Source organism: Pseudomonas sp. GW823-FHT03E05, assembly GCF_058796855.1.
On the sequence record NZ_JBXAJB010000004.1, the window covers coordinates 561,026 to 672,630 of the forward strand.

The 111,605-nt window shown below is 62.2% G+C and carries 109 protein-coding genes, 1 tRNA gene, 1 other RNA gene, 3 pseudogenes and 1 riboswitch (2 of these 115 running past the window's edge); of the genes and pseudogenes, 50 read left to right on the forward strand and 64 right to left on the reverse strand.

The window, feature by feature from the left end:
* From AC1RCO_RS19490 to AC1RCO_RS19500, 3 genes and pseudogenes are all read right to left on the reverse strand, one after another.
* Positions 1–937 (reverse strand): annotated as a pseudogene (locus AC1RCO_RS19490) (methyl-accepting chemotaxis protein) (its annotated part extends 53 nt beyond the left edge of the window); the annotation flags it as partial.
* 312 nt (positions 938–1,249) lie between these two features.
* Positions 1,250–1,531 (reverse strand): annotated as a pseudogene (locus AC1RCO_RS19495) (PAS domain-containing protein); the annotation flags it as partial.
* 158 nt (positions 1,532–1,689) lie between these two features.
* A complete protein-coding gene (locus tag AC1RCO_RS19500; protein ID WP_011063296.1) occupies positions 1,690–1,935 on the reverse strand; it encodes a hypothetical protein in 246 nt (81 codons plus the stop codon).
* A gap of 213 nt (positions 1,936–2,148) precedes the next feature.
* Here AC1RCO_RS19500 and AC1RCO_RS19505 point away from each other — a divergent pair, with 213 nt between their 5' ends.
* The 7 genes from AC1RCO_RS19505 to AC1RCO_RS19535 all read left to right on the forward strand — a co-directional run bounded on the left by AC1RCO_RS19505 (position 2,149) and on the right by AC1RCO_RS19535 (position 12,073).
* Entirely contained in the window at positions 2,149–3,309 is a 1,161-nt protein-coding gene (locus tag AC1RCO_RS19505; RefSeq protein ID WP_492617959.1) for an efflux RND transporter periplasmic adaptor subunit, read from the forward strand.
* Entirely contained in the window at positions 3,306–6,401 is a 3,096-nt protein-coding gene (locus AC1RCO_RS19510; RefSeq protein WP_072450917.1) for a multidrug efflux RND transporter permease subunit, read from the forward strand. Before AC1RCO_RS19505 ends, AC1RCO_RS19510 begins: the two co-directional genes overlap by 4 nt.
* An 8-nt stretch (positions 6,402–6,409) precedes the next feature.
* Entirely contained in the window at positions 6,410–7,087 is a 678-nt protein-coding gene (locus tag AC1RCO_RS19515) for a heavy metal response regulator transcription factor (protein ID WP_011063299.1), read from the forward strand.
* Positions 7,077–8,441 carry a heavy metal sensor histidine kinase gene (locus AC1RCO_RS19520; protein ID WP_492617960.1) on the forward strand — a complete coding sequence of 455 codons (1,365 nt, stop codon included), beginning with the start codon at positions 7,077–7,079 and terminating at the stop codon, positions 8,439–8,441. Before AC1RCO_RS19515 ends, AC1RCO_RS19520 begins: the two co-directional genes overlap by 11 nt.
* 228 nt (positions 8,442–8,669) lie before the next feature.
* On the forward strand, positions 8,670–8,894 hold the full coding sequence (locus AC1RCO_RS19525; RefSeq protein WP_011063301.1) for a hypothetical protein: 225 nt from the start codon (positions 8,670–8,672) through the stop codon (positions 8,892–8,894).
* Between the two features lie 190 nt (positions 8,895–9,084).
* On the forward strand, positions 9,085–10,410 hold the full coding sequence (locus tag AC1RCO_RS19530) for an OprD family porin (RefSeq protein ID WP_492617961.1): 1,326 nt from the start codon (positions 9,085–9,087) through the stop codon (positions 10,408–10,410).
* A gap of 139 nt (positions 10,411–10,549) precedes the next feature.
* A complete protein-coding gene (locus tag AC1RCO_RS19535; protein ID WP_492575234.1) occupies positions 10,550–12,073 on the forward strand; it encodes a sensor domain-containing diguanylate cyclase in 1,524 nt (507 codons plus the stop codon).
* Positions 12,074–12,141: 68 nt separating this feature from the next.
* On the opposite strand, the gene lpxC is transcribed toward AC1RCO_RS19535, so the two are convergent.
* The 18 genes from lpxC to rsmI all read right to left on the reverse strand — a co-directional run bounded on the left by lpxC (position 12,142) and on the right by rsmI (position 31,540).
* Complete coding sequence (gene lpxC / locus AC1RCO_RS19540) at positions 12,142–13,053, reverse strand: UDP-3-O-acyl-N-acetylglucosamine deacetylase (protein WP_011063304.1); 912 nt, start codon at positions 13,051–13,053, stop codon at positions 12,142–12,144.
* Positions 13,054–13,165: 112 nt separating this feature from the next.
* A complete protein-coding gene (gene ftsZ / locus AC1RCO_RS19545; RefSeq protein ID WP_011063305.1) occupies positions 13,166–14,359 on the reverse strand; it encodes a cell division protein FtsZ in 1,194 nt (397 codons plus the stop codon).
* Between the two features lie 72 nt (positions 14,360–14,431).
* Positions 14,432–15,691 carry a cell division protein FtsA gene (gene ftsA / locus AC1RCO_RS19550; protein ID WP_011063306.1) on the reverse strand — a complete coding sequence of 420 codons (1,260 nt, stop codon included), beginning with the start codon at positions 15,689–15,691 and terminating at the stop codon, positions 14,432–14,434.
* A 14-nt stretch (positions 15,692–15,705) separates the two neighbouring features.
* Positions 15,706–16,572: a cell division protein FtsQ/DivIB gene (locus AC1RCO_RS19555; RefSeq protein WP_015636926.1), complete on the reverse strand. Its 867-nt coding sequence runs from the start codon at positions 16,570–16,572 to the stop codon at positions 15,706–15,708.
* Positions 16,573–16,576: 4 nt separating this feature from the next.
* Positions 16,577–17,533, reverse strand: a complete 957-nt coding sequence (locus AC1RCO_RS19560) for a D-alanine--D-alanine ligase (protein WP_370058013.1) — start codon at positions 17,531–17,533, stop codon at positions 16,577–16,579.
* Positions 17,530–18,984 carry a UDP-N-acetylmuramate--L-alanine ligase gene (murC, locus tag AC1RCO_RS19565; RefSeq protein WP_011063309.1) on the reverse strand — a complete coding sequence of 485 codons (1,455 nt, stop codon included), beginning with the start codon at positions 18,982–18,984 and terminating at the stop codon, positions 17,530–17,532. Before murC ends, AC1RCO_RS19560 begins: the two co-directional genes overlap by 4 nt.
* Positions 18,977–20,047: an undecaprenyldiphospho-muramoylpentapeptide beta-N-acetylglucosaminyltransferase gene (murG, locus tag AC1RCO_RS19570; RefSeq protein WP_492617962.1), complete on the reverse strand. Its 1,071-nt coding sequence runs from the start codon at positions 20,045–20,047 to the stop codon at positions 18,977–18,979. The genes murC and murG overlap by 8 nt, the downstream gene beginning before the upstream one ends.
* Positions 20,037–21,254 carry a putative lipid II flippase FtsW gene (gene ftsW / locus AC1RCO_RS19575; protein ID WP_011063311.1) on the reverse strand — a complete coding sequence of 406 codons (1,218 nt, stop codon included), beginning with the start codon at positions 21,252–21,254 and terminating at the stop codon, positions 20,037–20,039. Before ftsW ends, murG begins: the two co-directional genes overlap by 11 nt.
* Positions 21,251–22,597, reverse strand: a complete 1,347-nt coding sequence (gene murD / locus AC1RCO_RS19580) for a UDP-N-acetylmuramoyl-L-alanine--D-glutamate ligase (protein ID WP_019093698.1) — start codon at positions 22,595–22,597, stop codon at positions 21,251–21,253. The genes ftsW and murD overlap by 4 nt, the downstream gene beginning before the upstream one ends.
* A 5-nt stretch (positions 22,598–22,602) precedes the next feature.
* Positions 22,603–23,685, reverse strand: a complete 1,083-nt coding sequence (mraY, locus tag AC1RCO_RS19585; protein ID WP_011063313.1) for a phospho-N-acetylmuramoyl-pentapeptide-transferase — start codon at positions 23,683–23,685, stop codon at positions 22,603–22,605.
* Positions 23,685–25,052, reverse strand: a complete 1,368-nt coding sequence (locus AC1RCO_RS19590) for a UDP-N-acetylmuramoyl-tripeptide--D-alanyl-D-alanine ligase (protein WP_015636930.1) — start codon at positions 25,050–25,052, stop codon at positions 23,685–23,687. Before AC1RCO_RS19590 ends, mraY begins: the two co-directional genes overlap by 1 nt.
* Entirely contained in the window at positions 25,045–26,508 is a 1,464-nt protein-coding gene (locus AC1RCO_RS19595; protein ID WP_072442541.1) for a UDP-N-acetylmuramoyl-L-alanyl-D-glutamate--2,6-diaminopimelate ligase, read from the reverse strand. Before AC1RCO_RS19595 ends, AC1RCO_RS19590 begins: the two co-directional genes overlap by 8 nt.
* Positions 26,508–28,247 carry a peptidoglycan D,D-transpeptidase FtsI family protein gene (locus AC1RCO_RS19600; protein WP_011063316.1) on the reverse strand — a complete coding sequence of 580 codons (1,740 nt, stop codon included), beginning with the start codon at positions 28,245–28,247 and terminating at the stop codon, positions 26,508–26,510. Before AC1RCO_RS19600 ends, AC1RCO_RS19595 begins: the two co-directional genes overlap by 1 nt.
* A complete protein-coding gene (gene ftsL, locus AC1RCO_RS19605) occupies positions 28,244–28,537 on the reverse strand; it encodes a cell division protein FtsL (protein WP_011063317.1) in 294 nt (97 codons plus the stop codon). Before ftsL ends, AC1RCO_RS19600 begins: the two co-directional genes overlap by 4 nt.
* Positions 28,534–29,481 carry a 16S rRNA (cytosine(1402)-N(4))-methyltransferase RsmH gene (gene rsmH, locus AC1RCO_RS19610; protein ID WP_011063318.1) on the reverse strand — a complete coding sequence of 316 codons (948 nt, stop codon included), beginning with the start codon at positions 29,479–29,481 and terminating at the stop codon, positions 28,534–28,536. The genes ftsL and rsmH overlap by 4 nt, the downstream gene beginning before the upstream one ends.
* Positions 29,478–29,933 (reverse strand): division/cell wall cluster transcriptional repressor MraZ, encoded by a 456-nt coding sequence (mraZ, locus tag AC1RCO_RS19615; RefSeq protein WP_011063319.1) that lies wholly within the window; start codon positions 29,931–29,933, stop codon positions 29,478–29,480. The genes rsmH and mraZ overlap by 4 nt, the downstream gene beginning before the upstream one ends.
* Positions 29,934–30,241: 308 nt before the next feature.
* Positions 30,242–30,595: RNase P RNA component class A (rnpB, locus tag AC1RCO_RS19620), an RNA gene on the reverse strand.
* A 72-nt stretch (positions 30,596–30,667) separates the two neighbouring features.
* Positions 30,668–31,540, reverse strand: a complete 873-nt coding sequence (gene rsmI, locus AC1RCO_RS19625) for a 16S rRNA (cytidine(1402)-2'-O)-methyltransferase (RefSeq protein WP_019093695.1) — start codon at positions 31,538–31,540, stop codon at positions 30,668–30,670.
* A 219-nt stretch (positions 31,541–31,759) separates the two neighbouring features.
* Here rsmI and AC1RCO_RS19630 point away from each other — a divergent pair, with 219 nt between their 5' ends.
* The 4 genes from AC1RCO_RS19630 to AC1RCO_RS19645 all read left to right on the forward strand — a co-directional run bounded on the left by AC1RCO_RS19630 (position 31,760) and on the right by AC1RCO_RS19645 (position 35,215).
* Positions 31,760–33,571: a penicillin-binding protein activator gene (locus AC1RCO_RS19630; protein WP_011063321.1), complete on the forward strand. Its 1,812-nt coding sequence runs from the start codon at positions 31,760–31,762 to the stop codon at positions 33,569–33,571.
* Positions 33,571–33,942 (forward strand): YraN family protein, encoded by a 372-nt coding sequence (locus AC1RCO_RS19635; protein WP_019093694.1) that lies wholly within the window; start codon positions 33,571–33,573, stop codon positions 33,940–33,942. Before AC1RCO_RS19630 ends, AC1RCO_RS19635 begins: the two co-directional genes overlap by 1 nt.
* Before the next feature lie 104 nt (positions 33,943–34,046).
* Complete coding sequence (locus tag AC1RCO_RS19640; RefSeq protein ID WP_015636934.1) at positions 34,047–34,640, forward strand: phosphoheptose isomerase; 594 nt, start codon at positions 34,047–34,049, stop codon at positions 34,638–34,640.
* Positions 34,637–35,215 carry a BON domain-containing protein gene (locus AC1RCO_RS19645; RefSeq protein ID WP_011063324.1) on the forward strand — a complete coding sequence of 193 codons (579 nt, stop codon included), beginning with the start codon at positions 34,637–34,639 and terminating at the stop codon, positions 35,213–35,215. The genes AC1RCO_RS19640 and AC1RCO_RS19645 overlap by 4 nt, the downstream gene beginning before the upstream one ends.
* 51 nt (positions 35,216–35,266) lie before the next feature.
* On the opposite strand, the gene AC1RCO_RS19650 is transcribed toward AC1RCO_RS19645, so the two are convergent.
* The 7 genes from AC1RCO_RS19650 to rplM form a co-directional block, all read right to left on the reverse strand.
* Entirely contained in the window at positions 35,267–35,680 is a 414-nt protein-coding gene (locus tag AC1RCO_RS19650; RefSeq protein ID WP_011063325.1) for a ClpXP protease specificity-enhancing factor, read from the reverse strand.
* A gap of 16 nt (positions 35,681–35,696) precedes the next feature.
* A complete protein-coding gene (locus AC1RCO_RS19655; RefSeq protein WP_011063326.1) occupies positions 35,697–36,314 on the reverse strand; it encodes a glutathione S-transferase N-terminal domain-containing protein in 618 nt (205 codons plus the stop codon).
* A gap of 152 nt (positions 36,315–36,466) precedes the next feature.
* Positions 36,467–37,249: a cytochrome c1 gene (locus AC1RCO_RS19660; RefSeq protein WP_011063327.1), complete on the reverse strand. Its 783-nt coding sequence runs from the start codon at positions 37,247–37,249 to the stop codon at positions 36,467–36,469.
* Positions 37,249–38,460 (reverse strand): cytochrome b, encoded by a 1,212-nt coding sequence (locus AC1RCO_RS19665; RefSeq protein ID WP_011063328.1) that lies wholly within the window; start codon positions 38,458–38,460, stop codon positions 37,249–37,251. The genes AC1RCO_RS19660 and AC1RCO_RS19665 overlap by 1 nt, the downstream gene beginning before the upstream one ends.
* A complete protein-coding gene (petA, locus tag AC1RCO_RS19670) occupies positions 38,460–39,053 on the reverse strand; it encodes a ubiquinol-cytochrome c reductase iron-sulfur subunit (protein WP_011063329.1) in 594 nt (197 codons plus the stop codon). The genes AC1RCO_RS19665 and petA overlap by 1 nt, the downstream gene beginning before the upstream one ends.
* A 253-nt stretch (positions 39,054–39,306) precedes the next feature.
* Positions 39,307–39,699, reverse strand: coding sequence for a 30S ribosomal protein S9 (gene rpsI, locus AC1RCO_RS19675; RefSeq protein WP_003228056.1), 393 nt, complete (start codon positions 39,697–39,699; stop codon positions 39,307–39,309).
* 14 nt (positions 39,700–39,713) lie between these two features.
* Positions 39,714–40,142, reverse strand: coding sequence for a 50S ribosomal protein L13 (rplM, locus tag AC1RCO_RS19680; RefSeq protein WP_007928449.1), 429 nt, complete (start codon positions 40,140–40,142; stop codon positions 39,714–39,716).
* Positions 40,143–40,389: 247 nt separating this feature from the next.
* Between rplM and AC1RCO_RS19685 the strand changes: the two genes are divergently transcribed.
* Positions 40,390–41,430 carry an NADP(H)-dependent aldo-keto reductase gene (locus AC1RCO_RS19685; RefSeq protein ID WP_053153710.1) on the forward strand — a complete coding sequence of 347 codons (1,041 nt, stop codon included), beginning with the start codon at positions 40,390–40,392 and terminating at the stop codon, positions 41,428–41,430.
* A 79-nt stretch (positions 41,431–41,509) separates the two neighbouring features.
* On the opposite strand, the gene AC1RCO_RS19690 is transcribed toward AC1RCO_RS19685, so the two are convergent.
* Positions 41,510–42,646 (reverse strand): acyl-CoA dehydrogenase family protein, encoded by a 1,137-nt coding sequence (locus AC1RCO_RS19690; RefSeq protein WP_011063331.1) that lies wholly within the window; start codon positions 42,644–42,646, stop codon positions 41,510–41,512.
* Between the two features lie 244 nt (positions 42,647–42,890).
* Between AC1RCO_RS19690 and AC1RCO_RS19695 the strand changes: the two genes are divergently transcribed.
* Positions 42,891–43,790 (forward strand): GlxA family transcriptional regulator, encoded by a 900-nt coding sequence (locus tag AC1RCO_RS19695; protein WP_169892244.1) that lies wholly within the window; start codon positions 42,891–42,893, stop codon positions 43,788–43,790.
* A gap of 42 nt (positions 43,791–43,832) precedes the next feature.
* Here the strand turns inward: AC1RCO_RS19695 and zapE are convergent, their stop codons facing one another.
* The 3 genes from zapE to AC1RCO_RS19710 form a co-directional block, all read right to left on the reverse strand.
* Positions 43,833–44,927, reverse strand: a complete 1,095-nt coding sequence (zapE, locus tag AC1RCO_RS19700) for a cell division protein ZapE (RefSeq protein WP_401402180.1) — start codon at positions 44,925–44,927, stop codon at positions 43,833–43,835.
* Positions 44,928–45,015: 88 nt separating this feature from the next.
* A complete protein-coding gene (locus AC1RCO_RS19705; protein WP_077934743.1) occupies positions 45,016–46,371 on the reverse strand; it encodes a tryptophan--tRNA ligase in 1,356 nt (451 codons plus the stop codon).
* Positions 46,372–46,395: 24 nt separating this feature from the next.
* A complete protein-coding gene (locus AC1RCO_RS19710) occupies positions 46,396–47,025 on the reverse strand; it encodes an alpha/beta hydrolase (RefSeq protein WP_011063335.1) in 630 nt (209 codons plus the stop codon).
* A gap of 144 nt (positions 47,026–47,169) precedes the next feature.
* Here AC1RCO_RS19710 and AC1RCO_RS19715 point away from each other — a divergent pair, with 144 nt between their 5' ends.
* Positions 47,170–47,604 carry a Z-ring associated ZapG family protein gene (locus AC1RCO_RS19715; RefSeq protein WP_011063336.1) on the forward strand — a complete coding sequence of 145 codons (435 nt, stop codon included), beginning with the start codon at positions 47,170–47,172 and terminating at the stop codon, positions 47,602–47,604.
* Positions 47,605–47,681: 77 nt separating this feature from the next.
* Here AC1RCO_RS19715 and AC1RCO_RS19720 read toward each other — a convergent pair whose 3' ends face one another.
* The 5 genes from AC1RCO_RS19720 to AC1RCO_RS19740 all read right to left on the reverse strand — a co-directional run bounded on the left by AC1RCO_RS19720 (position 47,682) and on the right by AC1RCO_RS19740 (position 50,338).
* A complete protein-coding gene (locus tag AC1RCO_RS19720) occupies positions 47,682–48,440 on the reverse strand; it encodes a YiaD family glycine zipper/OmpA-like lipoprotein (RefSeq protein WP_011063337.1) in 759 nt (252 codons plus the stop codon).
* Positions 48,441–48,551: 111 nt separating this feature from the next.
* Positions 48,552–49,196: an MBL fold metallo-hydrolase gene (locus tag AC1RCO_RS19725; RefSeq protein WP_015636939.1), complete on the reverse strand. Its 645-nt coding sequence runs from the start codon at positions 49,194–49,196 to the stop codon at positions 48,552–48,554.
* A 58-nt stretch (positions 49,197–49,254) separates the two neighbouring features.
* Positions 49,255–49,755, reverse strand: coding sequence for a methylated-DNA--[protein]-cysteine S-methyltransferase (locus AC1RCO_RS19730; protein WP_011063355.1), 501 nt, complete (start codon positions 49,753–49,755; stop codon positions 49,255–49,257).
* A 165-nt stretch (positions 49,756–49,920) separates the two neighbouring features.
* Positions 49,921–50,175, reverse strand: a complete 255-nt coding sequence (locus AC1RCO_RS19735; protein ID WP_011063356.1) for a hypothetical protein — start codon at positions 50,173–50,175, stop codon at positions 49,921–49,923.
* Positions 50,156–50,338 carry a hypothetical protein gene (locus AC1RCO_RS19740; protein WP_011063357.1) on the reverse strand — a complete coding sequence of 61 codons (183 nt, stop codon included), beginning with the start codon at positions 50,336–50,338 and terminating at the stop codon, positions 50,156–50,158. The genes AC1RCO_RS19735 and AC1RCO_RS19740 overlap by 20 nt, the downstream gene beginning before the upstream one ends.
* 139 nt (positions 50,339–50,477) lie before the next feature.
* On the opposite strand from AC1RCO_RS19740, the gene AC1RCO_RS19745 reads away from it, so the two are divergent.
* The 3 genes from AC1RCO_RS19745 to AC1RCO_RS19755 all read left to right on the forward strand — a co-directional run bounded on the left by AC1RCO_RS19745 (position 50,478) and on the right by AC1RCO_RS19755 (position 53,611).
* On the forward strand, positions 50,478–51,152 hold the full coding sequence (locus tag AC1RCO_RS19745; RefSeq protein WP_011063358.1) for a response regulator transcription factor: 675 nt from the start codon (positions 50,478–50,480) through the stop codon (positions 51,150–51,152).
* Entirely contained in the window at positions 51,145–52,476 is a 1,332-nt protein-coding gene (locus tag AC1RCO_RS19750) for a sensor histidine kinase (protein WP_053160007.1), read from the forward strand. Before AC1RCO_RS19745 ends, AC1RCO_RS19750 begins: the two co-directional genes overlap by 8 nt.
* A 232-nt stretch (positions 52,477–52,708) precedes the next feature.
* A complete protein-coding gene (locus AC1RCO_RS19755; RefSeq protein WP_011063360.1) occupies positions 52,709–53,611 on the forward strand; it encodes a LysR family transcriptional regulator in 903 nt (300 codons plus the stop codon).
* Between the two features lie 24 nt (positions 53,612–53,635).
* On the opposite strand, the gene AC1RCO_RS19760 is transcribed toward AC1RCO_RS19755, so the two are convergent.
* From AC1RCO_RS19760 to AC1RCO_RS19780, 5 genes are all read right to left on the reverse strand, one after another.
* The gene (locus AC1RCO_RS19760; protein WP_236203323.1) at positions 53,636–56,371 is read right to left on the reverse strand and encodes a winged helix-turn-helix domain-containing protein; all 2,736 of its coding nucleotides are present in this window, start codon (positions 56,369–56,371) and stop codon (positions 53,636–53,638) included.
* A 294-nt stretch (positions 56,372–56,665) separates the two neighbouring features.
* Positions 56,666–58,030, reverse strand: a complete 1,365-nt coding sequence (locus AC1RCO_RS19765) for a DUF1329 domain-containing protein (RefSeq protein ID WP_011063362.1) — start codon at positions 58,028–58,030, stop codon at positions 56,666–56,668.
* 30 nt (positions 58,031–58,060) lie between these two features.
* A complete protein-coding gene (locus tag AC1RCO_RS19770; protein ID WP_492617963.1) occupies positions 58,061–59,950 on the reverse strand; it encodes a DUF1302 domain-containing protein in 1,890 nt (629 codons plus the stop codon).
* A gap of 338 nt (positions 59,951–60,288) precedes the next feature.
* Positions 60,289–61,971 (reverse strand): fatty acid--CoA ligase, encoded by a 1,683-nt coding sequence (locus AC1RCO_RS19775; RefSeq protein WP_065365208.1) that lies wholly within the window; start codon positions 61,969–61,971, stop codon positions 60,289–60,291.
* 146 nt (positions 61,972–62,117) lie between these two features.
* The gene (locus tag AC1RCO_RS19780) at positions 62,118–63,302 is read right to left on the reverse strand and encodes an MFS transporter (protein ID WP_065365207.1); all 1,185 of its coding nucleotides are present in this window, start codon (positions 63,300–63,302) and stop codon (positions 62,118–62,120) included.
* Positions 63,303–63,389: 87 nt separating this feature from the next.
* On the opposite strand from AC1RCO_RS19780, the gene AC1RCO_RS19785 reads away from it, so the two are divergent.
* Complete coding sequence (locus AC1RCO_RS19785; RefSeq protein WP_011063366.1) at positions 63,390–64,163, forward strand: AraC family transcriptional regulator; 774 nt, start codon at positions 63,390–63,392, stop codon at positions 64,161–64,163.
* On the opposite strand, the gene AC1RCO_RS19790 is transcribed toward AC1RCO_RS19785, so the two are convergent.
* Positions 64,147–64,776 (reverse strand): LysE family translocator, encoded by a 630-nt coding sequence (locus AC1RCO_RS19790; protein ID WP_011063367.1) that lies wholly within the window; start codon positions 64,774–64,776, stop codon positions 64,147–64,149. The two genes, AC1RCO_RS19785 and AC1RCO_RS19790, sit on opposite strands and share 17 nt — an antisense overlap.
* 84 nt (positions 64,777–64,860) lie before the next feature.
* On the opposite strand from AC1RCO_RS19790, the gene AC1RCO_RS19795 reads away from it, so the two are divergent.
* The 3 genes from AC1RCO_RS19795 (at position 64,861) to AC1RCO_RS19805 (ending at position 67,707) form a co-directional block, all read left to right on the forward strand.
* Entirely contained in the window at positions 64,861–65,826 is a 966-nt protein-coding gene (locus tag AC1RCO_RS19795; protein ID WP_283989149.1) for a 2-hydroxyacid dehydrogenase, read from the forward strand.
* Positions 65,827–65,857: 31 nt separating this feature from the next.
* Positions 65,858–66,856 carry a methyltransferase gene (locus tag AC1RCO_RS19800; protein ID WP_011063369.1) on the forward strand — a complete coding sequence of 333 codons (999 nt, stop codon included), beginning with the start codon at positions 65,858–65,860 and terminating at the stop codon, positions 66,854–66,856.
* Between the two features lie 51 nt (positions 66,857–66,907).
* Positions 66,908–67,031, forward strand: a riboswitch (yybP-ykoY riboswitch).
* 91 nt (positions 67,032–67,122) lie between these two features.
* Entirely contained in the window at positions 67,123–67,707 is a 585-nt protein-coding gene (locus AC1RCO_RS19805; RefSeq protein ID WP_011063370.1) for a TMEM165/GDT1 family protein, read from the forward strand.
* A gap of 85 nt (positions 67,708–67,792) precedes the next feature.
* Here the strand turns inward: AC1RCO_RS19805 and AC1RCO_RS19810 are convergent, their stop codons facing one another.
* Positions 67,793–68,611 carry a M48 family metallopeptidase gene (locus tag AC1RCO_RS19810; RefSeq protein ID WP_011063371.1) on the reverse strand — a complete coding sequence of 273 codons (819 nt, stop codon included), beginning with the start codon at positions 68,609–68,611 and terminating at the stop codon, positions 67,793–67,795.
* Positions 68,612–69,973: 1,362 nt separating this feature from the next.
* Here AC1RCO_RS19810 and AC1RCO_RS19815 point away from each other — a divergent pair.
* Together AC1RCO_RS19815 and AC1RCO_RS19820 are read left to right on the forward strand one after the other, a co-directional pair.
* Positions 69,974–70,171: pseudogene (locus AC1RCO_RS19815) on the forward strand (HAMP domain-containing protein); the annotation flags it as partial.
* A gap of 111 nt (positions 70,172–70,282) precedes the next feature.
* Complete coding sequence (locus AC1RCO_RS19820; RefSeq protein WP_370059449.1) at positions 70,283–71,026, forward strand: methyl-accepting chemotaxis protein; 744 nt, start codon at positions 70,283–70,285, stop codon at positions 71,024–71,026.
* A 115-nt stretch (positions 71,027–71,141) separates the two neighbouring features.
* Here AC1RCO_RS19820 and AC1RCO_RS19825 read toward each other — a convergent pair whose 3' ends face one another.
* Genes AC1RCO_RS19825 through AC1RCO_RS19835 form a run of 3 tightly spaced genes read right to left on the reverse strand, consistent with a single transcriptional unit; the run spans position 71,142 to position 72,257 of the window.
* Positions 71,142–71,762: an SOS response-associated peptidase gene (locus tag AC1RCO_RS19825; protein ID WP_492617964.1), complete on the reverse strand. Its 621-nt coding sequence runs from the start codon at positions 71,760–71,762 to the stop codon at positions 71,142–71,144.
* A gap of 35 nt (positions 71,763–71,797) precedes the next feature.
* Positions 71,798–72,058, reverse strand: a complete 261-nt coding sequence (locus AC1RCO_RS19830) for a putative signal transducing protein (protein WP_492617965.1) — start codon at positions 72,056–72,058, stop codon at positions 71,798–71,800.
* Positions 72,059–72,074: 16 nt separating this feature from the next.
* Positions 72,075–72,257 carry a CPXCG motif-containing cysteine-rich protein gene (locus AC1RCO_RS19835; protein WP_011063375.1) on the reverse strand — a complete coding sequence of 61 codons (183 nt, stop codon included), beginning with the start codon at positions 72,255–72,257 and terminating at the stop codon, positions 72,075–72,077.
* 140 nt (positions 72,258–72,397) lie between these two features.
* Here AC1RCO_RS19835 and AC1RCO_RS19840 point away from each other — a divergent pair, with 140 nt between their 5' ends.
* The gene (locus tag AC1RCO_RS19840) at positions 72,398–73,564 is read left to right on the forward strand and encodes a 1-acyl-sn-glycerol-3-phosphate acyltransferase (protein ID WP_015636954.1); all 1,167 of its coding nucleotides are present in this window, start codon (positions 72,398–72,400) and stop codon (positions 73,562–73,564) included.
* Positions 73,565–73,630: 66 nt separating this feature from the next.
* Here the strand turns inward: AC1RCO_RS19840 and AC1RCO_RS19845 are convergent, their stop codons facing one another.
* Entirely contained in the window at positions 73,631–73,918 is a 288-nt protein-coding gene (locus AC1RCO_RS19845; protein WP_015636955.1) for a hypothetical protein, read from the reverse strand.
* Between the two features lie 189 nt (positions 73,919–74,107).
* Between AC1RCO_RS19845 and AC1RCO_RS19850 the strand changes: the two genes are divergently transcribed.
* Positions 74,108–74,314: a hypothetical protein gene (locus tag AC1RCO_RS19850; RefSeq protein ID WP_011063378.1), complete on the forward strand. Its 207-nt coding sequence runs from the start codon at positions 74,108–74,110 to the stop codon at positions 74,312–74,314.
* Positions 74,315–74,402: 88 nt separating this feature from the next.
* Here the strand turns inward: AC1RCO_RS19850 and AC1RCO_RS19855 are convergent, their stop codons facing one another.
* Entirely contained in the window at positions 74,403–74,987 is a 585-nt protein-coding gene (locus AC1RCO_RS19855; RefSeq protein WP_011063379.1) for a YajG family lipoprotein, read from the reverse strand.
* 206 nt (positions 74,988–75,193) lie between these two features.
* Between AC1RCO_RS19855 and AC1RCO_RS19860 the strand changes: the two genes are divergently transcribed.
* Together AC1RCO_RS19860 and mqo are read left to right on the forward strand one after the other, a co-directional pair.
* Positions 75,194–75,427: a hypothetical protein gene (locus tag AC1RCO_RS19860; protein WP_283990447.1), complete on the forward strand. Its 234-nt coding sequence runs from the start codon at positions 75,194–75,196 to the stop codon at positions 75,425–75,427.
* Between the two features lie 735 nt (positions 75,428–76,162).
* Positions 76,163–77,674 (forward strand): malate dehydrogenase (quinone), encoded by a 1,512-nt coding sequence (gene mqo, locus AC1RCO_RS19865; RefSeq protein WP_258611159.1) that lies wholly within the window; start codon positions 76,163–76,165, stop codon positions 77,672–77,674.
* 67 nt (positions 77,675–77,741) lie between these two features.
* Here the strand turns inward: mqo and AC1RCO_RS19870 are convergent, their stop codons facing one another.
* From AC1RCO_RS19870 to AC1RCO_RS19885, 4 genes are all read right to left on the reverse strand, one after another.
* Entirely contained in the window at positions 77,742–78,029 is a 288-nt protein-coding gene (locus AC1RCO_RS19870; protein WP_011063382.1) for a PA4642 family protein, read from the reverse strand.
* Between the two features lie 63 nt (positions 78,030–78,092).
* Positions 78,093–78,578, reverse strand: coding sequence for a hypothetical protein (locus tag AC1RCO_RS19875; RefSeq protein ID WP_011063383.1), 486 nt, complete (start codon positions 78,576–78,578; stop codon positions 78,093–78,095).
* Positions 78,579–78,677: 99 nt separating this feature from the next.
* Complete coding sequence (locus AC1RCO_RS19880) at positions 78,678–79,151, reverse strand: WbuC family cupin fold metalloprotein (RefSeq protein WP_320335547.1); 474 nt, start codon at positions 79,149–79,151, stop codon at positions 78,678–78,680.
* Between the two features lie 3 nt (positions 79,152–79,154).
* Positions 79,155–79,712, reverse strand: a complete 558-nt coding sequence (locus AC1RCO_RS19885; protein WP_011063385.1) for a hypoxanthine-guanine phosphoribosyltransferase — start codon at positions 79,710–79,712, stop codon at positions 79,155–79,157.
* Between the two features lie 164 nt (positions 79,713–79,876).
* Here AC1RCO_RS19885 and upp point away from each other — a divergent pair, with 164 nt between their 5' ends.
* Together upp and AC1RCO_RS19895 are read left to right on the forward strand one after the other, a co-directional pair.
* Positions 79,877–80,515, forward strand: coding sequence for a uracil phosphoribosyltransferase (gene upp, locus AC1RCO_RS19890; protein WP_011063386.1), 639 nt, complete (start codon positions 79,877–79,879; stop codon positions 80,513–80,515).
* Between the two features lie 2 nt (positions 80,516–80,517).
* Positions 80,518–81,792, forward strand: a complete 1,275-nt coding sequence (locus AC1RCO_RS19895; protein ID WP_011063387.1) for a uracil-xanthine permease family protein — start codon at positions 80,518–80,520, stop codon at positions 81,790–81,792.
* 58 nt (positions 81,793–81,850) lie between these two features.
* Here AC1RCO_RS19895 and hemH read toward each other — a convergent pair whose 3' ends face one another.
* Together hemH and AC1RCO_RS19905 are read right to left on the reverse strand one after the other, a co-directional pair.
* Positions 81,851–82,873 carry a ferrochelatase gene (gene hemH, locus AC1RCO_RS19900; RefSeq protein WP_492617966.1) on the reverse strand — a complete coding sequence of 341 codons (1,023 nt, stop codon included), beginning with the start codon at positions 82,871–82,873 and terminating at the stop codon, positions 81,851–81,853.
* Positions 82,874–82,881: 8 nt separating this feature from the next.
* Positions 82,882–83,790 carry a TIGR01777 family oxidoreductase gene (locus AC1RCO_RS19905; protein ID WP_492617967.1) on the reverse strand — a complete coding sequence of 303 codons (909 nt, stop codon included), beginning with the start codon at positions 83,788–83,790 and terminating at the stop codon, positions 82,882–82,884.
* A 194-nt stretch (positions 83,791–83,984) separates the two neighbouring features.
* Between AC1RCO_RS19905 and AC1RCO_RS19910 the strand changes: the two genes are divergently transcribed.
* The 12 genes from AC1RCO_RS19910 to AC1RCO_RS19965 all read left to right on the forward strand — a co-directional run bounded on the left by AC1RCO_RS19910 (position 83,985) and on the right by AC1RCO_RS19965 (position 94,025).
* A complete protein-coding gene (locus tag AC1RCO_RS19910; protein ID WP_011063390.1) occupies positions 83,985–84,971 on the forward strand; it encodes an NAD(P)/FAD-dependent oxidoreductase in 987 nt (328 codons plus the stop codon).
* The gene (locus AC1RCO_RS19915) at positions 84,968–85,183 is read left to right on the forward strand and encodes a TIGR02450 family Trp-rich protein (RefSeq protein WP_220223252.1); all 216 of its coding nucleotides are present in this window, start codon (positions 84,968–84,970) and stop codon (positions 85,181–85,183) included. The genes AC1RCO_RS19910 and AC1RCO_RS19915 overlap by 4 nt, the downstream gene beginning before the upstream one ends.
* A 123-nt stretch (positions 85,184–85,306) precedes the next feature.
* A complete protein-coding gene (locus AC1RCO_RS19920; RefSeq protein ID WP_492617968.1) occupies positions 85,307–86,257 on the forward strand; it encodes a YbgA family protein in 951 nt (316 codons plus the stop codon).
* A gap of 3 nt (positions 86,258–86,260) precedes the next feature.
* Positions 86,261–87,196: a MerR family transcriptional regulator gene (locus AC1RCO_RS19925; protein WP_077934753.1), complete on the forward strand. Its 936-nt coding sequence runs from the start codon at positions 86,261–86,263 to the stop codon at positions 87,194–87,196.
* 13 nt (positions 87,197–87,209) lie between these two features.
* Positions 87,210–88,655, forward strand: coding sequence for a deoxyribodipyrimidine photo-lyase (gene phrB / locus AC1RCO_RS19930; protein ID WP_492617969.1), 1,446 nt, complete (start codon positions 87,210–87,212; stop codon positions 88,653–88,655).
* Complete coding sequence (locus AC1RCO_RS19935) at positions 88,648–89,073, forward strand: nuclear transport factor 2 family protein (RefSeq protein ID WP_065365197.1); 426 nt, start codon at positions 88,648–88,650, stop codon at positions 89,071–89,073. The genes phrB and AC1RCO_RS19935 overlap by 8 nt, the downstream gene beginning before the upstream one ends.
* Positions 89,070–89,840 (forward strand): SDR family NAD(P)-dependent oxidoreductase, encoded by a 771-nt coding sequence (locus AC1RCO_RS19940; protein ID WP_065365196.1) that lies wholly within the window; start codon positions 89,070–89,072, stop codon positions 89,838–89,840. The genes AC1RCO_RS19935 and AC1RCO_RS19940 overlap by 4 nt, the downstream gene beginning before the upstream one ends.
* The gene (locus AC1RCO_RS19945) at positions 89,837–91,084 is read left to right on the forward strand and encodes an NAD(P)/FAD-dependent oxidoreductase (RefSeq protein ID WP_011063397.1); all 1,248 of its coding nucleotides are present in this window, start codon (positions 89,837–89,839) and stop codon (positions 91,082–91,084) included. The genes AC1RCO_RS19940 and AC1RCO_RS19945 overlap by 4 nt, the downstream gene beginning before the upstream one ends.
* Positions 91,081–91,896, forward strand: a complete 816-nt coding sequence (locus tag AC1RCO_RS19950) for a DUF1365 domain-containing protein (protein WP_492617970.1) — start codon at positions 91,081–91,083, stop codon at positions 91,894–91,896. Before AC1RCO_RS19945 ends, AC1RCO_RS19950 begins: the two co-directional genes overlap by 4 nt.
* Complete coding sequence (locus AC1RCO_RS19955; RefSeq protein ID WP_492617971.1) at positions 91,883–93,154, forward strand: class I SAM-dependent methyltransferase; 1,272 nt, start codon at positions 91,883–91,885, stop codon at positions 93,152–93,154. Before AC1RCO_RS19950 ends, AC1RCO_RS19955 begins: the two co-directional genes overlap by 14 nt.
* The gene (locus AC1RCO_RS19960; RefSeq protein WP_492617972.1) at positions 93,147–93,662 is read left to right on the forward strand and encodes a DUF2878 domain-containing protein; all 516 of its coding nucleotides are present in this window, start codon (positions 93,147–93,149) and stop codon (positions 93,660–93,662) included. The genes AC1RCO_RS19955 and AC1RCO_RS19960 overlap by 8 nt, the downstream gene beginning before the upstream one ends.
* 54 nt (positions 93,663–93,716) lie before the next feature.
* Positions 93,717–94,025 (forward strand): YkgJ family cysteine cluster protein, encoded by a 309-nt coding sequence (locus AC1RCO_RS19965; RefSeq protein ID WP_011063401.1) that lies wholly within the window; start codon positions 93,717–93,719, stop codon positions 94,023–94,025.
* 8 nt (positions 94,026–94,033) lie between these two features.
* On the opposite strand, the gene AC1RCO_RS19970 is transcribed toward AC1RCO_RS19965, so the two are convergent.
* The 6 genes from AC1RCO_RS19970 to hemA form a co-directional block, all read right to left on the reverse strand.
* Positions 94,034–94,552, reverse strand: coding sequence for an acyloxyacyl hydrolase (locus tag AC1RCO_RS19970; RefSeq protein WP_015636972.1), 519 nt, complete (start codon positions 94,550–94,552; stop codon positions 94,034–94,036).
* 116 nt (positions 94,553–94,668) lie between these two features.
* Positions 94,669–95,460: a glutamate racemase gene (gene murI, locus AC1RCO_RS19975; RefSeq protein WP_065365193.1), complete on the reverse strand. Its 792-nt coding sequence runs from the start codon at positions 95,458–95,460 to the stop codon at positions 94,669–94,671.
* Positions 95,453–96,208, reverse strand: coding sequence for a molybdopterin-synthase adenylyltransferase MoeB (locus tag AC1RCO_RS19980; protein ID WP_492617973.1), 756 nt, complete (start codon positions 96,206–96,208; stop codon positions 95,453–95,455). Before AC1RCO_RS19980 ends, murI begins: the two co-directional genes overlap by 8 nt.
* Positions 96,202–97,032 carry a peptide chain release factor N(5)-glutamine methyltransferase gene (prmC, locus tag AC1RCO_RS19985; protein ID WP_015636975.1) on the reverse strand — a complete coding sequence of 277 codons (831 nt, stop codon included), beginning with the start codon at positions 97,030–97,032 and terminating at the stop codon, positions 96,202–96,204. Before prmC ends, AC1RCO_RS19980 begins: the two co-directional genes overlap by 7 nt.
* Positions 97,033–98,115 carry a peptide chain release factor 1 gene (gene prfA / locus AC1RCO_RS19990; protein WP_492617974.1) on the reverse strand — a complete coding sequence of 361 codons (1,083 nt, stop codon included), beginning with the start codon at positions 98,113–98,115 and terminating at the stop codon, positions 97,033–97,035. It abuts the gene before it with no gap.
* Positions 98,115–99,389 carry a glutamyl-tRNA reductase gene (gene hemA, locus AC1RCO_RS19995; RefSeq protein WP_011063407.1) on the reverse strand — a complete coding sequence of 425 codons (1,275 nt, stop codon included), beginning with the start codon at positions 99,387–99,389 and terminating at the stop codon, positions 98,115–98,117. Before hemA ends, prfA begins: the two co-directional genes overlap by 1 nt.
* A 347-nt stretch (positions 99,390–99,736) precedes the next feature.
* Between hemA and AC1RCO_RS20000 the strand changes: the two genes are divergently transcribed.
* The 8 genes from AC1RCO_RS20000 to ychF all read left to right on the forward strand — a co-directional run bounded on the left by AC1RCO_RS20000 (position 99,737) and on the right by ychF (position 106,651).
* Positions 99,737–101,461 carry a tetratricopeptide repeat protein gene (locus AC1RCO_RS20000; protein ID WP_011063408.1) on the forward strand — a complete coding sequence of 575 codons (1,725 nt, stop codon included), beginning with the start codon at positions 99,737–99,739 and terminating at the stop codon, positions 101,459–101,461.
* A gap of 4 nt (positions 101,462–101,465) precedes the next feature.
* Positions 101,466–102,083 (forward strand): lipoprotein insertase outer membrane protein LolB, encoded by a 618-nt coding sequence (gene lolB, locus AC1RCO_RS20005; protein WP_019095037.1) that lies wholly within the window; start codon positions 101,466–101,468, stop codon positions 102,081–102,083.
* Between the two features lies 1 nt (position 102,084).
* Positions 102,085–102,936 carry a 4-(cytidine 5'-diphospho)-2-C-methyl-D-erythritol kinase gene (gene ispE, locus AC1RCO_RS20010; RefSeq protein ID WP_019095036.1) on the forward strand — a complete coding sequence of 284 codons (852 nt, stop codon included), beginning with the start codon at positions 102,085–102,087 and terminating at the stop codon, positions 102,934–102,936.
* 36 nt (positions 102,937–102,972) lie between these two features.
* Positions 102,973–103,047, forward strand: a tRNA-Gln gene (locus AC1RCO_RS20015).
* A gap of 47 nt (positions 103,048–103,094) precedes the next feature.
* On the forward strand, positions 103,095–104,036 hold the full coding sequence (locus tag AC1RCO_RS20020; RefSeq protein ID WP_003171603.1) for a ribose-phosphate pyrophosphokinase: 942 nt from the start codon (positions 103,095–103,097) through the stop codon (positions 104,034–104,036).
* Between the two features lie 138 nt (positions 104,037–104,174).
* On the forward strand, positions 104,175–104,774 hold the full coding sequence (locus AC1RCO_RS20025) for a 50S ribosomal protein L25/general stress protein Ctc (protein ID WP_011063411.1): 600 nt from the start codon (positions 104,175–104,177) through the stop codon (positions 104,772–104,774).
* A 168-nt stretch (positions 104,775–104,942) separates the two neighbouring features.
* The gene (gene pth / locus AC1RCO_RS20030; protein ID WP_011063412.1) at positions 104,943–105,527 is read left to right on the forward strand and encodes an aminoacyl-tRNA hydrolase; all 585 of its coding nucleotides are present in this window, start codon (positions 104,943–104,945) and stop codon (positions 105,525–105,527) included.
* A 23-nt stretch (positions 105,528–105,550) separates the two neighbouring features.
* Positions 105,551–106,651 (forward strand): redox-regulated ATPase YchF, encoded by a 1,101-nt coding sequence (gene ychF / locus AC1RCO_RS20035; RefSeq protein ID WP_152686428.1) that lies wholly within the window; start codon positions 105,551–105,553, stop codon positions 106,649–106,651.
* A gap of 60 nt (positions 106,652–106,711) precedes the next feature.
* On the opposite strand, the gene AC1RCO_RS20040 is transcribed toward ychF, so the two are convergent.
* Both AC1RCO_RS20040 and pobA read right to left on the reverse strand, forming a co-directional pair.
* On the reverse strand, positions 106,712–108,766 hold the full coding sequence (locus AC1RCO_RS20040; RefSeq protein WP_492617975.1) for a TonB-dependent receptor domain-containing protein: 2,055 nt from the start codon (positions 108,764–108,766) through the stop codon (positions 106,712–106,714).
* A gap of 189 nt (positions 108,767–108,955) precedes the next feature.
* Positions 108,956–110,143 carry a 4-hydroxybenzoate 3-monooxygenase gene (gene pobA, locus AC1RCO_RS20045; RefSeq protein ID WP_011063415.1) on the reverse strand — a complete coding sequence of 396 codons (1,188 nt, stop codon included), beginning with the start codon at positions 110,141–110,143 and terminating at the stop codon, positions 108,956–108,958.
* Positions 110,144–110,333: 190 nt separating this feature from the next.
* On the opposite strand from pobA, the gene AC1RCO_RS20050 reads away from it, so the two are divergent.
* On the forward strand, positions 110,334–111,224 hold the full coding sequence (locus tag AC1RCO_RS20050; RefSeq protein ID WP_015636982.1) for a helix-turn-helix domain-containing protein: 891 nt from the start codon (positions 110,334–110,336) through the stop codon (positions 111,222–111,224).
* A gap of 66 nt (positions 111,225–111,290) precedes the next feature.
* On the opposite strand, the gene AC1RCO_RS20055 is transcribed toward AC1RCO_RS20050, so the two are convergent.
* Positions 111,291–111,605, reverse strand: partial view of an MFS transporter gene (locus tag AC1RCO_RS20055; RefSeq protein ID WP_011063417.1) — the 3' portion only. The gene runs 903 nt beyond the window's last position; 315 of the gene's 1,218 nt are visible here — the last part of the coding sequence; the start codon falls outside the window, past its right edge; the stop codon is at positions 111,291–111,293.

Below are 111,605 nucleotides of genomic sequence, written 5' to 3' on the forward strand. Positions count from 1 at the left end.
GCCCGGCCACGTCGCCTGAGTTGACGTGGCTGAGCTGGCCGGCACTGACGGTCGCCTCACAGGCATTGCGAATGCCGATGATGTTGCGGTTGATGTCCTCGCTGACTGCGCTCTGCTCTTCCACCGCTGCGGCGATCTGCAAGCTCATCTCGGTAATCTGGTTGACCCGCTGGCTGATGCCGTCCAGGGCCACCGCCGCGCGCTTGGCCTGGTCGACACTGCTCTCCAGGTGCTGGCTGCTGTGCTGCATGGCCTCCACCGCATTGCGCGCGCCCATTTGCAGGGTGCTGATCATGCGCTGGATCTCGTTGGTGGAATCCTGGGTGCGCTGGGCCAGCCCGCGCACTTCATCGGCGACCACGGCAAACCCCCGGCCCTGCTCCCCGGCCCGCGCCGCCTCGATTGCCGCATTCAGGGCCAGCAGGTTGGTCTGCTCGGCGATGCTGCGGATCACCTCCAGCACCCCGGAAATGTCGGTGCTATGGCTTTCCAGTTGATGGATGACCTCGGTGGCCCGCTCCAGCTCGCTGGCCAGGCGCAGCACCGCACTGCGGCTTTCGCCCACCAGCAGGTGGCCCTCACGGGTTTCGCTTTCCGCCTGGTCCGCCGCCACCGAGGCCTGCTGGGCATGGGTGGCGACCTCGGCGACGCTGGCCGCCATCTGGTGAATGGCCGCCGCCACCTGATCGGTTTCCGCCTGCTGTTCCAGGGTGCTGTTGTGGCTGCTGTGCAGATGCTCCACCAGTTCCGCGGCATGCCCCTCCAGGCGCTGGGACGCATCGCCGATGCGCCCCACTACCGCGCCCACCTGGGCTTCGAGCATCTGCAGGGCGAACTCGATGCGCCCGAACTCGTCGGTACGGCCGGTATAGATGCCCTGGCTCAAGGGGTTGTCACCGATCTGCCGGGCGCGCTCGGCCAATCGATCCAGTGGACGCGCTTGCACGCCGACCGCCGTCAGGCTCAGGCACCAACCCATGGCCATCACGGCCCCCTGGACCATCCAGGATTCGGGCAGCAGCCACACTGAAACGCCGTAGCTGCCGATGAAGCCGGCGCTGATGGAGGCCCAGAGACGCAACCGCAGGCTGATCACCGGCAACAGGCTCCACCACGAGGGGCCGGCACCGTTGAGCTGGGCATAGGCCCGCTCCGCCGCCTCGATCTGACGGACGCTGGGTTTGGTGCGCACCGACTGGTATTCCACCGCCTGGCCATCGCGGGTCACGGGCGTGACATAGGCACTGACCCAATAGTGATCGCCGTTCTTGCAACGGTTCTTCACCATGCCCATCCACGAACGGCCGCGCTTGAGGGTGCGCCACATGTGGGCGAAGGCCGCGGAGGGCATGTCCGGGTGGCGCAACAGGTTATGCGGCGCGCCCAGCAACTCTTCACGGCTGTAGCCACTGATCTTGATGAAATCAGGGTTGGCGTAGGTGATCGCGCTAGTCAGATCAGTGGTCGAAAGGATATTCGCATCAGGGGCAAAGTCCACGTTTCGCCCAGTAACCGGAAGGTTGATCTTCATGGATAGCGCGCTCGTATGTGTTGGGTGGAGTCGGCAGGGCTGCTGACTCTAAGCGCACTGATGCCACAAATACTGATCCAGCTCAGGTTTAAAGCAATTAGCCATCATTGCGATTAAAAAAGCGCAAATCGGGATTTTTTCTGCGAATGTCGGCGATATCAGCGTTTGCCCATGGAGCGACGAGTGCCGGGAGGCGCTGCGCCGGGGGTCTTGGTGTGTCCGTTGCTGGCACCATTTTTGTACCAGGGCTGCTGGGCATTCTTGGCAGGAGCAAACTCGGAAGGCTTGAAGGGAAACTTGAACGCCGGGATCGCCGCTGTGCTCGGGGTGTCGGTAGCGGTTGCGTCAGCGGCCGGGTCGACGTTCAGGGCGTCATCCGCAGCGGGTTGTGCAGGGGAAGTCATGGAAACTCCAGGAGAGAAAGGAAATCCGCGCCGGGGTGCAGGCCGCAGTGGGCGCCAGTATACCTGTGCGCCAGCCATCTTTGATCGGGGCCCACCGGGAGTTTTCTGACAGCGCTGACAGCTGGCCGTCACGGTGCTGACCGGGTTGTCGGGCTATAACTGTGCCCAGATCATGGCCATCCTTCCGACATCATTGCCCGGCGCTCTCTCCCCATGCCCATTGCCAAGAAAACAGTCGTGACCGCAGCGGTACTCGTGGTGCTCATCGCCGGTGCCGCGTGGTTCCTGAACAAGCCCGCCACCGCCAGGCTGGCCGCGCCCACGGCCATTCCGGTACGGGTGGTCAGCGTGCACCAGCAGGATGTGCCGCGTTACGCCAGCGGCATCGGCACGGTGCTGTCGCTGCACAGCGTGGTGATTCGCCCACAGGTGGATGGCATCCTGACCCGGCTGCTGGTCAAGGAGGGGCAACTGGTCAAGACCGGCGACCTGCTGGCGACCATCGATGATCGTTCGATACGCGCCAACCTCGATCAGGCCCGGGCCCAGCTGGCGCAGAACCAGGCCCAGTTGCAGGTGGCCCAGATCAACCTCAAGCGCTACAAGCTGCTGTCGGTGGATGACGGCATCTCGAAGCAGACCTATGACCAGCAAGTGGCCCTGGTCAATCAGCTCAACGCCACGGCCCAGGGCAACCAGGCTGCCATTGATGCCGCTCAGGTACAGCTTTCCTACACTCAGATCCGCTCTCCCGTCAGCGGCCGGGTGGGGATTCGTACCGTTGATGAAGGCAACTTCCTGCGCATGAGCGATACCCAGGGCCTGTTCTCGGTAACCCAGATCGACCCGATTGCCGTGGAGTTTTCCCTGCCCCAGCAAATGCTGCCAACCCTGCAGCAACTGATCCGCGCCCAGGACCCGGCGGCGGTCAAGGCCTTCCTCGGCGCTGACAGCAACAGCGCCGGGGCCCTGCTGGGCAACGGCCACCTGACCCTGATCGACAACCAGATCAACGCCGGGACCGGCACCATCCGCGCCAAGGCGGAGTTCAGCAACGCCCAGCAGCAGCTGTGGCCCGGGCAACTGGTGACGGTGAAAATCCAGACCGCCCTGGACCAGAACGCCCTCACCGTACCGCCGACCGTGGTCCAGCGCGGCCTGGACCAGCACTTCGTGTACCGGGTCAAGGGCCAGCAGGTGGAAGTCGTGCCGGTGCAGGTGGTGTATCAGGACAGCGGGTTGAACATCATCTCCGGGGTCCAGGCTGGCGATGTGCTGGTCAGTGACGGCCAGTCGCGGCTCAAGCCCGGCTCCCAGGTCCAGGTACTGAGCGATCCACCCCAGGTGGTACAGGCGACGGAGCCCCAGCCATGAAGGGCCATGGCTCGGTGTCCGCCTGGTGCGTCGACCATCCGGTTGCCACCGTCCTGCTGACCTTCGCCCTGGTACTGTTGGGCGCCATTGCCTTCCCGCGCCTGCCGGTGGCTCCGCTGCCAGAGGCCGAGTTCCCGACCATCCAGGTGTCCGCCGCCCTGCCCGGTGCCAGCCCGGACACCATGGCCTCTTCCGTGGCCACGCCCCTGGAGGTGCAATTCAGCGCCATTCCCGGCATGACCCAGATGACCTCCAGCAGCGCCCTGGGCTCGTCCTTGCTGACCCTGCAATTCACCTTGAACAAGAGCATCGACACCGCCGCCCAGGAAGTGCAGGCGGCGATCAACACCGCCGCTGGCAAGTTGCCCAAGGACATGCCCACCCTGCCCACCTGGAAGAAGGTCAACCCGGCGGACAGCCCGGTGCTGATCCTCAGCATCAGTTCGACGCAGATGCCCGGCACCGAGCTCAGTGACTACGCGGAAACCCTGCTGGCCCGACAGATCAGCCAGATCGACGGGGTCGGCCAGATCAACATCACCGGCCAGCAGCGCCCGGCGATCCGGGTCCAGGCTTCGGCGGACAAACTGGCGGCCATTGGCCTGACCCTGGCCGACATCCGCCTGGCGATCCAGCAGACCAGCCTCAACCTGGCCAAGGGTGCACTGTACGGCGAGTCGAGCATCTCCACCCTGTCCACCAACGACCAGTTGTTCCATCCCGAGGAATACGGCCAGTTGATCGTTTCCTACAAGGACGGTGCCCCCGTGCACCTGCAGGATGTGGCGCGGGTAGTCAACGGTTCGGAAGATGCCTACGTCCAGGCCTGGTCCGGCGACCAACCGGGGGTCAACCTGGTGATCTCGCGCCAGCCCGGCGCCAATATCGTCGAGACCGTGGACCGCATCCAGGCTGCCCTGCCAGGCCTGGAGGCCATGCTCCCGGCCTCGGTGCAGGTCAAGGTGCTGGTGGACCGGACCCAGACCATCCGCGCCTCATTGCACGAAGTGGAGATCACCCTGCTGATCGCCGTGCTGCTGGTGGTGGCGGTGATGGCGCTGTTCCTGCGCCAGTGGTCCGCGACCCTGATCGTCTCCGCGGTGCTGGGCGTATCCCTGACCGCCAGTTTCGCCTTGATGTACGTGCTGGGCTTCAGCCTGAACAACCTGACCCTGGTGGCCATTGTCGTGGCCGTGGGCTTTGTGGTGGATGACGCCATCGTCGTGGTGGAGAACATCCACCGCCACCTGGAAGCCGGCGACGGCATGCGCGAGGCGGCAATCAAGGGCGCCGGCGAGATCGGCTTCACCGTGGTCTCCATCAGCTTCTCCCTGGTGGCGGCGTTCATTCCCCTGCTGTTCATGGGCGGCGTGGTGGGCCGGCTGTTCAAGGAGTTCGCCCTGACCGCCACTTCCACCATCATGATTTCGGTGGTGGTCTCGCTGACCCTGGCCCCCACCCTGGCGGCCCTGTTCATGCGCGCGCCGGTGCACCCGGCCCATGCCAAGCCGGGCTTCGGCGAGCGCCTGCTGGCGGTCTACGAGCGCGGCCTGCGCAAGGCTCTGGCCCACCAGAAACTGATGCTGGGGATCTTCGGCCTGACCCTGAGCATGGCCATTGCCGGCTATATCCTGATCCCCAAGGGCTTCTTCCCCGTGCAGGACACCGGCTTCGTGCTCGGTACTACCGAGGCTGCGGCGGACATTTCCTACCCGGACATGGTGAAAAAGCACCAGGCGCTGGCCGAGATCGTCGCCGCCGACCCGGCAGTACAGGCCTTCTCCCACTCCGTGGGGGTCTCGGGCAGCAACCAGACCATCGCCAACGGCCGCTTCTGGATTTCCCTCAAGAACCGTGGCGACCGGGACGTGTCTGCCAGTGCCTTCATCGACCGCATCCGCCCGCAACTGATGAAGGTGCCCGGCATTGTCCTGTACCTGCGGGCCGGCCAGGACATCAACCTCAGCTCTGGTCCCAGCCGCGCCCAGTACCAGTACGTACTGAAAAGCAACGACGGCCCGACCCTGAGCACCTGGACCCAGCGCCTGACGGAAAAGCTGCGCAGCAACCCGGCCTTCCGCGACATCTCCAACGACCTGCAACTGGGCGGCAGCATCACCCACATCCATATCGATCGCACGGCTGCCGCGCGTTTCGGCCTTACCGCCAGCGATGTCGACGAGGCACTGTACGACGCCTTCGGCCAGCGCCAGATCAACGAGTTCCAGACCGAGATCAACCAGTACAACGTGATCCTTGAACTCGACACCCAGCAACGGGGCAAGGCCGAGAGCCTCAACTACTTCTACCTGCGCTCGCCGCTGACCGGAGAAATGGTCCCGCTCTCTGCCCTGGCGCGCTTCGATGCGCCCACCATCGGCCCGCTGTCGATTGCCCACGACGGCATGTTCCCGGCGGCCAACCTGTCCTTCAACCTGGCCCCCGGCGTGGCCCTGGGCGATGCGGTCATCCTGCTCAACCAGGCCAAGAGCGAGATCGGCATGCCAACGGCCATCAGCGGCAATTTCCAGGGCGCGGCCCAGGCCTTCCAGAGCTCGCTGGCCAGCCAGCCGTACCTGATCCTGGCGGCGCTGGTGGCGGTGTACATCATTCTCGGGGTGCTGTACGAAAGCTTCGTGCATCCCTTGACCATCATTTCCACCCTGCCCTCGGCCGGGCTGGGCGCCTTGCTGATGCTCTGGCTGTGCGGCCAGGACTTTTCCATCATGGCGCTGATCGGCCTGGTGCTGCTGATCGGCATCGTCAAGAAGAACGGCATCCTGATGATCGACTTTGCCCTGGAAGCCCAGCGCCACGGCGGCCTGCCTCCCGAGGAGGCGATCTACCAGGCCTGCATCACCCGCTTCCGGCCGATCATCATGACCACCCTGGCCGCCCTGCTCGGTGCCCTGCCGCTGATGCTCGGCTACGGCGCCGGTGCCGAACTGCGCCAGCCCCTGGGGATTGCCGTGGTGGGCGGCCTGCTGGTCAGCCAGGCCCTGACGCTGTTCACCACGCCGGTCATATACTTGTGGCTTGAGCGGCTGTTCCACCGGCCCCAGCCGGCCCTGTTGCCGGCCACCACTACCTGAGGCGGGTCATGCGCGTTCTGATTATCGAAGACGAAGAAAAAACGGCCGATTACCTGCACCGCGGGTTGACCGAGCAAGGCTACACCGTCGACCTGGCCCGGGACGGCGTCGAAGGCCTGCACATGGCTCTGGAGGGCGACTATGCCGTGATAGTGCTGGATGTGATGCTGCCCGGCCTGGATGGCTTTGGCGTATTGCGAGCACTGCGTGCGCGCAAGCAGACCCCAGTGATCATGCTCACCGCCCGCGAACGCGTGGAAGACCGCATCAAGGGCCTGCGCGATGGCGCCGACGACTACCTGGGCAAGCCCTTCTCCTTCCTTGAACTGGTGGCCCGCCTGCAAGCCCTGACCCGTCGCAGCGGTGGGCATGAGCCGGTGCAGATCAGCATCGCCGACCTGTGGATCGACCTGATCAGCCGCAAGGCAAGCCGTGCCGGCAGCCGCCTGGACCTGACCGCCAAGGAGTTTTCCCTGCTCAGCGTGCTGGCCCGGCGCCAGGGCGAGATCCTGTCCAAGACCGCCATCGCGGAAATGGTCTGGGACATCAATTTCGACAGCGACGCGAATGTCGTCGAAGTGGCGATCAAGCGCCTGCGGGCCAAGCTCGACGGCCCCTTCGAGCAGAAACTGCTGCACACCATCCGTGGCATGGGCTATGTGCTGGAGAGCCGCGGTGCCGAGTAACTCCATCGCCCTGCGCCTGAGCGGGCTGTTCACTCTGGTGGCGCTGCTGATCTTCCTGCTGATTGGCGGGGCCCTCTACCAGCAGGTGGACAAGGGCCTGGGGCTGCTCCCGGAAGCCGAACTGGATGCGCGCTACAGCGTGCTGGAGTCGGCCCTGACCCGCTACGGCAACCCCGAGCACTGGGCCAAGATCAACGCCAAGCTCAAGCTGCTGAGCGAGGAAGACAAGCGCATCCGCTTCTGGGCCATCAGCGGCGACCCCGGCTATGAATACGGCAGCCCCGACGCGCAGATCCGCGAATTCGCCCAAGGCCCCCTGGGCATGCGTGACCTGAACCTGAGCGATCACCCCTATCCGCTGAAAGTCCTGGTCAGCCAGTTGCCGGCCAAGGAACAGCGCCCGGCCCTGCGCTTTCTGATCGCCATCGACACCGACACCTTCCACCAGACCCAGCATCAGTTGCTGATGGCCCTGATCGGCCTGGCCATTGTCGGCGTGCTGCTGGCCTCGGCCCTGGGCTACTGGGTGGCGCGGATCGGCCTCAAGCCGCTGATCAAGCTCTCCCAGGAAGCCCAGCGCCTGGCACCGCCACGGCTGTCCGGGCGCCTGCAATTGTCGCCACTGCCGCCGGAATTGAAGCAGTTCGTCAATTCCTTCAACTCCACGTTGGAACGGGTCGAACACGCCTACTCGCGCCTGGAGTCGTTCAACGCCGATGTGGCCCACGAACTGCGCTCACCCCTGACCAACCTGATCGGCCAGACCCAGGTCGCCCTGACCCGAGGGCGCTCGGCGGAGCATTACTTCGAGGTACTGCAATCGAACCTCGAAGAGCTGGAGCGGCTGCGCTCGATCATCAACGACATGCTGTTCCTGGCCAGTGCCGACCAGGGCAACAAGGCCACCAAGCTCACCACCAGTTCCCTGGCGGCGGAAGTGGCAACGACCCTGGACTACCTGGACTTCATCCTCGAAGACGCCCAGGTCAGGGTCGAGGTCCAGGGCGATGCCCAGGTGCGGATCGAGGTTGCCCACCTGCGCCGGGCCCTGATCAACCTGCTGAGCAACGCGGTGCAGCACACCGCAGCCGGGGAAGTGATCCAGGTGCGGATCGAGGTCCAGGAACACCAGGTGGCGATCGCCGTCAGCAACCCGGGGCAGGACATTGCCAGTGAACACCTGCCACGGCTGTTCGAGCGTTTCTACCGGGTGGATGCCTCGCGCAGCAACAGCGGTGCCAATCACGGCCTGGGGCTGGCCATCGTCAAGGCCATCGCCCTGATGCATGGCGGCGATGTGTTCGTGCGCAGCGACCGGGGCATCAATACCTTCGGCCTGTACCTGCCTCTCTGACTCGGGATTCTCGGATTCTCGGATTCTCGGATTCTGTAGGAGCCGGCTTGCCGGCGAAGGCGTCAACACATCCGGCGCAAGGCGATAGGGCGCGTTCGCTGGCAAGCCAGCTCCTACTATTGTTTTTTTTGTAACAGTCCTTATCCTGTTCGGCTCTTTTTCCAGCAGCCACGTGGTTATATTTTTGTCGCACCGAATTGAACTTGCTCTGCAAGAAGGTCTTCAGAAATGTCCAACAGTATGGGTATCGCCAGCGCGTTTGTTTTGTCTTCCCTGTTCGTGGCACCAATGGCCATGGCCGAAGAATCCCAGGGATTCGTGGCAAGAAATGCCGCACGCGCCGCCGCTTTCGAACAAGCCCAGATCGCCCAGGCAGCCCAGCAGCAAAACACTCAGCAAGCCCAGAAGATCACTGCCGAGCAAAGCAAGAGCGACACTCAGAAAGACAGTTGATCCTAGCTTTCGACTTGTTTCCCTCGACAACTTCTCTGCTTTCAACCCGGGAGTAAGTTGTCTTAAAGCCGCTGAGTTCAGCGGCTTTTTTTTGCCGTATAGAAACCCTCGGCACACTCGTCATACCCAGAACAAGAAACACCCGAATTCACAATAAGAAGCCATTGTCGTTCACCAAAGGAGCTAAACGTTGTTCAAGACCTCACTGAAGATCAGCCCCCTGTTCATTGCAATCGCCGCAACGATCCCGACACTCGGGCAAGCGGCCGAAGAAACCAAGGCCGAGGGTTTTGTCGAGGGTTCGAGCCTCAAGCTCAACGCCCGCAACTACTACATGAACCGCAACCGCCTGCAGCAGAACAAAGACAACATCGAATGGGGCCAGGGTTTTCTCGGCGTCTTCGAGTCGGGCTACACCCAGGGCACCGTGGGTTTCGGCCTTGATGCCAACGCCATGCTCGGCCTCAAGCTGGACGGTGGTGGCGGCACCACCCAGTCGAGCATCCTGCCTATCAGCGACGATGGCCGGCACAAGGCACCCGGCTCGTTCTCCACCGCCGGCGCCACCTTGAAAATGCGGGCCTTCGATACCGAGCTCAAGGCTGGCGACCTGTTCCTCAACAACCCGGTGATCGCCGGCGGCATGAGCCGCATGCTGCCCCAGACCTTCCGCGGCGTGAGCCTGACCAACCACAGCTTCGACGGCTGGTTGATCGAGGGCGGCCAGGCCAGCTTCACCAAGCCGTACAACCAGAGCGGACACAAGCGCATCGGTACTTCCTACGGCAGCCTGCGCGAGGGCGACGAGAGCCTGCACCTGAACTGGGCCGGCGTGGCCTGGAGCGGCGTGCCAGGGCTGACCAGCAGCCTCTACGCGTCCGAACTCAAGGACATCTGGAACCAGTACTACTACGACCTGGACTACACCTACGCGGTCAACGAACTGGTCAGCCTCAACCCGGGCCTGCACTTCTATCACACTCAGGACACCGGCCAGGCGCTGCTGGGCAACATCGACAACAACACCTACAGCCTGCACTTCACCGTCGGTGTGGGTAACCACAGCGTCACCGCGGCCTATCAGCGGGTCAACGGCAACACACCGTTCGACTACATCGCCCAGGGCGACAGCATCTACCTGGACAACTCCCAGCAGTATTCGGACTTCAACGGCCCCAACGAGCGTTCGTGGAAGCTCAAGTACGCCTATGACTTTGCCGGTCTCGGCCTGCCGGGCCTGACTTCGGCGCTGTCCTACTCGCGTGGCGAGCTGGACCTGACCAAGGTCGATCCGGCCAGCCGCGGCTATGCCAGCTGGTACAGCGCCGACGGCAAGAACGCCAAGCACTGGGAGCGCGACCTGGACCTCAAGTACGTGGTGCAGGGCGGCAGCGCCAAGGACCTCGCCGTACGCCTGCAGTGGGCCACCAACCGTGGCGGCAACGGCTACGGCGCGCTGGACAACGACACCGACGAATACCGGGTGATCCTCGACTACCCGATCAACGTCTTCTAAGCCGCCCAAACAAAAAGACCAGCATGTTTTGCTGGTCTTTTTTTTATCGGAGATTTATACAAGCGCGCAGGCGTGACCGATTTCTGTAGCCCACGTCCACACTAGACTCAAAACTGTCGACGCAGCAGAAATCAAAATCATGAACGTGAGTAGTGCGACACCCCGCACAGGGAAGATCGCGTCAAATACCGAGCGCCTGCTGATCCTCTCCAGCTCGCTGATCGTTGTAGCCATTCTCGGCATCGTCACCTACCTGTTGATCCGCGAACACGCCGCTGCCGAACAGGCTGCCACACGTGCCGCCAACAACATCGTGCAACTGATCGACGCCGATGTATTGCGCAACGTCGAGCTCTACGACCTGTCTCTCAAGGGACTGATCAGTGCCGCGCAACGTGACGATCTGAAGGATGTTTCGGCGTCCATACGTCACCTGGCGCTGTTCGACCGGGCCACCGCAGCGCCCTACAAGGGCGACATCCTGCTGCTGGACAGGCACGGCGACGTGCTGGCCGACTCGGCCTCGGTCGTGCCGCGCACGGGCAACTACGCCGATCGCGAGTACTTTCGATCGCACATCGACAATCCGGACCCGAGGATGATGATCAGCCCGCCGTTCCGCGCGCGCACCGCCGATCACGACTGGCGGATCAGCTTCAGCCGCCGGCTCAGCGACGAGCATGGCCAGTTCATCGGGGTGGCCGAAGCGGCCATGCGCCTGAGCTACTTCAACGAGCTGTTCAGAAATCTGGATATCGGTCGCAACGGTACGATCAACCTGGTGAGCCGCGACGGCGTTCTGCTGGCCCAGCAACCGCCGCTGGCAGACGACCTGATAGGCAAGAACTTCAGCAGCCGCCCCAACTTCGTCCGCATTCTGCGTGAAGGCAACGGCAGCTTCAGCAGCGTCTCCAGCGTTGATCAGAAGCAGCGGCTGTACACCTTTTCCCAGGTCGGCGATCTGCCCCTGATCGTGATTGTCGCGCTGTCCATCGACGAGGTCTTCGGAGCCTGGCAACGCACCGCGGTGCTGATCAGCGGCGCCACTGGCGCCCTCTGCATCGCCCTGTTCTGGCTGACCTGGCAGTTGTGCCGCGAACTGCGGCGCCGGCAGAGCGCCGAGCAGGAACTGGCGCGCCTGGCAGCCGTCGATGCCCTCACCGGCCTGGCCAATCGCCGTACCCTGGACCAGGTGCTGGGCAACGAATGGTCGCGGGCCCGGCGCGCCAACCTGCCGTTGTCGCTATTGATGGTCGATGTCGATCACTTCAAATCCTTCAACGACCGCTTCGGCCATCCACTGGGGGACCAGGCCTTGCGTGTGGTGGCACAGAGCATTGGCGCCTGCGTCGGGCGCCCATCGGACCTGGCGGCGCGCTATGGCGGCGAGGAGTTTGCGGTCATCCTGCCAGGTACCGACAGTGCCGGCGCCGCCGTACTCGCCGAGAAGATCCGCACCAGCATCGCCGCCTTGCCGGCCATCAGCGAACACGCCGCGCCGCTGACCGTGAGCATTGGCATCAACACCTGGTCGGGTAACGCCGATATCGGTCTTGAACAATGGGTGAGCGACGCCGACAAGGCGCTGTATCAGGCCAAGTACAGCGGGCGCAACCGGGTGGTTTCCAACATGTCCCAGGGCGGCTCCAAGCGCGGCGCTTGAAACCGCAGGCATAAAAAAAGGCCATCCGGGGGGATGGCCTTCAAAAACAAAAGGAAAGAGAGAGTGACTTACACGGCCGCAACCGGACGCATGTAAGAGATCGGTGCAGTGCTGGCATCTTCGAAGGTCACGACTTCCCAGGCATCTTTCTGCTCAATCAACTTGCGCAGTAGCTGGTTGTTCAGTGCATGGCCCGACTTGAAGCCTTTGAACTCACCTATCAGGCTGTTGCCCAGCAGGTAGAGGTCGCCAATTGCATCCAGGATCTTGTGCTTGACGAATTCGTCTTCGTAGCGAAGACCGTCTTCATTCAGTACGCCATCCGAATCGACCACAATTGCGTTTTCCACGCTGCCGCCGAGTGCGAGGTTGTGCTTGCGCAGGTACTCGATATCACTCATGAAACCAAAGGTACGGGCGCGGCTGACTTCTTTTACAAACGAAGTACTGGAGAAGTCCACGCTTGCACTCTGGGTGCGGTCACGGAAAACCGGGTGATCGAAATCGATCTCGAAGCTCACTTTAAAACCATCGAAAGGCACGAAAGTGGCGCGCTTGTCGCCGTCTTCCACGGTCACTTCACGAAGGATGCGGATGAACTTTTTAGCTGCGTCCTGTTCTTCGAGGCCAGCAGATTGAATCAGGAATACGAAGGGTCCGGCACTGCCATCCATGATCGGGACTTCAGACGCGGAGAGCTCGACGTAGGCGTTATCGATGCCCAGGCCAGCCATGGCCGAGAGCAAGTGCTCCACCGTGTCCACTTTGACGTCACCGTTGACCAGAGTGGTCGACATCGTGGTTTCGCCAACATTTTCCGCGCGAGCAGGAATCTGCACCACAGGGTCCAGGTCGGCACGACAAAACACAATGCCGGTGTCGACAGGCGCAGGCTTGAGGGTCAGGTATACCTTCTCCCCGGAATGCAGGCCTACACCTGTGGCACGGATAATATTCTTCAGGGTGCGTTGTTTAATCATGGCTTGGGCCGCTTCAGCGCAAATTGCGAACTGGTATCAACAAAGGCTGGCGATAATAGCAGACCATGCCTTTGCTGAACACCAATCACCCTAATACCCCTGATGCATTCCATCAATCGGCCTGACGACGCAGGAATGCCGGGATGTCCAGGTAGTCCAGATCATCTTGCGGATTCAGCTTCGCCGCGGTCGCCGCGTTCGACTGCGCCTGATTGCGCATGACGGTCGGACGGTCCAGGTCACGGTAGTTCACCGACGGCAGTTCCTGGCGAGCAGGGGCTGGCGCTTGCGACTGGGCGGACATGGAAGTCTGGACGGTGTTGTCGATGACCTTCACAGGCTTCTCGATTTTTGCGCCCAGGCCGGTGGCCACTACGGTTACATGCAGCTCGTCACGCATGTCCGGATCGATAACGGTACCGACCTTGACCATGGCGTGTTCGGAAGCGAAGGCCTCGATGATGCTACCCACGTCGGAGTACTCGCCCAGGGACAAGTCAGGACCGGCGGTGATGTTCACCAGGATGCCGCGTGCGCCTTCCAGGTTCACGTCTTCCAGCAGCGGGTTGCGGATCGCCGCTTCAGTGGCTTCACGTGCACGGTTCGGACCGCTGGCGCAGCCAGTGCCCATCATCGCCATGCCCATTTCGCTCATCACGGTACGTACGTCGGCGAAGTCGACGTTGATCATGCCCGGACGCTTGATGATGTCGGAAATACCGCGAACGGCACCGGCCAACACGTCGTCCGCCTTGGCGAAAGCCGACAGCAGGCTGGCGTCCTTGCCGAGGATGGTCAGCAGTTTCTCGTTGGGTATGGTGATCAACGAGTCGACGCTTTCGCTCAGCGCGCGGATGCCCTCATCGGCGATCTGCATGCGCTTGCGGCCTTCGAACGGGAACGGACGGGTCACCACCGCAACGGTGAGGATGCCCATTTCCTTGGCCACTTCAGCAATGATCGGCGCCGCACCGGTACCGGTACCGCCGCCCATGCCGGTGGTGATGAACACCATGTTGGTGCCCGCCAGTACTTCAGCGATACGCTCGCGGTCTTCCAGGGCGGCTTGACGGCCGACTTCCGGATTGGCACCCGCGCCCAGGCCCTTGGTCACGCCGGTACCCAGTTGCAGGATGGTCCGCGCGCCGATGTTTTTCAGCGCTTGAGCATCAGTGTTGGCGCAGATGAACTCGACGCCTTCGATGTTGCTCTTGACCATGTGATTGACCGCGTTGCCGCCGCCACCGCCAACACCGATAACCTTGATTACCGGACTTTGCGGGATGTTGTCTACGAGTTCGAACATTTTCCCTCTCCTTTCATTTCTCTAGTTTTTCGCCTACTGCCTACTGCTTTGAAACGGTGTTGCGGTAAATCTTTAGAAGTTGCCCTGCACCCAGCTCTTGATGCGATCGAGCAGTGCCGCCTTGGGCTCGTCGCTGCTGTAGCTGTCGCGGCTGCCGATGCCGGAGAACGAGATGCCGTCGGACTGTTTCTGCAGCCCGTACAGCAGCAAGCCGACACCGGTGGAATAGATCGGGTTGCGCACCACGTCGGACAGGCCCTTGACACTGTGGGGCACGCCCAGGCGAACCGGCATGTGGAAAATTTCCTCGGCCAGTTCCACCGCGCCTTCCATCTTCGAAGTGCCGCCAGTGAGCACGATGCCCGCCGGGATCAGGTCTTCGTAGCCACTGCGGCGCAGTTCGGCCTGGATCAGGGTGAACAGTTCGTCGTAACGCGGTTCGACCACCTCGGCCAGGGCCTGGCGCGAGAGTTCGCGCGGTGGGCGGTCGCCAACGCTTGGCACCTTGATGGTTTCGCCGGCACCGGCCAGCTTGGCCAGGGCGCAGGCGTAACGGATCTTGATTTCCTCGGCGTACTGGGTCGGGGTACGCAGGGCCATGGCGATGTCGTTGGTCACCTGGTCGCCGGCAATCGGAATCACCGCGGTGTGGCGGATCGCGCCTTCGGTGAAGATCGCCATGTCGGTGGTGCCGCCGCCGATATCCACCAGGCACACGCCCAGCTCCTTCTCGTCGTCGGTGAGCACCGAGTAGGCCGAAGCCAGTTGCTCGAGGATGATGTCGTCGATTTCCAGGCCGCAGCGGCGCACGCATTTTTCGATATTCTGCGCGGCATTCACTGCACAGGTGACCACGTGCACCTTGGCTTCCAGGCGTACGCCGGACATGCCCAGGGGTTCACGCACGCCTTCCTGGTTGTCGATCACGTAATCCTGCGGCAGGGTGTGCAGAACCCGCTGGTCAGCCGGGATCGCCACGGCCTGGGCAGCGTCGAGGACCCGCTCCAGGTCCGCCGAGCTGACTTCACGGTCGCGAATCGCCACGATGCCGTGGGAGTTCAGGCTGCGGATGTGATTGCCCGCCACACCAACGAACGCCGAGTGGATACGGCAGCCCGCCATCAGTTGCGCCTCTTCCACCGCCCGCTGGATCGACTGCACGGTGGATTCGATATTCACCACCACGCCCTTCTTCAGGCCGCGGGAAGGATGGGTGCCGATGCCGACGATTTCCAGCGAGCCATCGGCCGCGACTTCGCCCACCAGCGCCACAACCTTGGAGGTACCGATATCCAGGCCGACGATCATTTTGCCGCTTTGCACATTTGCCATGGTCCTGCCTCTTCTTAATTCTTCGCGACGGCAGGTTGCGCCGTCGTGGGTGCCGCCGGATCGCGCCAGCCGACGGCCAGGCCGTTGGCGTAGCGCAGATCGATGCGCGCGATGTTCGTGATCTGTTCTTTCAGCGTTTTTTCATAAATGGCAATGAAGCGGCGCATCTTCTCCACCAGGTGATCGCGGCCCAGGAGCAGTTCGATACCCGGGCCGGCACTGCCGGCGCCGGTGGTCAGGAACCAGCTGCCGCGCTCACGCAGCTCCAGACGGGCGATCGAAAAGCCCAGCGGCCGCAGCATCTGGCTCAACACCTGATACTGCTGCATCACTTGCTGCTGGGCCCGCTGCGGCCCGAACAACTGCGGCAAGTGCTCATAGTTCGCCAGTTCACGCGGGGTGAAGGCCTGGCCCTGGTTGTTCAACAGCGCCTCGTCGCCCCAGCGGGCCACCGGCAGTTGTTCTTCCAGGCGAATCACCACTTGGTCCGGCCACACCCGACGTACCTCGGCGTGGGCGATCCAGGGCATCTGCTCCAGCTCGGTGCGCATGCTCGCCAGGTCGATGGTGAAGAAGCTCGCCGCGACATAAGGCGCGATCCGCTGCTGCACCGCCTGCTGGCTGATGTAACTCAAGTCCCCCTGCACCGCGATCTTGGTGATCGGGCGGTCGGCGTACGGCAGCAGGCGCTGGGCCCCTTCATAGGTGCCAAACCCCAGAGCCACCAGCAGCACGGGCCAGAACAGGCTTTTCAGAAAGCCGAAGTTGGCTTTCGGCAGGCGCGCCGACATCGGCTCTTTGGCCACCATTCGGCTGGCACCCCGCGGCACCGGCTTGCGGCCGGGTGCGGGTTGCTGATGACGAAGCGACGCGCCTTGCATGGACTTAACCTCTCGCCTCAAGACTGGCTGCCAGGATGGCCAATACCAGTTGCTGGAAATCCAGGCCGGCCGCGCGGGCCGCCATCGGAACCAGACTGTGATCGGTCATGCCCGGAGCGGTATTCACTTCCAGGAACCAGAACTGCCCCTGGGCGTCCTGCATCACGTCGGCACGTGCCCAACCGGCGATACCGAGCGCCTCACAGGCTTTCGCCGTGAGTTCCATGAGTTCCTGTTCCTTGGAGCTGTCGAGCCCGCACGGGATCCGGTACTGGGTATCGGAAGCCAGGTACTTGGCGTCGTAGTCGTAAAATGTGTGGGGAGTGCCCAGGGCGATGGGTGGCAGCACCTGGTCACGCAGGGTCGCGATGGTGAACTCCGGACCCTGGATCCATTGCTCGACCAACACTTGCGAATCGTAGGTACTGGCCGCCTTCCATGCGTCGATCAATTCGGACGCGGAAGTCACCTTGGCCATACCGATACTGGAGCCTTCATGAGCCGGTTTGACGATCAAAGGCAGGCCCAGTTCCGCCACCGCGGAAATACAATCGGCCTCGGAGCTCAATACGGCGTGGCGCGGCGTCGGAATGCCCAGGCTGTGCCAGACCTGCTTGGTACGCAGTTTGTCCATGGCCAGGGCCGAAGCGAGGATGCCGCTGCCGGTGTAAGGAATCCCCAGGCACTCCAGCAGCCCTTGCATGCTGCCGTCTTCACCGCCACGACCGTGGAGAATGATGAAGGCACGATCGATCTTCTCGCTCAAGAGACGTTGCAGCAGATCATCGCCGACGTCGATGCCGAAGGCGTTCACACCGCCGCTCTGCAGCGCTTCAAGCACGGCCTTGCCGGACTTGAGCGACACTTCGCGCTCGGCGCTCTTGCCACCGTAAAGAACGGCGACGCGACCGAAATCGCTCGGTTTCACGGTAGAGAGCAGGTTGGCGTAGGCAGCGGTCATTTCGCCCCCTTGCCAGCGGCTACAGCACCGGCGAACAGCGGGCTGCCGAGCAGTTTTGGCGCCAGGCCACCGATGTCACCGGCACCCTGACACAGCAGGATGTCACCGGCGCGCAGCAACGGCTTGACCAGCGGTGCCAGGTCGACCCCACGCTCGATGTAGATAGGATCCAGTTGGCCACGCTGACGGATGCTGTGGCACAACTGACGGCTGTCGGCGCCCGGGATCGGCTCCTCGCCGGCCGGGTAGACCTCCATCAGCAGCAATACGTTGGCATCGGCCAGTACCTGCACGAAGTCGTCGTACAGGTCGCGGGTACGGCTGAAACGGTGCGGCTGGTAGACCATCACCAGGCGGCGTTCCGGCCAGCCACCGCGCACGGCCTTGATCACCGCAGCGACTTCGGTCGGGTGGTGACCGTAGTCGTCCACCAGCATCACGTTGCCCCCTTCCACTGGCAGTTCGCCATAGACCTGGAAGCGTCGGCCCACACCCTGGAAGCCCGACAGGCCCTGGACAATGGCTTCATCGCTGATGCCTTCGTCGGTGGCGATGCAGATGGTCGCCAGGGAGTTCAGCACGTTGTGGTTGCCCGGCATGTTCACCGACACGTCCAGCGGCTCGCGGTCGCGACGCAGTACGGTGAAGAAGGTCTGCATGCCTTGCTGGCGTACATTGATGGCGCGCACGTCGGCTTCTTCGCTGAAGCCGTAGGTCACGGTCGGACGCTTGACCTGCGGCAGGATCTCGCGCACCACCGGATCGTCCAGGCACATCACTGCCAGCCCGTAGAACGGCAGGTTGTGCAGGAAGTCGACAAAGGTTTTCTTCAGTTTGTTGAAGTCACCGTCGTAGGTCGCCATATGGTCGGCGTCGATGTTGGTGACCACAGCCACCAGCGGTTGCAGGTGCAGGAAGCTGGCATCGCTTTCGTCGGCTTCGGCAATCAGGTAACGGCTGGTGCCCAGTTGTGCATTGGTGCCCGCTGCATTCAGCCGCCCGCCGATGACGAACGTCGGGTCCAGGCCGCCAGCGGCGAATACCGAGGCCAGCAGGCTGGTGGTGGTGGTCTTGCCGTGGGTGCCGGCCACAGCTACGCCGTGACGGTAGCGCATCAGTTCGGCGAGCATTTCCGCCCGCGGCACCACAGGAATACGCCGTTCCAGAGCGGTGGCAACTTCCGGGTTGGAGGTGTTCACGGCGCTGGAAACCACCAGCACATCGGCATTGGCAGCGTTCTCGGCGCGGTGGCCGATGAAAATCTGTGCGCCAAAGGACTCCAGGCGCTCGGTAACCGGCGATGCCTTGAGGTCGGAACCGGAAACCTGGTAGCCCAGGTTCAGCAGCACTTCAGCAATCCCGCACATGCCCACACCGCCGATACCGACGAAGTGGATGCGGCGGATGCGGCGCATTTCCGGCTGCGGCATGGCTTTCTGATTCTCAACCATGGGCCACCTCCAGGCAGATATTCACTACGTCGTGGGTGGCGCCGGGCTTGGCCAGGCGGCGGGCGGCCTGGGCCATGTTGTCGAGTCGTTCTGGTTGCATCAAAACCTCTGTCAGGCGAGCGGCAAGGTCCGCAGCACCAGTCGTTCTTTGCGGCATCAGGAAGGCAGCACCTTCACGAGCCAAATATTCGGCATTGCGGGTCTGGTGGTCGTCGATCGCGTGGGGCAAAGGCACCAGCATCGAGGGCAGACCGGCGGCAGCCAGTTCGCTGACGGTCAACGCGCCTGCGCGACAGACCACCAGGTCGGCCCAGCCATAGGCTTGGGCCATGTCTTTGATAAAGGGCTGCACCTGCGCCTCGACGCCGGCGGCGCGATAGCGCTCTGCAGTGACTTCATCGTGGTTTTTGCCGGCCTGGTGGAACACCTCCGGGCGCAGCTCGGGGGCGACCTGTGCCAAGGCTTCCGGCAACAGCTTGTTCAACGGCTCTGCGCCCAGGCTTCCGCCCAGGATCAGCAAACGCGCCTTGCGTCCGGCCAGGGCCTCGCGCGGTGTTTCGAGGAACAGTTCGGTGCGTACCGGGTTGCCCGTGGTGCGCCGGCTTTGCGAGGCACCGAAGGTGTCCGGGAAAGCTTCGCAGACTCGGGCAGCCAACGGCACCAGCAGCCGATTGGCGGTACCGGCCACGGCGTTCTGTTCGTGAACAATGACCGGCACCCCGGACAACTTCGCGGCAACTCCACCAGGGCCGGTCACATAACCGCCAAAACCCAGGACACAGACCGGCTTCAACTGGCGAATGACCCGCCGCGCCTGGAGCACGGCCTTGATCAACACGAACGGCGCCTTGAGCAGGGACAGCTTGCCCTTGCCCCGCAAACCGCTGACGTTGATCAGGTGCAACGGCAGCCCGGCCGCAGGCACCAGATCGTTTTCGATGCCGCGCGGGGTGCCCAGCCAGTGCACGGTGTAGCCACGGGCCTGGAACTCGCGGGCGCAGGCCAGTGCCGGGAACACGTGGCCTCCGGTGCCGCCGGCCATGATCAGGACATTAACGCCCATGGCTCGGCTCCTCGGCGAAGTCACTTTCACTGAACTCCATCTCTTCACTGCCCAGGTGGGTCCTGCTCTCCCATTCGATACGCAGCAACAACCCCAGACAGGCGCAGCAGATCACCAGCGAGCTGCCGCCATAACTGAGGAAAGGCAAGGTCAGGCCCTTGGTCGGCAACAGGCCGACGTTCACCCCGATGTTGATCAGGAATTGGCCAATCCACAGGAACGACAATCCGTAGGCGACATAGGCGGCAAAGAACTGCTTGGCCTTTTCCGCCCACAAGCCGATGTACATGCCGCGGATACAGACAAAGACGAACAGCGCCACCGTGCACAGCGAACCGACGGCGCCCAGCTCTTCAGCCAGTACCGAGAACACGAAGTCTGTGTGAGCCTCTGGCAGGTAGAACTGTTTCTGCACGCTGTTGCCCAAGCCGACGCCCAGCCACTCGCCGCGACCAAAGGCGATCAACGCCTGGGACAGCTGGTAGCCGGCACCGAACTGGTCGGCCCAGGGGTCGGCGAAGTTGGTCAGACGTGCCATACGATAGGGTTGCATCTGGATCAGCAGCACCACCGCGGCAACCGCCAGCACCACCATCAGGGAAAACCGGAACAGCCCGACCCCTCCCAGGAACAGCATGGCCGCAGCGGCGCCCATCATTACGACAGTGGCGCCGAAGTCCGGCTCCATCAGCAGCAGGCCAGCCATGGGCAGCAGCACGATGAACGGCTTGAAGAAGCCCATCCAGCTCTCGCGCACTTCTTTCTGGCGCCGCACCAGGTAACCGGCGAGGTAGATCACCACGAACACCTTGGCGATCTCGGAAGGCTGGACGTTGAAAAAGCTGAAGCCGATCCAGCGCATCGAACCGTTCACTTCCCGGCCGATCCCCGGAATGATCACCATCACCAGCAGGCCAAAGGCACCGATCAGCATCAACCAGCCCAGGCGCTGCCAGGTGGCGATCGGGATCATCATGGTGACGATGCAGGCCCCCAGGCCCAGCAGGATGTAGATCAGGTGGCGAATCATGTAGTACAGGGCGCTGCCCGACTGCGCCGCCGCCACTTCAGTGGAGGCCGAGGCAATCATGACCAGGCCCAGGCCGAGCAGGGTCAGGCAACCGGCGAGCATCGGGAAATCGAGGTCGATGCCCCGACCGGTGATGATCGGCGATGGATAGGGCTTGATGATGTTTCTCAGGTTCATGCCAGCTCCTCCACAACGCGGACGAACTGGTGGCCACGGTCTTCGTAGTTCTTGAACATGTCGAAACTGGCGCAGGCCGGCGACAGCAGCACCACATCACCGGGCTGGGCAGTGGCGCGGCATTGCTCCACGGCTTCCTGCAGCGAGCCGACACGAATCAGCGGCACGGCGTCACCGATGGCTTCGCCGATCTGATCGGAGTCGCGCCCCATCAGGATCACCGCGCGGCAGTTGGCCGCCACCGGGCCGCGCAGATCCTTGAAGTCGGCGCCCTTGCCGTCACCACCGGCGATCAGCACGATCTTGCCTTCGATGTCGGCGCCAAGGCCTTCGATGGCCGCCAGGGCGGCGCCCACGTTGGTGGCCTTGGAGTCGTTGTAGTACGCCACGCCATCCAGATCGCGAACCCACTGGCAGCGATGCTCGAGGCCGGCGAAAGTGCGCAGCGCCGCGAGCATGGCGTCGAACGGCAAGCCCACTGCATGACCCAGGGCCAAGGCTGCCAGGGCGTTGGACTGGTTATGGGCGCCGCGGATCTTCAGCTCGCGCACGGGCATCAGGTTCTGGAACTCGAAGGCCAGGTACTTCTCGCCGTCCTCTTCGCGCAGGCCGAAGGCCTTGAAATCAGGCTTGCTCAGGCCGAAGGTCCAGCATGGCAGGCCTTCACCGATCAGTGGCCGGGTCAGAGCGTCCTGGCGGTTGAAGACCACCTGCCGGGCGCCACGGAAGATCCGGTGCTTGGCCAGGTGGTAGGCCGGCAGGCCGCTGTAACGGTCCATGTGGTCTTCGCTGATGTTGAGCACGGTGGCCACTTCGGCGCCCAACTGGTCGGTGGTCTCCAGCTGGAAGCTGGACAGCTCCATCACGTACAGCTCGACGTCATCGCTGAGCAGGTCCAGGGCCGGGGTCCCGAGGTTGCCGCCGACCGCCACGCGCTTGCCCGCCGCCGCTGCCATCTCGCCCACCAGGGTGGTCACGGTGCTCTTGGCGTTGGAACCACTGATTGCCACGATCGGTGCCTTTGCGTTACGCGCGAACAGCTCGATATCACCGGACAATTTCACCCCACGGGCAGCAGCAGCCTGCAGGGCCGGGGTCGCCAGGGCCAGGCCGGGGCTCACGTAGAGTTCGTCGGCACGGCACAGGAAGTCCACGTCCAGCTCGCCACAACGCACCTCCACCTGCGGGTAGTCACGCCGCAGCGTGGCCAGCTCAGGTGGATTTTCCCGCGTATCGGCCACCGCAAAGGCAACGCCCCGGCTCGCCAGGAAGCGAACCAGGGACATGCCGCTCTTGCCGAGGCCGACAACGATGCGGAAGTGGTCAGAAGCGATCAGAGACACTCGTTCTACCTCAGCTTCAGGGTGGCAAGGCCGATCAGCACCAGAATCACGGTGATGATCCAGAAACGGACGATCACGCGCGGCTCGGGCCAGCCCTTGAGTTCAAAATGGTGGTGAATCGGCGCCATGCGAAACACACGGCGGCCGGTCAACTTGAAGGAGGCAACCTGGATCACCACGGACAGGGTTTCCATCACGAACACGCCGCCCATGATGAACAGAACGATTTCCTGACGGACGATGACCGCGATAGTGCCCAGGGCCGCGCCCAGCGCCAGGGCGCCAACATCACCCATGAACACCTGCGCCGGGTAAGTGTTGAACCACAAGAAGCCCAGGCCCGCGCCAATCAGCGCACCACAGAAGACAATCAGCTCTCCCGCCCCCGGTACATAAGGAATCAGCAGGTATTCGGCGAACTTCACGTTACCCGACAGGTAGCAGAAGATGCCCAGCGCACCGCCCACCATCACCGTCGGCATGATCGCCAGGCCATCGAGGCCATCGGTCAGGTTGACCGCGTTGCTCGAACCGACGATGACGAAATAGGTCAGGACCACGAAGCCGATGCCAAGGGGAATGCTCACGTCCTTGAGCATCGGGATCAGCAGAGTGGTTTCCACCGGACTCTGGGCAGTCATATAAAGGAAGATCGCCGCGCCCAGGCCGAACACCGATTGCCAGAAATACTTCCAGCGGCTGGGCAGGCCACGGGAATTCTTCTCGATCACCTTGCGATAGTCGTCGACCCAGCCGATGGCACCAAAGGCCAGGGTCACCAGCAGCACGACCCACACATAGTGGTTGCGCAGGTCGGCCCACAGCAGGGTGCTGATACCGATGGCCGAGAGAATCAGCGCACCGCCCATGGTCGGTGTGCCCGATTTGGACAGGTGAGATTGCGGACCATCGTTACGCACGGACTGGCCGATCTGGCGGTTCTGCAGAGTGCGGATCATCCACGGACCCAGGCACAGCGCCAAAGACAGCGCGGTCAGTACCCCGAGGATCCCGCGCAGGGTCAGGTACTGAAAGACCGCGAAGCCTTTGTAGAACTGTTGCAGGTACTCCGCTAGCAGCAGCAGCATCAATGTTTCTCCGTACTGGAGCCGCACAAAGCCGCGACGATGTTTTCCATCACCGCGCTGCGCGATCCTTTGATCAAAATGGTGGTATTTGGGTCTTGCTCGACGCCCAGGGCGGCAATCAGGTCAGCCTGGCTGGCGAAGTGGCGCGCGTGCTCGCCGAAGGCGGCAACGGCATGAGCCATCATCGGGCCTACGGCGTAGAGGGCCGAAACCTTGCCAGCGGCATATGCACCTACTTCGCGGTGCCCCTGCTCCGCCCACTCGCCCAACTCGCCGATGTCTCCGAGCACCAGGACGGTGCGGCCGGAAAAGCCGGCGAGTATATCAACGGCGGCGCACATTGAGGTGGGGTTTGCGTTGTAAGTGTCATCAATGACCCGCATGCCGTTCTTGGCCAGTTGGGCGACGGTACGCCCCTTGACCGGCTGCACCGCATTCAGGCCGGTGACGATGCCGAACAGCGAGACGCCCATGGCGTGGGCCGCGGCTGCCGCAGCCAGGGCATTGGCAACGTTATGGGTGCCCAGCAGGTTCAATTGCACCGCCTCCACACCCTTGGGGCTGTGCAACTTGAAGGATGGGCAGCCACGGGCATCGCGACCGATATCGGAGGCAAAGAAATCGGCAGAACTGTCAGTCAGCGCGAAGCTCAGCACCTGACGGCCGGCAGCACGGGCCTTCCAGATAGGGAAAGCCTTGTCGTCCAGGTTGAGCACGGCGATCCCGGCGCTATCGAGGCCTTCCAGGATTTCCCCCTTGGCCTCGACAATCTTCTCCGGCCCGCCAAACTCACCGACATGAGCGGTGCCGGCGTTGTTGATGATCGCTACGTGGGGGCGAGTCATGGCCACGGTGTAGGCAATCTCGCCGATGCGCGAAGCGCCCAGCTCTATCACTGCGGCTGTGTGTTCCGGGGCCAGTTCCAGCAGGGTCAGGGGCGCCCCCAGGTCATTGTTCAGGTTGCCCCGAGTGGCGTGTACCGGACCACGGGTGCGCAGGATGCTGGCGAGCATTTCCTTGACCGTGGTCTTGCCGCTGGAGCCGGTTACCGCAGCGACCGGGCGGCTGAACGCGGCGCGATTGAGCGCACCCAACTGCCCCAGCGCCAGGCGAGTGTCCTTGACCAGCAGTTGCGGCAGCGTGCTGTCGGGAACCTCACGTTCAACCAACGCCGCCACGGCGCCCTTGGCCGCCACTTCATTCAAGTAATCGTGGCCGTCAAAGCGTGGGCCGGTCAGAGCAATAAACAGTTGGCCGGCCTGAATCGCCCGGCTATCGATACTGACGCCGCTAAAACGAGCATCGCCCGCGATCAGGCGGGCGTCCAATGGAGCCGAGACTTCACTGAGTTGCAGGGCTTTAAGCATGGCCCACCTCCCACGCGGTCAAGGCTTTGTCCGCCTCGGCGAGATCAGAAAAATCATGTCGCTGGCCGTTTATTTCCTGGTAATCCTCATGGCCTTTACCGGCCAGCACCACCACGTCATCGGCCGACGCGGAAGCGATCAGGCGAGCAATGGCCAACCCGCGACCGGCTACGAATTCCACCTTTTCTGCCGCGCTGAAGCCGGCACGAATATCGTCGAAGATTTGGGCCGGCTCTTCGCTGCGTGGGTTGTCATCAGTCACCAGCACGCCGTCGGCCAGACGCTCGACCACCTCAGCCATCAACGGACGCTTGCCGCGGTCCCGGTCGCCGCCACAACCGAACAGGCACAGCAGGCGGCCCTTGGCATGCGGACGCAGGGCCAGCAAGACTTTTTCCAGGGCATCCGGGGTGTGGGCATAATCCACCACCACCAGCGGCTGAGTACCGCCACCCAGGCGCTGCATGCGTCCGGCGGGGCCTTCAAGCTTGGGCAGGACCGCAAGAATTTCGTCCAGCGCGTATTCAAGACCCAGCAACGCACCTACCGCAGCCAGCACGTTGCTCAGGTTGAAGCGCCCGAGCAGGCAACTGCGCAGGTGGTGCTCACCCTGCGGGGTCACCAGGGTCGCGCGCACGCCATCATCGTCAAAACGCGCTTCGCGGCAGTACAGATAAGCAGCGGCGTCTTCGAGGCTGTAAGTGATCAGTCGTGACTCATGTTTGTCCGCCGCCAGTTGCCGGCCAAAATCGTCGTCGAGGTTGATCACCCGGCAACGCAGGTCGTTCCAGGCAAAGAGCTTGGCCTTGGCTGCGCCATAGGCTTCCATGGTCCCGTGGTAATCCAGATGGTCACGGGACAGGTTGGTCAGCACCGCCACATCGAAAGCCAGTGCCGCCACGCGCCCCTGATCCAGGCCATGGGACGAGACCTCCATGGCCACCGCCTTGGCTCCTGCATTCTTCAGGTCTGCCAGGGTGGCCTGCACGGCAATCGGGTTCGGCGTGGTGTGCATCCCGCTTTGCAGCGCGCCATGAAACCCGGTCCCCAGGGTACCTACCAGGCCACAACGCTGGCCGAGCAGATCCAGGGCCTGAGCCACCAGTTGGGTAACGCTGGTCTTGCCGTTGGTGCCGGTCACGCCCACCAGGTTCAACTGGCGGCTCGGGTCACCATAGAAGCGCCCGGCTATGTCCGACAGCTGCGCCGCCAGGCCCTTGACCGGAATCAGCGGTACATCGGTCAGCGGCAACACAGTTGCCCCTTCCACTTCATAAGCCACCGCGGCAGCGCCGCGCTGCAGGGCATCGGCAATGTGCGCACGCCCATCGAACTTGGCGCCGGGCACCGCAAGAAACAGGTCCCCGGCCCGCACGTTACGGCTGTCCAGGGTCAACTCACGAATCAGCAGGTCGCGACCGGCGTGGGCGAAAATCTTGTTCAGGCTAAGAGACATCAGCCGCGCCCTCCATTGGCTCGTACAGGGGTGCCGGATGCGGCGTTGGCCTGCTGCGTGGTCGGCAGGTTGTCCGGGGTGATGTTCATCAAGCGCAGGGTGCCGGACATCACTTTGCTGAACACCGGCGCCGATACCAGGCCACCGAAGTAACCGGCTTTGCTCGGTTCGTCGATCACCACCACGATGGCGTAGCGTGGATCACTCATCGGACCGAAGCCGGCGAACAGCGAGCGGTAGGAGTTCTCGGCGTAGCCCTTGGTACCCACCGAAGTCTTGCGCGCAGTACCACTCTTGCCAGCCACGTGATAGGCCGGAACCTGTGCACGGAATACTCCGCGCGGGGCCTCGATCACTTGCTGCAGCATGCCCTGCATGGTCTTGGCGACATTTTCCGGAATCACCTGGGTGGTCTGCGGAGTCTTGTCGGACTTGATCAGTGTCAGCGGCGCAATACGGCCGTTGTTGGCCAATGCGGAAAAGGCGTGCACCAGCTGGATCGCGGTCACCGACAGGCCGTAGCCATAGGACAGGGTCGCGGTTTCCGCCTTGCGCCATTCGCGGTAGTTCGGCAGGTTGCCGACCCGTTCACCAGGGAAGCCGAGCCCCGTGTCCTGGCCCAGACCGATTTTCTGTGCCAGGCGGAAAATGGTTTCGCCGCCGATATCGAAGGCCACCTTACTCATGCCGACGTTACTGGAGTTGATCAGGATGCCGGTCAGGTCGAGTACCGGACCTTCGGTCTTGGAAACGTCACGGATGGTGTATTTGCCCAACTGCAGGGTGCCCGGGTAGACCTCGACGGTATCGCTGGGCTTCCAGCGTCCGGTTTCCAGTGCGGCACTCATGGAGATCGCTTTCATGGTCGAGCCAGGCTCGAACACGTCGATCATCGCGCGGTTGCGCATCATCGCCGGCTGCAGGTTGCGCCGGTTGTTCGGGTTGTAGGTCGGCTGGTTGACCATGGCCAGGATCTCGCCGGTCTTCACGTCCATGATCACCAGGCTGCCAGCCTTGGCACCGTTCTCGACGATGGCGTTGCGCAGCTCGCGGTTGGCCAGGTATTGCAGGCGCAGGTCAATCGACAACGCCAAGGGCTTGCCGGCCTTGGCGTTCTTGGTGACCTGGACGTCCTTGATCAGCCTGCCGCGCCGGTCCTTGATCACCTGGCGCTTGCCCGGAACCCCTGCGAGCCATTCGTCGTAGGCCAGTTCCACCCCTTCGCGACCGCGGTCGTCGATATCGGTGAAACCCACCATGTGCGCGGTTACTTCGCCGGCTGGATAGAAGCGTCGGAACTCCTCGATGCCATAGACACCGGGGACCTTCAGATCCAATACGGACTGGCCCTGTTCAGGCGTCAGGCCTCGGACCAGATAGATGAACTCTTTATTGGCCTGGGCTTCAAGCCGCTCGGCCAGGGCTTTCGGGTCTTGGCCAAGTGCCATGGCCAGCGCCGGCCAGCGATCCTTGGCCAGCTGCATTTCCTTGGCATTGGCCCAGAGGGTGGTCACGGGCGTACTGACGGCCAGCGGCTCGCCATTGCGATCGGTGATCAGACCGCGGTGCGCGGGAATCGGAATGTGCCGGACACTGCGTGCATCGCCCTGCCCCTTGAGGAAGTCACGGTCGACCACTTGCAGGTCGATGATGCGCCAGGCAATCGCCGACACCATGACCGCCAGCAAACCCAGCACTACACGGAAACGCCATGGATAGAGCGCGCCTTCGAGCTTCATGGCGCCACCATGCGGACTTCGGCCGCGCCGGGAATGTGCATTTTCAATTGTTCGGTGGCCAGGACTTCAATGCGGCTGTGAGCAGTCCAGGTGCTTTGCTCAAGAATAAGACGGCCCCATTCGGCCTGGGCTTTGTCACGCACGCTCAACTCGCCGTACAGCGTATTGAGCAACTGACGGTTCCAGTGGGCGCTGTAGGACACCGCAATCGCGGAAACCAGAACGCCGACGAATAGCAGGAACATGAAAAAGCTTCCGCCCGGAAGTGGCTTGGCGAAAAGCTTGCTCACCGAAGCTTCTCCGCGACGCGCATGACGGCACTGCGGGCACGCGGGTTGGCCTTGAGCTCTGCCTCGGAGGCGAACTGCGCTTTGCCGTGGATCTTGATTTTCGGCACAAAGGCTTCGAAACGTACCGGCAGATTGCGCGGCAGGTTGTCCGATTCGCCCTTGACCAGACGACGCATGAACAATTTGACGATGCGGTCTTCCAGGGAGTGGAAGCTGATCACCACCAGGCGACCACCCACTTCCAGGGACTCCAGTGCAGCTTCAAGGCCAGCCTCGAGATCACCCAGTTCATTGTTGACGTGAATGCGCAGCCCCTGGAAAGCACGGGTAGCCGGGTTCTTGCCCTTCTCCCAAGCCGGGTTGGCGACTTTCAACACTTCAGCCAGATCGGCGGTACGCTCGAACGGCTGGATCTCGCGGCGCTCGACCACGGCTCGCGCCATGCGACCGGAGAAACGCTCCTCGCCGTACTCCTTGAATACCCGGGCAATTTCCTCTACCGGAGCGGTGGCGATGAACTGCGCAGCACTGATGCCGCGAGTCGGGTCCATGCGCATATCCAGCGGGCCGTCATTGAGAAAACTGAAGCCGCGTTCAGGGTCGTCCAGCTGCGGCGAAGACACCCCCAGATCCAGCAGGACACCGCTGACCTTGCCCGCCAGGCCGCGTTCGGCAACTTCCGAACCGAGCTCGGCGAAACTGCGCTGTACAACGACAAAGCGGCCGTCTTCGGCCGCTAGCGCTTGCCCGGTGGCAATCGCCTGGGGATCCTTGTCGAATCCGAGGAGGCGCCCCTGGGGCCCGAGCTTGCTGAGAATCAGCCGGCTATGCCCGCCACGCCCGAAGGTGCCATCCAGATAGCAGCCATCAGGACGTACGGCGAGAGCCTCGACGGCTTCGTCAAGCAGTACGGTGATGTGGTTAAAGCCGCTATCAATAGTCACAGGATCAAATCACGCAGTTCATCAGGCATGGCGCCCGGTTGTTGAATAGCTGCCAGGTCCGCTGCGGAAACAGCATTCCAGGCATCCTCGTCCCACAATTGGAACTTGTTCAGTTGGCCCACCAGCATTGCGCGCTTATCCAACTTGGCATATTCACGCAGGCGCGGAGGCACCAGAAAACGACCACTGCCATCGAGTTCAAGGTCGACGGCGTTACCAATCAGCAAACGCTGCAAACGACGGTTCTCTTCACGAAGAGAAGGCAGTGCGCGCAGTTTGGTTTCAATCAGCTCCCACTCATCGAGGGGGTAAACACACAAACAGGGATCAACGGCATCGATGGTGACGATTAACTGCCCGGAACTTCGCGAAACGAGCTCGTCACGATACCGGCTCGGCATGGCGAGACGGCCTTTTGCATCGAGACTGATAGCGTTAGCTCCGCGAAACACGTCAGCGTTTCTCCAAATTTTAGCGTTTTGCGCTCAAAAAACCCACTTCATGCCACTTTCCGCCACTTGCGCACACTATAGGAATGCGCCCACACCACCGTCAAGGCGCGCGGCGACGGAAAAGCCTTATAGAACGGAGATTTAGGAGACTTAAAGGAGAGGTAACGGGAATTCGAAGGGTGTTTCAGAGCATCAACTTCCGACAGCTCAATAAGCTGCAGCGCGAAGTTAAAGTAATTTATTAAGAGTAAGATTTTTTCGGTATTACAAAAACGCTTCTGCTATTGATTCAAGCAGGGAGGGAAAAGGTGGAGAGTCGATCTGTAAGCCGGGTTCTGTCGAGGACAGTCATTCCTCTACGATGGCCATCACTGGACATCTTTAGCAACCTACCCGGTTCCAGCGCGGGCCACGCCTTGGAACCCTATTTGGTCTTGCTCCGAGTGGGGTTTACCTAGCCACGAACTGTTACCAGACGTGCGGTGCGCTCTTACCGCACCTTTTCACCCTTACCGGCACCGAAGTGCTTAGGCGGTTATTTTCTGTGGCACTTTCCGTAGGCTCACGCCCCCCAGGCATTACCTGGCACTCCGCCCTATGGAGCCCGGACTTTCCTCCCCCCTCTAATTTTCATAGAGGGCAGCGACTGTCCAATCGACTCTCCGCCGCGCAGGTTAACGGCAGAGCGAACGAAGAACAAGCGCTAAAAGCCTTTGGCCACCCTGCTACGCAATTTATTGTTCTTTCTGTTTATCCAGGGCCACCTGATACAGCACATTCTTGCGCTCGCCAGTGATTTCCGCAGCCAAAGCAGCAGCCCGCTTCAGCGGCATTTCCTTGAGCAACAGGTCGAGGATACGCATCGACTCACTACTGATCGCCTCATCACTTTCCGGTGCTGTCCACCCCGCGACCAGCACCACGCACTCCCCACGCTGCTGATTGCTGTCGGACTCGACGAACTGGCGCAGCTCGGAAAGTGGCAGCCCCTTCAGGGTCTCGAAGGTCTTGGTCAATTCACGCGCCAGCAATGCCGGCCGCTCACCACCGAATACCGACTCCATATCCTGCAGGCATTCAAGTATGCGATGCGGCGCCTCATAGAAAATCAGCGTACGCGGCTCTTCCTTGACCGCTTCCAGGCGCGCCCTGCGCCCGACCGCCTTGGCCGGCAGAAAGCCTTCGAAGATGAACCGGTCTGAAGGCAAGCCCGCCGCCGACAACGCCGCGATCAGAGCACAGGCCCCCGGTACTGGAACCACGTTGATACCCGCCGCCCGCGCCTGGCGCACCAGGTGGTAGCCGGGATCGGAAATCAGCGGCGTGCCCGCATCGGAGATCAAGGCGACATTATCCCCAGCCAGCAGACGAGTAATGAAGCGACTGCCCTCATCACGCTCGTTGTGCTCATGGCAGGCAGCCAGGGGCGTGGAAATACCAAAGTGCTGCATCAGGCGCTGGGAATGCCGGGTATCTTCGGCAGCGATCAACGACACCTCGCGCAACAGCTTCAAGGCCCGGGCGCTGATATCGTCCAGGTTGCCGATGGGCGTCGCCACCACATAAAGCGAGCCAGCAGCGGAATTCAAAGGACCTGGAGCAGTCAAAGCGCACACCTCTTGATCGGCAAAAGCGCCATTGTAGCGCGTTGAAGCATTCTCAATACGCCTTGCGATCAGCCGGTATGGCGCTGTGCCGCGACCTTTCAGGCAGCCAAGCAACATTTGCTTGAGCTAAATCGACGGTTTATCGCCAGTAACATCGCACCCCAGCCAGCGCTTGGGTACAATTCCACGCTCATTTGATCGAGTATCAGGAACACTTACATGATCGCTTGCCTGCGGCTGTTTCTTGCCCTCTGCCTGGCTACCCTTCTGGTGGCTTGCGCCAGCTCGCCCTCTTCCAGCCTTGGCGAACTTCCACGGACACCGGATGCCAGTATCGAGCAACTGCTCGAACAGGCCGCCACCAGCAAAACTCCGGAAAAAGCAGCCCTGCTGCGCCTGAGCGCCGCCGACCTGGCGTATCGTCAAGGCAATGCCGGACGCGCCGGACAAATCCTGCAGCAAGTGCCGCTGGATCAACTCAAGCCTGCCCAGCAAATCTTCGCCAGCACCCTGTCCGCAGAGCTGGCCCTGGTGCGCAACCAGCCAAAGGCTGCCCTCACCGCACTGAGCCATCCAAGCCTGCAACACCTGAGCGAACTGCCGGCAGCTCAACAGATTCGCACCGGCAGCGTTCATGCTCGCGCACTGGAAGCCGACGGCCAGACATTGGCCGCCGCCAAAGAGCGCATCGTTATCGCGCCCTTGCTCAAGGATGATGCAGCAGCCAAAAACCACGAAGCCATCTGGGCACTGATTGCCGCCCTGCCGACCGATCAGTTGCAGCCTGCCGGCAATGACGACCTGGCCGGCTGGATGAGCCTGGCCCTGGCAGTCAAGAGCGCCGGCACCCTGGAACAGCAGCAGGCAGCCATCGATACCTGGCGCGCCCAGAATCCAAAGCACCCGGCTGCCATTCAACTGCCCCAACCCCTGATCAAGCTCAAGGAACTGGCCAGCCAGCCGGTATCGAAAATTGCCTTGCTGCTGCCACAGGACGGCCCCCTCGCATCGGTTTCCAAAGCACTGCGCGAAGGTTTCATGGCTGCTCACTACCAGGCTCAGCAAGCCGGACAGAATCCACCCAGCATCGAGTTCTATGACAGCTCGCGCCTAAGCTCGCTGGATGACTTCTACCGCAAGGCTCAGGCCGCTGGCGTGCAACTGGTCGTCGGCCCACTGGAAAAGCCCCTGGTCAAGCAACTTGCCGCTCGCCCGCAGCTGCCGATCACCACCCTGGCCCTGAACTACAGCGAAGGCGAACAAGGCCCGGCGCAGTTGTTCCAGTTCGGCCTGGCAGCCGAAGACGAAGCTCGCGAGGTTTCCCGTCGCGCCCGCGCCGACGGCCTGCACCGCGCCGCCGCTCTGGTTCCGAAAGGCGAATGGGGCGATCGCGTGCTCAAGGCATTCCGTCAGGATTGGGAAGCCAACGGTGGTAGCGTAATCGGTATCGAACGCGTCGATCAGCCCGTCGCCCTGGCACAGCAGATTGCCGACCTGTTCCAGTTGCGCCAGAGCGAAGGCCGCGCCAAGAGCCTGCAGAGCACCGTAGGCACCCAGGTAGCCGCACAGCCATCACGTCGCCAGGATATCGAGTTCATTTTCCTCGCCTCCACTCCGCAACAGGCTCAGCAGATCAAGCCGACCTTGAACTTCCAATACGCTGGTGATGTACCGGTCTACGCCACCTCCAATGTGTTCAGCGCCAGCGGCGACCAGAACCAGTACAACGACATGAACGGCGTGATGTTCTGCGAAACCCCATGGCTGCTGGATGCCAACGGCCCGCTGCGCCGCCAGGTCACCGCACAATGGCCGCAAGCCGGCGGCAGCCTAGGGCGCCTGTATGCCATGGGCGTCGACGCCTACCGATTGGCGCCACGCCTGGGCCAACTCAAGGCCCTGCCAGACAGCCGGATAGAAGGTGAATCCGGCAGCCTGGGCATGGCTGCCGGGCAACGCATCGAGCGTCAGCTGCCATGGGCCAAGTTCGTCGGGGGCCAGGTGACCCGCCTGCCCGACACGCCGCGCTAATGCTCCAAGGATCAAGCCAGCACAGCGGACGAGATGCCGAAAGCCAAGCGCTTGGGCATCTCCAACAGCACGGACTGCGCCTGCTGGCGCAGAACTGGTTGTGTAAACGCGGCGAGCTTGATCTGGTCATGCTTGACGGCGATACAGTAGTATTCGTCGAAGTCCGCTACAGAAAACACACGCAATGGGGTGGCGCACTGGGCAGTATCGATGGGCGCAAGCGTCAAAAACTGATCCTTGCCGCGCAGCTTTTCCTGCAAAGCGAATCACGCTGGTCCAGCCATCCTTGCCGTTTCGACGTGGTCGCCATTGACGGCGCCTCGGGTGCAGAAGCCCGCTTGAACTGGCTACGCAATGCCTTCGACAGCTGAAAGAAGCCCTCAGGCCGCACCCATTTTCACTCAACTTTTTTGCTCTTTGCTTTGCGGGCTGCACATTTACGTGCCACCAAGCCGCGCCACTTAAGGTCACACAGATGGACATGCAATCCCGAATTCGCCAGCTTTTTCAGGCCAGTATCGACACCAAGCAACAGGCGATGGACGTACTTGCACCGCACATCGAGCAAGCCAGCCAGGTCATGGTCAACGCCCTGCTCAACGAGGGCAAGATGCTCTCTTGCGGCAACGGCGGCTCCGCCGGCGATGCCCAGCATTTCTCCTCCGAACTGCTCAACCGCTTCGAGCGCGAACGCCCGAGCCTGCCGGCCATTGCCCTGACTACCGACAGCTCTACCATCACCTCGATCGCCAACGACTACAGCTACAACGAAGTCTTCTCCAAGCAGATCCGCGCCCTGGGCCAGCCCGGTGATGTGTTGCTGGCGATTTCCACCAGCGGCAACTCCGCAAACATTATTCAAGCGATCCAGGCCGCACATGATCGCGAAATGATTGTCGTAGCATTGACCGGTCGTGACGGCGGCGGCATGGCTTCCCTGCTGCTGCCTGAAGATGTCGAGATCCGCGTCCCGGCCACCGTCACTGCACGCATTCAAGAAGTCCACCTGCTGGCGATCCATTGCCTCTGCGATCTGATCGACAGCCAATTGTTCGGGAGTGAAGAATGACCCCTAATCGCCTTGGCCTCCTGGCCTTGACCTTGTGCCTGAGCATCACTGGTTGCAGCTCGGTGATTACCGCCACCCGCGACAAACCCATCGATGATGACCGCGGCACCCGCACCTTTGGCAGCAAGATCGACGACTCGCTGATCGAGACCAAAGTCGCCGTCAACGTCGCCAAAGCCAGCCCAGACCTGGAAAACAACTCGCACATCGTTGTCACCAGCTTCAACGGCATCGTCCTGCTGGCCGGACAAACACCCCGCCCGGACCTCAAGGCCATGGCCGAACAGGCCGCCAGCGAAGTGCAGCGCGTCAAGAAGGTGCACAACGAACTGCAGGTACTGCCACCTTCCGGCTTCCTGGCCCGCCAGAACGATGGCTGGCTGACCACCAAGATCAAGACCCAGATGCTCACCGACGCCAGCGTGCCCGCCTCGCGAATCAAGGTGGTAACCGAGAACGGCATCGTCTACCTGCTGGGCTTGCTGACCCAACAGGAGGCCACCCAGGCCACCAACCTGGTTCAAGGCGTGTCCGGTGTGCAGAAGATCGTCAAACTGTTCGAATACATCGACTGACACACAACCGCGAGATACAAAAAAGGCGATCCGGATGGATCGCCTTTTTTATTACTTGACCACTTTCAAGCTGGGTCGGCCACTGGGGCGCGGCGGCTCACTGTCCGGTGGCGGCAGGTCGTCATCCGGCTCGAGATCATCCTCTTCATCCAGAGGCGACTCCAGATCGAAGACCATGCCCTGGCCATTCTCACGGGCATAGATCCCCAGGATCGCCGCAACCGGCACATGCAGGCTGTGCGGCACACCACCGAAGCGCCCTTCGAAGGTCACTACGTCGTTATCCATATGCAGATGACGCACGGCACTGGGAGAAATGTTCAGGACGATCTGCCCATCACTGGCAAAGCCCTGGGGCACCTGCACTGCCGGATAGTCGGAATTGACCAGCATGTGCGGGGTGCAATCGTTGTCCACAATCCACTCATAGAGCGCGCGGACCAGATAAGGTCGACTGGAGTTCATAGCGGCTCCTTAAGCCTCAGCGCATATCGCGTTCGACACCAGACAGACTCGCCTGGAAAGCCTCACGCGCAAATTGGCGTTCCATATAATCAAGCAACGGCTTGGCCTGCCGCGGCAGTTCGATACCCAGGACCGGCAATCTCCAGAGTATGGGCAGTAGGCAGCAGTCCACCAGACTTTGTTCCTCACTGAGGAAAAATGGCTTGTCGGCAAACAAAGGAGAAACACCCGTCAGGCTTTCACGCAATTCCTTGCGCGCCTGCACTCGAGCAGCCTCCTTGGTCCGCGGATCAAGAATCAGATCCACTTGCCCGCACCAGTCACGCTGGATCCGGTGTATCAGCAGACGGCTGTTGGCTCGCGCCACAGGATAAACCGGCAGCAGTGGCGGATGCGGATAACGCTCATCCAGGTACTCCATCACCACTGTCGACTCCCACAACGCCAGGTCGCGATCGACCAGCGTTGGCAAGCTCCCATAAGGGTTCACTTCGATCAGCTTCGGCGGCTGACGCCCCGCCTCCACACTGATGATCTCGGCGCTGACACCCTTCTCTGCGAGCACAATGCGCACCCGGTGGGAATAGTGGTCGGCGGGGTCGGAGTAACAGGCCAACCGATTGGTCACGCCCATGGCGATCCTCCTCGCTTGTTGAAATTATCGGAAGCAGAAAAAACGAGCGCGCCCTCAGGGCGCCTCTGGTAACCCCCGAATGATACAGGGTTGTTACAGTTTCAGAGACGCCCTTGGGCGCGCACGTTCAACAACTGATGCTTAAAACGCTATCAATGCACATCCTTCCAGTATTCGCGCTTGAGCAGATAGGCGAACACGAAGAAGAAGGCCAGGTACAGCAGTACGTAGGTACCGATGCGCTGGTGCTGCAGCTTGACCGGGTTGGCCGAGTAAGCCAGGAAGGTCACCAGGTTCTTGACCTTCTCGTCGAACTGAGCCTCGTTGAGAGTCCCGGTGTTCTCCTTGATGGTCAGCTGGTCACAGGCTTCATGAGTCAGCGGCGTGCCGGTCAGCGGATCGTATTGCTTCTTGCCGTCTTCGACGATCTGCACCTGCTTGCAACCGATCACCTGGCGACCCTGCAGGCCAACCAGAACGTTAGGCATGCCCACGTTCGGGAAAACCTTGTTATTCACACCCCAAGGGCGCGCCGGGTCCTCATAGAAGGACTTGAGGTAGCCATAGAGCCAGTCGGTACCCCGCACACGGGCCACCAGGGTCAGATCCGGTGGCGCAGCGCCAAACCAGGTCTTGGCATCTGCCGGCTGCATGCCGATGTTCATGTGGTCACCGATCTTGGCGCCGGTGAAGACCAGCTTGCTCAACATCAGATCGTGAGGGATACCCAGATCGTCGGCAACCCGCTCATAACGCTGGAACTTGGCGCTGTGGCAGCCCATGCAGTAGTTGGCAAAGGTACGCGCGCCGTCTTGCAGGGCAGCTTTGTCGGCCAGGTCGATATCGACCTTCTCCAACTCAGGGCCGCCGTGCTCGGCCGCGAAAGACAATACAGGCATAGCAGCAAGAATCAGTACAGCAAATAGCTTTTTCATCAGCCAGTCACCCTTTCCGGAACCGGTTTGGTCTTCTCGAGCCTGGTGTAGAACGGCATCAGAATGAAGTAGGCGAAGTACAGGAAGGTACATACCTGCGACAGCAGCGTACGGCCCGGAGTCGGTGCCAATACACCCAGCACACCCAGGATCACGAACGAGATGCAGAACACCAGCAGCCAGATCTTGCTCAGCCAGCCTTTGTAGCGCATGGACTTGACCGGGCTACGGTCGAGCCAAGGCAGCACGAACAGCACGGCAATGGCAGCCCCCATGGCAATGACGCCCATGAGCTTGTCCGGCACCGCACGCAGGATCGCGTAGAACGGGGTGAAGTACCAAACCGGAGCAATGTGCTCAGGCGTCTTGAACGGGTTGGCCTGTTCGAAGTTCGGCTTCTCGAGGAAGTAGCCACCCATTTCCGGGAAGAAGAACACGATCGAGCAGAAGATGAAGAGGAACACCACTACGCCGACGATATCCTTCACGGTGTAGTAAGGGTGGAAAGGAATACCATCCAGCGGGATGCCGTTCTCATCCTTGTTCTTCTTGATGTCGACGCCATCCGGGTTGTTCGAACCCACTTCGTGCAGTGCCAGGATGTGCAGCACCACCAGACCGAGGATCACGATCGGCAGGGCAACAACGTGCAAGGCGAAGAAGCGGTTCAGGGTGATACCGGAAATCAGGTAGTCACCGCGGATCCACTGAGTCAGGTCGTCGCCGATGACCGGGATCGCACCGAACAGCGAGATGATCACCTGGGCGCCCCAGTAGGACATCTGGCCCCACGGCAGCAGGTAGCCCATGAAGGCCTCGGCCATCAGTGCCAGGTAGATCAGCATGCCGAACAGCCACACCAGCTCACGGGGCTTCTGGTAGGAACCGTAGAGCAGGCCACGGAACATGTGCAGATAGACCACGATGAAGAACGCCGAAGCGCCGGTGGAGTGGAGCAGACGCAGGATCGCGCCGTACTCGACGTCGCGCATGATGTATTCAACGGAAGCGAAGGCCTCTTCCGCCGAAGGGGTGTAGCTCATGGTCAGCCAGACACCGGTTACGATCTGGTTGACCAGAACCAGCAGCGCCAGGGAGCCAAAGAAATAGAAGAAGTTGAAGTTCTTCGGAGCGTAATACTTGCTGAGATGGTCTTCCCACATCTTGGTCGCGGGGAAGCGCGCATCAACCCAATCCATGAACTTGCTCATCACGCTTTCTCCGTGTCGACGCCAATGACGATGATGTCATCCGACTCATAGGAATGCGGGGGTACTGGCAGGTTCAAAGGCGCAGGTTGCGACTTGTAGACGCGACCAGCCAGATCGTAGTGGGAACCGTGGCAAGGGCAGAAATAGCCACCTACCCAGTCCTTGCCCAGATCCGCGGGCGCCACTTCAGGACGGAAGGTCGGAGAACAGCCCAGGTGGGTGCAGATACCGATCAGCAGCAGAATCTCTGGCTTGATCGAACGCACTTCCGGGTCGACGTAGGTTGGTTGTACTGAGTTCTTGGAGTCAGGGTCAGACAACTGGCCCTCGATCTTTTTAAGATTCCCCAGGATTTCCTCGGTACGGCGGACGATGAATACCGGCTGACCACGCCATTCAGCAATCATCTGCTGACCTGGGTCGATCTTGCTGATATTCACCTTCACCGGTGCACCTGCGGCTTTCGCCTTGGCACTGGGAAACCATGACCCCACGAACGGGACCGCAGCCCCCACCGCTCCAGCAGCACCCACCACGGATGTGGCTGCTACTAGGAAGCGACGCCGGCCTGCATTCACGCCGTCATTGCTCATTCAGTCCTCTCCCATCAGCTTTGTGGCCTGTTAAATCAGGCATCTACTAAGTAAAAATCTGAACTTATAAAAATTTTGCCGAATGGTAATGAAAAGCCCCTATTCTGACAAGGTAATTACCAAGCCGAGCCGGCCCGAAGCCTTGCAGTATAGGGCCTCCGCGGATGTGGCAAGTTGTCACAGAGCAAATTCTAGACAATAAAAAACGCCCAGCTCCGCGAGGAGACTGGGCGTTTTTGAACGCAGTAGCGAATTAACGCTTGGAGTATTGCGGACGCTTACGCGCTTTACGCAGACCCACTTTCTTACGCTCAACTTCACGTGCGTCACGGGTTACGAAACCAGCTTTACGCAGCGCGCTGCGCAGAGTTTCGTCGTAATCCATCAGAGCGCGAGTGATACCGTGGCGGATTGCGCCAGCTTGACCACTTACACCGCCGCCGATAACGGTGACGTAGATATCGAACTTCTCAACGGTCTCGGTCAGCTCCAGCGGTTGACGAACTACCATGCGGGCAGTTTCGCGACCGAAGAAGTTATCCAGGGAGCGGTTGTTGATCGAGATGTTGCCAGTGCCCGGACGCAGGAAAACGCGTGCGGTTGCAGTCTTGCGACGGCCAGTGCCGTAATTTTGAGTCGCCGACATAATGAACTATTCCGTTAAATCTTCAGTTCTTGGGGCTGCTGAGCAGTATGAGGGTGTGCAGCGCCCGCATAGACTTTCAGCTTACGGTACATGTCGCGACCCAGCGGGTTCTTAGGCAGCATGCCTTTTACCGCGGTCTCGATCACGCGCTCAGGGGCTTTGGCGATCAGCTTTTCGAAGTTGATCGACTTGATGCCGCCCGGGAAACCGGAGTGGGAGTAGTACATTTTGTCAGTGGTTTTAGCGCCAGTAACACGTACCTGCTCGGCATTGATCACGACGATGTAGTCGCCGGTGTCAACGTGAGGAGTGTACTCAGGCTTGTGCTTGCCACGCAGACGGCTCGCGATTTCGGTGGCCAGACGACCCAGGGTCTGACCAGCAGCGTCGACGACGAACCAGTCGCGCTTTACTGTTTCCGGTTTAGCAGTAAAAGTTTTCATTCTTTATAGCCTCAGGGGCCGCCCAGCAAAATAGACGGCGGATCTTACTGAATAGTGCTTACTTTGACAAGGTCAAAGGCAGCCGGACACAGACGCTATCGGGGGCTCGGGTCAGCGCGTCTGATATACGGCAAGATTCTTCGGCAGGCGGCGCATCACTTCCACTGCAGAAAGAGCTGCCGAATTATGCAGATTGCGAAAAAAATTTCAACCTGCTTTTATGATTGTTTTGCCAAGGGAGCACCCGATGGACTACCGCCAGCTGGGCCGAACCGATCTGAATGTGAGTGCAATTTGCCTGGGCACCATGACCTGGGGCGAGCAGAACACCGAGGCTGAAGCCTTCGCTCAGATCGAGCGGGCCAAGAACGCCGGAATCAACTTCATCGACACTGCCGAGATGTACCCGGTGCCGCCAAAGGCCGAAACCTACGCCACCACCGAGCGCTATATCGGCAACTGGTTCAAGCAGCGCGGCGACCGCGCCGACTGGGTCCTGGCCAGCAAGATCGCAGGTCCGGGCAACACCATCGACTACATTCGCGACAAACAGCTCAAGCACAACCGCAAGCATATAGTCGAAGCCGTGGATGCCAGCCTCAAGCGCCTGCAGACCGACTGGATCGACCTATACCAACTGCACTGGCCCGAGCGCAGCACCAACTTCTTCGGCCAACTGGGCTACAAGCACCAGGCCGATGAAGACTTCACTCCGCTGGAAGAAACCCTCGAAGCCCTGGACGAGCAGGTCAAGGCCGGCAAGATCCGCCATATCGGCCTGTCCAACGAAACGCCATGGGGCACCATGAAGTTCCTTGCCCTGGCCGAGAGCCGTGGCTGGCCGCGGGCGGTTTCGATCCAGAACCCCTACAACCTGCTCAACCGCAGCTTCGAAGTGGGCCTGGCGGAAATTGCCATTCGTGAACAATGCGGCCTGCTGGCCTACTCTCCTCTGGCCTTTGGCTACCTGTCCGGCAAGTACGAAGGCGGCGCGCGGCCAGCCAAGGCACGGCTAAGCCTCTACAGCCGCTTCAGCCGCTACTTCAACCCTCAGTCGGAAGCGGCCTGCAGCCGTTATGTGGCGCTGGCCCGCGAGCACGGCCTGGATCCGGCACAAATGGCCCTAGCCTTCGTCACTCAACAGCCGTTCGTGACCAGCAACATCATCGGCGCCACCACTCTGGAACAGCTGGACAGCAACATCGCCAGCGCTGCCTTGAAGTTGTCGGAGGAGGTCCTCGCCGGGATCGAGGCAATCCACAAGGATCACCCCAACCCCGCGCCTTAATAGACCCACAGTTGCTGGCTTGCCAGCGAATGGATACGTCGTATAACCCGCTTCGCACCCTTCGCCGGCGGCCCGCTTCCTATAGTGAGCGGGCAATGATCTCCTTCATGATCTCGTTGGTCCCGGCATAAATGCGCTGCACCCGGGCATCGGCCCAGGCCCGGGCCACCGGGTACTCCCACATGAAGCCGTAGCCACCGTGCAACTGCACGCATTCATCAAGCACCTTGCACTGCAGGTCAGTCCCCCAGTACTTGGCCATGGCCGCCGTCGGCACATCGAGCTTGCCCTGCAAGTGCAGTTCCAGGCAGCGATCGACAAATACCCGGCCGATCTGAATTTCCGTGGCCATTTCCGCCAGCTTGAAACGGCTGTTCTGGAAATCGGCAATTGCCTTGCCAAAGGCTTTGCGTTCGCGGGTGTATTCCAGGGTCCACTGCAACGCCGCCTCGGCACTGGCCAGGCCACCAATGGCCACGGTCAGGCGCTCCTGGGGCAACTCCTGCATCAAATAGGCAAAACCTGCCCCAGCCTGCCCCAGCAGATTCTCCTTGGGTACTCGCACATCCTGGAAGAACAGCTCGGAGGTGTCCTGAGCCTTCATTCCCACCTTTTCCAGGCGCTTGCCCTTGGAGAACCCGGGAGTATCGGCCTCAACCAGAAACAAGCTGGTGCCCTTGGCTCCGGCCTTGGGATCGGTCTTGGCCACGACTATCACCAGGTCCGCCAGGTAGCCGTTGGTAATAAAGGTCTTGGAACCATTGATCACGTATTCGTCGCCGTCGAGCACTGCCGTGGTCTTCACCCCTTGCAGGTCGGAGCCCGCCCCCGGCTCGGTCATGGCAATGGCCGTGACCATTTCCCCCGAGACCAGCCGGGGCAGGTACTTGTGCTTCAGCGATTCACTGCCGTAATGCAGGATGTAGGGCGCGACAATGTCCGAATGCAGGGAAAAACCAATGCCCGTCAGCCCCAGCCGGCCAATCTCCTCGATCACCACCGCGCTGTAGAGAAAATCCGCCCCCAGGCCGCCGTACTCCTCGGGAATGTGCGAACACAGCATTCCGGCCTCCCCCGCCTTGCTCCACAACTGACGGTCGATATAGCCCTGTTTTTCCCATTCGCCATGGAAGGGCACTGCCTCTTTCTCAAGGAATGTACGCACGCTGTCACGGAAGAGTTCGTGCTCGGAGCTGAACAAGGTTCTAGGGATCATGCAGGCACCTGTGATGGTTATTGATCATGGGTTGGCTGCCAGAGCCTAAGGCTAGCCACCTGCACGGGACACTGGACACATCCGACAAAAAATAAGACGATCCAGCCGTCTGGTGACCACTTTCCCCTATAAGAACAATTGAATTATGTCTAACCAAACCTCCACGCCCTTGCGGCGCGTCAGCATCCTGGCTATCGACCGGGTTTTCGCTTCCACCCTCATGCAAGCCAAGGATTTCTTCCATCTGGCCAGCCTGCGCTACGGCAAACAACTGGGCCAAGGCCTGACCCCGGCGTTCGAAACCCGCCTGGTCAGCCCCGACGGTCAACCCGTATGCAGTTTCAGCGACGTGATCATGCCGGTGGACGGCCCGCTGGAAGACACCGATATCATCATCCTCCCGGCGTTCTGGGACGACTTCGACACCCTGTGCCAGCGTTACCCGCAGATCTTGCCCTGGCTGCGCGCCCAGCACGCTCGCGGCGCGGTGCTCTGCGGCGAAGCCACCGGGGTGTTCTGGCTGGCGGAAGCCGGCTTGCTCGATGGCAAGGAAGCCACTACCTACTGGCGCTTCTTCAGCGCCTTCAATGAGCGCTTCCCCAAGGTCCAGCTCAATCAGGACAAGCACCTGACCGACGCCGACAACCTCTACTGCGCGGGCGGTACCACCTCGGCCTGCGACCTGTACATCTACCTGATCGAACGCTTCTGCGGTGCCAACGTGGCCCAGGCCGTGGCCCGGGACATTCTCTATGAAGTACAGCGCAGCTACGCCCCAGGGCGCATCGGCTTCGGCGGCCAGAAGCTGCATCAGGACGTGATCATCCTGCAAATCCAGCACTGGCTCGAAGAGCACTTCGCCGACAAGTTCCGCTTCGAGGACGTGGCCCGCGAGCACGGCATGAGCATTCGCAACTTCATGCGCCGCTTCCAGACCGCCACCGGCGACAAGCCCCTGCATTACCTGCAGCGCCTGCGCATCGAAACCGCCAAGGGCCTGCTCTCGGGAACGCGCAAGAGCATCAAGACCATCAGCTACGAAGTCGGCTACGACGACGCCAGTTTCTTCGCCCGACTGTTCCGCCAGCACACCGAACTTTCACCCAACCAGTACCGTCAACAGTTCCAGCAACAGGCGGCATAAAAAAAGGGCCTGCTATGCAGGCCCTTTTTCATCTGGCGATGCTTATGGCTTGTGCGCCCGCGACAGGAACTCGTGGGACTGCATCTCCAGCAGGCGGCTAAGGGTGCGCTGGAACTCGAACGTCAGGCGGCCACCGGTGTAGAGGTCCTTGAGTTCGACCTCGGCGGAAATGATCAGCTTGACGTTGCGGTCGTAGAACTCGTCGACCATGTTGATAAAGCGCCGGGCGATGTCGTCGGTGGTGACGCTCATCTGCTCCACGCCACTGAGCAACACGGCATGGAAGATCTTGCCCAGCTCGATGTAGTCGTTCTGGCTGCGCGGGCCGTCGCACAGTTCCCGGAAGTCGAACCAGGCCACATCATCGCAGGTACGCAATGCGCGGATCTCGCGGTTCTCGATGATCAACACATCGTTTTCCACCGCCTGGGTGCACTCCGGCGTCAACGCCCGGAAGCTCTTGCGCAAGCTTTCCTGTGCTTCTTCGTTCAATGGATAGTGGAACAGCTCCGCCTGCTCCAGGTGACGCAGGCGGTAGTCGACACCGCTGTCGACGTTGACGATCTCGGTGTTCTGCTTGATCAGGGCAATCGCCGGCAGGAAGCGCGCGCGCTGCAAGCCATCCTTGTACAAGCCGTCGGGGACGATGTTCGAAGTGGCGACCAGGGTCACGCCATTCTTGAACAGCTCCTCCATGAGGGTGCCAAGAATCATCGCGTCAGTAATGTCAGACACGAAGAATTCGTCGAAGCAGATCACCCGCGCCTCTTGCGAGAAACGCTTGGCGATGATGGTCAACGGGTTCTTCTCACCGCCCAGGGTCTTCATTTCTTCGTGTACGCGCTTCATGAAACGGTGAAAGTGCGTGCGTACCTTTTCCTTGAACGGCAAGGCTTCGAAGAAGGTGTCCACCAGATAGGTCTTACCGCGCCCCACTCCGCCCCAGAAATACAGACCCTTGACCGGCGTCTGATCCCTCTTGCCAAAAAGCTTGCCGAGCAGGCCCGGCTTGTTTTGCTCGGCCGCGATCAGATCGTCATACAGGCGCTGCAGATGACGCACAGCCGTTTCCTGTGCCGCATCATGAAAGAAATCCGGGCGTTTCAGATCTGCTTGGTATCGTTCTAGGGGCGTCATAATTCGTTAGCAAGGCAACAAAAACGGGCCGTCACTTTAGCGACGGCCCTGGGGAATGGCAATCAGCCCTTGGTCGGGAAGATGCCGATTAGTCCTGCGCCGGGGTCAGAGCGATGCGCAGTGCATCTACAGCCGCGTCACGGGCGCTGGCATCGGCAAAGTCCGGGCTATCCGCCACACAGGCGCCGTCCAGCCAGATACCGAATGCATTGCCCTCGGTCCGCAGATCCAGCTCCTGGCCCGATTGCAGTTGCTTGGTGACAGCACCTGCAGCCTTGCCATCAGCGAAATTGCGCGACAGCAGCAGTTGCTCGCCATCGGCCGACAGCAAACGGAAACGGAAGCTGCCGTCATCCTCTCGAAAGCTGATGAAACGCGCGGCCTTGGCGGCTTTTTTCTTGGAGGTGGCTGCCACCTGTACCTGGGCGGCGAAAGAGCGCAGGCCCACGGCTTCGCGCAGTTCGTTGAGGAACGGCGTGGCCACGGCACGGGCCTTGACGGCGCCGGCACGCAAGATGTCTTCCAGATCCGAAGGGCGTGCGATCAGTTGGTGATAACGCTCGCGGGCTTCGCCCAGTTCGGCATCCAGCAATTGGAACAGGCGGTTCTTGGCTTCGCCCCAACCCAGGCCCTGAAGCAGCTCGCTGCGGAACTCGGCGGCTTGCGCAGGGGTGGAGAACGCCTGGTACAGGGTGAACAAATGAGAGTTGTCCGGATCCTTGGCCTCGCCTGGCGCCTTGGAGTCGGTGACGATCCGCGAGATCGCGTCCTTCATGTCCTTGGCGCTGGTGAACAGCGGGATGGTGTTGTCGTAACTCTTGGACATCTTGCGGCCATCGAGGCCTGGCAAGGTGGCAACGCTTTCCTCGATCAGCGCCTCGGGCATGGTGAAGAACTCCTTGCCCTGGCCGAACAGGTGGTTGAAACGCTGGCCAATGTCCCGGGCCATTTCCACGTGCTGGATCTGGTCGCGGCCCACCGGCACCTTGTGCGCGTTGAACATCAGGATGTCCGCCGCCATCAGTACCGGGTAGCTGTACAAGCCCATGGTGATGCCGGCGTCCGGGTCTTCACCGGCCTCGACATTCTTGTCCACCGAAGCCTTATAGGCATGGGCACGGTTGAGCAGCCCCTTGGCCGCCACGCAGGTCAACAGCCAGGTCAGCTCGGGGATCTCCGGGATGTCCGACTGGCGATAGAAAGTCACGCGTTCCACATCCAGGCCACCGGCCAACCAGGTGGCGGCGATTTCCTGGCGCGAACGCTGGATACGCAGCGGGTCATCGCACTTGATCAGTGCGTGGTAGTCGGCCAGAAAGTAGAAGGAATCGGCATTGCTGTCGCGGCTGGCGACGATCGCCGGGCGGATCGCACCGGCATAGTTGCCCAGGTGCGGAGTGCCGGTGGTGGTGATGCCGGTGAGGATACGCGTACGAGTAGTCATGGGTAATCGCTTATCAGACTGCTATCAATTCGAAAGTCGCGGCAGCACCAGATCTTTCAGATCGGTGAGCTTGCCATGAAAAAAGTGCCCGCATTCTGCCACTTTCAGCAGCTCATGGGGGCGAACAAGCGCGTCGGACCAGTCGTAGACCGCCTGAGGGTCGATGACCTCATCGGTTTCCGGCTGGATCAGGGTCAACGGGCAGTTCTGCGGCAGCAGGTCGCTATCACGCAGGCGGGTGACTGCCGGCGCCACCATGAACAAGTGCTTGAGCTGCGTGCCCTGGCCTTCCAGACGCCCGCCAAGGCTGGCCGCGACAAAGCCGCCAAAGGAGAACCCGAACAGGGTCAAGGGCAGTTGCGGATGCTGGGCCTGCAACCACTGGGCTGCCGCCTGGGCATCGTCGACTTCACCGCTGCCCATGTCGTGGCTGCCTTCACTGGCGCCCACGCCACGGTAGTTGAAGCGCAGAGTGCTCAGGCCGGCATCCCGCGCAGTGCGCTGCAGGGTGGATACCACCTTATTGAGCATGGTGCCGCCCTGCACCGGATTGGGGTGGCAGATCAGCGCCATCCCACGTGCATCGGGCACCTGCAGATACAGGGCTTCCAGTTGGCCCACCGGGCCGGCAATCACTACAGGGGTTTCACGCATAAGCAAGGAAGGAACTCCGTGACCTCGAAGGGGGTCGACTCGTCTAGCAAATGGTCTGTGCCAATCTATTGCGAGTGAATCGCGGTATACAGCGCAGGTTCGAGCCGTTAACGTAAAGCAAAGCCGTTTATAGAGGAAGGACTCGTGGAACACTCGCTCTTAGTTTGGTTGTTGCCGACTCTTGCCCTGGTCGCGGGTGTCGCCATTGGATTCCTGGTCGCTCGCCTGCTGCCCAATGCCGCGCCTAACCGCACGCAGCGTCAGTTGGATGATATTCAGGAACGTTTCGACAATTATCAGAATGAAGTGGTCACTCACTTCAACAGCACCGCAACCCTGGTCAAGAAACTGACCCAGAGTTACCAGGAAGTGCAGGATCACCTCGCCGAGGGCGCCAATCGCCTGGCCTTGGACGAACTGACCCGCCAGCGCCTGCTGGCCGCCTTGCACTCGGAGTCGGTGCAGGCTCCACGTGAGCGCCTGACCCCTCCACGGGACCAGGAACCACCACGGGACTACGCGCCGAAGACGCCGAATGCCCCAGGCATGCTCGACGAACAATATGGCCTGAAGAAGTAATACGCCTCAGCCATTAAAAAAGCCCGCCCGATCTGTATCGGGCGGGCTTTTTTATGCCTGGGGTTCAGCCAGTCCGGTCAGGGATACTGCTGGTATTGCTGACCTTGCTGCTGATAGGGCTGCTGGTACTGCTGGTTCGGTTGCTGGTACTGCTGGCCCGGAATCGCCTTGAGGTTGACCTCGACCCGACGGTTCTGCGCACGGCCGTTGACATCGGCGTTGCTGGCGATCGGGTTGTCCGGACCGGCGCCACGAGCGGACAGGTTGGAACCGCTGACCCCCTGGGACGTCAGGTAGGTCGCTACGCTCTGGGCGCGACGCTGGGACAGATCCATGTTGTGCTGACGGCTGCCGGTGCTGTCGGTGTAGCCGACGATCTCGATCTGGTTCTGGTTGAACTCACGCAGGGAGTTGGCCAGGTTGTTCAGGGGCTGGTAGAAGCTGGGCGCGATATTCGCCGAGTCAGTGGCGAAGGTGATATTGCCCGGCATGATCAGCTTGATCTGATCGCCCTGGCGCTGCACTTCGACCCCGGTGTTAGCCATGCTGGCGCGCAGTTTTTTCTCCTGCTGGTCAGCGTAGTAGCCATAACCTGCAGCGGAAGCACCGACCACTGCTGCACCGATCAAGGCCCCCTTGCCACGGTTGTTGTGGTCGATGGCAGCACCAGCCAACGCACCGGCCAAGGCTCCCAGCCCACCGTACTTGGCGGTTTTACTCATGCCAGACGAGCCGCCGTCGGCCTGCCCCTGGTTGTCATAGGGGTTAGGCGAAGCGCAGCCGGACAACAAGGCCACAGCAGTAGCGACAACAATCAAACGACGTGAGGTGAACATGGAAAGCTCCTACATTTTGCATTCTGTGGTGCAGCGGACGTTGGCAATAGACCTTTGCCGGCGTTGGAACACGCAGAACGGCAAAAATTCCGTGAACCAACGGGCAAATAGTCAGGCTCGCACGAACGGGTTCTGACGCATCTCATCTCCCAGCCGGGTGTCTGGGCCGTGCCCGGCAACCACTGTGGCGTCTTCGTCGAGGGTATAGAGACGCTGCTTGATCGAACGCACCAGCGTGGCCTGGTCGCCACCCCACAAATCCGTGCGCCCGACCCCGCGCTTGAACAGCGTGTCGCCGGCAATCAGAAGCTTAGCCTCGGAAAACCAAAAGCTCATGGAACCTGGGGTATGCCCTGGAGTGTGCAAGGCCACACCGCAACCGCAGGCCAGCTCTTCGTCATCACCCAACCAGCGATCCGGGGACGGCACAGGGGTGTAGGGCACGCCGAACATGCTGCACTGCATCTCAAGGTTGTCCCAGAGAAACTGGTCGTCCTTGTGCAAGTGCAGGGTGGCGCCGGTCTTTTCCTTCATCTGCCCGGAGGCCAGGAAGTGATCCAGATGGGCATGGGTATGGATGATGCTCACCACCTTCAGGCCCAGTGCGTCCAGGCGCGCCATGATCAGGTCGGGGTTGCCGCCCGGATCGACGACTATGGCTTTCTTGGTCAGCGGGTCGCCAATGATGGTGCAGTTGCACTGCAGCGGGCCGACGGGGAAGGTTTCGCGGATGAGGCTGGGCTTGGCGGCGTCCATGGGAAGGCTCCAGAAAAATCGATGGGCCATTCTGTCACAGCTCGCCGCCACTGCTTACTCAGAACGCCAGTTGCAACGTTTCCTCGCCTTCCAGTGCCAACAGGAACTGCTTGGCCTCAAGACCGCCGGCGAAACCGGTGAGGCTGCCCGAGGCGCCGATCACCCGGTGGCAGGGGGCGACGATCGAGATCGGATTACGCCCATTGGCCGCCCCTACCGCACGCACTGCAGTGGGATTGCCGATCTGTCGGGCGATCTGGCTGTAACTGCGGGTCTCGCCGAAAGGAATGGTCAGCAGGGCTTGCCAGACCTGGCGCTGGAACTCGGTGCCGACAAAGTCCAGCTCAAGCTCGAAACGCTCGCGGGTACCGGCAAAGTATTCGCGCAACTGGCGCTCGGTCTCCAGCAACAGCGGATGCTCCGCGGCTTCCTGCAGCGGGCCCAGGCGCACCCGGTTCTGCCGCTCGTGCTCCCACAGAATCGCCGCCAGCTTCGCTCCCCGGGCGACCAGGGTCAGTTGGCCAACCGGGGACGCCATTTTCTTGAATACGCAGGACATCGCAGTTCTCCTTCAATCCGCCAGGGAAATCAGGCCGGCAACCCTGGGGTTCGCCGCCTTCATCTCAGTACGCCTGCACTGTAGAACGAGATTTCAGCGCAAGAACCTCGTTTCTTGCGCTGGAACTCGAAGGCGGATCATTCTGGGCGCTGCCAGGCGGCGAGGCTAGTCGTCTTCGTCCACCAGGTAGCAATTGTCGCTGCTGCTAAGCCGGCCATGGGGGTCGACGATAAAGGCCCCCCGCCCCTGACCACACTCCAGCAAGTGCACCGGCGACAGCTCGCGCTGGCGGTCGATCTGGGCGTTGAAGCGCACGATATAGGCACCCAGGGAAATGGATACACACAGGATCAGCATCAGACACAGCACCAACTGGTCGGTGTAGCCGGCGCCGCTATCGTCAGACGATACCCGCGACATGCTCGGCCTCCGCCCGTTGCAGGTCATGCCCCAGCAGGAACAAGCTCAAGGGGCCGCCGTCCCCAAGGCGCACCATGGGTGCCCCGGACGGCAGGACGCAAGCCATCAGGCCGAGAAGAATCAACACCAGCAGGATGCCTTTGAGCACTGAAGACAGGTTCATGGCTGTGCCGCGCTCTGCAGTTAAGAAGAGCCTGAGCTTAGAGAGCGCCGGGTTAACAGCGGGTAAACATCAATGGAAAAGCCTCGGCTTCCGCTATCCTTCGGCCCATCGAGTGCCAAGGGTCCAAGGGGACGTTTCCGTGCATATTCACCTGCTGCTGGTCGAGGACAACCTTGACCTGGCCAATACCGTCATCGAGTACCTGGAAATCGGCGGCATCGTCTGCGACCACGCCAGCAACGGCCAGACCGGCCTTAACCTGGCCCTGAGCCAGCATTACGACGTGATCCTCCTCGACATCATGCTGCCGCGGCTGGACGGCCAGCAGCTGTGCGAACAACTGCGCCAGAACGGCAGCCAGACCCCCATCCTCATGCTCACCTCGCTGGATGCCCTGTCGGACAAGCTCGCCAGCTTTGCCGCCGGTGCCGACGATTATCTGGTCAAGCCCTTCGAACTGGCCGAGCTGGTGGCCAGGATCCGTGCCCTGAGCCTGCGCCGCAGCGGCCAGGCCAGCCGCCTGCAGGTGGCCGACCTGGTAATGGAGCTGACCACCCGCAAGGTCAGCCGCGCCGGCCAGGAACTGCACCTGTCGCCCATCTGCTGGACCCTGCTGGAATGCCTGATGCGCGCCAGCCCCGAGCCTGTCACCCGGGAACGCCTGGAGGCGACGATCTGGGGCGACGAGCCGCCCGACAGCAACACCCTCAAGGTGCATATGCACCGGCTGCGCAAGACTGTGGACAAGTCCTTCGACCAGCCCCTGATCCACACCCTTCCCGGTATTGGCATACAGCTGAGGTCACATGCGTAACGGCCTGAGTTTGAAATGGGTGATCAGCGGCAGCTTCCTGCTGCTGATTGCCGTGGTACTGCTGATCTACAGTCTGCTGCTGCCGGAATACAGCGTCCGCGGCCTGCTCTACACCGCCAGCGCGATGATGGAGGAAGAAGCCCAGTACTTCGCCAGGCACTACAACAAGGACCCCACGACCCCGCCGCCGCACAACTATTTCTATACCAGCGTCATCGGCAAGGAGGCGCTGCCCGAGAAGGTCCGCCAATTGCTGGACACGCCCCCGAGCCTGTCCTTCGGTGCAGTCCAGGTCTTTGGCGACCTGGATTCCGATGACGACGATGAAGGCCGGGCGATCCTTGCCCAACCCCTGGCGGACGGCAAGACCCTGTACATGTACGACGTCGACCATGACCAGGAAGAAGGCGGCGAAGTCGAGACGCCACTGTCCGACGCCTACCTGGACCGTGAACTGCACGGGGTGATTTTCATCAGCCTGGCGGTGTTCATACCGGCGCTGATCATCATTGCCCTGCTGGTCTGGTGGCTGGTACGGCCCCTGGGCCGCCTGTCCCAGTGGTCCAGTACCCTCAAGGACCCCGACACGGTGGCCGGCGAACGGCCCAATTTCAGCTTCAAGGAATTCAATATGCTGGCCGACGCCCTGGCCCAGAGCATGCAACAGGTCCAGGCTGCCAGCCTGCGTGAAGGTCGGCTGCTACGCTACACCAGCCATGAACTGCGTACCCCGCTGGCAGTGCTCAAGGCCAATATCGAGCTGCTGACCCTGCAATCCGGCGGCGCCCTGCCGCCGCCCCTGCAACGTATCGAACGCTCGGTGCTGAACATGCAGCGCATCGCCGAGACCTTGCTGTGGATGAGCCGCGAGCTGCCCGAAGCCCTGCCCGAGGAGCCCATCGACATGAGCGGGCTGGTCAACGAGCTGATCCAGGAGCAGCGCTACCTGATCGGTACACGGGATATCGAACTGACCCTGGACATCAGCACCACGCCCTGCCGCCTGCCCCTGACCGCCTGCCGAATCGTGGTCGGCAATTTCCTGCGCAACGCCCTGCAATATGCCGATGACGGCACCATCGAGATCCACTTCGACTACCCGCGCCTGCGCATTCTCAACCGCATCCGCGAAGCCAAGCAGATCGAGCCTTCCAGCGACTACGGCTACGGCCTGGGTCTGGAACTGATGCGCCAGTTGTGTGCCCGCCTGGGCTGGCGCATCGACGTGCTGGTGGAGGAGCAACGCTTCAGCGTCACCCTGGACTTCGACGCCACCCCGACCGAGGAAGCCCCGCCCGCCGACCCCGGCGAGGAGAGTGCCTGAAGCCAAGCGAGGAAAAATGTGCTCGCAAGCGATGAAAAAACTGCCTTGGTCATGCCCTCCCTCCCGGCACTTGTGAGTATTGTTGCGGGACAAAAAAACACGCCGGGGGAGCCTTGCCGGTGCGTAACTTGCTTGCATCAAGCGCACTGCATGCGCGGTGATGCATGCAAGTCCCGGGTCACCCTGACCCGGCCGCCCTTCCCCCGTGCCCGGGCAAAGAACGAGGTTCGCTGTGGCTGCCTACAATCTGCGTCAACTGAAGTACTTCATCACCACCGTCGAGTGCGGCAGCGTCGCCGAGGCATCACGCAAGCTGTACATTGCCCAGCCGTCGATCTCCACCGCCATCAAGGGCCTGGAGGACAGCTTCGGCGTGCAATTGCTGATTCGTCACCATGCCCTCGGCGTCTCCCTGACCCCCAGCGGGGCACGTTTCTACCGCAAGGCCCAGGAGCTGCTGCGCATGGCCAAGGAGTTCGAGCAGAACGCCCTGGCAGACAACGACGTGGTCGCCGGACAGATCGACATCGGCTGCTTCGAAACCGTGGCACCGCTGTACCTGCCACAGCTGATCGCCGGCTTCAGCGCGCTCTATCCCGGGGTGGAAATCCGCATCCGTGATGGTGAGCAGCAGGAACTGGTACAGGGCCTGACCGGTGGCGCGTTCGATCTGGCGATCCTCTATGAGCATGACCTGGACGGCACCATCGAAACCGAGCCACTGATGCCGCCGCAACGGCCTTACGCCTTGCTGCCGGCCGGCCATCGCTACGCCAAGCAGCCCCAGGTATCGCTGCGCGACCTGTGCCTGGAGCCGATGATCCTGCTGGACGTGCAACCGAGCCGCACCTATTTCGTCAGCCTGTTCGAAGAACTGGGGCTGACGCCGCAGATTGCCTTCAGCTCACCGTCCATCGAGATGGTGCGCGGGATGGTCGGCCAGGGCTTCGGTTTCTCGATCCTGGTCACCCGCCCCCACTCGCCTTTTTCCTACGATGGCAAGCCGGTGGTGTGTGTCGACATTGTCGAGGACGTCACAGGTTCAGGCCTGGTGGCCGCCTGGCTCAAACGTGGCCAACTGACCAAGCCGGCGCGGTTGTTCGCCGACTACTGCAAGGAGCACCTGGCCCGCTAGCCCCGGCAGCCAGTGGCGCAGTGCCTACCCCAGCAACCCCAGCTCCTGGGCCCGGGCCACGGCCTGGGTCCGGCGCTCTACCCCCAGCTTGCTGTTGATATGGCTGGCATGGGTCTTCACCGTATGCAACGAGATGAACAGGCGCTCGCTAATTTCCTGGTTGGAGCAGCCCTGGGCGATCAACTGCAACACTGAAAGCTCCCGGGAGCTCAAGGACTCGTTATGGGCCACGATCTCCTGAGGTTCACGCGATGCTGCCGGCAACCGCTCCAGCAACGCCTGGGTCAGGGCTGTCGATACGCCCTGCTGCAACTGCTCACGCATCCAGCCGGGATGGCCATGGAGCAATGCCATGAACGGCTGCACCGCGCCTCCAACCCCGGCCTCCAGAGCCTGGGCCAGGTCCTGGCGGGCCTGCGGACCGCGACCGGCCGCCAGCAACAGTGCGGCTTTCTGGGTCAGGGCCATGACGCTCAGCAACTGCCGGCCGCTTTGCTGACCATGCTCGACCAACCGATTCAAGCGCTGCTCCGCCCGGCTCAGATCGCCCTTGATGCTTTCAAGCTGGGCTTGCTGCAATTCGATGTGCAACGGCAATTGCGGGTGGAACTCCGGTGGCGCCGCCGCCTGTTCGCCGGTGTAGGTCTGGCCCAGGCGGGCCAGCCAGGCTTCGGCCAGATCGGTACGCCCCTGGGCCAGCCACAGCTCGCATTTCACCAGGGTGATCATTGCCAGGTAATAGATCGGTGGCACGTCCCAGATGTGCATCAAGCGCTCGGCTTCCGCCAGCTCGGCGAAGGCTCGGGAGAACTCGCCACCCAGGCCTTCCTGCTTGGCGATCACGCAGTGACCGATCAGCACGCTGATATCGCGACAGGCCCGGGCCTCCACCAGGCCGGCCTGCAAGCGCACCAGACCGGCCTCGGGCTGGGCGCGCAGGGTCAGCAGATAACCGTCATACAGGGTCAACCGGGCCCGCACCGCATACAACCGCTGGGCCGACAGGCCCTGCAAGCGCCGCAGCCCCTGGTGTACCTCCTCCTGCGCCCGCAGCACTTCGCCGCGGGCCTGCAGGACCCGGGCACGGTCGTAGTGGGCCAGGGCTTCGAACAACGGATTGCCGACCCGTTGCGCCAGCTCCAGGGATTCGCGATTGAGGCTGCGGGCCCGCCACAGATCGGCATCGGTAATGGCCAGGTTGGACAAGGTCGACAGGCACATCAGGCGCTGCCCATAACGTTTGGGCGGCAGGCTTTCCAGGGCCTCGCTGCAATAGGCCAGGGTGTTTTCCCGCTGGCCGCGGCCACGGGCGATGATTCCGCTCAGGGCCAGCCATTGCGCCAACATCGACTTCTGCGCCGTGGCCGAAGGGGCCGGCAGGAAACGACTCAGGTGATTGGCCAGTTCCTCCGCCGCATCCAGCTGGCAGGCCAGGCCCAGGGCCCAGCTGTAGAGCACGATCAGCCGCGGCGTGCTGATCAGCAGGCTGTCGGGCAGGTCCATCTTCCAGCGCAGCAGCATGCCGACGTTCTGTTCCGCCAGCAGTTGCTCTTCGGACAGGTTCTGCACCAGGTTGGCCGCCACGTCCAGGTGCCCGGCGCGCAGCGCTTGCTCCACCGCTTCGTCGAGCAGCCCCTGGGCGTTGAACCAGCGGCAGGCGCGCAGGTGCAGGCTGGCCGCTGGCACCAGGGCATTGGCCGTGGGCCGGCTGCGCAGCAGGTCGGAAAACAGGTGGTGATAACGATACCAATGGCCGTGTTCATCCAGGGGCACCAGGAATACCTGGTGGGCCTGGAGGAAACCCAGGATCTCGGCGCTGTCATGGGCTTCGCGCAGGGCATCGCACAGCTCGGCGCAAAACCGCTCCTGGGGCGCCGTGTCATACAGGAATGACTGCACTTCGGCGGGCAGGCAGTCGATGACCTCTTCCAGCAGGTAGTCGCGGATCAGTCCTTCCCCGCCATGCAGGCCCTGGGGTAGCGCGCCCCCGGCTCCCGCCTCGGACGCCGCCAGCAGCCAGAAACGCAGCCCGGCCACCCAGCCTTCGCTGCGCTGAATCAGGTTTTCCAGGGCTTCGCCGCGCAGCGAACTGCTGTGCCGGTCGAGCAGGCTCAGGGATTCGTCGTGGGTCAGGCGCAAATCCTGCTCGTGCAGCTCCAGCAGTTGCCGGGACAACCGCAGCCGCGCCAGGTGCCAGTCCGGGCGTTGGCGGCTGGTGACCAGCACCAGCAAGCCATCGGGCAGGTGATTGAGAAAAAACTGCAGGCAACGATCGAGGACCGGCCCCTGCGCCAGGTGATAGTCGTCCAGCACCAGCAATAACGGACTGGCACCGGTCAATTGCACCGCCAGCTCATCCAGCAGGCCGTCCAGCCACTCTTCAAAGGCGAAGGGCTGGTGGCGCTGACGCATTTTCAACAGGCCCAGGGACTGCCGTCCCAATTGGGGAAAGTACTGCTGCAGACCGGCCAACAGACGCTCGAGGAAACGCCCGGGATCGCTGTCCCGGCGGCTCAACCCCAGCCACAGGCTCTGCCAGTTATCCGGCAGGCCCTGGCAAAACTCCACGGCCAGCGAGCTCTTGCCAAACCCGGCAGGCGCACAGACCAGCAGCAATCGCCCCTTCAACCCGGCGCCCAGGCGCTCGCAAAGACGCGGCCGCTGCACGTATCCATCGGGCAGGGGGGGTCGATAAAAACGTCCCTCCAGAGCGGGGATCACCGCGCTGGCAGGCCGTTGCAGGGGGGACAGGTCAGTCATGGCCAACTCTTATTGATGTACGGTTGTCGGCGTAGCAGATGTCCGCAGACTAGCGGTAAAAGGCCACCTGTTGAAGATTTTTGCGACCATTCGGGTGAAAAAGACTATGAGCAAATTGGTCAGATAACTCTGAATGATTAAAAGATATTTCGTTTATTTATTGATTAAGTGGCTAATTAGCTTCGAGAAAGCTGCCTGTACCTGGATGGATTCCAAGGCCGGGCCCTCAGGCAAAAAAAAGCCCCGAACCAGGTCGGGGCTTTTTCCGAGGATGCGGCCTCTATTTGCAGCGGCTCAGCGAACCCCGTCCTGACGCAGGGCGGCTGGGGTGAAATCGCTGGTGGTGGCGGTGAAACCGAAGTCGTAGGCCTGTTTCTCTTCGTTCTTCATGCCCAGGGCCAGGTAGCGACCGGACTGCAGGTCGTAGAGGGTTTCCAGGGCGTACCACGGCACTTGCTTGTCGTAGTAGTTCTCGGCGTGAGCCTCGGCCACGCGCCACAGCTGGCCACGACCGTCGTAGTGGTCGATCACCGCTGCCTGCCAGGTGTCTTCGTCGATGTAGAAGTCACGCTTGGCGTAGATATGGCGCTGGCCTTCCTTCAAGGTTGCCACCACATGCCAGACCCGGCGCAGCTCATAGCGAGCCAGGTCCTGGTTGATGTGGCCGGCCTTGATGATGTCGGCGTACTTCAGGGTCGGCGAGTCGAGCTTGTAGCTGTCGGAAGCGATGTACATCTCCTTCTTGCCTTCCAGCTTCCAGTCGTAGCGATCCGGCGCACCGTTGTACATGTCCAGGTTGTCGGAAGTACGCAGGCCGTCGGCAGCGGTACCCGGGCCGTCATAGGACACTTGCGGGGCGCGGCGTACGCGGCGCTGGCCAGCGTTGTAGACCCAGGCCGAACGCGGCTCCTTCACTTGGTCGAGGGTTTCGTGCACCAGCAGCACGCCACCGGCCAGGCGCGCCGGCGCGGTCACTTTCTGCTTGAAGTAGAACAGGATGTTGCCCGGGTTCTTCGGATCGTAGTCCTTCATCTTGTCGCGGAACACGAACTGGTCCTGGAAGTACACCAGGCTGTAGGAGCCGTTGGCCTGTGGCGTGGCCTGGGTCACCAGGCGGGTCACACTGCCACCGCGATAGCGGGTGATGTGGTTCCAGATGACTTCCACGCCGCTTTTCGGGATCGGGAACGGAATCGCGGTTTCGAAGTTCTCCAGGCCGTTGCCGCCGGACACCAGGTTGGTGCTGGTGGCGTTGCGCTTGATCGCGGCGAACACGTCAGCCGGCACGGTGGCCCCGCGATGGGACGGGTAGACCGGCATCTTGAAGGTTTCCGGGTAGCGCTTGAACATCGCGTACTGCCCCGGCGCCAGCTTGTCCTTGTACTGCTCGACGTTCTGCGCGGTGATGGTGAACAGCGGCTGCTCGCTGCCGTAGGGGTTGGACAGGAAACCCTTGCTGTCCACGGTGCCAGCATTGGTCGCCAGTGGCTTCCAGGCCGGAATGGTGCCGGCGGCATTGCCGGCCATTTCCGCGCCCATCGGCGTCAGGCTGGTACCCAGCTTGGCGGCTTCATCGGCCGAGACCGCGGCCATGACCCCGGTGGCCAGCAGTGACAGTCCCAGCACACCGACGTGCAACAGACTCTTGGTGATTTTCATATTGTTGTTCTTCCTGAAAATGCAGTGTGCTTAGAAGTTCACGCCAACGCTCAAGGCGAGGAAATCCCGGTCATCCACGGTGCTGTAGTCGCCACCGAAGAAGTTGGTGTAGGCCAGGCTCGCGGTGTAGGTGTTCTGGTACTCGGCATCCAGCCCCAGGCTGATGGCCTTGCGGCCTTCTTCGAAGTTGCCGCCAGGACCTGGCGAGTAACCCTTGACGTCATGGGACCAGGCCACGTTCGGCTTGAGGTTCACACCAGCGAACACATCCGGGTATTCCCAGATGGCACGGCCGCGGTAGCCCCAGGAGGTGGCAGTGGTGAAGCCATCGTTGTTGCAGTTGGCGCTCAGATTGCTGGCGTCTGCACCAGGACCTGCACCGGCAATGGTGGTGGAGTTAAGCGCACGACAGGTGTTTTGCCCGCCGGTGGCTGGCAAGGCGCCAGGACCAAACACCGGATCACGTCCATAGCGGACATCCGACTTGCTCTCAAGGCCTCCGACGTGGGTAACCCCCACCTCACCCACCAGCGTCAGACGGCTGGCGCCCATGACCTGATCGAAGAAGTGCGTGAAGGTGGTCTGGAACTGAGTGACTTCCTTGCGGCGATAGCCGTGAAGGTCCTGCCCCGCTACACCTTCAAGCAGCGAGGCGTTGGCGAATGCCCCCTTCAGAGGTCGAACGGCGGAATAGAGAATATCGGTAGAGTTGAGTTGTACAGGCGCATTCGGCCGGTAGCTGATTTCACCGCTCCACGCCGTCCCCGTAGGCAGGGTGGTGGAGAAACTCAAGCCATACAGGCGAATGTCTTCTGGATACTCAACGAAGTACTTCGAATTACCGGCGATCCATACCGGCGCCAAAGTGCCGAAGCCAGGAGCAATGGCGTAAGCCGACTGTGGCGCAGCCGTGGCACTGAAGATCGGCGCCCGGCTGTGATAGTTCATGAAGTAGGCGCCGAACTCGGTGTCCAGCGGCTCGAAGTTGTAGTGGAACGCCGCACCGAACTGGCCGCTGTCACGGGCATCGCGGTCGCCACTGCGACGCACCAGCGTGCCTTCTTCGTTGACGTCGACGCCACGAGCCTGCATCGCGGCCAGGGCCGCGCGCCCCGGCGCCGTGGCGGCGATGGTCGAACGCTTGGCCAGCAGTCGCAGGTTGTCGTCACAGCCGTCGGAAATGTTGTCCGGCTGCGAGAAGAAGGTGCCGCAGTTATCGGTAACGGTCTGGTCCCATTCCAACTGGTAGAAGGCTTCGGCCGACAGGTTCTCGGTCAGGTTCTGGGAGATGTAGAACATGTTGACCGGGATCAGGCCTTCCTTGATCTCGGCGCCAGGACGGCGGAACGCCGACACATCGATGGGGTTGATCGAGTTGATACCGCCACCGATGAAGGTACTTTCGCCCCAGCTCACCACCTGCTTACCGAAACGCACGGAGCCCGGCTCATCGGCAATGGAATAGTTGTGATAGATGAAGGCATCGAGAATCTGCCCGCCGGAAGACTTGGCGCCCTCTTTACGGTTGTCGTTGCTGACGTTCTTGAAGTCCAGGTCTTCGTCCTGGAGCTTGAAGTCATACCAGTACTTGCCACGGACAAACACACCGGTATCGCCGTACTTCAATTCCAGGTCATGGATACCCTTGAAGATCTTCGAGAAGGTCTGGCCCTTGTTGAAGTTCAAGTGGCCGTCATCGGTGGTCTGGGACAGGCCCTTGCCGCCGTTGTTGACCCCGATCAGGTCCTTGTTGCGCCCGGCGGTCGACCAGCTGGCCCCCACCGACAGGGACGAATCGAAGCTGCCTTCGATTTCACCGATGTTGAAGCTGACGCCGAATGCCGGCCCGGCGAGCGTGGAGGCGAGACCGACGGCCAGGGGCAGTTTCGCCCGGCGCCAGAACTGGTTTGCTGATGTCATCGACGCTACTCCATGTGCATTATTGTTATGGCAGTACGCTTTTCTGAAAACGCTTCGAATACCGGTTGAATGAACACTTGTCCCGGCTCCGAAGTTGCGTGGCGCGAGCCCCCCGCAATGCTCCGTCGTTCAGAAAAATCCGTGAACGGACTATATCCAGCAGGGATTACTGCTTGATCCCTCTAAAGTGTGATTTGCAGCCACCCACCGCACTGGAACAGCCCTTTGCCATAACCTTTGAAAAACGGCGCGGCAAGAATGACTGAAAAATCCGTGAGCACAAGGCAAAGGCTTGCCGGGTGGGCGTGCCGTGCCCGAGCGGGCACGGCCGGGGACGCTCAGAGCGTGGAGAGGAAGGTGCTGTTGCTGGCTTGCCACTCGCTGATGTCGACGCGGATGCGCTTCTTGTCGAGCTTGCCAACGCTGGTCTTGGGAATTTCAGTAACAAGGGCGATCTGACTGGGAATCGCCCACTTGCTCAGGTGGCCCAGCTCGACGAAGGGCTTGAGGTGTTCCTTGAGCTCGCGGGCGCCAATCTCATGGCCCTCGCGGATGACCAGCAGGGCGAATGGGCGTTCGCCCCACTGCGGATCGGCAATGCCCACCACTGCTACTTCACGTACCGCCACGTGGCGGCTGATGAGGTCCTCCAGGTCCAGGGAGGAGATCCACTCGCCACCGGTCTTGATCACGTCCTTGATCCGGTCGCGGATGTCGATCACCCCCATGCTGTCCAGGGTCGCCACGTCACCGGTATGCAGCCAGCCGCCTTCCCAGAGCTCGGCGCCTTTTTGCGGCTCGTTGAAATAACCTTCGCTCAGCCAGGGCGCCCGCAGCACCAGCTCGCCCTGGGCCTCGCCGTCCGCCGGGAGGAAGTTGCCTTCGGCATCGATGATTGCCGCTTCCACCAGCGGCCCCGGTACCCCGGCCTTGATGCGGTAGGTGGTGCGCTCGTCCTCGCTGCCCGCCATCAGTTCATCATTCAGGTGTGCACAGGACACCAGCGGTCCGGTTTCCGACATGCCGTAGGCAGCCGTCAGCTGGATGCCCTTGGCCTTGGCCGCCTCGTACAGCGCGCGGTTCAGCGCACTGCCGCCGATGACGATCTTCCAGCCGCCGAAATCCGTACCCTGGGCCGCCTTGGCATTGAGCACCATCTGCAGGATGGTCGGCACGCAGTGAGAGAAGGTGACCTTCTCCCGGCGCCACAGCTCCACCAGGTACTCCGGGTCGTAGCGCCCGGGATAGACCTGCTTGAGCCCGAGCATGGTGGCCACGTACGGCAAGCCCCAGGCGTGCACGTGGAACATCGGGGTGATGGGCATGTACACATCGTTGGTGCCCAGCAGGCGCACGCTGTCGATGGCCCCCATGATGGTGGACACCCCCAGGGTGTGCAGCACCAGCTGGCGGTGGGTGAAGTACACGCCCTTGGGGTTGCCGGTGGTGCCGGTGGTGTAGAAGGTGGTGGCCACCGAGTTCTCGTCGAAATCCTCGAACGCGTACTGGGGGCTGGCGGCGGCGAGCAAGGTCTCGTACTCGCCCACCAGGTTCGGCAACTCGGCGGTTTTCTCCGGGGCATCGGTGAGCAGCAGGGTTTTCTCCACCGTGGTCAGGTGCCCGGCAATCGCCTGGTACAGGCCGACGAACTCGCTGTTGACCAGCACGAAGCGGTCCTCGGCATGGTTCATGGTGTAGAGAATCTGCTCCGGCGACAGACGCACGTTGATGGTGTGGATCACCGCACCGATCATCGGGATGGCAAACATGCACTCCAGGTAGCGATGGCTGTCCCAGTCCATGACCGCCACGGTGTCCCCCGCCCTGACCCCGGCCGCGGTCAGCACATTGGCCAGGCGCGCCACCCGCTCGATCAGGGTCGGATAGGTGTAGCGCAACTGGTCACGGTAGATGATCTCGCGGGTTTTTTCGTAGCGGGTGCCGGACATCAGCAAGCGCTTGATCAGAAGTGGGTATTGGTAGGCGCCTTCGGCGGGAGGAATAACGCGAGTCTGCAACATAAGAATCCCTTTTCTGACGGCTCGGTCGTGACTGGAGGATAACCACTCTAGAGCTCCTGCGCGCCCGCTAAATCAGCCAAAGGAATGATTTGCAGGGCCGTACAAATACTAGCTTCAGGCCAGTATTGTTACGGCCCTGCACGACCTCAGGCGCTTTGCCCCACTGCCGCTTCCGCGGGGGTGCGGGGAAAGGCCAGCGCCGCGGCAAACGTCAGCGCCGCGACCCCCGCCAGGACCAGGTACAGGCCGCTCAGGCCCTCACGCGGTTCCACCAGAGCAATCAGCGGAATCGCCGTGGCACTGGCACCGAACGACAGGCAGTAACGCAAGGCGAAGACTCGCGACTGCCACTGGGGCGCAACGAAGTTCGCGACCATGGCATCGTTCACCGTGACCTGGCCAAACACCACGAACATGAAGGCCGCACCCAGGACGATCACGCCCCAACCCTGGCTGTCGGCCATCGCCAGCAGCAACGGGGCCTGGAGCAGAGTCAAAATGATGAACGGCCACTTCAGGCTGAAGCGGTGCAATACCCGGCCGATCAACAACTGCGCCACTGCGCCGAAGGCATAGGCCAGGCTGACCACCACCCCCAGGGTCTGCGGCGAGGTGAACAATTCATGCAGGCGTTCCTGGAACAGCTTCGGGTAAGTCATGGTGGTGGCGTTGAAGACCACCCCGCCAGTGGCTGTGGCCAGGGCCAGCACGCCGAACACCAGGAGCATAGAGATCTGCTGCCCGCCCTTGCCCTTGAGCGACACATGGGCGCGTGCGGGGGCAGGCTCGTCACGCACCTGCAAGGCAAAGCCGACACCCAGAAGGATGGCCACGCCCCCTGGCAGGATGAACGCCGAGCGCCAGCCGAACTGCGCCACCAGCAAGCCGGTAATCAAGGCCGAGAAGGCCACGCCGAGGTTGCCCCACATACCGTTGATGCCGATCTCGCGCCCGCGATTCTGCGCATAGGCCACCAGCATCGCGGTGCCCACCGGATGATAGATAGCGGCGAATATTCCCATCAGGGTCAGCCCGATCACCAGCATGCTCGGGCTATTACTGAGCCCGGTGAGGATCGAAGCGCCACCGATGCCGAAAAAGAACAGCAGCATCATCTGCCGCCGACTCCAGTGATCCCCCAGCCAACCGGCCGGTAGCGAACAGGCGCCAAAGGCGATGAAACCGCCCAGGGACAGACCGATCAGCCCGGCATAGTCCAGGCCAAAGGCCTGGGTCATGCCCAGCACGGCAGCGGGAAAGATCAGCATGAACATGTGATCGATGACATGGGCGGCGTTGACGTAGCGGATGACGTTTCGGGCTTGATTCATGGCGACACACCGGGGGTTGGTTGTTGTACCGCCTATGCTAATTTGGCAATCCACCGCATTTCTGACAACAAAGTCATTGGACCGGACATGTTAATCGACCACTTCCACCATGGGCCGGTCAGCGCCTATCCCCGGGACTACCCCGACGCCGCGCATCAACCATTGCACCGCCATCGCGAGGCGCAGTTTCTCTACGCCGCCTGCGGCACCATGCGCCTGGTCACCGCCCAGGGCGCCTGGGTGATCCCACCGAGCCGGGCGGTGTGGATCCCGCCCCTGGTGGAGCATGAAATCTTCATGGTCGGCGAGGTGCGCATGCGCTCTCTGTTCATCGACCCGGAGCTGTCAGCGCCCGCATTGCGCCAATGCTGCGTCCTGGCGGTCACACCGCTGCTGCGGGAGTTGATCCTGCGTGCCGTGCAAGGTCCGGAACAAGCGGAAAACCCCTTGATCCAGCAATTGATGCTGGAAGAAATCGCCGCCCTGGAAAACCTTCCGCTGCACATTCCCATGCCCCAGGACCGGCGCTTGCAAGCCATCTGCCGGACCTTGATACAGACCCCGGATCACCCCCACACCCTGGAAGACTGGGCGCAGCAGGTCGGCGCCAGTTCACGAACCCTGGCGCGGCTGTTCCAGCAGCAGGTGCAGATGAATTTCAATGCCTGGCGCCAGCAGGTGCGCCTGATGGAAGCCCTGCCACGCCTGCTCGCCGGGGAAAGCGTGCACAACGTGGCCGACTCGCTGGGATACGGCAGCGCCCGGGCCTTCAGCGCGATGTTCTGCCGTTTGCTCGGGGATACGCCACGGCATTACGTGGCGGCCCTGAATCAGCTCAGCGCAATCAATGCATCTCGGTGAAGGCCAGCTTCACGCCGATGGCGATCAGCACTGCGCCCATGGTGCGGTCGAACCAGTGGCCCATGCGGGCAAAGCCGGCACGAACCCGCTGCTGGCTGAAGAGCATGGCCACCAGGCAGAACCACACAGCGGTGGCCACCGCCAGATACACGCCATACCCGGCCTGGATCGCCAGCGGCGTATGCGGGTTGATCACCACGGTGAACAGCGAGAGAAAGAACAGGGTCGCCTTGGGGTTCAGGCCATTGGTGACAAAGCCTGAAGTGAAGGCCCCACGCGCAGTGCGGACCCCGGCTTCCTTGTGCAGGTCGTCGGCCGCCGGTTTGGCCGGCTGGGCACGCAGGGCCTTGTAGCCGATGTACAGCAGATAGGCCGCAGCCAGCCACTTCAGTGCGTTGAACAGGACGATGGACTGGGAAACGATCAGGCCGATCCCCAGCAGCGAGTAACCCACGTGCAGGAAGATTGCGCAGCCCACACCCAGCGCGGTCCAGGTGCCGGCTCGACGGCCGTGGGTCACGCTTTCACGCACCACCACGGCGAAGTCCGGGCCGGGGCTGGCCACTGCCAGAAGATGGATGAGGGCAACGGTCAAGAACTCGGTGAAGTACATGCAGGCTCCTGTGTATGTCTAATTATTTCATCTGTTAGGCTCGGCAGATTACGCCTTAGAACCCTCGTGCAAAAGGTACAGTTCATGACTAACAATCGCCGCGCCGTCTTCCTCGATCACAGCTCACTGGACCTCGGTGACCTGGACCTGGGTGCGCTGCATGACAGCTTCAGCCCTCTGCAAGTACATGCCCACACAGCGCCGGAACAGGTCGCCGAACGCCTGCAGGGAGCCCGGGTGGCCATCAGCAACAAGGTGGCACTGACAGCCGAAACCCTGGCCGCCTGCCCCGACCTGCAACTGATCCTGGTGGCCGCCACCGGCACCAACAATGTCGACCTGGCCGCAGCCCGCAAGCAGGGGATCACCGTCAGCAACTGCCAGGGCTACGGCACTCCCTCGGTGGCCCAGCACACCCTGATGCTGCTGCTCAACCTGGCCACCCGGGTCGCCGATTACCAGCAGGCCGTGGCTGCCGGGCGCTGGCAACAGGCCAGTCAGTTCTGCCTGCTGGACTACCCGATCATCGAACTGGCGGGCAAGACCCTGGGCCTGCTGGGCAATGGCGAACTGGGCAGCGCGGTGGCCCGCCTGGCCGAAGCCTTTGGCATGCGTGTGCTGCTGGGGCAGATTCCAGGCCGCCCGACCCGCCCGGACCGCCTGCCGCTGGAGGAACTGCTGCCGCAAGTGGACGCCCTGACCCTGCACTGCCCCCTCAACGAGCACACCCGCCACTTTATCGGTGCCCGGGAACTGGCCCTGCTCAAGCCCGGAGCCCTGGTGGTCAACACCGCCCGCGGCGGGCTGATCGATGAACAGGCCCTGGCCGATGCATTGCGCAATGGTCACCTGGGTGGTGCGGCCACCGATGTGCTCAGCGTCGAACCCCCGGTGGCTGGCAACCCCCTGCTGGCCGGCGACATTCCGCGCCTGATCGTCACTCCACACAACGCTTGGGGCAGCCGCGAGGCCCGCCAGCGAATCGTCGGTCAATTGACGCAAAACGCCCACGCCTTCTTCAGCGGCGCCCCGCTGCGGGTCGTGAGTTGATAAACTTCGCCACTTTTTTCGGGGGCGGATCATGGATACACGCAGTGAAGTACTGTTGCGTCAGGCTGAATTGTTTCAAGGCTCACTGCTGCTGGCCGGCCTGGCCGCCGACGATCTGCTGGGCCGCCTGCCCAATGCCCGGGGCTGGAGCTGGCACGCCGGCGACCAGGCAGCCCTGGAGGCGCGCTTTCCCGGCCGCAGTCACTTTGGCGTAGACGCACCGGCCCAATCCTTCGACAGCGCCGTGCTGTTCCTGCCCAAATCCAAGGACCTCACCGACTACCTGCTCAACGCCCTGGCCTCGCGCCTGGCCGGGCGCGAACTGTACCTGGTGGGCGAGAAGCGCAGCGGCGTGGAGAGTGCGGCCAAGCAACTCAACCCCTTCGGCAAACCGCGCAAGCTCGATAGCGCCCGGCACTGCCAGCTGTGGCAGGTCACGGTGGCCAATGCTCCCGAACCGCTCACCCTGCAGAGCCTGGCCCAGGAGTACGAACTGCCGCTGGCCGAAGGCCCGCTGAAAGTCATCAGCCTGCCGGGGGTGTTCAGCCATGGCCGGCTGGATCGCGGCACCGCGCTGCTGCTGGAGCACCTGGACCACCTGCCCGCCGGCCACCTGCTGGACTTCGGCTGCGGTGCCGGAGTGCTCGGGGCCACAGTGAAACGCCGCTACCCGGACAGCCGCGTGACCCTGCTGGATGTGGACGCCTTCGCCGCCGCCAGCAGCCGCCTGACCCTGGCGGCCAACGGCCTGGAAGCCGAGGTGCTGACCGGTGACGGAATCGACGCCGCGCCCATGGGGCTGAACGGCATCCTGACCAATCCGCCCTTCCATACCGGGGTCCATACCGACTACCAGGCAACGGAAAACCTGCTGCGAAAAGCAGCCAAACATCTGCAAAAAGGTGGAGAACTGCGAGTAGTTGCCAACAGCTTCCTGCGCTACCAGCCGCTGATCGAAGAGCACCTGGGGCCCTGTGCGATCAAGGCCGAAGGCCAGGGCTTTCGCATTTATCGGGCCAAGCGCGGCTGAAATCCTTTTTCGCAAACAAGGCTTGCCGAAAGGGTTTTGCCTAGGCAGAATCCGCTCCGTCCTAGGGGAGTAGTCTCCCACGAGCGCCACGCTCGTCCGGCATGCGTCAACATACTTGGTCAACAGACCATGGCGCATGCGACCCAAGAGTCCGCACAGACGGACCGCAGGGTTTGACAAGACCTATGACACGCACACCTTACCCGGGGCGGGAAGGCTGTACGTGTCATAGCCGTGTCGACCCGCCCCTTAGGAAAACCCTGATGATGCTGGATTCTCTCCTCGTTCCCACCGCAATCGTTGCCTTGGCCGAAATCGGCGACAAGACGCAACTGCTTGCCCTGATTCTCGCCGCACGTTTTCGCAAACCCTGGCCGATCATCGCCGGCATCGTTGCCGCGACCCTGGCCAACCATGCGGCGGCCGGTGCGGTAGGCGCCTGGTTCGGCAGCTTCTTCTCGGACTCGACCCTGCACTGGATCCTCGCCGCCAGCTTCACCGCCACCGCGCTGTGGACCCTGGTTCCGGACAAGATGGACGACGACGAAGCCAATACTGCACGCAAGTTCGGCCCATTCCTGACCACCCTGATCGCCTTCTTCCTGGCAGAAATCGGTGACAAGACCCAGGTCGCCACCGTCATGCTGGCGGCGCAGTACCCGGATCTGTGGCTGGTGATCATCGGTACCACCCTGGGCATGCTGATTGCCAACGTACCGGTGGTCCTGGCAGGCAACTTCGCCGCAGACAAGCTGCCCCTGACCCTGATCCGTCGCCTGGCGGCGTCGGCCTTCTTCATCCTCGCCGTGGTGGCGGTGTACAAGGCCATGCAGATCAGCGGCTGGGTATAAACGAAATCGCCGGCAAGCTGGCCCCTACACAACCCGTAGGAGCCGGCTTGCCGGCGATAGCGTCATCGACAATGACGCGAAGGGATCAGGACTTCTTGGCGGCCTGATACAGCGGCATCACCTTGGGAATCGCCGCCTGCAAGGAAGCGATACGGCTGGTGGAAGCCGGGTGAGTGCTCATGAACTCGGGCGGCGCGGAGCCACCGGCAGCCTGGCCCATCTTGTTCCACAGGCTGATGGCCGCATTCGGGTTGTAACCGGCACGGGCGGCCAGTTCCAGGCCGATCAGGTCCGCTTCGTTTTCATTCTCGCGGCTGTTGGGCAGGGTCATCAGCAGGTTCACCCCGTTGTCGCCCAGGGCTACGGTTTCCTGCGGAACGCCGAACAAGGTGGCGATCTGCTTGCCGGCACCGACCGCGTACTGCTTGGACATGGCTTCGCGACCGTGCTCGCGCAGGGCGTGGGCAATTTCATGGCCCATGACCGCGGCGATTTCATCGTCGGTGAGTTTGAGCTTCTCGATCAGCCCGGAGTAGAAAATGATCTTGCCGCCAGGACCGCAGTTGGCGTTGAGCTCGTCGCTCTTGATCAGGTTGACTTCCCATTTCCACTGCGCGCAGTCGGGGCGGAAAGTCGGCGCCTGGGCAATCAGGCGGTTGGCAATGACCTGCAGGCGCTTGGCGTTGGCGCTGGTCTTGTCCAGTACGCCCTGGCTGCTAGCTTCACCCAGAGTCTGCTGATAGGACTGGGCATAGGACTGGTTCACTTCAGCGCTGGAAACCATGCTGAACATGGATTGCTTGCGATCCACACCGACCACGCCACCGCTGGTGGTATTGACCGTTTCACAACCGCTGAGCAGTACTGCGGCACTCAATGCACATACGACCAATGACTTCTTCATCATGAAACCTCCCTGAAAACGTGGCGCGTATCCTAAGGGCGGAAATGTATCCGCGCCAGATGTAAAAACAGCAATCGGTCGCATTTCAGATACATATCTGCCTTGCAGGAGAAAATTCATTCCTCCCGCAAATCCCGCCCGGGGTACCCCCACAGCTTGCCAAGAACGACATCAAGCTCCCTGAAACAGTCATTTTTCCGTGTAAGGCTAATGGCCAGCGCTGCAGCGGCCGATACAGCTCGGCAGACCTAAATTCCTGCGCCCGGAGCCTCTATGAAGTTCAAGTCGATCCAGTTTTCCGTCGCCGCCCTGGCCGGCGCCATCGTTCTCAGCGTGGTTGCAGCCCTGGTGCTGTACGCCCTGTTCTCCGGGGCCAGGACCCAGCAGATGGTGCAAGACCGTACCCAGGCCCAGTTCGAACAGGTCATCGAACAACGCCTGAGCGGCCTGGCGCAGACCCAGGTCAGCCAGATCCAGCGCGAACTGGAAGCGCCCCTGCTGATCGCCGGCGGCCTGGTGCGGGTCAATGCGCTGATGGGCACCCAGGACTCGCAAGGCCATGCCGGGCTGAGCCTGAGCCGTGAACAGCTGATTGCCCTGATCAAGGAAAACGTCACCCAGAACCCGAAGATCCTCGGTGCGTACATTGGCTGGGAACCCGGCGCCATCGACCATGACGACGCTGCCTACATAGGCACCTCGGTGGTGGGTATCGATGCAGCAAACGGCCGCTTCCTGCCCTGGTGGTTCCGCAATGAAGACGGCAGCCTGGGCCTGGACAAACTGGCCGACGTCAATGATCGAACCCTGCTTTCCACCGGCGTGCGCGCCAGCGAGTACTACCTCTGCTCCCAGGACAGCCTAAAGCCTTGCGCCATCGACCCCGCTCCCTACAAGGTCGGCGACAAGGTGGTGATGCTGGCCTCCTTTATTCAGCCGATCCTGCTCAACGGCAAGTTCCAGGGCATCGTGGGTGCCGACCTGTCAGTGAACTTCATCCAGGACATGCTGGTGGGCGCCAACCAGAAGCTCTACGGCGGCGCCGGGCACATGGCCCTGATCGGCGGCAACGGTCGCCTGGTCGCCTATACCAAGGACTCGAGCAAGTTCGGTGAAAAAGTCAGCGACGTGCTCAGCAGTGATGCACTGACCAAGCTGTCCAGCCTCAAGCGCGGCGAAGTGACCTACGACGTCGACCAGGCCAACGGCACCATCAGCCTGTACCTGCCCTTCGGCATCGGCCAGACCGATGCGCACTGGACCCTGATGCTGCAACTGCCGCTGAGTGCGGTGATGGCCGACCTCGACAAACTGCAAGGTGACCTGGCCGAACAACGCAAGGCCGACACCTTCGGCATGGCCATGGTCGGGCTGGTGATTGCCGGCCTCGGCTTGCTGGTGATCTGGCTGGTGGGCCACGGCATTGCCCGGCCGCTGCGGCAGATGGTGGCAATGCTCGACGACATCGCTCAGGGCGAAGGCGACCTGACCCGACGCCTGACCAGCGATCGCGCTGACGAGCTGGGCTCCATCGCCAAAGGCTTCAACACCTTTTTGGCCAAGCTGCAGGCGATGATCAGCCAAGTGGTGACCTCGGTTCAGAGCGTCAGCGATTCTTCGGAACACACCGCAGACATCGCCATTCGCACCAACCAGGGCGTGCACAAGCAAATGGTTGAAATCGATCAGGTAGCCACCGCGGTGCACGAAATGACCGCCACCGCCCAGGACGTCGCGCGCAATGCCACCCAGGCCGCGCAAGCCGCCAGCCACGCCGACCAGGCCGCGAGCCAGGGCATGCAGATCGTGCGCGACACCTCCAGCGCCATCGGCGCCCTGGCCGAGGAAATCGGCCGTGCGGTGGGCGTGGTGCAGACCCTTGCCAAGGACAGCGAGAACATCAACGCCATCCTCATCGCCATTCGCGGGATTGCCGAGCAGACCAACCTGCTGGCGCTCAACGCGGCAATCGAGGCGGCGCGGGCCGGCGAGCAAGGCAGGGGCTTTGCGGTGGTTGCCGACGAGGTGCGCAACCTGGCGCAGAAAACCCAGCAGGCCACCGAAGAAATCCAGTCGATGATCCAGCAACTGCAACAGGGCACCCGGGAAGTGGTACGGGTGATGGAGGACAGCCAGCACAAGACCGACCAGAGTGTGGAACACGCGGCCAAGGCGGCCCAGGCCCTGGAAACCATCACCCAGGCGGTGTCGGTGATCAACGACATGAACACCCAGATCGCCAGCGCCGCCGAGGAGCAGAGCGCGGTGGCCGAGGACATCAACCGCAATGTGATCAATATCGGCCAGGTGGCCAATGAAGTGGCGGGCGGCGCCGATGAGTCCAGTGCGGCCAGCGCCGGGCTGACCAAGCTCGCCGAACAGCAACGACGCCTGATCAACCAGTTCAAAGTCTAATCACGGACCTGTAGGAGCCGGCTTGCCGGCGAAAGCGATCCTGGCTTGGGCAGCAAACCAGGGGGCCTCTTCGCTGGCAAGCCAGCTCCTGCAGCCAGCTCCTGCAGTTGATGCTTCAGACGGGGGTCAGGCACTCGGGGCCGTTGAGCTTGGGGTCATTGACCAGGTTGGCCAGGACCCGCTCGCGCAGGGCTGCCGGCGGGCTGGCCAGCAAGGCTTGCAGGGCATGCAAGGGGGTTTCGGGATCGAGCCAGGCTTGCTGGCCGGCGGCATCGAGGATCAGCGGGCGACGCAGATTGGAAGCCGCCTGGGTTACCACTGCAGTGCTCAGCCAGACCTGCTCCTGCACCGGGTAGGCCTCCCATATCGCGGCAAAAAAGATCGACGAACCTTCCCCCGGCGTCAGCCAGTAGGGGCGCTTGCGGGTGCCGCCGCGCCATTCGTAGAAACCATTGGCCGGCAGCAGGCAGCGCCGCTCGCGAAAGGCCTGGCGAAACATCGGCTGCTCCGCCAGGGTTTCCGCCCGGGCATGGGCGGGCGTCCGGGAAAGGTCCGTGAGCCACGGCGGTGTCAGCCCCCAGCGGGCCCGGGCCAGGGTGCGCTGGCCATTTTCCGCGCGCTGGATCAGCACCGAATCATTGGGCGAGATGTTCCACTGCGCCTTCTGGTCGGCGGGAAATCCCGGCAAGGCGGCAAACGCGGGGTTCCAGCGAAACAGGGCATAACGTCCACACATGGGGCAATACAACTCTCGGCAAATCGGCGCTCAGCCTAACAGACCAGCACCCCGGCAAAATTGTCCGGTTCATCAAAGGGCAACGGCAGGGCCGCATTGTACGCAGCGATCAGCTCTCGCGCCTGTTGCGCCTGGTGGTTTTCCACCGACAGCCCCAGCAGCCCGAACAGCGGCAGCTCCCCTGCCCCGCCCAACAGATCGCGCCCCTGCAGATGGGCCTCGATCCCCTCGCTGGCCAGCATGCACTGGAGCAACTCGCCTTCCTGCAGGTTTTCCGGCTCGTAGATGCGCTGCATAAGGGCCACTCCCCATTCAGTCGTTTTCACTGTGAACGTCGAGCATCCATTCCCGACCGTCGGTTTGCAGGGTGAATACAATGGGCCGGCAGCACACCGGGCAGTCTTCGATATAGGTCTGGTCGCCGCCAGACAGGTCCAGCACCGCCTCCGCCTGTTCGCCACAGTAAGGGCACTGATAATGGTCGGTTTCCAGCATCGCCGTCTCCAGAGTGACTTATGCGTATAATCGCCGGTCTATTTGCAGGGCTTTTTTTGTTTGAGCTGAATTTTCAGACCGTGCCCGGCTTTTTTTCGATCCGAACCTTTTCTTACCCTAGCCGTTTCTAACAAGAGAGCATGATGGGCGAATTCGATGCCATCCGACCTTACCACGACAGCGAAGTACCAGCGGTGCTGGCCCGGCTGCTCGGTGACAAGGCGTTTCTAGATATCCTCACCCACTTTCGCTTCCCGCGTTTTGCCAAGACTTTCGGCTGGCTGCTCAAACCCCTGATCGCTCACCGCCTGCGCCGTGAGTTTGCCGGGGTCACTTCGGTGGCCACCCTGCAGGACAAGGTCGAATTCTACGTCGACCACACCATCGAGCGGGCCACCGACGGCGTGACCTACACCGGCGTCGAGCAGTTCAAGTCGGGCACCGCCTATGTGTTCCTGGCCAACCACCGCGACATCGTCATGGACCCGGCCTTCGTCAACTACGCGGTGTACCACGCCGGCCTGCCGACGCCACGCATCGCCATTGGCGACAACCTGCTGCAGAAGCCGTTTGTCAGCGACCTGATGCGCCTGAACAAGAGTTTCATCGTGCACCGTTCCATCAGCGGTCGCCGGGAAAAGCTCGCGGCCTACCAGCTGCTGTCGGCCTATATCAACCACTCGATCCGCAACGACGGCCAGTCGATCTGGATCGCCCAGGCCGAGGGCCGGGCCAAGGATGGCGACGATCGCACCGAGTCGGCGATCCTCAAGATGTTCCACATGAGCCGCAAGGACGAGCCGTTCGGCGAGGTCATCCAGTCGTTGAACCTGACACCGGTGTCCATCAGCTACGAATACGACCCCTGCGACCAGGCCAAGGCCCGCGAGCTGTACATCCGCGCCACCACCGGCACCTATACCAAGGCACCAGGCGAGGATGACGTGAGCATCGCCAAGGGCATCACCGGCTATAAAGGCCGGGTCCACGTGAACTTCGCCGCGCCCATCAGCGAATCCTTCGAGGACACCAAGCAACTGGCCATGGAAATGGACCGGCAGATCCTCGGCGGCTACCGCCTGTTCCCGGTGCACTACCTGGCCTATGCCCAGTGGAGCGATGCCGATCCACAACTGCAGGTGCCAACGGCCGCCGAGGTCTTCCCGGCCCAGGAGCTGGCCAAGGCCGAACAGGAGTGGCAGCGCCGGCTGGATGCCTGCCCGGCAGAACACCGGCCGTACCTGGTACTGCAATACGCCAATCCGGTGCGCAACCAGTATCGGGTCAAGGCCGGTCTGGCGCTGTAACGGCCGGACTGGAAAGCACAACGGCGCCTGCGGGCGCCGTTGTCGTTTCTGCAACCTGGGGGTTGATCAGAACCGGGTGCTGATCCAGGACACCAGCAACGCCAGGCCAAGGCAGGCGAAGCCGAAGCGGTAGAAAAACCTATTGATGCGCAAGGTTGCGGGATCCAGCATCAGCAGCGGCTGATCCACCGCCCGTCCCTCGCTCTGCACGGCCAGATTGGCCAGGGCCCGCAGTTCACGACGGCGGGTGGCGTGCAGCAGCCAGCTGCCTGGGCAGGCGAACAGCAGGGCAAGCAGGTTGATCAGTTTGGCGGGATGGGCGTTGAACATCGACCAGATCAGTTGCAGCGACATCATGAACCTCGGAGGAAAGCCGTATACGGGCCGTCGAGTGCACCCGCGGCGCGGATTCTACTCAATCCCCGACAAAACGCGGGGGGCTTTCCGACCAGTAACGAGACGCCGGTCCATTAATTTAAAGCGTCATCTTTTCGTCATCTAAACAAGCCAGTCTGTCGCCCCTCGAAACCCACGGAGCTTGTCATGCTGCACGCCGAAAACCAGGACCGCCTTTACCTGATCGCCCCCAGTGAAGAACAGCAGGCGCTGGTGGGCGCCCTGGCGTTCAACGTGCAGGACCGGCACTGGCTGGTGTATTGCGCCCTGGGCGGGCACCAGCACGCGGACCTGCCGGAAACAGACCTGCTGACGGGCGTCAGCATGCTGGACTTCTACGTCGAGGCGGCCTGATCCGCGCCCATAAAAAAGCCCGGCGCGCCATCAGGCAGCCGGGCTTTTTCGTTGCTTGGCCAGGGCTCAAACCCCGGCCAGGCGCGGGTTACTCGCCGAGGATCTGGCCCACGGTCGGATCCTTGAACAGGCGGGTCAGGGCATCGCTGAGCACATCACCCACCAGCTTGGTATTGGTGTCCTGGTTCGGCGCCATGCCGAAACGCTGGTCCAGGGAAGCACCGTAACGGCCGCTGTAACGACGGTTGGCGTTCTGCACATCCGAGCGGAAGGTGGCACCGATGGTGGCCTCGGTCACGTACAGGCCTTCTTTAGGCGACTGGTACTTGAGCTCGGCCAGGGTCACGGTCAACTGAGGGGCGTTGGCGCCACCGGCGGTCGGGGTAAAGCCCAGCAGGCGCACTGCGGCTTCGGCCTGGGCCTGCAGCTTGGGCAGGATCTGCGCGCTCTGCACGGTGATGGCACTGGTTTCCGGGTACAGGCCGCCACGGGTGCCCAGGGTCGGCGAAGGACGTCCATCAACCACTTTCACCACCACCGGCTGGCCATGGCCGACAGGCGCCAGCTGGGCAGTGAGCTTGGGCTCCGGGCTGAGTTGTTGCGGGCTGTGGGCGCAACCCACCAGCGACAGGCTGGTCACAGTGATCAAACCGAACAACAGGCGTTGCAACATGCTCATCTCTCCAGGAATCAGGCACAAACAGGCCCGCAGTATAGCGGTGCACAAGGACGGCAAACCAGCGCCAGGCATGACTTAGTCAAGACTCAGACAGGTCCCGTACAACCGGGTTCCTGTAACCTGCCGTTCACTGGCAATACATCATGATGTAACGGCTCAAGGGCATTCTTATCGTCAATGACACACTCAGGTACCTGGTCATGAACTTCATCCGCTCCCTGTTCGCCCCGCGTCAACAGTTTCGCAGCTTCGCCCTGCTGGACAGCCAGGGACGTTGCCAGGCCTTCAAGCACTGCCTGCTGGCCCCGGTAGGCGATGGCTGGGTGGAAATCCAGGAAATTCGCCTGAACTGGTTGCACCAGGCGCTGCCCGCCAGCGCCCGGGTCAGCCCGCGCTGCGCTCGCTCCCGGGTGCAACCGATACTGGCCACCTGACCAAAAGCCTAATAAAAGTCGCGAAACAGGATCATTTCTGCGCATTTCTTCGTTACAATCTCCCCCCGATTATAAGGACGTCTCCTGATCGGGCCTCGCAGTACCGCCAACGCCACTGCTTTGGCACCCCGCACCGCCCACAGAGAGCCGCCCACACAGTTCGAGTGAAGCTGGCGTGCTTGCTGTTCACCTTGCAAACCTCCACTTTTCGCGAAACTGCAGAGCTGCCGTTGCTCGGCCACTTAAAGCTGTTTGCCCGTCGTGCCCGCATCCTTTGCCGGCATCACCGCGCGGGCCAGGTGCCAGGCTGAGGCAGCCCTTTTTTGAGGTTCACGTCTTCAAAAGAGCGTGAAAAAACGGGTTTTCACAACTTCACAAGAGTGTGGCGAGCAAATGAATAGTTTTGCGTCTGAACTGGCACCATTGGCCTCTACAACAGCCCGATTACACAGGACCGAGCACTCCTCAAGAACTGGTGCTTGAAGCCTGTCCGCTGACGGATTTGGTTGCACGAGCGGATGTATCGACCATAAGTCGAATTGCCCGAGGCTCCCCGAGATGCGTTCATACGCACCTTGAGGCCCGGTTGGCAGCGTCCGTGGTAGTTGCAAAAAATTGCGAAGATTCGGACATGGCGATCCTGGCCATGGGTAACCTGGGGCATTACGTGAACCGCCCCGTCACTCCTGGCAGCCATGCCGTCAATTTGGTGCTGCAGATTTTGGAGACGCGTTAATGGCGCATAACGAAGCAGTAGACGTCGTATTGGTCGGGGCCGGCATCATGAGTGCCACCCTTGCTGTACTGCTCAAAGAGCTCGACCCCGCGATCAAGCTGGAAGTCGTCGAGCTGATGGATTCGGGTGCCGCGGAAAGTTCCAACCCGTGGAACAACGCCGGTACCGGCCATGCCGGCCTCTGTGAGCTGAACTACACGCCACAGGCCGCCGATGGCAGCATCGACATCAAGAAAGCCGTGCACATCAACACCCAGTTCGAGGTGTCGAAGCAGTTCTGGTCCTACCTGACCAAGAAAGGCACCTTCGGCTCGTCCAAGTCCTTCATCAGCCCCGTGCCGCACCTGAGCTTCGTACAGGGCGAAAAAGGCGTTTCCTTCCTCAAGAAGCGCTTTGAAGTACTGAGCCAGCACCATGCCTTCGCGGACATGGAATACACCGAAGACAAGGCCAAGATGGCCGAGTGGATGCCGCTGATGATGCCGGGCCGCCCAGCGGACGAAACCATCGCCGCCACTCGCGTGCTCAACGGTACCGACGTCAACTTCGGCGCCCTGACCAACCAGTTGCTCAAGCACCTGACCAGCGCTCCCGATGCCCAGGTCAAGTACTGCAAGCGTGTCACTGGCCTCAAGCGCAACAAGGCCAACGGCTGGACCGTGAGCATCAAGGACGTCAACAGCGGCAGTACCCGCGAAGTCGACGCCAAGTTCGTGTTCCTCGGCGCCGGTGGCGCGGCCCTGCCCCTGCTGCAGGCCTCGGGCATCGAGGAGAGCAAGGGCTTCGGCGGTTTCCCGGTGAGCGGCCAGTGGCTGCGTTGCGACAACCCGGAAGTGGTCAAGCAGCACCAGGCCAAGGTCTACAGCCAGGCGGCCGTGGGCTCGCCACCGATGTCCGTGCCGCACCTGGACACCCGCGTGGTCGAAGGCAAGAAGTCCCTGCTGTTCGGGCCTTATGCCGGCTTTACCACCAAGTTCCTCAAGCACGGCTCGTTCCTCGACCTGCCGATGTCGGTACGCGCCGGCAACATCGGCCCGATGCTGGCCGTGGCCCGGGACAACATGGACCTGACCAAGTACCTGGTCAGCGAAGTCATGCAGTCCATGGAGCAGCGCCTGGAATCCCTGCGCCGCTTCTACCCCGAGGCCAAGGCCGAGGACTGGCGCCTGGAGGTGGCCGGCCAGCGGGTGCAGATCATCAAGAAGGATCCGAAGAAAGGCGGCATCCTGCAGTTCGGTACCGAACTGGTGGCCGCCAAGGACGGCTCTCTGGCCGCCCTGCTCGGCGCCTCGCCAGGTGCCTCGGTGACCGTTTCGATCATGCTGGAGCTGATCGAGCGCTGCTTCCCGGCCAAGGCCAGCGGCGAATGGGCTGCCAAGCTCAAGGAAATCTTCCCGGCACGGGAAAAGGTCCTGGAAACCGACGCAACGCTGTACCACCAGATCAACAGCGAAAACAACCTGAGCCTGGAGCTGGTCGAGCCAAGCAAGGAAACCGAAAGCTGCACCTGATCCGCGCTGAATGAAAAACGCCCCGTCCTTCGCAGGACGGGGCGTTTTTTTATGCCTGGCGAGAAGATCAGCCGCGGGCGTTGTCCATCAGCTCGATGTAGTCGGCGGCGTTGCGCTGATCGCGGATCAGGTCGACGAAGGTCTGGCCGTGCTCATCCTTGCCATCCAGGTCGAAACCGGCTTCGACGAAGAAGGTCAGGAAGCGTTCGAAATCATCGATGCGCAGGCCACGATAGGCCTTGATCAGCTTGTGCAGGGACGGCGAAGTTGCATCGACCGGCTCGAAATCGAGGAACAACTTGATCTGCTCGTCGCTGATCTCGTCACCAATCACTTGTTTCTTATCTTTACGCATTGCCGACTCCAGCTCGCAGACATTTCACGGGGCGGGCAGTTTACCCCCAGCCCGCATATGGCCTCAACGCGAACGCACGCTGCCGGTATGCAGGTCAGCCCAGATGTGCCCGTTGGCATAGCTGAGGAACTGGCAATACACCGTGTCGTTGCGCAACAGGTCCATCACCGCACGGTACTGGGCCAGCGGGTAATACAGGGTCAGGGTCCGGGTCTTGGCATCGAACTGCGGCTTTTTCAGGCTTTTGCTTTCACCGTCGAAGTTCACCAGCACCTGGCTGATGGTGGCGCCCTTGTTCAACGGCTTGCCCTTGAGCCGCACCCACACTGGCGAAGTCACGGGAATCGGTTGCTGGTTCGATTGGCGCTGGCTGCCGATCACCACCGAATACTCGGTGACCTGCAACAACTGCTGCTGTTGCGGGACGCTGTCGCGCAGGGTCAGATCATCGGGAGGCAGGAACTGCCCGTGCAAGGGGGCCGGGGCGGCTGCCAGGGGCAGGCTCAAGCACAGAAGAAGGGCCGCGCTACTGCGAATCAACAGGCTCATGACAGGCTCCAGACAAGGGCCGAGCACTCTAGCACGGGTTTTTACCGCAAATCTTGCACCGTTACCGACGGTAGGCCGCTGTCACGGGCGCGGGCCTGTTCAGTCGAACTGGGCGCGCATCCAGGCCTGGTATTCGGCCACGCCGGGCTCGCCTTCACGGGGCGCCCAACTGGCCTGCTCACCCTCGCCCACTGGGCGATAAGGGCCGGCCTTGCATTCGAACATCAGGCTGTCGGGCTCCAGCACCACCAGGCCGTGGAAAACCCCGGCCGGCAAGTCCACACCGACGCAGTCGCCGCCGGCCTGCAGCACCCGCTTGCCCTGGACCTGGCCCGTTTCATCGAAAATCAGCACGCCCAGGCGCCCCTTGAGCACCAGCAGGGTCTCGGCCTTGTCAGCACTCAGGTGGCGATGCGGCGGAACATAAGTGGAGGGTTGCAGCCCCACCGCCATGCGGTGGCAAGGCTCTTCCATGGCATGGAAGTTGTGGTGCTGACGACCGCGGGGGTTGGCCGCGGCTTTCTCAGCCAGGTCGCTGAACAACGCTTGATCGAGAAAGCTCGGCCCGGTCATCGCTTACATGCCCTTGACGGCATAGATGCCGGCAGCGTTACGCCAGTAGCCCTTGTAGTCCATGCCGTAGCCGAACACGTAGCGGTCCACGCAAGGCAGGCCCATGTAGTCGGCCTTGAGGTCCGGACGGGCCTTGCGGTCGTGGTCCTTGTCGATCAGCACGGCCGTGTGCACGGCGCGGGCGCCGGCGTGTTTGCAGAAGTCGATGATCGCGCCCAGGGTGTGACCTTCATCGAGGATGTCGTCGATGATCAGCACGTCGCGGTCGATAAAGGAGACTTCCGGCTTGGACTTCCAGAACAGCTCACCGCCGCTGGTTTCGTTGCGGTAGCGGGTAGCGTGCAGGTAGGAGGCTTCCAGGGGAAAGCGCAGGTGGGTCAGCAGCTTGCCCGCGAAGATCAGGCCACCGTTCATGACGCAGAACACCACCGGATTGCGCTCAGCCAGTTCTTCAGTGATTTGTGCACCGACCCGGGCGATGGCCGCCTCGACTTCAGCTTCGGTGTACAGGCAGTCAGCCTCGCGCATGATTTGACGGATATGCTCGAGATCAGCGGACATGGCGCTCTCCAAGGGGTGGCAGTTTCGGAAAAGCGGGCAAAGGTACGCATCCGGCCCGGTCAGATCAAGCGTTTCTGGACTAACGTACTTTATGTCTATAGGACAACAACCCCGGATAGATTAATCTAGGCCGTTTTTTTTGCCCGCCGCCGGAGCCTTTCCCTATGCCCATCCGTGAGATCCGCCATCCGCTGATCCGACACAAACTTGGCCTTATGCGCCGCGCAGACATTAGCACGAAGAACTTTCGCGAGCTCGCTCAGGAAGTCGGTGCCCTGCTGACGTACGAAGCCACCAAAGACCTGCCCCTGGAAAGCTACGAGATTCCAGGCTGGTGCGGCCCTGTCCAGGTCGAGAAGATCGCCGGCAAGAAGATTACCGTGGTACCAATCCTGCGTGCCGGCATCGGCATGCTCGAAGGCGTGCTGAGCCTGATCCCGGGCGCCAAGGTCAGCGCCGTGGGCGTGGCCCGCAATGAGGAAACCCTGCAAGCCCACACTTACCTGGAAAAACTGGTACCGGAAATCGACGAGCGCCTGGCGATGATCATCGACCCGATGCTGGCCACCGGCAGTTCCATGGTCGCCACCATCGACCTGTTGAAAAAGGCCGGCTGCCGTGACATCCGCGCCATGGTCCTGGTGGCCGCCCCCGAGGGCATCGCCGCCGTCGAGCAGGCGCACCCGGACGTGACCATCTACACCGCTTCCATCGATCAGAAGCTCAACGAGCATGGCTACATCATTCCTGGCCTGGGTGATGCCGGTGACAAGATCTTCGGCACCAAGCAGAAGGACTCCTGATCATGCAGGACGAGTTCAACGATCCGCTCTGGCGCCAGGTACTGTCTGGCGCCCAGATGCTCTTCGTGGCCTTCGGTGCCCTGGTGTTGATGCCGCTGATCACCGGTCTCGACCCGAACGTGGCGCTGTTCACGGCGGGTCTCGGGACTCTGTTGTTCCAGGTGGTGACCGGGCGCCAGGTGCCGGTCTTCCTGGCGTCGAGCTTTGCCTTCATCACCCCGATCATTCTCGCCAAGGGCCAGTTCGGCCTCGCCGCGACCATGGGCGGGGTAATGGCGGCGGGCTTCGTCTACACCTTTCTCGGCCTGGCCGTGAAGATCAAGGGCACCGGTTTCATCGACCGCCTGCTGCCGCCGGTGGTCATTGGCCCGGTGATCATTTCCATCGGCCTGGCCATGGCCCCCATCGCCGCCAACATGGCCATGGGCAAGGCCGGTGACGGCAGCGAGCTGATTCATTACCAGACGGCGATGATGATCTCGATGCCGGCGCTGCTCACCACCCTGATCGTTGCGGTGTTCGGCAAAGGCATCTTTCGCCTGGTGCCGATCATTTCCGGCGTGCTGGTGGGGTTTGCCCTGTCGTTCTACTTCGGCGTGGTGGACACCGCGAAGATCGCCGCCGCCCCCTGGCTGGCGCTGCCGCACTTCACCGCACCGGAGTTCAACTGGCAGGCGATCCTGTTCATCGTCCCGGTCGCCCTGGCACCGGCCATCGAGCACATCGGTGGCGTGATTGCGGTCGGCAGCGTCACCGGCCGCGACTACCTGAAGAAGCCCGGCCTGCACCGCACCCTGTTCGGTGACGGCATCGCCACCACCGCTGCCGGCCTGTTCGGCGGGCCGCCCAACACCACCTACGCCGAAGTCACTGGCGCGGTGATGCTGACCAAGAACTACAACCCGAAAATCATGACCTGGGCGGCGGTCTTCGCCATCACCCTGGCCTTTATCGGCAAGTTCGGCGCGCTGCTGCAAAGCATCCCGGTGCCAGTGATGGGCGGGATTCTCTGCCTGCTGTTCGGCTCGATCGCCGCGGTGGGGATGAACACCCTGATCCGCCACAAGATCGACCTGGGCGAAGCCCGCAACCTGGTGATCGTCTCGGTGACCCTGGTGTTCGGCATTGGCGGCGTGCTGGTGGGAACCGGTACCGGTCCGGATGATTTCGGCCTCAAGGGCATCGCCCTGTGCGCCGTTGTCGCCATCGTGCTGAACCTGGTGCTGCCGGGGAACGACGGCTGGAAGAACAAGAAGGCCGATGAGCCGTTGATCTAGAGACCCCTTCGCCGGCAAGCTGTCTCCCCCGCAGGAGCCGGCTTGCCGGCGAAGCTATTTACAACGCCAGCGGCGCTCGCTGGCACAAGGCGTTCAAGGCCTTGGCCCACTGTGGGTCGTCATTCAGGCAAGGGATCAACACCAGGTCCTCCCCTCCCGCCTCGCGAAACTGCTCGCGACCGCGATCACCGATCTCCTCCAGGGTTTCGATGCAGTCGGCGACAAATGCCGGGCACATCACCAGCAGCCTCTTCACTCCTTGTTTACCCAGTTCATCAAGGCGTGCCTCGGTGTAGGGCTCGATCCATTTCGCTCGCCCCAACCGTGACTGGAAGGAAACCGACCATTGCCCGTCGGCCAGGCCCATCTGCTGGGCGAAGGCCCTGGCGGTACGGAAACACTGGCCGCGATAACAGTTGGCAAGCACCTGGGGCGCTGACTCTGCGCAGCAGTCCCCGGCACCATCGAGGGAGTGTCCCGGGTTGAGCTTGTTCAAGTGCCGCTCGGGCAGGCCGTGGAAACTCAGCAGCAGATGATCGAAAGGCTGTTGCAGGTGCGGCCGGGTGCTGGCCACCAACGCCTCGATGTACTCGGGTTGATCGTAGAAGGGTTGCAGCACGCTGAATTGCACGTCCAGCTTATGCTCGCGTACCACACGCCTGGCCTCCTCGACCACGGTGGTGACCGTGCTGTCGGCAAACTGTGGATACAGCGGGGCCAGGGTGATCTTGCGTTGCCCCTGGGCCACCAGCTTGAGCAGCACGGACTCGATCGAAGGCTCGCCGTAGCGCATGGCCAACTCTACCGGGCCCTGCTTCCACTGCTCGCTCATTACCTTCTGCAGACGCCGGCTGAGCACCACCAGCGGCGAACCCTCTTCCCACCAGATCGACGCGTAGGCGTGGGCCGATTGCTCTGGCCGCTTGATCAGGATCAGCGACACCAGCAAACGTCGGATCGGCCAGGGCAGGTCGATCACATAAGGGTCCATGAGGAATTGGTTGAGGTAGCTGCGCACGTCCGCCACCGAAGTGGAAGCCGGCGAACCCAGGTTGACCAGGAGCAACGCGTGATCGGTCATGCAACGTCCTATTTCAGAGGCGGCTGGACACAGGCGTCCAGGGCCGCAGGCAAATCAGTGAACTGGAAAGTGAAACCCGCTTCCAGCAACCGCGCGGGAACGGCACGCTGGCCTCCCAGCAACAGCAACGACAATTCACCCAAGGCCAGGCGCAGGAAAAACGCCGGCAGCGGTATCAGTGCAGGCCGGTGCAGCACCCGCCCCAAGGTCTTGGCGAACTCGCGGTTGCGCACCGGTTTTGGCGCGCAGGCATTATAAGGACCCTGCGCCCCAGGCTGATGCACAAGAAAATCAATCAGGGCGATTTGATCGTCGATATGAATCCACGGCATCCATTGCCGGCCGTTGCCGATCGGCCCGCCCAGCCCCAGCTTGAAGGGCAGCAGCAGGCGCGACAAAAAGCCGCCCTCGGGCGACAGCACCAAACCGGTGCGCACCAGCACCACACGCACGCCCATGGCTTCGGCGCGCTGGGCAGTTTCTTCCCAGGCAATGCACAACTGGCTGGCAAAGTCCTCGTTGACCGGGGGCGAATCCTCGCTCAGTTCCCGTTCGCCACCGTCGCCGTACCAGCCCACCGCCGAGCCCGACACCAGCACACCGGGTTTGTGTTCGCGGCTTTCGAGCCAGGCCAGCAGGGTTTCGGTCAGGGCGATGCGGCTGTGCCAAAGCAGCGCCTTGCGCTTGTGGCTCCAGGGCCGATCGGCGATCGGCGCCCCGGCCAGGTTGATCACCGCGTCCACCGGGATCTGGTCCAGCTCTTGCAACGCCTTGACAGCCCGCACCTGGGGACCGCACAGGGCGGCAACCTTATCGGGTTGGCGAGTCCATACACTCAACTGGTGACCCTGGGCCTGCCATTGACGACACAGGGCACGCCCGATCAAACCAGTACCGCCGGTCAGCAATATATGCATGACATCTTCCTCGCGTGGCGTTTTACCCGAATCACTAGTCTATTTTTATAAGCAGGGATCTTTTCAATCGGACAGGCTGTGTTTTAACGATAGACAACCTGAACAACCGATGACGCCGAAAGCTATACCAAAAAACAATATTGTACAGGTTTTGGCGGCGGCGTAATCTGTACAGAAAGGTAAACGAGGCCCCTATGACAGTACCCATCGCAATCATTGGTACCGGCATCGCCGGACTCTCCGCCGCCCAGGCGCTACGAGATGCCGGGCATACCGTCCACCTTTTCGACAAAAGCCGCGGCAGCGGCGGGCGCATGTCGAGCAAACGCAGCGATGCCGGCAGCCTGGACCTGGGGGCCCAGTACTTTACCGCCCGTGACCGTCGTTTCGTCACCGAAGTCCAGCGCTGGCAAGCCAAGGGCTGGGTCGCCGAATGGACGCCACAACTCTACAACTCCCACGGCGGCCAGCTCAGCCCCTCGCCGGATGAACAGACCCGCTGGGTCGGCACTCCCCGCATGAGCGCCATCACCCGCGCGCTGATCGGCGACCTCGAGGCCCACTTCGCCTGCCGCATCACCGAAGTGTTCCGCGGCGAACAGCATTGGCATCTGCAGGACGCCGAAGGTTTCACCCACGGCCCTTTCAGCCACGTCGTGATCGCCACGCCGGCACCACAGGCCACTGCCCTGCTGGCCGCCGCGCCGAAGCTTGCGGGCGTCGCCGCCGGGGTGAAAATGGACCCGACCTGGGCGGTCGCCCTGGCCTTCGATACGCCCCTGGAAACCCCCATGGAAGGCTGCTTCGTCCAGGACAGCCCACTGGACTGGCTGGCCCGCAACCGCAGCAAGCCCGGGCGCGACAGCCACCTCGACACCTGGGTCCTGCATGCCACCAGCGCCTGGAGCCGGCAGCACATCGACCTCTCGAAAGAAGCCGTGACCGAACAACTGCACGGTGCCTTCGCCGAGCTGCTGCACAGCGTCATGCCCGCCCCCACCTTCAGCCTGGCCCACCGCTGGCTCTACGCCCGCCCGGCCACCAGCCATGAATGGGGCGCCCTGGCCGACGCCGATCTGGGCCTGTACGTTTGCGGCGACTGGTGCCTGTCCGGCCGCGTCGAAGGCGCCTGGCTGAGCGGGCAGGAGGCCGCGCGCCGGCTCCACGAGAGCCTGCAGTGAATCGCCTCAACCCGCGCAAACTGCTGCTGTCGAAGTGGACAGCAGCCCACCCGCAACGCCGTGAGAAACACTTCCTGGTTACCGAGCTGTTCTGCGATGAACAAGGCACCGTGCTGGACATCGAGTTGCAGGCGGTGCTCACCCGACGCAGCCAGCGCCTGAGCTGGCAGACCCTGCAGAACGAGCGCGACTGGCACATGGGCTGGCGATAACCTGGCGCATCCGCGCCGGCGGATACTTATACAAATAATTTGACTTGTACAACTTTAATTCTATGATGGATAAAAGTTGTACAAGCCATCGTTCTTGTACAGGTATACCCCGGAGGTTGAACCATGTCTGCCAAGCCGAAAATCGCCATCAGCGCCTGCCTGATGGGCGTCGAGGTCCGCTACAACGGCGGGCACAAGGAATCTCGCTTGTGCAGCCGGGTGCTGTGCGACTACTTCGATTTCGTGCCCCTGTGCCCGGAAGTCGCCATCGGCCTGGGCACGCCCCGGGAGCCGATTCGCCTGGTAGGCCCCCCCGAACAGCCACGGGCCACAGGCACACGGGACAGCAGCCTGGACGTCACCCAGCCCCTGGCCGACTACGCCGAACACATGGCGGGCCAGTTGGGAGATATCTGCGGCTACATCTTCATGCAGAGCTCCCCTTCCTGCGGCCTGGAGCGAGTCAAGGTGTACCAGGCCAACGGCATTCCCCATCGCAGCGGCGGGCGCGGCATCTACGCCCAGGCCTTCTGCGCCCGGCACCCGGACCTGCCCGTGGAGGAAGCCGGACGCCTGAACGACCCGGTACTGCGGGAAAACTTCCTGACCCGGGTGTTCGTCTATCGCGACTGGCAGGCCCTGGTTCAGCAGGGGCTCAGCCGCCGTGCCCTCACCGACTTCCACTCACGCTGCAAATACCTGCTGATGGCCCATCACCCCGAACAGTACAAGGCCCTGGGCAATCTGCTGGGCAGCATGGGCAAGGGCGATGCGACGCTGATCGGCCCACGCTACTTCAGCCAGTTGATGGAAGCGCTGAGCCGCTGCGCCACCCGTGGCACCCACAGCAATGTGCTGCAGCACATCAGTGGCTACTTCAAGCGGGCCATCAGCAGCGAGGACAAGCAGGAAATGCAGCGCCTCATCAACCAGTACCGCCAGGGCATCGTGCCGCTGGTGGTGCCCCTGACCCTGCTCAAGCACCACTTGCGCCAGAACCCCGATCCCTACATTGCCCAGCAACTGTACCTGCAGCCGCACCCCGAAGACCTCAGCCTGCGCAACGCGATCTGAGCCATGAAACTCTCCCCCCCAGCGGTCGACGAAGACACCGCTCCGGATACCGACTGCCAGGAACAGGGCTGGCTGCCGATCCGCGAGGTGGCGCGCCAGACCGGTGTCAACGCAGTCACCTTGCGGGCCTGGGAGCGCCGCTACGGGCTGATCGTGCCCCGGCGCACGCCCAAGGGCCACCGGCTGTATTCCAGCGAGCAGGTGCAGCAGATCCTGACCATCCTCACCTGGCTCAATCGAGGGGTTGCGGTGAGCCAGGTCAAGCCCTTGCTGGACAGCGACACCTGCTCCAGCCCCCAGGTGGAGAATGACTGGCTGCACCTGCGCGCCGCCCTCGCCCGGGCCATCAGCCAGCTGGCCGAGCGCAAGGTCGACGACACCTTCAATCAGGCCATGGCGCTGTACCCGCCACGGACCCTGTGCGAGCACCTGTTGATGCCGCTGCTGGCGGAACTGCAACAACGCTGGCAAGGCCAGTTCGGCAGCCAGATGGAACAGGTGTTCTTCTATTCCTGGCTGCGCAGCAAGCTCGGCGCCCGGATCTATCACAACAACCGTCAAGTGCAGGGCGCCCCGCTGCTGCTGGTCAACCAGTCGGACCTGCCACTGGAGCCGCACCTGTGGCTCACCGCCTGGCTGGCCAGTAACGCCGACTGCCCGGTGGAGGTCTTCGACTGGCCGCTGCCCGGCGGCGAACTGGCCCTGGCCACCGAACGCCTGCAGGCCCGGGGCCTGCTGCTGTATTCCGGCAAGGCACTCAACCCCGCCCAGTTGCCCAGGCTGCTCAGCGGCGTGGCCTGCAAAAAATTCATCGTCGGACCCGCGGTGTGCATCCACCCCGCCCAGTGGTCCGTATGTACCACTGAAATCGCCGATCTGTACCTGGCCCAGGACCCGATAGCGGCCTGCCAGCTACTGCTCGAGCGAGGACTTTTCTGATCCGGGAACCGACATGCAATTGATCTGGCTGCGCAGCGATCTGCGCCTACATGACAACACCGCCCTGAGCGCCGCCGCCCAGCGGGGCGCGGCCGTAGCGGTGTATCTGCTGAGCCCGGAGCAGTGGCTGGCCCATGACGATGCACCGTGCAAGATCGATTTCTGGCTGCGTAACCTGCAGTCGCTGAGCACCGCCCTGGGCCGCCTGAATATCCCGCTGCTGATCCGCAGCGCCGCCACCTGGGAGCAGGCGCCTCAGGTCCTGCTGGAGCTGTGCCGGCAATTGCAGGTGCAGATGCTGCACTTCAACCAGGAATACGGCATCCACGAAAGCCGCCGCGATGCGGCCGTGACCCGGGCCCTGCAACACGCCGGAATCAGCGTCCAGGGTCACCTCGACCAATTGCTGTTCCAGCCCGGCAGCGTACTGACCAAGAGCGGCGGCTACTTCCAGGTCTTCAGCCAGTTTCGCAAGGTCTGCTACAGCCGCCTGCATACCGCACTGCCGGCCCTGGTGAAGGCACCCGGGGCTCAGTTGCCGCTGTCGATCAACGCCGATCCGCTCCCGCAGCGGGTCGAAGGCTTTCCCAGCCCCACCCAAGCCCTGCGCGAGCTGTGGCCCGCCGGCGAGGACGAGGCGCAAAGGCGCCTGGAGCAGTTCAGCGATGAACAGATCCACTACTACCAGAGCGAACGCGACTTCCCGGCCAAACCCGGCACCAGCCAGCTTTCGCCCTACCTCGCCGCCGGCGTGATCTCGCCCCGCCAGTGCCTGCACGCCGCCTTGCGCGGCAACCAGGGCGAGTTTGAAAGCGGCAGCCCCGGGGCCGTCACCTGGATCAACGAACTGCTCTGGCGCGAGTTCTACAAACACATCCTGGTGGGCTACCCACGGGTGTCCCGGCACCAGGCCTTTCGCCCGGAAACCGAGGCGGTGAAATGGCGCCATGCCCCCGAGGAACTGGCGGCCTGGCAGGAGGCCCGCACCGGCCTGCCGATCATCGATGCCGCCATGCGCCAGCTGCTGGAGACCGGCTGGATGCATAACCGCCTGCGCATGGTGGTGGCGATGTTCCTGACCAAGAACCTGCTGATCGACTGGCGCGAGGGCGAGCGTTTCTTCATGCGCCACCTGATCGACGGCGACCTGGCGGCCAACAACGGCGGCTGGCAGTGGAGCTCGTCCACCGGCACCGATTCGGCGCCCTACTTCCGCATCTTCAACCCCATCAGCCAGTCGCAGAAGTTCGACAGTGAGGGGCGCTTCATCAAGCACTGGCTGCCGCAACTGGCGGGGCTGAACAAAAAAGATATCCACAACCCGGCGGCCATGGGCGGCCTGTTCGGCGTGCCTGGCTACCCGGCGCCGATCGTCGATCTTTCACGCTCCCGGGAGCGGGCCCTGGCGGCGTTCAAGGCGCTGCCCGCGCGAATGGATGCAGGGGTGAGCCATGAGTGACTTTCTCGACAACTTCGCCCGGGAGTTCGCCGCCCTCGATCGGCACAATCTCGACCGACTGGAGCGGCTCTACAGCGATGACATCCAGTTCACCGATCCTCTGCACGAGGTCCAGGGACTGGCTCAGTTGCGCGGCTACTTCGCCGAGCTCTACGCCAACGTCCGTGAGCTGCGCTTTGACTTCCACGGCAGCGACCTGTGCGCCGAGGGCCAGGGCTATCTGCGCTGGACCATGAGCTACCGCCACCCGCGCCTCAACGGTGGCGGCCTGATCCAGGTGGCGGGCTGCTCGTACCTGCAATGGCGCGACGCCAGGGTCTACCGCCACCGCGACTATTTCGACGCCGGTGCCCTGCTCTATGAACACTTGCCGCTACTCGGGGCGATGATCGCCTGGCTGAAACGGAGGCTCGGATGAAGCCTGCCATGCCACGAAGGGTCTGGCTCACCGGTGCCAGCAGCGGCATCGGCGCAGCCCTGGCCGAAGAACTGCTCAAGGCCGGGGCCCAGCTGGCGCTCAGCGCCCGTTCCCGCGAGCCCCTGGAGGCCCTGGCCAAGCGCTATCCGGGCCGAGTGCTGGTGGTGCCCGGCGACCTCACCGATGCCTTGCAGGTACGCGAGATCGGCAAGCGCATCGCCCAGGCCTGGGGCGCCCTGGACACGGTGATCCTGAATGCCGGGACCTGCGAATACATCGAGGTACAGCAGTTCGACGCAGCGCTGATCGAACGGGTGCTGAACACCAACCTGCTGGCCGCCAGCTACTGCATCGAGGCCGCGTTGCCGCTGTTGCGCGCAGGCAATCGCCCGTACCTGGTGGGCGTGGCCAGTTCGGTGACCTGTTTGCCACTGCCCCGGGCCGGTGCCTATGGCGCCTCCAAGGCGGCGCTGCGCTATCTGCTGCAGTCCCTGCGTATCGATCTTGCTGCCGAAGGCATCGACGTGACCCTGGTCAGCCCGGGTTTTGTCGACACGCCACTGACCGCACGCAACGATTTCCCGATGCCCATGCGCTGGACCGCCGAACAGGCCGCCCGGCATATCCACCGGCATCTGGGCAGGCGCCCCCTGGAGATCGCCTTCCCAGGTCTTTTCATCTTCGGCCTCAAGCTCTTGGCCTGGCTGCCCGGTCGCCTGCAACTGGGCATTGCCAGGCGCCTGGCCCGTAGCGGGGAAACATCGTGAAAATCGCCATCATCGGCAGCGGCATCGCTGGCCTGACCTGCGCCTATGTGCTCAACCGCCGGCATGACATCCGGGTCTACGAGGCCGGCAGCTGGATCGGCGGCCATACCCACACCGTGAACGTCAGCCTCAATGGCGAGACCCAGGCCGTGGACACCGGCTTCATCGTCTTCAACGACTGGACCTACCCCAACTTCATTCGCCTGCTGAAGCAGCTCGGGGTGCGCTACAAAGCCACCGAGATGAGCTTTTCGGTGTGCGACCCAGCCTCCGGGCTGGAGTACAACGGCAACAACCTCAACAGCCTCTTCGCCCAGCGGCGCAACCTGCTGTCACCGGGGTTCTGGGGCATGCTGCGGGACATCCTGCGCTTCAACCGGGCCTCCCAGCAGGACCTGCTGCAACAACGCATCGCCGCCGACACCACCCTGGGCCAGTACCTGCAAAGCCAGGGCTACGGCGAGCGTTTTATCCGCCACTACATCGTGCCCATGGGCGCAGCGATCTGGTCGATGTCGCCGGGGCAGATGCTCGGTTTCCCTTTGCAATTCTTCGTGCGCTTCTTCAAGAACCACGGCTTGCTCTCGGTGAGCAACCGCCCGCAATGGTGCGTGATCGAAGGTGGCTCCAGCCGTTACATCGAGCCGCTGACCGCAAGCTTTCGCCAGCACATCCGTCTCGACTGCCCGGTGCGGCGGGTCGAACGCGATGAGCAGGGCGTACTTATCCACAGCGACGCCGGCAGCGAGCGCTTCGACAAGGTGGTGTTCGCCTGCCACAGCGACCAGGCCCTGCAACTGCTATCCAGCCCGAGCCTCGCTGAACAGGAAATCCTCCAGGCCCTGCCCTACGCCGACAACGACGTGGTGCTGCACACCGACACCCGCCTGCTGCCACGCCGGCGCCTGGCCTGGGCCAGCTGGAACTACCGCCTCGACGCCAGCGCCGAAAAGGCCGCAGCCGTGACCTACGACATGAACATTCTCCAAGGCCTGCAAAGCAGCAGTACCTTCTGCGTCAGCCTCAACCAGAGCGCCGCCATCGACCCTTCGAAGATTCTTGCCCGCTACACCTACGCCCACCCGCAATACAGTCTCGGCGCGCTGGCCGCACAAGCGCGCTGGGGCGAACTGCAGGGCGCGCACCACAGCTTCTATTGCGGAGCCTACTGGGCCAACGGCTTCCATGAAGACGGCGTGGTCAGCGCCTTGCGCGTGGCCCAGGCCTTTGGAGAGCAACTGTGAACAGCGCCCTGTACAACGGCTGGATCAGCCACCGGCGCTTCGCCCCCAAGGACAATGCCTTCCGCTACCGGATCGGCCTGCTGTACCTGGACCTGGACGAGCAGGAAGCGGTGCTGGGGCTCTCGCCCCTGGCAGGCCGCAGCCGTTTCGCGCCCTTCGCCTTCCGTGAAAGCGACTACCTGCCGACCTTCACCGGGCAGGGCATGCGCCTGATCGACGCGGTACGCCAACAGGTGGCCGCGGCCATCGGCCACGCCCCCAGCGGCGCAATACGCCTGCTGACCCAGGTGCGCAGCTGGGGGCTGGCGTTCAATCCGGTGAGCTTCTTCTATTGCTTCGAGGCCAACGGGCAACTGGCGGCGATTCTCTGCGAAGTCACCAACACCCCCTGGCGCGAGCGCTATCACTATGTACTGCCGGCCCGCCCGGGCACTGCCACAACGCCCGAGCACCAGCACTTCGCCGTGGCCAAGGCCTTCCACGTATCGCCATTCCTGCCCCGGGATCTGGAGTACCGCATGAGCTTCAGCCCGCCGGCCGAGCGGCTGGGCGTGCACATGGCCGACTGGCAGGGCGAGCTCAAGGTGTTCGACGCCACCCTCAACCTGCAACGCCAGCCCCTGGATCGACGCAGCCTGCACCAGTACCTGCGACATTTTCCATGGATGACCGCCAAGACCTGCCTGGCGATCTACTGGCAGGCCCTGCGCCTGGCCGCCAAGGGCATGCGCTTTTTTCCCCATCGGGCCGCCGTTGGCGCCTATCGCACAGCCGCCGTACAACCCAAGGATCGCCGCCATGAAATCCTCTAGCATCTCGGCCAGAACCCCCTTGCTCAGCACCCACAGCCTCACCGCCAGCCTGCTGCGCCGTGGCGTGCTGCGGCAACTGGCGCAGCTCAGGCACGGCCAACTGGTGGTCTGCGAAGAGGGCGAACGCCTGGTGTTCGGCAGCAGTGGTGCCGCCCTGCTGGGGGAAATCCACATCCACGACTCCAGCGCCTGGGGCCTGGTGGCCAGCAGCGGTTCGATCGGCGCCGGCGAGGCATTCATCCACGGCTACTGGAGCACCCCGGACCTGACCGCGGTGATCCGCGTGTTCGTCAGCAACCTGGACGTGCTGGACGCCATGGAAGGCGGCCTGGCGAAACTGGGCCGGCCGCTGATCCACGGCCTGCACTGGCTCAACCGCAATACCCGCAAGGGCTCGCAGAAAAACATCGCGGCCCACTACGACCTGGGCAACGAGCTGTTCGAGCAGTTCCTCGACCCCACCATGATGTATTCCGCCGCGCAGTTTCGCAGCGCCGAAGACAGCCTGGAGCAGGCCCAGCTGAACAAGCTGCAACGCATCTGCCAGAAGCTGGCGCTCAAGCCCGAGGACCACCTGCTGGAGATCGGCACCGGCTGGGGCAGCATGGCCCTGTATGCCGCGCAACACTACGGCTGCCGGGTGACCACCACGACCCTGTCCAGGGAGCAGTTCGCCTATACCCGGCAGCGGATAGAGGCCGCCGGCCTGCAGGACCGGGTAACCCTGCTGCTGGAGGATTACCGCGACCTGCGCGGCCAGTACGACAAGCTGGTGTCGATCGAGATGATCGAAGCCGTGGGCCACCGCTTCCTGCCCACCTACTTCAAGCAATGCGCGCACCTGCTCAAGAGCAACGGCCTGATGCTGCTACAGGCCATCACCATTCGCGACCAGCGCTATGAGCAGGCGAAAAATGGCGTGGATTTCATCCAGCGCTACATCTTTCCTGGTGGCGCCCTGCCCTGCGTACAGAAGATGCTCGAAGTGGTCAGCCGCGACACCGACATGAACCTGCTGCACATGGAGGACTTCGGCCTGCATTACGCCCGCACCCTGCGCCTGTGGCACGAGAACTTTCGCCGCGCCCATGGCCGTCTCGGCGAACTGGGCTACGACGAATACTTCCTGCGGCTCTGGGAGTTCTACCTGTGCTATTGCGAAGGCGGCTTCCTGGAACGCAGCATCGGCACCGCCCAACTGCTGCTGGCCAAACCTGCGGCCGCGCCACAACCAGTGCTCGGGCGCCTCGATGCCTAGGCAACTGGTCAATGCCCTGCTGTTCCAGCTGGGCTGGTTCATCTGCGTACTCAGCGGCGACAGCCTCTGGCTGCTGCTGGGGGTGGCGATCCTGCTGGCGCATCTGCACTGGATCGGCCGCTGGGCCGACGAAGGCCCGATGATCGTCGGCATTGCCCTGATCGGCATCGCCCTGGACAGCTTCCTCAGTTGGCTCGGGGTGTTTCAGTTCCAGCAAGTCAGCCTGCTGGTGCCCTTGTGGCTGATGCTGCTCTGGGCCCTGCTGGCCACCACACTGCGCCATGGCCTGGCCTGGAGCGCCCGGCCCTGGTGGCTGGGGTGTGTGCTGGGGGCATTGGGCGGGCCGCTTTCCTACTACGCCGGGGGGCGCCTGGCGGGAGTGACCTTTCCCTACGGCACCGGCCCCACCCTGCTCGGCCTGGGGCTGCTCTGGGCGCTGCTATTGCCGCTGCTGCACGAGCTCGCGCGGCCGGCCCCGCAAGAGCCGCCACTGGTCACCGGAGACTGAGCATCCGTCCGGGCTTTAACACAGCCCGGGCTCACTGCCTTACACTGCGCGCCTATGACCACCATCCCCGTTACCTCCATCGCCGCCGAACCCGCCGTCAGTTGCTCCACCTGCGCCGCCTGTTGCTGCCAGCTGGAGGTCATGCTGATCACCGACACCGGGGTGCCCGAGCGTTTTATCGATACCGACGATTGGGGAGGGGAAGTCATGCGCCGCCTGGATGACGGCTGGTGCGCGGCGCTGGACCGCGACAGCATGCGTTGCAGCATCTATGAGCTGCGGCCGCTGATCTGTCGCGAGTTCGAGCTGGGCGAGGCCGATTGCTTGAGCGAACGCCGGGGAATTGCCACGGCGTATCGCTGATAGCGGCCTCAGAGCGGCATCGTGTAATGCAGCGCGTAGCTTTCGATACCGTCGTTGGGGGTCTTGATGCCGGCGTTGGAGTAGTGCGTGGCGCGGATGCCGACTTCATGGCCACCGGCGAAGCGCAGGCCGAAACCGATGCGGTCTTCGAACTGGAAGGATGACCCCAGCTTGTTGTCCTCGACCTGGGTATGGGCAAAGGCCGCTACCCCGATGCCGGCCTCGATGTAGGGCTTGACGCTAGCCCCGGCGAATTCGTAGACCAGCACCGGGGAGAACGACAGGCTGTGGTTGCTGGAGGTCTTGTCGCCATCCCAATAGGTGTAGGCGCCGCTCCAGTAACCCGTGAGACGGCCGACGTCACTTTGCAGCCAGCTCTTGTCCCAATCCCATTGCATACCCAGCCGATAGGCCTGGGTCGAATCGCCAGTTTGCCCCACGGAGAACTCGACTCCGGCCGCCTGCGCGGAAAAACTGTGCCCCAACAACCCGGCCGCAAGTGCAGCCAAACACAACAGTCGCTTCATCAGGAACATCCTTTTCGAACGGTTTTATATGGTGTTGTACAACCCTGTGGATAGGCTATAGAAGCCAGCGCGCATTCAGAAGTTCAGCGCCAGCGAAGGGATTTTTCACGATTTTTTCACAACTGCAAAGACAGGACTTCAGCAGATTCTTTCCACAACAGAGGCAGCACCCGGGCAAAGTGCGGGACATCGCCACTGGTCCAGAAACAGGTTTCCCGGGCTGGCCCCTGGGCGCGCAGATCGCCTTCGTCGAGCAGCCGCTGCAATTGCCGGGCAACCGCGGCGCCGGTATCGATCAGGCTGATGGGCCCGGGCAGCATCTGCGCCAGCAGCGGCTTGAGAAACGGATAATGGGTGCAGCCCAGGATAATGGTGTCGCAGCCGGCAGCCAGCAGAGGCTCGAGGTAGCCGTGCAACAGTTGGCGCAGAGCGGCACTGTGCAAGTCGCCATTCTCGATCATCTCCACCAGCCCCGGGCAGGGCTGCGTGACGACCTTCACATCAGTGGCGAAACGGTCGAGCAAGGCGGCGAACTTGGCACTCTGCAAGGTGCCGGTGGTGGCCAGCACCCCGACCACGCCGCTGCGGGTCGCGGCCGCCGCCGGCTTGACCGCAGGCTCCATGCCAACGATGGGCCAGTCCGGATAATCGCGGCGCAAGTCGGCAACTCCGGCCACGGTGGCGGTATTGCAGGCCAGGACCAGGGCCTTGGCGCCCTGTTCACGAAAGAACCGGGCCATCAGGCTGCAACGCTGGCGAATGAACTCCGGGGTCTTTTCGCCATAGGGAATATGCCCGCAGTCGCCGAAATACAGCAGCGACTCGTGGGGCAGCAACTGTTGTATTTCCGCCAGCACCGAGAGGCCGCCGACGCCGGAGTCGAACACCCCGATCGGCGCTTCACTCACGATGGGTACCACAGACGCTGCACCCCGGATCGCGCTTGACCCGCAACTCGCGAAAGCGCGTGCCCAGGGCATCGATCAACAACAACCGGCCCACCAGCGGCTCGCCAAACCCGGCCAGCAGTTTCAGGGCTTCCAGGGCCTGCAGGCTGCCCACGGTGCCCACCAGCGGGCCGAGCACCCCGGCTTCGCTGCAGGTCAGTTCGGCTTCGCTGCCATGCCCGTATAGACAGTGGTAGCAAGGGCTTTCCGGGCGCCGCGGGTCGAAGACCGACAATTGCCCTTCCAGGCGGATCGCCGCACCGCTGACCAGGGGCTTGCCGGCCGCCACGCAAGCGGCGTTCACCGCCTCGCGGGTAGTGAAGTTGTCGGAGCAATCGAGCACCAGGTCCACCGCCGCCACGGCAACGGCCAGGGTATCGACATCCAGCGCCTGACGATGGGGCACCAGGCGGACCTCCGGGTTGAGGGCAGACAGGCGACTGATGGCCGAGTCCACCTTGCTGACCCCGACGCTGTGGCTGTCGTGGATGATCTGCCGTTGCAGGTTGGTCAGGTCCACGCTGTCGAAGTCGGCCAGGTGCAGCTCACCAACCCCCGCCGCCGCCAGGTACAAGGCTGCGGGAGCACCGAGACCGCCGAGGCCGACGATCAGCACGCGGCTTTCCTTGAGGCGCAGCTGGCCGTCGATATCGACATGCTGCAACAGAATCTGTCGGCTATAGCGCAACAGCTCCTGGTCGGTCAGCACGGCCGGCACCCCAGGCTGATGCGCTCATGTCCACCGAGGTCGACCCGGCTGTGGACTTCGATGAAACCCTGGGCAGCCAGCAACTCGCGGACCGCCGCGGCCTGATCGTAACCGTGCTCCAGCATCAGCCAGCCACCGGCCTCCAGGTGCTGCGGAGCCTGGGCGACGATCAGGCGCAGGTCGTCCAGACCATCCTTGCCCGCCACCAGGGCGCTTTCCGGCTCGAAACGCACGTCGCCGGCCACCAGATGGGGGTCGGCTTCGGCAATGTAGGGCGGGTTGCTGATGATCAGATCAAAGCGCCGGGACTCAATGGAGCTGAACCAGTGGCTGCTGAGCACGCTGACGTTGTCCAGTTGCAGGCGCTGGCGGTTGCGTTCGGCCAGGGCCACGGCTTCCAGTACCCGGTCCACCGCCGTGACCTGCCAGGCCGGGCGCTCGCTGGCCAGGGCCAGGGCGATGGCACCACTGCCGGTGCCCAGGTCAAGGACCGTGGCTGGGGTCGCGGGCAACAGTTCCAGCGCCGCTTCCACCAGTAGTTCGGTGTCGGGGCGCGGGATCAGGGTGTGGGGCGCCACCTCCAGGTCGAGCTTCCAGAAGCCCTGCTGGCCAAGGATATAGGCCACCGGCTCGCCGGAGCGGCGTCGCTGCAGGTAGTCGGTGAACACCAGGGCCGCCTCGCTGGGCACGATGCGCTCCGGCCAGGTGTGGAGAAAGCTGCGGGGCTTGCCCAGGGCCGCGGCCAGGAGCAGCTCGGCATCCAGGCGCGGGGTCGGCGAGTCGGGCAGTTGGGCTGCGCGCAGCAGGCTGGCGATGATGGTCATTTACTCACCCAATGCCGCAAGTTGATCGGCCTGATATTCAGCCAGCAACGGCTCGATGACGGCTTCCACGCCCCCGGCGAGGATTTCGTCCAGGGAATACAGGGTCAGGTTGATGCGGTGATCGGTGACCCGGCCCTGGGGGAAGTTGTAAGTGCGGATGCGCTCGGAACGGTCCCCCGAGCCCACCAGCAACTTGCGCTCGCTGGCAATGGCATTGGCCGCGGCACTGGTCTGCTGGTCGTTGAGCTTGGCCGACAGCCAGGACATGGCCCGCGCCCGGTTCTTGTGCTGGGAACGCTCTTCCTGGCACTCCACCACGATCCCCGAAGGGATGTGGGTGATGCGGATCGCCGAGTCGGTCTTGTTCACGTGCTGGCCACCGGCGCCGGAGGAGCGATAGGTGTCGATGCGCAGGTCCGCCGGGTTGATCTCGATGGCTTCCTGTTCATCCGGCTCGGGCAGTACTGCCACGGTGCAGGCCGAAGTGTGGATGCGGCCCTGTGATTCGGTGGCCGGCACTCGCTGCACGCGGTGCGCGCCGGATTCGAACTTGAGCTTGCCGTAGACGCTCTCGCCTTCGACCCGGGCAATGACTTCCTTGTAGCCGCCGTGCTCACCCTCGTTTTCCGAGAGGATCTCCAGCCGCCAGCCGCGCCGCTCGGCGTAACGGGAATACATGCGGAACAGGTCGCCGGAGAAGATCGCCGCCTCGTCGCCGCCGGTGCCGGCACGGATTTCCAGGAACACGTTGCGCCCGTCGTTGGGGTCCTTGGGCAGCAGCATGCGCTGCAGGCTGCTTTCCAGTTCGGCCAGTTGTTCCTTGGCCTCGCGCACTTCCTCGGCGGCCATTTCCCGCAGGTCCGGGTCGTTGTCCTTGAGCAGCGCCTGGGCGCCTTCAAGGTCCGCCTGGACCTTGAGCACCTGTTTATAAGTAGCCACGATCGGCTCGACTTCCGCGTACTCCTTGGAATAGGCGCGGAACTTGGCCTGATCGGAAATGACCTCAGCATCGCCGAGCAAGGCGGTCAGTTCCTCGAAACGGTCCTGGAGAGTGTCCAGCTTACTGAGCAGTGACGCTTTCATTACGGGGTTTTATCCGATGAGCCCTCACCGAGGGCAAAGAGTTCTTGGGCCATGGCCAGCGCATCGAGGCGGCCTTCGGCGGAGAGCTTTTTCAACTGCACGCTCGGCGCGTGCAGCAGTTTGTTGGTCAGGCCGCGGGCCAGTTGGGCCAGCACGTCCTCGGCGCCGCTGCCGTTGGCCAGCATGCGCAGGGCTTTCTGCAGTTCTTCATCGCGCAGGCGTTCGCTCTGCTGACGATAGGCCTTGAGTACATCCACCGCCGCCAGTTCCCGCAGGCGCACCATGAAATCCTCGGCGCCAATGTTCACCAGCTCCTCGGCGGCCTGGGCCGCGCCCTGACGGCTCTTGAGGTTTTCCGCGACCACTTCGTGCAGGTCGTCGACGGTATAGAGGTAAACGTCGTCCAACTCGCCGACTTCTGGCTCGATATCCCGGGGAACGGCGATGTCCACCATGAAAATCGGCTTGTGCTTGCGCAGCTTCAAGGCACTTTCCACTGCACCCTTGCCGAGGATCGGCAACTGGCTGGCGGTGGAACTGATGACGATGTCGCTGTGCACCAGTTCCTGGGGAATATCCGAGAGCAGCACGGCGTGGGCACCGAATTGCTCCGCCAGGAGGCTGGCGCGCTCCAGGGTACGGTTGGCCACCACGATACGCTTGACTCCCAGGTCGTGCAGGTGCCGGGCCACCAGGGTGATGGTCTCCCCGGCGCCGATCAGCAGGGCCTGGCTGCGTTGCAGGTCGCTGAAAATCTGTTTCGCCAGGCTCACCGCGGCGAAAGCCACGGACACCGGGTTCTCACCGATGGCGGTGTCGGTGCGCACCTGCTTGGCGGCGCTGAATGTGGCCTGGAACAGCCGGCCCAGCAGCGGCCCGACGGTGCCGGCCTCGCGGGCCACGGCGTAGGCGGACTTCATCTGCCCGAGAATCTGCGGCTCGCCCAGCACCAGCGAATCCAGCCCCGACGCCACCCGCATCATGTGACGAACTGCCGCATCGTCCTCATGCACGTAGGCACTGGCGCGCAGCTCGTCTAGGCTCAAATGGTGATATTCCGCCAGCCAGCGCAGCACCACATCCGCAGAAAGATGATCCTGTTCTATATAGAGCTCACTGCGATTGCAGGTGGAGAGGATCGCAGCTTCGCGGCTGTCGGTGAGTCGGCAGAGCTGCTGCAAGGCCTCAACCAACTGCTCAGGGGTAAAGGCCACGCGCTCGCGGACGTCTACAGAAGCAGTCTTATGGTTAATACCGAGTGCAAGGAAGGCCATTCAAGGTCGCTGATGATGTCGAGAAGCCGGCAATTGTCCTACTTCGCCCGACTCAGAACAACTACCGCCGACTATTGTCCTAGTTTTGTGCCAAAACTCGCCGAGCGAAGATCAGGCAAGGCGAAAACAGGCGAGGAAGCGGAGTTTAGGAGCCTAAATGAGCATTCCGAGCCTGTTTCTGCGTAGCGCCAAGGCCGCCCAGCGCGCAGCATGGTCGAAGCGCAGGCAGTTTTCGCGCAGAAACTAATAGACTGCCTCTGTTCTGGCATCCCGTTGAGTCTCGGTTATGTTTGGCCGAAGGCTTGTGTCATGATGATCCGACCGCAGGTTAGTCGCCCTCTTCCTATATGAATAGATCTTCCGCGTTGCTCCTCGCCTTTGTCTTCCTCAGCGGTTGCCAATCTCTGGCACCCGTTTCATCGGACGCTACGTCGCCGGTGGAAGACAGCACCTCCGCCCCTGAAAAGCCCAAGGTCTATTCCTCGTTCAGCGAAGACACCGTCTTCAGCCTGCTGAGCGCTGAACTCGCGGGCCAGCGCAATCGTTTCGACATTGCCCTGGACAACTACGTGACCCAGGCCATCAACACCCAGGATCCGGGCATCTCCGAGCGGGCCTTTCGCATCGCCGAATACCTGGGCGCCGACCAGGCTGCCCTGGACACATCGCTGATCTGGGCGAAAAACGCCCCCGACGACCTGGAAGCGCAGCGAGCCGCCGCGATCCAGCTGGCCCGGGCCGGGCGCTATGACGACTCGATGGTCTATATGGAGAAGGTCCTGCAAGGCAAGGGCGATACCCACTTCGACTTTCTTGCCCTGTCCGCAGCCGATACCGACCAGGACACGCGCAACGGCCTGATGAAAAGCTTCGACCGCCTGCTGCAGAAACACCCGCACAACAGCCAGTTGATTTTCGGCAAGGCCTTGCTCATGCAACAGGACGGCGACGCCAAGGAAGCCCTGGCCCTGCTGGAACAGAACCCACCGGAAGACGGTGAAGTTGCGCCATTGCTGCTGCGCGCCCGCCTGCTGCAAAGCCTGAACCGGGGTAAAGAAGCCCTGCCGCTGCTGGAAAAAAGCATTCGCAAGTACCCGGACGACAAGCGCCTGCGCCTGACCTACGCCCGCATGCTGGTGGAGCAGGACCGCATGGAGGATGCCAAGACCCAGTTCTCCAGTCTGGTCCAGCAATATCCGGAAGATGACGAACTGCGCTATTCACTGGCACTCGTCTGCCTGGAGGCCAAGGCCTGGGAAGAAGCCAAGGGCTACCTGGAAGACCTGATTGCCCGTGAAAGCCACGAAGACTCCGCGCACCTGAACCTGGGCCGGATCGCCGAAGAGCTCAACGACCCGCAAGGGGCCTTGATCGAATACGGCCAGGTCGGCCCGGGCAATGACTACCTGCCCGCACAGTTGCGCCAGGCCGATATCCTGATGAACAACGGCCGCACCGACGAGGCGCAAAAACGCCTGGTGGCGGCCCGCGATGCCCAACCCGACTACGCCATCCAGCTGTACCTGATCGAAGTCGAGACCCTGTCGGCGAACAACCAGGGCGAGCGCGCCTGGAAAGTCATCCAGCAGGCCCTGCAGCAATACCCCGACGACATGAACCTGCTGTACACCCGCGCCATGCAGGCGGAAAAACGCAATGACCTGGCGCAGATGGAAAAGGATCTGCGCCTGATCATCCAGCGCGAACCGGACAATGCCATGGCATTGAACGCCCTGGGCTACACCTTGTCTGACCGCACTACACGCTATGCCGAAGCCAAGACCCTGATCGAGCAAGCCCACCAGCTGACTCCGGAAGACCCGGCCGTCCTCGACAGCCTGGGCTGGGTGAATTTCCGCCTGGGCAACCTGGACGAAGCCGAACGCCTGCTGCGCCAGGCCCTGGAACGCTTCCCCGATCAGGAAGTGGCGGCGCACCTGGGTGAAGTGCTGTGGAACAACGGCAAGCAGCGCGAGGCCAAGCAGATCTGGAGCAAGTTCCTCAAGGATCAGCCCGACAGCCCCGTGCTACGCGGCACCATCAAACGCCTGACCGGATCAGAGACTCTTTAAGACCATGTTTTTGCGCCACTTTATCGTTTTCAGCTTTATCGCCCTGCTGGCCGGCTGCGCCGGCTTCGGTGCCCGCGAGTCCGTCCAGGGCCAGGGCAACCCTGCGCAATGGCGCTTGCACAAGGATCAACTGACCGGCCTCGACGGCTGGCAGATCAACGGCAAGATCGGCATTCGTGCCCCCAAGGATTCCGGCAGCGGCACGCTGTTCTGGCTGCAACGCCAGGACTACTACGACATCCGCCTGTCAGGCCCGCTGGGCCGTGGCGCCGCACGACTCACCGGTCGTCCCGGCCAGGTCAGCCTGGAAGTGGCCAACCAGGGTCGCTATGAATCCGCAAGCCCGGAAACCCTGCTGGAAGAACAGCTGGGCTGGAAGCTGCCGGTCTCGCACCTGGCCTGGTGGGTTCGCGGCCTGCCCGCGCCCGACAGCAAAAGCCGCCTGACCCTGGACGGCGACAGCCATCTGGCGAGCCTGGAGCAAGATGGCTGGCAGGTGGAATACAGCAGCTACTCGCAGCAGAACGGCTATTGGCTGCCCGAGCGGATCAAACTGCACGGCAGCGACCTTGATGTCACCCTGGTGATCAAGGAATGGCTGCCGCGCAAGCTGGGGCAATGAAATGTCCGTGGAAAAACTGACCCTGCCCTCCCCGGCCAAACTCAATCTGATGCTGCACATCCTCGGTCGCCGTGAAGATGGCTATCACGAGCTGCAGACCCTGTTCCAGTTTCTCGACTACGGCGATGAAATCACTTTCGCCCTGCGCGATGACGGCGTGATTCGCCTGCACACCGCGTTCGAAGGCGTGCCCCACGACAGCAACCTGATCGTCAAGGCGGCGAAGAAACTCCAGGAACAATCGGGCTGCACCCAGGGCATCGACATCTGGATCGACAAGGTCCTGCCCATGGGCGGCGGCATCGGCGGCGGCAGTTCGAATGCCGCCACCACCCTGCTGGGCCTCAATCACTTGTGGCAACTGGGCTGGGACGAAGACCGACTGGCTGCACTGGGGCTGACCCTGGGCGCCGATGTTCCGGTTTTCGTACGCGGGCATGCTGCCTTCGCCGAAGGTGTGGGGGAAAAACTGACCCCTGAATATCCCGAAGAACCCTGGTATCTGGTACTGGTCCCGCAAGTGTCTGTTAGTACAGCAGAAATTTTTTCAGATCCTTTGTTGACACGGAACACCGCGCCCATTAAAGTGCGCCCCGTTCCCAAGGGAAACAGCAGAAACGACTGCCTTCCGGTAGTCGCAAGGCGTTATCCAGAAGTACGTAACGCATTGAATTTGCTAGGTAAATTTACCGAAGCAAAACTGACTGGAACTGGAAGTTGTGTGTTTGGGGGCTTCCCAAGCAAAGCTGAAGCTGATAAAGTCTCGGCCCTTCTTACAGAGACCCTTACAGGGTTTGTAGCCAAAGGAAGCAACGTTTCGATGTTGCATCGCAAGCTGCAAAGTCTGCTCTAAAGGAACCGAGTGCCAGGCATTCGAAGCAACAGATACAGGGGCGTCGCCAAGCGGTAAGGCAGCAGGTTTTGATCCTGCCATGCGTTGGTTCGAATCCAGCCGCCCCTGCCATTTTCCTATACTCATCCAGGTATACCCTCAGCCTTCAGGTACTGCGCGTGTCCAAGATGATGGTCTTTACGGGGAACGCTAACCCCGATCTGGCTCGGCGTGTCGTACGTCAGCTGCATATCCCTCTCGGTGACATCTCTGTTGGAAAATTTTCCGACGGCGAAATTACTGCCGAGATCAATGAAAATGTCCGCGGTAAAGACGTCTTCATTATTCAGCCGACTTGCGCTCCGACCAACGATAACCTGATGGAACTCGTGGTGATGGCCGACGCCTTCCGCCGTTCCTCAGCGACTCGTATCACTGCTGTTATTCCTTATTTTGGTTATGCCCGTCAGGATCGCCGTCCGCGTTCCGCACGTGTGGCTATCAGCGCGAAAGTCGTCGCTGACATGCTCACCGTAGTCGGCATCGACCGTGTTCTCACGGTTGATCTGCATGCTGACCAGATTCAGGGCTTCTTCGATATTCCGGTAGATAACATCTACGGCTCCCCGGTTCTGGTGGATGACATCGAAGATCAGCGTTTCGAAAACCTGATGATCGTGTCCCCGGACATTGGCGGCGTCGTGCGTGCACGTGCCGTGGCCAAGTCCCTGGGCGTTGATCTCGGGATCATCGACAAGCGTCGTGAGAAAGCCAATCACTCCGAAGTGATGCATATCATCGGCGACGTCGAAGGACGCACCTGCATTCTGGTCGATGACATGGTCGATACCGCCGGCACCCTGTGCCACGCGGCCAAGGCCCTGAAAGAGCATGGCGCAGCCAAGGTCTTTGCCTACTGCACACACCCTGTGCTGTCGGGTCGGGCCATCGAGAACATTGAAAATTCCGTGCTGGACGAGCTGGTGGTGACCAACACCATCCCGCTGTCCGCTGCAGCACAAGCCTGTGCGCGTATCCGTCAACTGGATATCGCACCGGTAGTTGCCGAGGCGGTTCGCCGTATCAGCAACGAAGAATCGATCAGCGCGATGTTCCGCTAGGGCCCGTCCCTGGCAGAACATCCCGATGACGAAAAGCGCCCCGTCCCAACCTGTGTTGGGACGGGGCTTTTTTGCCCATATCGCCTTTAGCGCTGGTCGCAAACGCTGGGGCGAGTGTGGTTATTTTGGAGATACAACATGAACGATTTTACTCTGAATGCTGAAGTGCGTTCCGACCTGGGGAAAGGTGCGAGCCGCCGCCTGCGTCGTCTCGCAAGCCTGGTTCCAGCTGTAGTTTACGGTGGCGACAAAGCCCCTGAATCCATCAGCATGCTGGCCAAAGAAGTTGCCAAGCTGCTGGAAAACGAAGCTGCCTACAGCCACATCATCGAACTGAACGTTGGTGGCACCAAGCAGAACGTCGTGATCAAGGCCCTGCAACGTCACCCGGCCAAAGGCCACGTGATGCACGCTGACTTCGTTCGCGTGGTTGCTGGTCAGAAACTGACCGCCATCGTTCCAGTGCACTTCATCAACGAAGCTGCTCCGGTCAAGAAAGGCGGCGAGATCTCGCACGTAATCGCGGAAATCGAAGTTTCCTGCCTGCCCAAAGACCTGCCTGAGTTCATCGAAGTCGACCTGGCTGACGCTGAAATCGGCACCATTGTTCACCTGTCCGACATCAAGGCCCCTAAAGGCGTTGAATTCGTGGCCCTGGCACACGGCAACGACCTGGCAGTAGCCAACGTCCACGCTCCACGTGTTGCTCCAGAAGCTGCAGAAGGCGCTGCAGAGTAATTCACTCTGACGCGGGAGTTAAGCGGAGTACATCGCGGACTGGAACGTAGCGAGAAAGCGGGCGAGAACGCGAAGTTTGCCGCAAGGCAACCCAGCTCTTGTCGTCCACTTTCGCCGTAGCACCGGTTGCGGCGATGTCATCCACCACTCCAAAGAAGGGCCCCTATCGTGACTGCCATCAAACTGATCGTTGGCCTGGGTAATCCAGGCACCGAATACGAACAGACCCGGCATAACGCAGGGGCCCTTTTTGTTGAGCGCATCGCCGAAAAACAAGGGATCAACCTTGTCGCCGATCGCAAGTATTTCGGCCTGACCGGGCGCTTCAGTCACCAGGGTCAGGACATTCGTCTGTTGATTCCCACCACCTACATGAACCGCAGCGGCCAGGCCGTGGCGGCGCTTGCCGGCTTCTTCCGCATCAAGCCGGAAGAGATCCTGGTGGCCCACGACGAACTCGACTTGCCGCCAGGCGTCGCCAAGCTCAAGACCGGCGGCGGCCATGGCGGGCACAACGGACTGCGGGACATCATCGCGCAGCTCGGTAATCAGAATACCTTTCACCGCCTGCGGCTCGGCATCGGCCATCCGGGCGTTGCCAGTATGGTTTCAAACTTTGTCCTGGGTCGTGCGCCACGCGCCGAACAGGAAAAACTCGATGCCAGCATCGATTTTGCCCTCGGCGTGCTGCCGGATATCTTCGCCGGTGAATGGAACCGCGCGATGAAAAACCTGCACAGCCAGAAGGCCTGACTCTACTCCTCGGGGAATACACCATGGGATTCAATTGCGGCATCGTCGGCCTGCCTAACGTCGGCAAGTCCACCCTGTTCAACGCCCTGACCAAATCCGGGATCGCGGCCGAGAACTTCCCCTTCTGCACCATCGAGCCCAACAGCGGTATCGTGCCGATGCCCGACCCGCGCCTGGACGCCCTGGCCGCCATCGTCGTGCCCGAGCGCGTGCTGCCCACCACCATGGAGTTCGTCGACATCGCCGGCCTGGTGGCCGGTGCTTCGAAAGGTGAAGGCCTGGGCAACAAGTTCCTGGCCAACATCCGCGAAACCGACGCCATCGCCCATGTGGTCCGCTGCTTCGAAGACGACAACGTGATCCACGTGTCCAACAGCGTCGACCCCAAGCGCGACATCGAAATCATCGACCTGGAACTGATCTTCGCCGACCTCGACAGCTGCGAAAAACAGTTGCAGAAAGTCGCCCGCAACGCCAAGGGCGGTGACAAGGATGCCGTGGCCCAGAAAGCCCTGCTGGAGCAGTTGATCGCCCACTTCACCGAAGGCAAGCCGGCCCGCAGCCTGATGAAGGACATGAGCGCCGACGAGAAGCTGATCATCCGTGGCTTCCACCTGCTGACCACCAAGCCGGTGATGTACATCGCCAACGTTGCCGAAGACGGCTTCGAGAACAACCCCCTGCTGGACGTGGTCAAGGCCATTGCCGAGGAAGAAGGCGCGATCGTGGTACCGGTGTGCAACAAGATCGAGGCGGAAATCGCCGAGCTCGATGACGGCGAAGAAAAGGACATGTTCCTCGAGGCCCTGGGCCTGGAAGAGCCCGGCCTGAACCGGGTGATCCGCGCCGGCTACGAAATGCTCAACCTGCAGACCTACTTCACCGCAGGTGTGAAGGAAGTTCGCGCCTGGACCGTGCGTGTCGGTGCTACCGCGCCCCAAGCCGCCGCGGTGATCCACACCGACTTCGAAAAAGGCTTCATCCGCGCCGAAGTCATCGCCTACAACGACTTCATCCAGTTCAAGGGTGAAGCCGGAGCCAAGGAAGCCGGTAAATGGCGCCTGGAAGGCAAGGAATACATCGTCAAGGACGGCGACGTGATGCACTTCCGCTTCAACGTGTAATGCCCCTTCAGCCCCATTGCCTGGCAATGGGGCTGATTCCCCCCGCTACATCCAGCGGCCTCAGAAGTAAGTGGTCGCCCCCGCGAAGAACGCCCGTCCGGGCACATAGAAGTTGGTCGATCCATCCCGCAGGTCTTTATCCAGCAGGTTCTGCACGCCGCCATTCAGGGTCAGCCACTTGGTCAGCTCCAGGTTCGCCGTCAGGTCGTAGGTGGTGTAGGACTGCACGAAATCATTGCCCAGGCCCCGCTGCTTGCCGACGTGCTGAGCCGAAAGCTCGGTGCTCAGACGGTCGGTGACCTGCCAGTCCAGCGCACTGAATGCCGACAGTTTGGGTGAACTGATCAAATCCTCGCCGGTGGACAGGTTCTTGCTTTCCAGCATGTAGGTGGCGTTGGTGCGCCAGTTCACGGAGTCGCCCAGCGGCACCCGGGCGGTGCCTTCCCAGCCACGGGTACGGGCCTTGTCGATGTTTTCCAGCATGGTCCACCAGCGGCCCTGGTACTGGCCCAACGGGCCGTATTCGATCTTGTCGGTGAAATCGGTGTGGAAGTAGGTCAGGCCCGCTTCCCAGCCATCGTGGTCGAACGAAAGGCCGATTTCCTTGTTGGTGCTGGTTTCCGGTGTCAGGTTCGGATTGCCCGCCATCCAGCAACTACCAGTGACATAGCCCAACGGCCGCAACGAACCACAGCCCCGGCCTGCGGATTCGGTAGCCGCCCCCGCACTGCCCTCCTTCAGGCTTGGCGCACGAAAACCCTTGGAAACACCGCCACGCACGGTCCAGTCCGGGTGCGGGTGATAGACCACATACGCCCGCGGGCTGTTGTGGTTACCGTACTTGTCGCTGTGGTCGAAGCGGTTGCCCAGGGTCAGGGACAGGTTGTCCAGCAGGAACAATTCATCCTCGATAAAGGCCGCCGAGTAATCGCCCTTCAAGGTCGAGCCACTGACCGGCGCGCCCTGATAATCCACAGGTACCGTGCCCAGGGTATCGGTGTTGGTCAGCTCTTCACGCTTCCATTGCCCGCCCACCGTCAGGCGCTGGTCCAACAGCAATTGGAAGGGAATATTCAGGCTGCCCTCGACGATCTTCTCTTCCGAGTTGGCTTTGCCCAGGTCAAGGTCGTTGCGGTACTTGTTCAGGTAGGCATCGAGCTTCGAGGTACCAAAGCTCCAGTCGCCGGTATGGGACAGAATGTAGCTGTCGCGGGTCAGGCGGCTGGGGCCGAAGGCGCCACCAACGGTCTCGTTCCAGTCACCAAAGGTCTTCTTTGATGCCCAGGAATGCTCAACGCCATGCACCGCCTCGAAGGACAGGCTCTGCTCCTGGTTGATCTGCCAGTCCAGCAGTGCATTCACGCTCTGATCCTTGGAGCCGCCCGCGCCATCGTCGTACATGAAATCGCCCTGGGCATCGCGCCGCGCCTCTACCTCATCCGCAGCCCGACGCGTGACGTTGGCCCCCAGGCGCAGCCCCAGGGACTCCGTCAGCGGACCTGCCGCATTCACGCTGTACTGAGTGGTCTGGCCGCGGTCGGAATCCTTGGGCACGGTGATATTGGTGCTGGCCGAGCCGGTCCAGGTCCGCGAGACCTTGCGGGTGATGATATTGATCACCCCGCCCATGGCGTCCGAACCATACAGCGACGACATAGGCCCGCGGACGATCTCGATGCGCTCGATCATGTTCGGCGAGATCCAGTTCAGGTCCTGGCGCGCCAGGTCGCGGCGATAACTCAGGTCCGCGGAACTGCCGACCCGCTTGCCATCCACCAGGATCAGCGTGTACTTGTCGTCCAGCCCCCGCAGCTTGATCTTCGACTGCTCGCCCACCGGGCCGAAACCACCGGTCACCCCCGGCACCCGGCGCAGCAGGGTATTGAGGTCATAGACCGGCTGGCGCTCGATTTCCTCGCGGGTGATGACGCTGACACTGGCCGGGGCATCCTTGAGATCCGTGGCACCGCCAGTAGCCGTGACAAAGGCGGTATCCAGTTCCAACGATGCAGGCTTGGCCTCTTCAACCGCATCGCCGGCCTGCGCCAGCGGGGCCAGCAGGCCGACACCGGCGCTGAGCAGAAGCGAATTGAACAGGCAGGAGCTGACTTTCATTACAAACGATCCTTGTCGATTCAATGCACCCGGATGGTGCATCAAGGGAGAGAGGGATCGGAGTGTAATGCTAATGAATATCATTTATAAATAGGAATGTTTCCGCACTGTTACATTACGGCTTGTCGCCCGTTGCAGGCAGTGCCCTGAAACGGCCCACTGCATGCGGGTCGCTTCAGGGTCGTGGGCTCAGCAGATTTCTTCGTAAGGCAGGCCCACATAGTTCTCGGCAATGTTCACCAGGCCAGCGTGGGAGTTGAGGAAATATTCACGATCGGCCTGCTGCATCTTGTGGTCCCAGGCATCCTGCCGGTCGCCGAAGTCGTGCAGCAGATTGGTCATGAACCAGCTGAAGCGTTCGCCCTTCCACACCCGGCGCAAGGCCAGTTCGGAATACTTTTCCAGCAGCTCGGTACGCCCTTCGCGGTAGACCTTGACCAGGATCCGGTACAGGTAGCACACATCGGAGGCCGCCAGGTTCAGGCCCTTGGCACCGGTAGGCGGAACGATATGGGCCGCGTCCCCCACCAGGAACAGCTTGCCGTACTGCATGGGCTCCACCACATAGCTGCGCAGCGGCGCGATGCTTTTCTCCAGCGCTGGCCCGGTCACCAGGTCAGCCGCCACCTCTTCTGGCAGACGGGCCTTGAGCTCGTTCCAGAAGCGCTCGTCGGACCAGTCCTCGACCTTGTCGCTCAGCGGCACTTGCAGGTAGTAGCGGCTGCGGGTCAGGGAGCGCTGGCTGCACAGCACGAAACCACGTTCATGCTGCCCATAGATCAGTTCGTGATTGACCGGTGGGGTATCGGACAGCAGCCCCAGCCAGCCGAAGGGGTATTCGCGCTCGTAGTGGGTCAGCACGTCTTCGGGGATGCTCTTGCGTGCCACACCATGAAAACCGTCGCAGCCGGCAATGTAATCGCAGTCGATGCGCTGCAGCTGGCCGTCTTTTTCATAGGTGATATAGGGCTGCGCGCCCTTCATATCATGGGGCTGCACCTTGTCCGCCGAATAGATGATCGGCGCTGCGCAGGCAGCGCGGGCCTCCATCAGGTCGCGGGTGACTTCGGTCTGGCCATACACCATCACCGTCTTGCCGCCGGTCAGGGCCTTGAGGTCGATACGCACGCGCTTGCCGCCCATCAGCAGCTCCACCCCTTCATGGACCAGGCCTTCAGCGTCCATGCGGCGGGCCACACCGGCCTCGCGCAGCATGTCCACGGTGCCCTGCTCCAGCACACCGGCACGGATGCGGCCCAGCACGTAGTCCGGGGTCTGGCGCTCGACAATCACGGTGTCGATGCCGGCCTTGTGCAGCAGTTGGCCCAGCAGAAGGCCGGAAGGTCCGGCGCCGATAATCGCAACCTGAGTTTTCATTGTTGTCGTCTCATAAGGGCATTCCAGTCACCGTGCAGGCGAAATCCGGAATTTATGGTTATTGTTGTACCCCTGCATTTTTGCCGACAAAAATCGCAAAAAATGGTGATTAACCGCCGTAAAAATGCACTTTTGAAAACAGCGTTCGATTATCGAGCATTCCAATCCTTCACCCCCAGGGCCGCGCCCGATGAAAGCCAGTCGCTCCAGCATCCCCGTATTCAAGCTCTACGGCGAAAACCAGGCCTGGCCGACTCCGGACCTGCTGCACTGTGAATCCATCCCCAAGCGCAGCAGCCTGCACCACTGGGAGATCAAGCCGCACCGCCACGCCGACCTGTATCAACTGCTCTATGTGCAAAGCGGACAGGCCCTGGTGGAAGTCGAAGGGCGCCGCGAGGACGTGCGCGAAGCAACCATCCAGGTGGTGCCGCCGCTGATGGTCCACGGCTTTCAGTTTTCCGAGAACATCGAGGGCTACGTGCTGACCCTGGGTGCGCCGCTGGTGGCCCAGCTGGAAAGCCAGCTGGGGGCGCCGCTGGCGGTCCTGGCCGCGGCCGGGCGCTACCCGGTGGGCCGTGACCGGCAGCGCCTCAACAGCCTGTTCAAGACCTTGCTGGAGGAATACGAAGGCAGCGCCTCGGCGCGGGACCTGCTGCTGCATTCGCTGGTCAACGTACTGCTGGTGTGGATCAGCCGCCGACGCCAGCAGAACGTGACGCCCAGCAACCGCAGCGAGCGCAACCAGCAACTGCTGGGGCACTTCATCAAGCTGGTGGAGCAGCATTACCAGGAGCACCCGACGGTGGAAGCCCTGGCCCATCGCATCGGCCTGTCCAGCGTGCACCTCAATACCCTGTGCCGGGAACTGGCCGGGCAGACCGCGTTGCAGATCATCCACCAGCGCCTGATGCTGGAGGCCAAGCGCAACCTGATCTACACCAACATCAGCATCAGCCAGCTCTCGGACAACCTGGGCTTCAGCGACCCCACCTACTTTTCCCGCTTCTTCAAGCGCCTCGGCGGCCAGACACCCAACGCCTTTCGCCAAGGCACCGGGCACACCCGCCAGGGCGGCTGAAGCCCAGGCAAAAAAAAGCCCGGGGCCAGAACCCCGGGCGTTCTATCGCCAGCACGCCTCAAGCCATCAGGCTTTGCGGGTACGCGGCAGGAAGATCGCCAGCACCCCGAACAGCGGCAGGAACGAGCACAGGTAGTACACATACTCGATGCCATGAATGTCCGCCAGGTGCCCCAGCAGCGCCGCACCGATCCCGCCAAAACCGAACATCAGGCCGAAGAACACCCCGGCGATCATGCCAACGTTGCCCGGCACCAGTTCCTGGGCGTACACCACGATGGCGGAGAATGCCGAGGCCAGGATAAAACCGATCACCACGCTCAGGACGCTGGTCCAGAACAGGTCGACATGGGGCAGCAACAGAGTGAACGGCGCCACCCC

Excerpts from the sequence above, each read along its gene's own strand:
- ftsA (WP_011063306.1), bottom strand. The coding sequence starts at position 15,691 with ATGGCAAATGTGCAAAGCGGCAAAATGATCGTCGGCCTGGATATCGGT.
- AC1RCO_RS19960 (WP_492617972.1), top strand. The coding sequence starts at position 93,147 with ATGCCTAGGCAACTGGTCAATGCCCTGCTGTTCCAGCTGGGCTGGTTC.
- pobA (WP_011063415.1), bottom strand. The coding sequence starts at position 110,143 with ATGAAAACTCAGGTTGCGATTATCGGCGCCGGACCTTCCGGCCTTCTG.
- murG (WP_492617962.1), bottom strand. The coding sequence starts at position 20,047 with ATGGGCGTTAATGTCCTGATCATGGCCGGCGGCACCGGAGGCCACGTG.
- AC1RCO_RS19845 (WP_015636955.1), bottom strand. The coding sequence starts at position 73,918 with ATGTCGCTGCAACTGATCTGGTCGATGTTCAACGCCCATCCCGCCAAA.
- AC1RCO_RS19860 (WP_283990447.1), top strand. The coding sequence starts at position 75,194 with ATGAACTTCATCCGCTCCCTGTTCGCCCCGCGTCAACAGTTTCGCAGC.
- AC1RCO_RS19965 (WP_011063401.1), top strand. The coding sequence starts at position 93,717 with ATGACCACCATCCCCGTTACCTCCATCGCCGCCGAACCCGCCGTCAGT.
- AC1RCO_RS19910 (WP_011063390.1), top strand. The coding sequence starts at position 83,985 with ATGACAGTACCCATCGCAATCATTGGTACCGGCATCGCCGGACTCTCC.
- AC1RCO_RS19970 (WP_015636972.1), bottom strand. The coding sequence starts at position 94,552 with ATGAAGCGACTGTTGTGTTTGGCTGCACTTGCGGCCGGGTTGTTGGGG.
- AC1RCO_RS19885 (WP_011063385.1), bottom strand. The coding sequence starts at position 79,712 with ATGTCCGCTGATCTCGAGCATATCCGTCAAATCATGCGCGAGGCTGAC.
- AC1RCO_RS19825 (WP_492617964.1), bottom strand. The coding sequence starts at position 71,762 with ATGTGTGGACGTTATGCCCTGTTTCGCTGGAACCCCGCGTTTGCCGCC.
- AC1RCO_RS19555 (WP_015636926.1), bottom strand. The coding sequence starts at position 16,572 with ATGCAAGGCGCGTCGCTTCGTCATCAGCAACCCGCACCCGGCCGCAAG.
- hemA (WP_011063407.1), bottom strand. The coding sequence starts at position 99,389 with ATGGCCTTCCTTGCACTCGGTATTAACCATAAGACTGCTTCTGTAGAC.
- AC1RCO_RS19730 (WP_011063355.1), bottom strand. The coding sequence starts at position 49,755 with ATGTCCTGCGTATTCAAGAAAATGGCGTCCCCGGTTGGCCAACTGACC.
- AC1RCO_RS19840 (WP_015636954.1), top strand. The coding sequence starts at position 72,398 with ATGATGGGCGAATTCGATGCCATCCGACCTTACCACGACAGCGAAGTA.
- AC1RCO_RS19630 (WP_011063321.1), top strand. The coding sequence starts at position 31,760 with ATGATCGCTTGCCTGCGGCTGTTTCTTGCCCTCTGCCTGGCTACCCTT.
- AC1RCO_RS19795 (WP_283989149.1), top strand. The coding sequence starts at position 64,861 with ATGACTAACAATCGCCGCGCCGTCTTCCTCGATCACAGCTCACTGGAC.
- AC1RCO_RS19870 (WP_011063382.1), bottom strand. The coding sequence starts at position 78,029 with ATGCGTAAAGATAAGAAACAAGTGATTGGTGACGAGATCAGCGACGAG.
- AC1RCO_RS19720 (WP_011063337.1), bottom strand. The coding sequence starts at position 48,440 with ATGTTCACCTCACGTCGTTTGATTGTTGTCGCTACTGCTGTGGCCTTG.
- AC1RCO_RS19685 (WP_053153710.1), top strand. The coding sequence starts at position 40,390 with ATGGACTACCGCCAGCTGGGCCGAACCGATCTGAATGTGAGTGCAATT.
- AC1RCO_RS19760 (WP_236203323.1), bottom strand. The coding sequence starts at position 56,371 with ATGACTGACCTGTCCCCCCTGCAACGGCCTGCCAGCGCGGTGATCCCC.
- AC1RCO_RS19660 (WP_011063327.1), bottom strand. The coding sequence starts at position 37,249 with ATGAAAAAGCTATTTGCTGTACTGATTCTTGCTGCTATGCCTGTATTG.
- AC1RCO_RS19955 (WP_492617971.1), top strand. The coding sequence starts at position 91,883 with ATGAAATCCTCTAGCATCTCGGCCAGAACCCCCTTGCTCAGCACCCAC.
- AC1RCO_RS20050 (WP_015636982.1), top strand. The coding sequence starts at position 110,334 with ATGAAAGCCAGTCGCTCCAGCATCCCCGTATTCAAGCTCTACGGCGAA.
- AC1RCO_RS19790 (WP_011063367.1), bottom strand. The coding sequence starts at position 64,776 with ATGTACTTCACCGAGTTCTTGACCGTTGCCCTCATCCATCTTCTGGCA.
- AC1RCO_RS19855 (WP_011063379.1), bottom strand. The coding sequence starts at position 74,987 with ATGTTGCAACGCCTGTTGTTCGGTTTGATCACTGTGACCAGCCTGTCG.
- AC1RCO_RS19705 (WP_077934743.1), bottom strand. The coding sequence starts at position 46,371 with ATGACTACTCGTACGCGTATCCTCACCGGCATCACCACCACCGGCACT.
- rpsI (WP_003228056.1), bottom strand. The coding sequence starts at position 39,699 with ATGTCGGCGACTCAAAATTACGGCACTGGCCGTCGCAAGACTGCAACC.
- AC1RCO_RS19800 (WP_011063369.1), top strand. The coding sequence starts at position 65,858 with ATGGATACACGCAGTGAAGTACTGTTGCGTCAGGCTGAATTGTTTCAA.
- lolB (WP_019095037.1), top strand. The coding sequence starts at position 101,466 with ATGTTTTTGCGCCACTTTATCGTTTTCAGCTTTATCGCCCTGCTGGCC.
- AC1RCO_RS19690 (WP_011063331.1), bottom strand. The coding sequence starts at position 42,646 with ATGATCCCTAGAACCTTGTTCAGCTCCGAGCACGAACTCTTCCGTGAC.
- mqo (WP_258611159.1), top strand. The coding sequence starts at position 76,163 with ATGGCGCATAACGAAGCAGTAGACGTCGTATTGGTCGGGGCCGGCATC.
- AC1RCO_RS19850 (WP_011063378.1), top strand. The coding sequence starts at position 74,108 with ATGCTGCACGCCGAAAACCAGGACCGCCTTTACCTGATCGCCCCCAGT.
- AC1RCO_RS19920 (WP_492617968.1), top strand. The coding sequence starts at position 85,307 with ATGTCTGCCAAGCCGAAAATCGCCATCAGCGCCTGCCTGATGGGCGTC.
- AC1RCO_RS19775 (WP_065365208.1), bottom strand. The coding sequence starts at position 61,971 with ATGTTGCAGACTCGCGTTATTCCTCCCGCCGAAGGCGCCTACCAATAC.
- AC1RCO_RS19805 (WP_011063370.1), top strand. The coding sequence starts at position 67,123 with ATGCTGGATTCTCTCCTCGTTCCCACCGCAATCGTTGCCTTGGCCGAA.
- AC1RCO_RS19515 (WP_011063299.1), top strand. The coding sequence starts at position 6,410 with ATGCGCGTTCTGATTATCGAAGACGAAGAAAAAACGGCCGATTACCTG.
- AC1RCO_RS19780 (WP_065365207.1), bottom strand. The coding sequence starts at position 63,302 with ATGAATCAAGCCCGAAACGTCATCCGCTACGTCAACGCCGCCCATGTC.
- ftsW (WP_011063311.1), bottom strand. The coding sequence starts at position 21,254 with ATGAACCTGAGAAACATCATCAAGCCCTATCCATCGCCGATCATCACC.
- prfA (WP_492617974.1), bottom strand. The coding sequence starts at position 98,115 with ATGAAAGCGTCACTGCTCAGTAAGCTGGACACTCTCCAGGACCGTTTC.
- hemH (WP_492617966.1), bottom strand. The coding sequence starts at position 82,873 with ATGACCGATCACGCGTTGCTCCTGGTCAACCTGGGTTCGCCGGCTTCC.
- AC1RCO_RS19725 (WP_015636939.1), bottom strand. The coding sequence starts at position 49,196 with ATGGACGCCGCCAAGCCCAGCCTCATCCGCGAAACCTTCCCCGTCGGC.
- AC1RCO_RS20040 (WP_492617975.1), bottom strand. The coding sequence starts at position 108,766 with ATGAAAGTCAGCTCCTGCCTGTTCAATTCGCTTCTGCTCAGCGCCGGT.
- AC1RCO_RS19935 (WP_065365197.1), top strand. The coding sequence starts at position 88,648 with ATGAGTGACTTTCTCGACAACTTCGCCCGGGAGTTCGCCGCCCTCGAT.
- AC1RCO_RS19875 (WP_011063383.1), bottom strand. The coding sequence starts at position 78,578 with ATGAGCCTGTTGATTCGCAGTAGCGCGGCCCTTCTTCTGTGCTTGAGC.
- AC1RCO_RS19830 (WP_492617965.1), bottom strand. The coding sequence starts at position 72,058 with ATGCAGCGCATCTACGAGCCGGAAAACCTGCAGGAAGGCGAGTTGCTC.
- AC1RCO_RS19835 (WP_011063375.1), bottom strand. The coding sequence starts at position 72,257 with ATGCTGGAAACCGACCATTATCAGTGCCCTTACTGTGGCGAACAGGCG.
- murC (WP_011063309.1), bottom strand. The coding sequence starts at position 18,984 with ATGGTTGAGAATCAGAAAGCCATGCCGCAGCCGGAAATGCGCCGCATC.
- rplM (WP_007928449.1), bottom strand. The coding sequence starts at position 40,142 with ATGAAAACTTTTACTGCTAAACCGGAAACAGTAAAGCGCGACTGGTTC.
- AC1RCO_RS19505 (WP_492617959.1), top strand. The coding sequence starts at position 2,149 with ATGCCCATTGCCAAGAAAACAGTCGTGACCGCAGCGGTACTCGTGGTG.
- AC1RCO_RS19560 (WP_370058013.1), bottom strand. The coding sequence starts at position 17,533 with ATGACCGCTGCCTACGCCAACCTGCTCTCTACCGTGAAACCGAGCGAT.
- AC1RCO_RS19665 (WP_011063328.1), bottom strand. The coding sequence starts at position 38,460 with ATGAGCAAGTTCATGGATTGGGTTGATGCGCGCTTCCCCGCGACCAAG.
- AC1RCO_RS19655 (WP_011063326.1), bottom strand. The coding sequence starts at position 36,314 with ATGGGCGTGACCAATCGGTTGGCCTGTTACTCCGACCCCGCCGACCAC.
- AC1RCO_RS19765 (WP_011063362.1), bottom strand. The coding sequence starts at position 58,030 with ATGAAAATCACCAAGAGTCTGTTGCACGTCGGTGTGCTGGGACTGTCA.
- petA (WP_011063329.1), bottom strand. The coding sequence starts at position 39,053 with ATGAGCAATGACGGCGTGAATGCAGGCCGGCGTCGCTTCCTAGTAGCA.
- upp (WP_011063386.1), top strand. The coding sequence starts at position 79,877 with ATGCCCATCCGTGAGATCCGCCATCCGCTGATCCGACACAAACTTGGC.
- AC1RCO_RS19740 (WP_011063357.1), bottom strand. The coding sequence starts at position 50,338 with ATGAACCTGTCTTCAGTGCTCAAAGGCATCCTGCTGGTGTTGATTCTT.
- phrB (WP_492617969.1), top strand. The coding sequence starts at position 87,210 with ATGCAATTGATCTGGCTGCGCAGCGATCTGCGCCTACATGACAACACC.
- ftsZ (WP_011063305.1), bottom strand. The coding sequence starts at position 14,359 with ATGTTCGAACTCGTAGACAACATCCCGCAAAGTCCGGTAATCAAGGTT.
- AC1RCO_RS19750 (WP_053160007.1), top strand. The coding sequence starts at position 51,145 with ATGCGTAACGGCCTGAGTTTGAAATGGGTGATCAGCGGCAGCTTCCTG.
- AC1RCO_RS19770 (WP_492617963.1), bottom strand. The coding sequence starts at position 59,950 with ATGACATCAGCAAACCAGTTCTGGCGCCGGGCGAAACTGCCCCTGGCC.
- AC1RCO_RS19645 (WP_011063324.1), top strand. The coding sequence starts at position 34,637 with ATGACCCCTAATCGCCTTGGCCTCCTGGCCTTGACCTTGTGCCTGAGC.
- AC1RCO_RS19510 (WP_072450917.1), top strand. The coding sequence starts at position 3,306 with ATGAAGGGCCATGGCTCGGTGTCCGCCTGGTGCGTCGACCATCCGGTT.
- mraY (WP_011063313.1), bottom strand. The coding sequence starts at position 23,685 with ATGCTGCTGCTGCTAGCGGAGTACCTGCAACAGTTCTACAAAGGCTTC.
- AC1RCO_RS19525 (WP_011063301.1), top strand. The coding sequence starts at position 8,670 with ATGTCCAACAGTATGGGTATCGCCAGCGCGTTTGTTTTGTCTTCCCTG.
- AC1RCO_RS19925 (WP_077934753.1), top strand. The coding sequence starts at position 86,261 with ATGAAACTCTCCCCCCCAGCGGTCGACGAAGACACCGCTCCGGATACC.
- ispE (WP_019095036.1), top strand. The coding sequence starts at position 102,085 with ATGTCCGTGGAAAAACTGACCCTGCCCTCCCCGGCCAAACTCAATCTG.
- AC1RCO_RS19810 (WP_011063371.1), bottom strand. The coding sequence starts at position 68,611 with ATGAAGAAGTCATTGGTCGTATGTGCATTGAGTGCCGCAGTACTGCTC.
- AC1RCO_RS19820 (WP_370059449.1), top strand. The coding sequence starts at position 70,283 with ATGGTTGAAATCGATCAGGTAGCCACCGCGGTGCACGAAATGACCGCC.
- AC1RCO_RS20000 (WP_011063408.1), top strand. The coding sequence starts at position 99,737 with ATGAATAGATCTTCCGCGTTGCTCCTCGCCTTTGTCTTCCTCAGCGGT.
- AC1RCO_RS19650 (WP_011063325.1), bottom strand. The coding sequence starts at position 35,680 with ATGAACTCCAGTCGACCTTATCTGGTCCGCGCGCTCTATGAGTGGATT.
- prmC (WP_015636975.1), bottom strand. The coding sequence starts at position 97,032 with ATGACCATCATCGCCAGCCTGCTGCGCGCAGCCCAACTGCCCGACTCG.
- AC1RCO_RS19940 (WP_065365196.1), top strand. The coding sequence starts at position 89,070 with ATGAAGCCTGCCATGCCACGAAGGGTCTGGCTCACCGGTGCCAGCAGC.
- AC1RCO_RS20025 (WP_011063411.1), top strand. The coding sequence starts at position 104,175 with ATGAACGATTTTACTCTGAATGCTGAAGTGCGTTCCGACCTGGGGAAA.
- zapE (WP_401402180.1), bottom strand. The coding sequence starts at position 44,927 with ATGACGCCCCTAGAACGATACCAAGCAGATCTGAAACGCCCGGATTTC.
- AC1RCO_RS19590 (WP_015636930.1), bottom strand. The coding sequence starts at position 25,052 with ATGCTTAAAGCCCTGCAACTCAGTGAAGTCTCGGCTCCATTGGACGCC.
- AC1RCO_RS19735 (WP_011063356.1), bottom strand. The coding sequence starts at position 50,175 with ATGTCGCGGGTATCGTCTGACGATAGCGGCGCCGGCTACACCGACCAG.
- AC1RCO_RS19880 (WP_320335547.1), bottom strand. The coding sequence starts at position 79,151 with ATGACCGGGCCGAGCTTTCTCGATCAAGCGTTGTTCAGCGACCTGGCT.
- AC1RCO_RS19600 (WP_011063316.1), bottom strand. The coding sequence starts at position 28,247 with ATGAAGCTCGAAGGCGCGCTCTATCCATGGCGTTTCCGTGTAGTGCTG.
- AC1RCO_RS19500 (WP_011063296.1), bottom strand. The coding sequence starts at position 1,935 with ATGACTTCCCCTGCACAACCCGCTGCGGATGACGCCCTGAACGTCGAC.
- AC1RCO_RS19535 (WP_492575234.1), top strand. The coding sequence starts at position 10,550 with ATGAACGTGAGTAGTGCGACACCCCGCACAGGGAAGATCGCGTCAAAT.
- AC1RCO_RS19785 (WP_011063366.1), top strand. The coding sequence starts at position 63,390 with ATGTTAATCGACCACTTCCACCATGGGCCGGTCAGCGCCTATCCCCGG.
- AC1RCO_RS19895 (WP_011063387.1), top strand. The coding sequence starts at position 80,518 with ATGCAGGACGAGTTCAACGATCCGCTCTGGCGCCAGGTACTGTCTGGC.
- ychF (WP_152686428.1), top strand. The coding sequence starts at position 105,551 with ATGGGATTCAATTGCGGCATCGTCGGCCTGCCTAACGTCGGCAAGTCC.
- AC1RCO_RS19635 (WP_019093694.1), top strand. The coding sequence starts at position 33,571 with ATGCTCCAAGGATCAAGCCAGCACAGCGGACGAGATGCCGAAAGCCAA.
- lpxC (WP_011063304.1), bottom strand. The coding sequence starts at position 13,053 with ATGATTAAACAACGCACCCTGAAGAATATTATCCGTGCCACAGGTGTA.
- AC1RCO_RS19640 (WP_015636934.1), top strand. The coding sequence starts at position 34,047 with ATGGACATGCAATCCCGAATTCGCCAGCTTTTTCAGGCCAGTATCGAC.
- AC1RCO_RS19595 (WP_072442541.1), bottom strand. The coding sequence starts at position 26,508 with ATGTCTCTTAGCCTGAACAAGATTTTCGCCCACGCCGGTCGCGACCTG.
- AC1RCO_RS19905 (WP_492617967.1), bottom strand. The coding sequence starts at position 83,790 with ATGCATATATTGCTGACCGGCGGTACTGGTTTGATCGGGCGTGCCCTG.
- AC1RCO_RS19710 (WP_011063335.1), bottom strand. The coding sequence starts at position 47,025 with ATGCGTGAAACCCCTGTAGTGATTGCCGGCCCGGTGGGCCAACTGGAA.